Here is an 87,860-nt window from a genome sequence, read left to right as displayed (position 1 = left end):
AAGCGCCTCCTGCAGCAAGCCCACGACAACCTCCCGTCCACTGCGGAAACGTCGTCAGGACGTTCCCGCGGAAACGGGGTCAACGGCTATCAGCTGTACGTGCCGCGTACCTCGTCCGCCTCGATCGTGGCCGCGTGACGATCGGCGTCGTCCTTCCTGGCGGACGGCTTGCCGGGCACACCTGGGGCCATGTCCCAGACCCGTCCCCGTCACAGGGGCCGCGGCGCAGCCCTCCAGCGAGGGGTCATTCACAGCGCCCGGTGAACGTGCTGGAGAAGTTGGACAGGGCAGGGTTGGGGTCACTTCCCCGATCGATGTCGAAGTCGACTATCCGCGACGAGGAGTTGTTCGTGATCCGCAGTCCCCAGACGCCGGTCGACGTCGAGTCCTGGCTCGTCGACTGGTATGAGAAGTCCACCTTCTGCCCATTGGGCACATTGGCGTGACTGGAGAGCCCGGTCTCGCTGGCCGCGACCGTTCCATCAGGGCGTAGTAGTGCGACGGTGAGCGGTCGGAATGCCCCAAAATTGAGGATGTCGGCCGGATCGGTATGCCACTTCGCCTTGATCCGGAACGATCCGGTGCCGATGAATCCCGTTGCGTTCCCAGCCGCGTCCCTGCCCCTGAGTGTGCGGGCTGCAGTGACGTTCGTATCGAGGTTCTGAGTGTCGGAACCGGTCATCTCGAGTCTCACCGAGTCGGGCGGGTCGGCATCGAAGATGATGGTGCCGGAGACTCTGGCGGGCACGGCCTGTTGGGTGGAACGGACACGGACGCGCCAGCTGCTGGGGCATCCGAAGTCACTGGTGAAGCTCTGGTTCGCGAACGCGATGACCCCCGAGTTGTTGGCGTTCGCAAACCGCGTGGCGAGAAGTGGCCCGTCGGGCCCGCTCGAGCCGATGCTCGTGGCGGTTGCGGACCGCACCTCGATCACCACCGGTATCCCGCCCGGCGTCGGCGCGGAGATGGACATGTCGTCGACCGCGACGCTGACCCTGGACCTGGCCGGCACGCTGAACGTCCTGAAATGGCTACGCGCCTGCGGTGTTCCCGGTCCGAATTCGAAGGACTTCTTGATGAGCATTTCTGCCCCCTCGGGCTCGGTCTCAGCGCAGCAGCCCTGGGCGCCCGGATGGCGCGGCGCACCGCCAAGACCGTGTCAGTAGACACCTCCGACGGTCTCGGACGGGTGTCCGTCGCGATGGGGCCTCATCAGAGGCCGATATCGTGTTCACGAGCGCTCCACGGGCCGACAGCATGACCGCGATGGGCATCGAGCAGCACGCTGGGGCAACGCCGCCCGGACCGGCGATCGATGGTCGTCGGCCTGCACGAGTCCAGCCCGGGAGTGCGCTGCGCCACCTCCTGAGCGAGGTCCGAGCGCCTGGCGAGCAGGGCCATGGAGTTCTCGGAGGTAGCGGCGGTCGCAGACCCGCCATTCGTCGTGCAGTTCGACCCGGACCGCCCCGGCGAGGCGGAGCAGGGCTTCGGAGCGGCGGACGACGCCGACGACGCCGGTGCGGCGCTTGATCTCCTTTCCCAGCCGCTCCAGTGGGTTGGTCCGCCACGAGCCTGCGAGCGGTGGGGGCAGGGGGTCCTTAGGCTGGGTCCCCGTGCTCGTGCTGCTGCCGCCGTCGGAGACCAAGGCCCCCGGCGGGGACGGCGCCCCGCTGGACCTCGAGGCGCTCTCCTCCCCCGAGCTGACGCCGGTCCGCACCGAACTGACGAAGACGCTGGCCGACCTGGCCGCCGACGTTCCCGCCTCCCGCGCCGCGCTCGGCCTGTCCCGCAAGCAGGACGACGAGATCGGGCGCAACGCCGCGCTGTTCACCAGCCCGACGATGCCGGCGCTGGAGCGCTACACCGGTGTCCTCTACGACGCCCTCGACGTGCGCTCCCTGACCCGCGGACAGCGGGCCCGCGCCGACCGGCGGCTGGCGGTGGGCTCGGCGCTGTTCGGGCTGGTCCGCGGCACCGACGCGATCCCGGCCTACCGGCTCTCGGCCGGTTCGGCGCTGCCGGGACAGCCCACCCTGCGGGCGCTGTGGAAGCCGGTGCTGGGACCGGTGCTGGCCGCCGTCGACGAGCTCGTCGTCGACCTGCGCAGCGGCTCCTACGCCGCGCTGGCCCCGGTGCCGGGCGCGGTCACGGTCGACGTGCTCAGCGAGCGTCCCGACGGGAGCCGCTCTGTGGTCAGCCACTTCAACAAGGCGCACAAGGGCCGGATCGCCCGGTTGCTGGCCACCACCACGGCCGAGCCGGGGGACGTCGTCCGGCTCCGGGCACTGCTGCGGCGGGCGGGGTTGCACGTGGAACACGACGGCGGGACGGCGCTGACGCTGGTCGTCCCGGCCGAGCACGCCACGCGCTGAGCCGTCCCGAGGGCCGCGGGCGGTGATCTGGGTCCGGTTTCCTTGCCCGGAGCCGTTCCGGGTGGCATAACTGCGGAGACGCGTGGTGCTCCAACAGCCGGGCCAGCGTGCTGCACTGCCGGCTCGTGTGCCGGATGAGAAGGGTTGCGGTGGAGCAGATCCGGCGGCGCGACGGCGTCGTGCGCGCGTTCGACGCCACCCGGGCCGCGGGCGAGCTGCGCAGCGACCCCGCGCGCGTCCGCGCGGCGCGGCGGCTGCGCATCGCGGACGGCGGCACCGCTGCCCTCGACCGGATCGTCGAGCTGGCCACGCGGCTGCTCGGCGTCCGGTCCGCGCAGATCTCCATCCTCGACGACGCCCACACCATCGCCGGCATCGCCGGGGTCCCGCCGGGCGGTCGCGGACAGGTGTCACCGCTGGACCAGTCACCGTGCGCCCTCGCCGCGGCACTGGGCGCCCCCTTGGCCATCCCCGACGCGCACGCCGACTCCCGGGTCCGGGACCTGGACCCGGTCACCTCGCGGGTGGTGGGCTCCTACCTCGGCGTGCCGCTGACCGACGAGGCCGGCCTGGTGGTCGGCGTGCTGTGCGTCTTCGACGCGGAGCCGCACGCGTGGTCGGACGCCGACGTGGCCACCCTGTACCACCTCGCCGACCTCACGATGACCGAGCTGCAGTACGCGGCCCTGGTGGGCGAGCAGGAGCGCCAGCGGGCGCGCTGGTCCCTGGCCCTGGACGCCGGTCGGGTCGCCACCTTCGACTGGGACCTGCGCACCGGCGAGCTCCTCTGGGACGAGCCGCTGCTGGCCACCTTCGGCTACACCGCCGAGGAGTTCGACGGCACGATCCAGGCGTTCAACCGCCGCCTGCACCCCGACGACCTGCCGCGGGTCACCGAGGCGCTGCGCACGTCCATCGCGACCCTCGGGGAGTACGAGGCCGAGTACCGGGTGGTCCGCCCGGACGGCGAGACCCGCTGGGTCCAGGCACGCGGGCGGACGCTGGCGGGCCCGGACGGGCGCGCCGCCCGCTTGCTGGGGGCCGCCTACGACACGACCGGGGACCGCGGCGCCCAGGCCCGGCTGACCCGGCTGCTCGAGGCGATGCCGGCCGGCTTCTACTCCCTCGACCGCGAGTGGCGCTTCACGCACGTGAACGCCGAGGCCGAGCGGCTGCTGGGGCGCGGCCGCGAGGAGTTGCTCGGCGAGGTGCTGTGGGAGGCCTTCCCCGCGGCCCTGGGCAGCGTCTTCGAGGAGAGCTACCGCACCGCTGTCGACTCCGGGCAGCCGGTCACCTTCGACGCCCACTACCCCGCCCCGTTGGACGGCTGGTACGAGCTGCGCGTGTGGCCGAGCCCCGAGGGGCTGTCGGTGTACTTCACGGAGGTCACCGAGCGGCGGCAGGTGCGCGAGCGCGCCGAGCGGTCGGCCGAGCGGCTGGCCCTGCTCGCGCAGGTCAGCGCCGAGCTCGCCGGCACCCTGGACGTGACGGCGGCGACCACCCGCCTGCCCCGGCTCGTGGTCCCGGCGCTGAGCGACTTCTGCGTCCTCACCGTCATCGACGCCACCGGCCGGCCCCGGGACGTCGGGCACTGGCACGTCGACCCGGCCAGCCGGCCGGTCCTGGAGCGGTACGCGGCGGTCCGGCTCGACGTCATGCCGGTCACCGCGCCGGTCGCGCGGGCTCTGCACACCGGGGAGGCGGTCACCTTCGCCGGGGAGGACGTCCTCGACGTCCTGCCCCCCGGCGAGGCCAAGGACCTGCTGACCGTCCTCGCGCCGGCCACCGAGGTCGCGCTGCCGCTGCGCGCCCGCGGCCGGACCGTCGGGCTGCTCACCCTCTTCTACGCCGACGGGCACGCGCCGAGCCCGGACGACGTCGCCGTCGCCCAGGACGTCGCCGCCCGCGCCGGACTGGCCCTGGACAACGCCCGGCTCTACGCCCAGCAGGAACAGCTGGCGGAGGGGTTGCAGCGCAGCCTGCTCACCGATCCGCCGGCGTCCGACCACGCGGAGATCGCCGTCCGCTACCAGCCGGCCGTCCAGGCGGCACGGGTCGGCGGGGACTGGTACGACGCGTTCCTGCAGCCGGGCGGCGCGACGATGCTGGTCATCGGCGACGTCGTCGGCCACGACACCGAGGCCGCCGCGGCCATGGGACAGCTGCGCGGCCTCCTGCGGGGTATCGCCACCTACAGCGACGCCCCGCCGGCGGAGGTGCTGCGCGGCCTCGACGCCTCGATGGCGCTGCTGCAGACGCGGGTGCTGGCGACCGCCGCGGTGGCCCGGTTCGAGCAGACCCTGGACGAGACGGAGCGCGGCGTCACCCGGATGCGCTGGGCCAACGCCGGACACCTGCCGCCGCTGGTGATCAACCCCGACGGCAGCGTCGCGGAGCTGGCGTCCTGGCGCGGCGACCTGCTGCTCGGTGTCGACCCCGAGGCCCGGCGCCAGGAGTCCGTGGTCACCCTCGACCGCGGCGCGACCGTGCTCCTCTACACCGACGGCCTGGTCGAGCGCCGCGACGCCGACCTCGACGCCGGGATGGTCCGGCTGCGGGAGGCGCTCATCGAGCTGGCCGACCTGCCGTTGGAGCAACTGCTCGACCAGGTGGTCCAACGGCTGGTGGGCGGCCGCCCAGAGGACGACGTCGCGCTGGTCGCCGTCCGGCTGCAGCCGCAGGACCGACCGCGTCCGCCGGAGCCGGGCAGCGCCGTCGTGCCTGGCGTCGTGCCCGGCGTCGTCCCCGGCGACCCGGCGAGCTGACCGGGTCGGCACCTGGCCGCGGTGTCGGTCCCTGGGAGCGGGGGCCGGAGGCTCCCCGAGCAGGGACGGGTGTCCGGTGCTCCACGCCGGCCGGGACGGCACCTGGCCGCGGTGTCGGTCCCTGGGAGCGGGGGCCGGAGGCTCCCCGAGCAGGGACCGGTGTCCGGTGCTCCACGCCGGCCGGGACGGCACCGGGCCGCGGTGTCGGCCGGTAGGCCGACGATGGTCGTTGTGGCAACCTCGTCCGGTGACCGCCACCACTGACGAGCTGTGCCTGCGCCCCGCGACGGAACTGGCCGCACTGATCCGCTCCCGGCAGCTGTCGTCCCGGGAACTGACCGACGCCTGCCTGGACCGCATCGAGCGGCTCGACCCGCGGGTCAACGCGATCGTCACCCTCGACACCGAGGGTGCCCGCACCGCGGCCGACGCCGCCGACGCCGCCCTGGCCGCCGGGGCGGAGGTCGGTCCGCTGCACGGGCTGCCGGTCGCGCACAAGGACACCCACGCCACGGGCGGCATGCGCACCACGTGGGGGTCGCCGCTGCACGCCGACACCGTCCCGGCCGACGACGAGCTGGTTGTCGCCCGGCTGCGGGCGGCGGGCGCGATCCGCGTGGGCAAGACCAACACCCCGGAGTTCGCTGCCGGCTCGCACACGTTCAACACGCTCTTCGGCGTGACCCACAACCCGTACCGGCACGGCCTGTCGGCCGGGGGGTCCAGCGGCGGCGCGGCGGCAGCCCTGGCGGCGGGGTTCGTACCGCTGGCCGAGGGCAGCGACATGGGTGGCTCGCTGCGCAACCCGGCGGCGTTCTGCAACGTCGTGGGGCTGCGGCCCACGCCGGGCCGGGTGCCGACGTGGCCGGCGCCGATCGGCTGGTCGCAGATGTCGGTCCAGGGTCCGATGGGGCGCACGGTGGCCGACGTCGCGCTGGCGCTGTCCGCGGTGGCCGGGCCGGACCCGCGGGTGCCGATCGCGCTCGGCGACCCCGGTGCTCCCTTCGCCGCGCCGCTGCCCGAGCGGCTGGACGGCCTGCGGGTGGCCTGGGCGCCCGACCTCGGTGGCCGGATCACCGTCGACCCGGCGGTCACCGCGGTGCTGGCCGACTCCGTCCGGGTCTTCGAGGAGCTCGGCGCCACGGTGGAGGCGGACTGCCCCGACCTCTCCGGCGCCGACGACGTCTTCGGCACGCTGCGCGCCTGGCTGTTCGACGCCTCCTTCTCCGACCTGGCCCGGCAGCACCCGGACCAGGTGAAGGAGTCGATCCGCTGGAACGCGGAGAGGGGCGCGAAGCTGTCGGGCTCCGACGTCGCGCGGGCGGAGATGGTGCACACCGCCCTCTACGAGCGGGTGGTCGCCTTCTTCGACCGCTACGACGTCCTGCTCGCGCCGACGACGCAGGTGCTGCCCTTCCCGGTCGAGCAGGAGTACCCCACGGAGATAAACGGTGTGAAGCTGGACGACTACCTGGAGTGGATGCGCGCCTGCACGCTCATCACGCCCACCGGCTGCCCGGCGCTGTCGGTGCCGGGCGGTTTCACCCCGGACGGGCTGCCGATCGGTTTGCAGGTCATCGCCTCACCGCGGGCCGACCGCCGGGTGCTCGAAGTGGGTCACGCCTTCGAGCAGGCGACCCTCTTCGGCCGGCGGCACCCCGCCCTCTGACGTCGTCTACCGCTCTCTCGCGCACACGCTAGACGCGGGCAGACGCTCCTCGAGGCCGTCCTCACCGCGAGGCGGGACACGCGGGCACGGCGCGGCGGTCAACCGGGGACGGCCCCTCCGATCCGGCCGGGTACTCCAGCAACGGCACCTCGCCCGCGTCCCAGGCGGCGAGGATGGGCTCGACGATGCGCCACGACTGCTCGGCCTCCACGTCGCTGATGGACAACGCCGCGCTGCCGGAGAGCAGCTCCTCGAGCAGCAGCCCGTACGCCGACAGCCTCGGCGGGGGCAGCTCGATGTCCAGGGACCGGCGCTCCAGGTCGAAGGGGTCGCCGGCGCCGTTGAGGTTGAGCTCCAGGGAGATGCGGTCGGGGTCCAGGAGCAGCCGCAGCAGGTCCGGCTCCGGATCGGGCGACGCAGCGTCCGGACCACCGAAGGCGAGGTGCGGCACGGGCCGGAACCGCAGCACGATCTCGTGCCGGTCGTGCCCCAGCGCCTTGCCCGAGCGCAGCCGGAACGGCACGCCGGCCCACCGCCAGTTGTGCACGGTGACCGTGTACTCCGCGTAGGTCTCGGTGCCGCGGTCGGGCTCGACCCCCTCCTCGGCGACGTAGTCGGGCAGCTCCCGGCCCTCGACCGTCCCGGCGGTGTACCGGGCCCGCACCGTGTCGCGGGCCATGTCGGCCGGAGGCCGGACGGCGCGCAGGACGTCGGCCTTGCGGGCGGACAGGCCGGCCGCGTCGATCGCGGTCGGCGGCTCCATGGCCACGACGGCCAGCATCTGCAGCAGGTGGTTCTGCAGCATGTCGCGCAGCGCGCCCGCGGTGTCGTAGTAACCGGCCCGGCCCTCCAGCGCGAGGGTCTCGTCGAAGACGATGTCGACCCGCTCGACGTGCTGGCCGTTCCACACCGGCTCGAACACCCGGTTGGCGAAGCGCAGGCCGAGGATGTTGAGCACCGTCTGCATCGCCAGGAAGTGGTCCGTGCGGAACACCCGCTCCTCCGGCACCAGCCGGTGCAGGACGGCGTTGAGCTGCTCGGCGTCGGCGCGGTTGCGGCCGAACGGCTTCTCGACGGCGACCACCGCGCCGTCGGGCAGCCCCGCCTGCTCCATCGCCTCGAGCGTCGGCAGGAACACCGTGTTGGGCAACGCGAGGTAGACCACCGGCGCCTCCCCGGCCCGGTCGAGCGCGCGGCGCAGGTCGGCGGCGAGGGTCACGTCCCCACGCTCGTAGCCGAGCCGGGCGACCAGCCGGTCCCGCGCCGGTGCGGGCACGTGCGCGGCGTGCTCGGCCAGCCGGTCGCGGGCCCAGTCGCGGTACTCCTCGTCGGACCAGTCCAGCCGGCTGACGGCGACGACCATCTCGTCGCCGAGCACGCCGGTGTCCTCCAGCTCGGCGAGCCCGGGCAGCAGCAGCCGGCCGGTGAGGTCCCCCGACCCGCCGAGCACGACGAGGGTCCTGCTCATCCGTGGTCCTCGACGGGCCGGTGGCCGTCGGTGCCGATCGGCGGTCGTCGGGGCACGGTCGGGTCCTCCCGCTCGGGGCCGGGTCCTCGCCCCCTGCCCATGCGCCGTGCCCCCGAACCCTCTGCCGTCGTCTCTACCTCTCTAGCGCTGACCCTAGACGACCACAGACGGTGCCATGATCAGCCTGGCTCACCGTCGAGCGTCCTGGCTCGTCGTCGGCGGTGAGCCAGGACGCGGCACGATCAGCCAAGCTGATCGTGCCGCCACCACCGAGCGGGGGTCAGGTGCGGCGGCGGAGGCCGCGCAGGGTCCGGACGGCGACGAGCAGCTCGGCCAGCTCCTGCCGGTCCCCCGAGGCGATGTCGACCAGCTGGGCCGCGGCGCGCTGCTGGCTGCCGTCCCAGCCGCCCACCCAGCGGGACACCAGCTCGTCGGCGGACTCGGTGTCGCTGCGCCGCCCGGCCAGCACCTCGGCGGTGAGTGCGGCCTGCTCGCCGGTCAGGTCGTCCCGCAGCGAGGCGCGGGCCATCGAGGGCCAGCGCCGGTCGCGGGGCAGCGCGATGACCAGCTCGCGCAGGGGCACCAGGGCCAGCCGCTCGGCGAGGCACTGCTGCACCCGCCCGGCCAGGGCGATCGGCGCGCCGGTGCGCTCGGCCACGACGGCGAGGTCCAGCGCGGCCGGCAGCAGTGGCGCCGCCGCCACCTCGGCGGCCAGCCGCCCGGGCACCCCCGCCTCCTGCAGCCGCGCGGCGCGCTCGGCGTAGGCGGCGGCCTCGGCGCCCAGCAGCCAGGACGGGAGGCCGGCGCGCACGGCGGCCACGGGCGCGGCGAACCGCTCGGTGACCTCGCCGATCGGCGCGCCGTCCTCCGCGGCGAGCTCGCCGAGTCCGAGCAGCCAGCGGGTGGCCCGCTCGGCCAGCCGGGTCGCCTCGGTGCGCAGCTCGACCTGGGTGGTCGCCGACACCTGGTTGTCCAGCGGCCGGACGGCGTCCCACAGCCGGTCGACCTCGAAGACCGCGCGGGCCACGGCGTGCGCCCGCACGACGCCGGCCAGCGGCACCCCCGTCTCCTCGACCAGGCGGAACAGCCCGGTGACCCCGGCGACGTTGACCGCCCGGTTGGTGAGCGCGGTCGCCACGATCTCCCGGCGCAGCGGGTGCCGGGTGACCGCCTCGGGGAAGCGGCGGCGCAGCTCGGCCGGGAAGTACTCGACCAGCAGGTGCTCGAGCGCCGCGTCGTCGGGCAGGCCGGAGGCGAGGACGACGTCCCCGGCCTCGAGCTTGGCGTAGGCCAGCAGCACGGAGAGCTCGGGACCGGTCAGCGCGTGCCCGTCGCGGCGCCGCTCGGTGATGGCGCGGTCGTCGGGCAGCGCCTCCACGGTGCGCACCAGCCGACCGGACCGCTCCAGCGCCCGCAGGTAGCGCTGGTGGGCGTCGAGCAGACTGCGGGCGTTGGTGGTCTCGGTCGCCAGCGTCGCGTTCTGGGCGTGGTTGTCGGTGAGGACGTCGACGGCCACCTCGTCGGTCATCTCGCCGAGGAGCGCGGCCCGGCCGGGGGCGTCCAGCTCACCGGACTCCACCACCCGGTCCAGAGCGATCTTGATGTTGACCTCGTGGTCGGAGGTGTCCACGCCGGCGGAGTTGTCGATCGCGTCGGTGTTGATCCGGCCGCCGGTCAGGGCGTACTCGACCCGGCCACGCTGGGTGAGGCCGAGGTTGCCGCCCTCCCCCACCACCCGCACCCGCAGGTCCCGGCCGTCGACGCGGACGGCGTCGTTGGCCTTGTCGCCGGCGTCCAGGGCGCTCTCGGTGGAGGCCTTGACGTAGGTGCCGATGCCGCCGTTGAACAGCAGGTCCGCCGGCGCGAGCAGGACCGCGCGGATCAGCTCGACCGGCGACAACGACGTCACGTCCCCGGGCAGCCCGAGCGCGGTCCGCACCGGGTCGCTGACCGGGATCGACTTCGCCGTCCGCGGCCAGACCCCGCCCCCGGGGCTGATCAGCGACGGGTCGTAGTCGGCCCACGAGGAGCGCGGGAGCTCGAACAACCGGCGCCGCTCGGCGAACGACGTCGCGGCGTCGGGGGTGGGGTCGACGAAGACGTGCCGGTGGTCGAACGCGGCCACCAGGCGGATGTGCTCCGACAGCAGCATCCCGTTGCCGAACACGTCGCCGGACATGTCGCCGATGCCCACGACGGTGAAGTCCTGGCTCTGCACGTCCAGGTCGAGCTCGCGGAAGTGGCGGGTCACCGACTCCCAGGCGCCGCGGGCGGTGATGCCCATGGCCTTGTGGTCGTAGCCGACGGACCCGCCGGAGGCGAAGGCGTCACCCAGCCAGAAGCCGCGCTCGACCGCGACGGCGTTGGCCAGGTCGGAGAAGGTGGCGGTGCCCTTGTCGGCGGCGACCACCAGGTAGGTGTCGTCGCCGTCGTGGCGCACCACCCGCTCGGGCGGGACGACCCGGCCCTCCACCAGGTTGTCGGTCAGCGCCAGCAGCGCGCCGATGAACAGCCGGTAGCAGGCCTGCCCCTCGGCGAGCCAGGCGTCGCGGCCGGCACTGTCCGGCGGCGGCCGCCGGACGACGAACCCGCCCTTGGCGCCGGTGGGCACGATGACGGTGTTCTTCACCATCTGCGCCTTCACCAGGCCCAGCACCTCGGTGCGGAGGTCCTCGTGCCGGTCGGACCAGCGCAACCCGCCCCGCGCGACCGCGCCGAAGCGCAGGTGCACGCCCATCACCCGCGGCGAGCTCACCCACACCTCGCGGGCCGGCCGCGGCTCGGGCAGGTCCGGCACCGAGCCCGGGTGCAGCTTCAGCGCCAGGGGACCGAGGGCCGCTCCCCGGGAGACGTAGTAGGTGGTCCGCTGGGTGGCCGTGACGGCGGCCAGCAGCGAGCTGAGCACCCGGTCGGCGTCGAGGGACTCGACCTCGCCGATCGCCTCCCGCAGCGACCGGACCAGCTCGTCGGTCCGGTCGGCGCGACCGGCGTCGCGGCCGGGTGAGAAGCGGGTCTCGAACAGCGCGACCAGCCGGGCGACGACGTCGGGGTGGGCGGCCAGCGTCGTCTCCACGTACCGCTGGCCGAAGGGCAGGCCCGCCTGGCGCAGCCACTGCACGTAGGCACGGACGACGGACACCTGCCGCCAGTTCAGGCCGGCCAGCAGCACCAGCGCGCCCAGGCCGTCGTCCTCGGCGTCCCCCCGCCAGACGGCCGACAGCGCGTCGGTGAAGCGCTCCGGCAGCGAGCCGGGGAAGGGCAGCTCCGCGGCCGGGGCGGTGAGGCCGAACTCGTAGATCCAGGCCAGGGGTGCGCCGATGCGGTCGATCTCGTACGGCCGCTCGTCGACGACGTCCACGCCCATGTGCTGCAGCATCGGCAGCACGTCGGAGAGCAGCAGGCGCTCCCCCACCCGGTACACGGCCAGCCGCGGCTCGCCGGTCGTCCCCGCGGCGGGGCGGCGCAGCACCAGGCCGATCTCGCCCGCGGCCAGGGCGTCGAGCCGCTCGACGTCCTCGACCGCGACCGAGGCGGGGAAGTCCTCCTGGTAGGCGGCGGGGAAGGCGTCGGCGATCCGGGCCAGCCGCCGCTCCGCGTCCGCGCCGTAGCGGGCGGTGAGGGCGTCGGAGAGGTCGTCGGTCCAGCTGCGGGCCACCGCGGCGAGCGCGGACTGCAGCGACGCGACGTCGACGTCGGGCAGCGCCGTGCGGCCGTTGCGGGCGACCGGCGGGCGGACGACGAAGTGCAACCGCGCCAGGACCGACTCGGTGACCCACGCCGTGTACTCGATGCTGGTGCCGCCGAGCCGCTCGAGCAGCAGCTGCTGGACGGCCAGCCGCACCTCGGTCGTGTACCGGTCGCGCGGCAGGTAGACGATCGCCGACCAGAACCGGCCGGCCGGGTCGCGGCGCAGGAACAGCCGGGTCTGGCGGCGCTCCTGCAGCTGCAGCACGGCCAGCGCGGCGGGCAGCAGCTGGTCGGTGCCGACCTGGAACAGCTCGTCGCGGGGGTAGGTCTCGAGGACGTCGAGCAGCTGCTTGCCGGTGTGGCTGTCCGCCGGCACGCCGGAGCCCTCGATCACCCCGGCCACCCGGCGGCGGACCAGCGGCACGTCCCGGACGTCGTGGGCGGCCGCCGTGGTGGGGAACAGCCCCACGAGCCGGTGCTGGCGGGCGGGGCTGCCGTCCCCCGCGGGGAAGGTGACCGTGACGACGTCCAGCCACGCCCGGCGGTGCACCGTGGAGCGGGCGTCGGCCTTGGTGACCGCGAGCAGGGCGTCGCCGGGTGCGGTCTCGGGCGTCGCGGCCATGTCGGTGTCGCTGCGGAGCACGCCGAGCCCGCTGCCCGGGACCGCGCGCACCGACGTCCGCCCCTGGGTTCGGGTCAGCTCGACGTCCCGCGCCCCGAGGAGGACGAAGTTGTCGTCGGTCAGCCAGCGCAGCAGGGCCGCGGCCTCGGCGGGGTCGTCGGCCGGGTCGCCGTCGGGCGCCGGGGGCAGCTCGGCCAGCCGCCCGGCCAGCTCCAGCGCGCGGGCCCGCATGCGGCCGTCGTCCTCGTCGACGGCCCGGACGTCGGCGAGGACCGTGCGCAGCCCGGCGACGAGGTCACCGGCCGCCTCGTCGTCCAGGGGGCCGTCGAGCACCACGGCCATCCAGGACTCGGCGAGCGCGTCGGGGCCGCACTGCTCGGGGTCGGCGCTGTCGCAGAAGGCGAGAACCCGCCCGGTCACGTCCCGGCGGAGCACCAGCACCGGGTGGACGACGTGCTCGAGCCGGAACCCCTGCCGGACCACCTCGGCGGTGACCGAGTCGACGAGGAACGGCATGTCGTCGGTGACGACGAGGACGACGGAGCGCGCCGCCGGCCCCTCCCGGCCGGGCAGCCGCTGGACGGAGACGGTGGCCGAGCCCTGCGGCCGCACCTCGGCCAGCCCCAGGTGGCCCAGCGCCAGCGCGGCGAGGTCGGCCGGGTCCTGGTCGAGCACCTCGGCGGCGGGCTCGCTCCAGTAGTAGCGCTGCAGCAGCGCCGGGACGTCGGCGGCGGCACAGCCGGCCGGCAGCGCCGTCCCGGAGTCGACGGCGGCGCGCGCGGCCCGTTCCAGCAGCCGGCGCTTCTCGTCGCGCGCCGCCTCGAGGGCGGCCAGGTCTGTGGCGGCGGCCAGGGCTGGGGCGCCGTCGAGGGGGCCGGTTCCCGGGATCGCCGGGATGGTGCCGGTGGAGCTGGCCATGCCGACTGACGCTAGCCCCGGAAGTGCCCGCCGTCACAACGGGCGTGGACCAGTCGTCAGCGCTTCTCGGTCAGCTGGTCGACGATCCAGGCGCCGACCGCCAGCAGCAGCCCGCCGAGGATGGCCGTGCCGATGCCGTCGACCTGCAGCCGGTCGGTGAGCGCCGCGGTGATGCCCAGGAGCGCGGCGTTCACGACGAGCAGGAACAACCCCAGGGTGAGCAGCACGAACGGCAGCGAGAGCAGCCGCAGGACCGGCCCCACGACGGCGTTGACCAGCGCGAAGATCAGCGCGATCCAGAGCCACGTGCCGGGTTCGCCCAGCGGCCCGTCGGGGTTCGGCACCACCTGGACGCCGTCCAGGAGGTAGGCGACGCCGTAGAAGACGCCGGCCATCAGAACGACCTTGACCAGGAACCTCAGCACGCGGCCCACGCTAGCGGCCGGTGATCACGGACCGGACCGTGTCGGGGGTTCTACGCTCGTCTAGTCGTGGGGCTAGAGGGCGACAGAGGGCGGTCGACGCCCGCGCTCACGACGGCAGCGCACCCGCCTGCGCGCGCCCGGCAGGTGCTCGCCGCGCTGTGCGACACGCTCCACGTGCTTCTACCGATCTCTAGGTACGGGACTAGACGGCCCCATACGGTGGTCGACATGGACCCCGTGCGGAACCCGTACGCCCCCGGCGCCGGTCAGCGCCCGCCCGAGCTGGCCGGACGGGACGCCGAGCTGTCGGCCTTCGACGTCGTCCTCGAGCGGATCGCGCACGGCCGTCCCGAACGCTCGCTGGTCCTCACCGGGCTGCGCGGCGTCGGCAAGACGGTGCTGCTCAACCAGCTGCGCTCGGCGGCGATCAGCCGCGGGTGGGGCACCGGCAAGATCGAGGCCCGGCCGGACCAGTCGCTGCGCCGCCCCGTCTCCTCCGCGCTGCACATGGCGCTGCGGGAGCTGCGGCACCCTGACCAGGACTCGATGGACGCCGTCCTGGGCGTGCTCAAGGCGTTCGCGCTGCGACAGGTGCCGGACGCGAAGGTGCGCGACCGCTGGCAGCCGGGCATCGACGTGGTGGCCACCAGCGGGCGCGCCGACTCCGGCGACATGGAGATCGACCTCGTCGAGCTGCTCAGCGACGCCGCCGGGCTGGCCGCCGACGTCGGCCGGGGCATCGCGCTGTTCATCGACGAGATGCAGGACGTCCAGGCCGACGACGTCTCGGCGATCTGCGCCGCCTGTCACGAGCTGTCCCAGCAGGGCGCCCCGCTGATCGTCCTCGGCGCCGGGCTGCCGCACCTGCCGGCGGTGCTGTCGGCGTCCAAGAGCTACTCGGAGCGGCTGTTCCGCTACCTGCGCATCGACCGGCTGGACCGGCCCGCCGCCGACCGCGCGCTGCTCGCCCCGGCCGAGCGCGAGGACGTCACCTTCGAGTCCGGGGCCCTCGACGCCCTCTACGCCGCCGCCGACGGCTACCCGTACTTCGTGCAGGCCTACGGCAAGGTCACCTGGGACGTCGCCGCGGCCTCCCCCGTCACGGCCGCGGACGTCGCGATGGCCGCACCGGTCGCCGAGGCCGAGCTGGCGGTCGGGTTCTTCGGCTCCCGCTACGACCGGGCCACCCCGGCCGAGCGGGAGTACATGCACGCGATGGCCGAGCTCGGCGGGCCGGCCGGCACCGCCGTCGCGACGTCGGAGGTGGCGATGTCGCTGGGCCGCAAGCCGGCGTCCCTCTCCCCCGCTCGTGACTCGTTGATCAAGAAGGGCCTCGTCTACTCCGCCGAGCGCGGCCAGATCGCCTTCACCGTCCCGCACTTCGGCCGCTACCTGCTCAGCCACCCGGACTGAGTCGGGCCCCGGCCTGCCCTCACGCCACTCTCGCGACCGGTCCGGGCTGCGGCGCGCGGGCCGTCCCGGCAGGGTGGGAGCGTGACCCGAGCCACCCGCACGCCTCAGGAGATCAGCGTCCCGGTCGACGGCGGGGAGCTCGCCGCCCTGCGCTGGCCGGCCGACGCCCCCGGCGCGCCGATCGCCGTCCTCCTGCACGGAATCACCGCCAACGCGATGGCGTGGGCCGCCGTGGCACCCGCGCTGGCCGGGGAGTTCGAGGTGGTCGCCCCGGACCTGCGCGGCCGGGCGGGCTCCGCGGGCCTGCCCGGCCCGTACGGCATCGAGGCGCACGCCGCCGACGTCGCCACGCTGCTGGACCGCCTCGGGGGCGACGGCCGGGCCGGCGCGGACGCCGCCGTCCTGGTGGGCCACTCGATGGGGGCGTTCGTCGCCGTGATGGCCGCGGCGGGGACCGCTCGAGACCGGGTGCACGGGCTCGTCCTGGTCGACGGCGGCCTCGCCCTCCCGCAGCCGCCCGGGGCCGACGTGGACGCGATGCTGGCCGCCGTCCTCGGCCCGTCACTGGAGCGACTGTCGATGACGTTCCCCGACCAGGCCGCCGTGCGCGCCTTCTGGGCGCGGCACCCGGCGGTCGGCCCGTGGGTCGACGACCCGGCGGTGGCCGCCTACCTCGCGAGGGACATGGCGCACGGGCGCATGGCGCAGGACCCGGCGCACGGGCGCATGGCGCAGGACCCGGCGCACGGAGGCATGGCGCAGGACGGCACAGCCGGGCAGCCGCCGGCGCTGCGGAGCACCTGCGTGCCCGAGGCCGTGCGGGTGGACGGCGGCGACCTGCTGCTCAACGAGCGGGTGCTGGAGGCCACCACCGACCTGCCGGTGCCGGCCACCCTGCTGTGGGCGCCCCGCGGGCTGTTCGACCAGACCCCCGGCCTCTACGACGAGGTCCGGCTGGCCGGGCTGGGGCTGGAGCCGAGCGGGATCACCGCCCGCGAGGTGCCCGACACCAACCACTACTCGGTCCTGTGGGCGCCGCAGGGCGTGGCCGCCATCGCCGACGCCACCCGGGCGGCCGCCGCCCGGGGCTGAGTCAGGGCCGGCGGGCCACCGGCTGCACCAGGACCGGCCCGGACGGCGACGGCCGCTCGCCGTCCACCGGGTGGAGGCGGACGGCCAGGAGCGCGACGTCGTCCTCGGCGCCCTCCCCGACCATCTCGGCGAGCAGCCGGTCGCAGAGCTGGTCGAGGGTCGCCTCCTCCCGGGCGGCGACCCGCAGGCAGCCGCGCAGCTGGTCGCGGCCCTCGTCGAGGGGGACGCTGCGCCGCTCGAAGAGCCCGTCGGTGAACAGCAGCAGGGTCGCGCCCTCGGGGAGGACGACCTCGCCGTCGGCGCGGGGCCCGCGCCAGCCGATGCCGAGGGGCGGGCCGACCGGCGCGGACAGGTCCGTCACCGTGCCGTCCGGTCCGAGCAGCATCGGCTCGGGGTGACCGGCCGTGGACCAGCGCAGCCGGCGCAGTCCCGCCGTCCGCTCCGTGGGCGTCTGCTCGAGCCGGCACACCAGGGCGGTGGCCATCGCCGGCACGGCCAGGCCGACCAGCGCGTGGTCCACCCGGCGCAGGAGGCCGGCCGGCTCCTCCAGCCGGTCGAAGGCAATCGCCCGGACCAGGGTCTTGACCTGGCCCATGGCCGCGGCCGCCTCGATGTCGTGACCCATGACGTCGCCGATGACGACCACCGTGTCGCCGTCCGGCTGCAGAAACGAGTCGTACCAGTCCCCGCCGATGGAGACCCCCCGGGTGGCGGCCCGGTAGCGGACGGCCAGCTCCAGGTCGTCCGGCTGCACCGGCGGGGAGAGCAGGCTGACCTGCAGCCGCTCGGCGACCTGCTGGTTGGCCCTGGCCAGCCGGGCGTTGTCCAGGGCCAGCGCGGCCCGGCGGGAGGCGATCTCGGCCGTCCGGAGCTCGGCCGGCGTGTGCGCGCCGCGCTCGGGGCCGTTGACCAGGGTGAAGGCGCCGATGACCTCGCCGCGGGCCACCAGGGGGAAGGCGGCGACCGCCGCGGGCCGCAGCACCCCCAGCACCTGGCGGGCGGCCGGGTCGCTGACCATCGCGCCGACGTCGGCGGCGGTGAGCGCCTCGATGACCACGGACCGCCCGCTGCGCAGCGACTGCGGCACCGGGGCGCTGGGGGCGTTGGTGCGTACCCGCGAGTCGGCGTAGCGGTGCATGGCCTCGACCATCGCGGGGTCGCTGTGCGCGCGACCGACGTCGCGGCGGGTGCCGTCGGGGTCGATGACGCTGACCAGGCACCAGTCGGCCAGCACGGGCACCACCAGGTGGGCGAACCGGTCGACGGCCTCGTCCGCGTCGACGGTGGAGGTCATGGCCAGGTTGATGTCCCCGAGCAGCATCAGGTGCCGGCCGGCCCGCTCGGCCTCCGCGGCGGCCCGGGCGCGCTCCTCCTCGGTGCGCCGTCGCTCGGTGACGTCGTCGTAGGTGACCACCAGGCCGGCGTCGGTGCGGAACGCGTCCGCGCGGAACCACCGGCCCAGCGGCTCGAACCACGCCTCGACGCTGCCCGACACCCCGGTGGCCCGGACCCGCCGGTAGAGCTCCTCGAACGGCCCTCCCACGGCCTCGGGGAACGCGGCCCAGACGTCCTGGCCGACCAGCTCGTCCACCGTGCGGGCGAGCACCCGCGCGCCCGCGGGGTTGATGTAGCGGAACCGCCAGTCCTCGTCCAGCACGAACAGCGGACGCTCCATCCCCTCGACGGCCTGCACGAGCAGGCCGGGGTCGTGCGCCGCCGGGTCCATGGTGATCACTCTGCCGCATCGCCCGGTCCGTTCCGCACGGCGTCGCCCGGATGGGGGGCGCCGCGCCGCGCCCAGGACGCTTGGCAGCCGGTCCGCGCGCTGCCACGATCCGGGAGCCCGCCACGGCGGGCCGGTGCGGGGGGAACGCGCCGGGCAGCGGGGCCCGGAGCGCGCAGCGGAGGAGGGGTGAGCGGCGTGGACGACCGGTGCCCGCCCGCTGTGGCGCCGACCGTCGTCCCGTTGGCCGCCGTCCTGACACCGCCGGAACCGGCGCTGTCCACCGCCCTGCTCGCCACGGCCCCCGTCGCCCTGTGCTGCCTGGACGCCACCCAACGGATCCGCTACGCCAACCGGGCCGCCGAGCGGCTCCTGGGTCGCCCCGCGACCGGGCTCCTCGGCCGGCCGGTGGACGCCGTCCTGCCGTCGGACGTCGCCGCCGCCGTCCTGACCGCCTGCGCCGAGGCGATGAGCTCCGCCGGGCCGGTCGCCGTCGAGCTGCCGACCCCGGGTGCCGGGGCGCGCTGGGTGGAGCTGCACGCCTGGCCCACGCCGGTCGGGCCGGCCTTCGCCTTCATCGACATCACCATCCGGCGGCGCGCCCAGGAGGCCGGCGAACGGGCCCGGCAGGCGGCGGAGCGGGCCGGCGCCCGCCTGGCGCTGCTCGCCGCGGTCAGCGCCGAGCTGGCCGGGGCCCGGGACGTCGAGTCGGCGCTGGGCAGCCTGGCGCGGCTGGTGGTGCCCGATCTGGCCGACGGCTGCATCGTGACGGTCATCGACCGCGACGGCCGGGCCCGCGACGTGGGCTCCTGGCACGCCGACCCGGACCGCCGCGAGGTGGTGGCGCGCTACGCCGCGGTGCGCATGGACACCCTCCCGGAGACCTCGCCGGTCGCCCGGGCGCTGCGGGCGGGCACGGAGGCCCGGGAGTCGGTGGACAGCGTCCTCGGCCTGATGCCCCCGGGACCGGCGCGGGACCTGCTGCTGGCCCTCCGGCCGGAGTCGGCCGTCGTCCTCCCGCTCCCCGCCGGGGACCGCCCCGTCGGCGTGTTGACCCTGTACCTCGACCCGGGCCGCACCCCGGACGCCGACGACCTCGCCGCCGCCCGCGAGGTGGCCGACCGGGCCGGCCGCGCCGTGGACCGGGTGCACCGGGCGAGCCGCCAGGCCCAGCTGGCCGAGGCGCTGCAGCGCAGCCTGCTCACCGAACCCCTCAGCGTGGACGGCGCCCAGCTGGAGGTGCGGTACGTGCCGGCCGCCGAGGCGGCCCAGGTCGGCGGCGACTGGTACGACGCGTTCCTGCACCCCGCCGGCGACCCGGTGCTGGTGATCGGTGACGTCGCGGGGCACGACACCGCCGCCGCGGCGGAGATGGGCCAGCTGCGGGGCCTGCTCCGCGGCATCGCGCACTACAGCGGGGCCGGGCCGGCCGAGGTGCTGCGCGGGCTGGACGCCGCGATGGGCCACATGTACCCGGGCACCCTGGCCACCGCGGCCATCGCGCGGGTGGAGCGGGACGGCACGGAGCTGCGGTGGGCCAGCGCCGGGCACCCGCCGCCCCTGGTCGCCGATCCGGACGGCACGGTGAGCGTGCTGTCCCGGGGCTTCGGCGACCTGCTGCTCGGCGTCGACCCCACCACCGCCCGGCGTGAGTTCACGGCCCCGCTGCCGCTCGGGGCCACCGTGCTGCTCTACACCGACGGGCTGGTCGAGCGGCGCGACCGCAGCGTCGACGCGGGGGTCGCCCATCTGCAGCGGCAGCTCGCCGAGCTGGTGGGGCTGCCGCTGGACCGGCTGTGCGACGAGCTGCTGGCCCGCATGCTGGCCGGCGTCCCCCAGGACGACGTCGCCCTCGTCGCGCTCCGCCTGCAGCCGGCCGGCCGGTTCGCGGGCGCCGCGGGGTGAGACGCCTCACCCCGGAGGGTCGGAAACGCCCCGGCAACGGTTGAGCCCCGGAGCGGGTGGGCACCCCTGTGCCGTCGGAGCCGACGACGGTGGGAGAGGGCAGTGGGTCGACTCGCGTGGCCGGTGCGCCCGCTCCCGGACGGTCGGGGCGAGGTGTGGCGGTGGGACCTGCAGACGGTGGCCGAGCTCCCGGCGGCCCGCGCCGGTCTGCGGGGCCGGCTCGAGGACGTCGGCTTCCCGCGGGCGGAGGAGGACCTCGCCGCCGAGCAGCTGGTGCTGGCCTTCGACGAGCTGGCCTCCAACGCCCTGCGGCACGGGCTCTCCCCGGTGGTGGCGACCGTCGTCGCCGGCAGCGGGGGCTGGCTGCTCGACGTGAGCGACCACGACCCGGAGACGATGCCGACGCCCGCCGTCGACCGTGACCCCGCGCAGGGCGGGCTGGGCCTGCACCTGGTCGCGCGGCTCGCGGTCGCGCACGGCTGGTACGTCGACGACGGGCGCAAGCACGTGTGGGCGTGCATGCCCGCCACGCACCAGGACCGCCACCCCGTCTACAGCTGACGTGGCACGTGCGACGGCCCCGGGGCGAGCGCCCCGGGGCCGTCGTCACGAGATGCGCCCGGGACGGCGGGAACCTGCGTTCCGGCGCCGTCCCGGGGCAGTCGGATCCGCGGCCGGCCGCGGGGTGGGCCGGCCGCGGGGCCCGGAGGGTCCCCGACCGGGACACGGGCAGCGGCTCAGCGCCGGTCGGGGACGGCTCCTGGCGGCGGGTGGGCCGGTCGCGGGGCCCGGAGGGTCCCCGACCGGGACATGGGCAGCGGCTCAGCGCCGGTCGGGGACGGCTCCTGGCGGCGGTGTCGTCCGGTAGGACGACGGTGTCACGGGATGACCAGCGACAGCGCGCCCTTGCCGTAGCCGGGCACGTCGACGGCGAGGTCGATCCGGTTGAACGCGGCGGCCATCTCCGCGAGGTCGGCCGGCAGGTCGTCCCCGGGGGCGTACAGCTTGTACAGCTTGGAGTGCGGCGCGCCCGGCACGTTGAACAGCGCCGACAGCACGTTGACGACCTCGTGCAGCGCCTCGGTGAGCATCGTGGTGAGCTCGCCGTCCTCCTCGACGGCGTCCTGGACGCCGCCGGGCGGCAGCATGGCCAGCGCGCCGCCGGTGTAGGCCGACAGCGGCAGGTCCATGAGGCACAGCGCGTTGACCGCCAGCTGCGGGTCGACGTAGACGGCGAGGGACACCGGGCGCTTCTCCCCCGGGGTCACCGGCGCGCCCGGTGCCACCGCGACCGGCTTGCCGAGCAGGCCCACGAGCATGTCGCGGACGTCCTTGGCGGCCGGCAGGACGAGCGTCGTCACACGATCACCCCGTCCAGGGCGTCCTTGAAGGTGTCCTCGTTGAACGGCTTGGCGATGAGGAACAGCGCCCCGGCATCGGCCGCCTTCTCGCGCATCTCCACCGAGCCCTCGGAGGTCACGAAGCCGAACGGCACGCCGGAGCCGGAGGAGCGCAGGGCCTGCAGGCACTCCAGCCCCGTCATGTTCGGCATGTTCCAGTCAGACAGGACCAGGTCCGGGTCCTCGGCCTTGACCTTGTCGAAGGCGTCACGGCCGTCCTCGGCCTCGACGATGTCGTGGTCGTCGTAGCCGGCCTGCCGCAGGGTCCGGATGACGATCTGCCGCATGACGCGGCTGTCGTCGGCGATCAGGATCTTCACAGGGGCACTCCGTTCTCGTACGAGGGGGCTGGGTCGGCGTCCGGGGCGGGGGTGCCCTGGACGGAGATGGTCAGGGGACGGCCGCGCCACAGGGCGTCGACGCGGCAGGTGTCGGCCGGCGAGGTCACCCGCGGGGCGGGGCCGACCTCGGGCAGGCCGAGGAACGAGGGGCCGGGGAGGACGGCCTTGACGTTGCCGCCGACCACGTTGGCCAGCTCGCCCAAGGCGTCGTCGACGTCCTCGGGCTCCAGCTCCGCCGGGGCGTGCTCGCGCAGCAGCGCGCGGGTCAGCTCCTCGGCGGTGTCCCGGTCGCAGGTGAGGACGACGGTGCCGGACCACGGGCCGACGATCTCGACCCAGGAGCTCCGGGTGTCGGGACCGAGCTCCCCCGGCACGGGCACCAGGACCTCGTCCTCGCCCACGAGGGCGCTCCACGCCTGGTCGGCGATCTCCTGGACCGTCGCCTCGTCGAGCAGCTGGGTGATGACCGGCGCCGTCACAGGGCCACCTCCTGCGGGAGCAGGCCGAGCAGCGCGAGCTTGTCGCGGATCGCGTCGGCGGTGAACGGCTTGAGGACGTACTCGTGGGCGCCGGCGGCCAGGGCGCGGACGATCTGGGACTGCTCGCCCTCGGAGGTGACCATCATCAGCGTCACCGCCCGCCAGCCCGGGTTGGCCCGGACGGCGGAGACGAACTGCAGCCCGTCCATCACCGGCATGTTCCAGTCGATGGTGCACAGCTCGGGCAGCCAGCCCTCGTGCAGGACGTCTAGCGCCTCCTGCCCGTGGCCGGCCTGGCGGGTCTCGTAGCCGAAGCCCTCGAGGGTCCCGCTCACGATCCGCCGCATCGCGCGGGAGTCGTCGATCACCAGAGCACGCACGTCAGGCCCCCTTCAACGGGCGGTAGGCGGAGCTGCGGCCGATGACGACCCGCTCCCAGCAGTCGTCGACGCCGAGGGTGGTCTCCGCGGCACCGAGGAAGAGCCAGCCGTCGGGACGCATCAGGGCACGCACCCGCCGGAGGATCGCCTGCTTGGTGGGCAGGTCGAAGTAGATGAGCACGTTGCGCAGGTAGACCACGTCGAACGGGCCCATCCGCGGCAGCGGCGCCGCCAGGTTGCACTCGCTGGCGGTGACCATGCGGCGCAGGGTGGGGGTCACCTCCCACTCCGTGCCGACCCGGGAGAAGTGCCGGACCAGCATCGGCGCGGGCAGGCCGCGGTTCACCTCGAGCTGGCTGAACCGGCCGGCGCGGGTGCGCTCGACCATCTCGCGGGAGATGTCGGTCGCGGTGATGGAGACGCGGGAGCCCGCGTCGGGCATGGCGTCCTGGAGCAGCATCGCGATCGTGTAGGCCTCCTGCCCGCTGGAGCAGGCCGCGGACCAGATCTGCAGCCGCTCGCCCGGGTTGCGGGCGGCCAGCAGCGCCGGCAGCACCGTCGAGGTGAGCGCGGTGAACGGGTCGCCGTCCCGGAACCACGACGTCTCGTTCGTGGTGAGCGCCTCGACGATCCTCCGGGTGGACTCGGGGCTCGGCCGGGTGCGGACGGAGTCGACGAACCGGCCCACGTCGGGCAGGCCCAGCTGGCGGGCGATCGGCAGCAGCCGGGCCTCCACCAGGTACTCCTTGCCGGGGGCGAGCACGATCGCGCTCTCCCGGTGCACCAGTTGACGGACCCAGTCGAAACCGGTGGCAGTGAGGGTCATCGCCGTCCTCCGGCGGTCGCGGGGACGGGGGCGGGAACGCGCGGCGGGGCCAGCCGCCGGTGGATCGACTCGGCGATCCGGTCGAGCGGGAGCACCTCGTCGGCGAAGCCGGCCGCCGCCACCGCACCCGGCATCCCCCACACCACCGAGGTGGCCTGGTCCTGGACGACGACGGCGCCGCCCGCCTCGCGGATGCGGCCGGCGCCGATCCGGCCGTCGGAGCCCATGCCGGTGAGCACCACGCCGAGGACCGCGCCGTCGTAGGTGTCGACGGCCGAGCGGAACAGCGGGTCGACGGCCGGGCGGCAGAAGTTCTCCGGCGGCCCCTGGCTGAGCACGGTGTGCTGCCCGCGGCCGGTGCTGCGGATGGTCAGGTGGTGGTCGCCGGGGGCGAGGTGGACCGTGCCGGGCAGCAGCGGGCTGCCGTCGACGGCCTCGACGACGCGGAGGGCGCAGAGCCGGTCCAGCCGCTGGGCGAACTGCCGGGTGAACACCGGTGGCATGTGCTGCACCAGCAGCACGGGCACGGGCAGGTTCGCGGGCAGGACGGGCAGCAGCTTGGCCAGCGCCTCGGGACCACCGGTGGAGGAGCCGATCACCAGGACGGCGGGCTGCTTGACCGCGCCCTGCCGCGGTGCCGGCGGGCGGACCCGGGCCGGGACGGGCGCGGCGGCGGGGGCCGGGCCCGGCGTGACGGGGCGGCCGGTGAGGGCCTTGATCTTGGGGATGAGCTGCTCGCGCACGCTCTCCATCGACTGCGCGACGCTGCCGACGTTGGCCGGCTTGGTGACGTACTCGTTGGCGCCCGCCGACAGCGCGTCCAGGGTGGCCGCAGCGCCGCGCTCGGTCAGCGTGCTGAACATGATGATCGGCACCCGGCTGTGCCCTCGGCCCGCCCCACCACCCCCGGCACCGGCGCGGATGGCGCGGACCGCCTCGATGCCGTTCATCTCCGGCATCTCGATGTCCATGGTGACCAGATCCGGCTTCAGCTGCTCGAGCTTGCCCACCGCGATCCGGCCGTTGACCGCGGTGCCGACCACCTCGATGGCCGGGTCCTCGGACAGGACGTCGGTCACGATCTTGCGGACGACCACCGAGTCGTCGACGACCATCACCCGGATCGGGTCCATGCGTCCTCCGTCTCCCCTGGGCGGGCCAGCGGGGCTGAGCAGTGCTGTTCTGGTTCGGCAGTCGCCCGGAGGCCGCGCGGCGCGCGGGGGCGCACCGCTCCGGTGCGGTGCGGTGCGTCCGAAGACGGTGCCTGTCCCCGGAGTTGTCGGCCCGGTCGCGCTCGTCCTTGAGCCGATCTGGCGAATTCTCGGCGCATTTTTCCTGACCTGCGAAAATGCGGTCACCGACCATTTCGCGTCATGTGTCGACTCGTCTCCGACGCAACCCGGGGTGACCTCTCCCCGCACGATCAGCCCGGCTGGTCGTAGGGCGTCCTGGCTCGTCCCCGGCGCCGAGCCAGGACGCTCCGCGGTGAGCCAGGACGCTCCGCGCCGAGCCAGGACGCTCCGCGGTGAGCCAGGACGCTCCGCGGTGGGCCAGGCCGCCGGCGCGCCGTGCGCCGTCCTGCGCTCGCGGCGTCAGAGCCGAGCAGCCGGGGTAGGCGGGATGTCATGGCGCTCCCCCGTGTCCTCGTCCTCGTCCTCGCCGGTGGCGCGGGCGGCCGCCTGGAGCTGCTGACCGATCAGCGCGCCAAGCCCGCCGTCCCGTTCGCCGGCGTCTACCGGCTCATCGACTTCCCGCTGAGCAACTGCCAGCACTCGCACGTCTCCGACGTCTGGGTGTCGGTGCAGTTCCACCCGACCTCGCTGGCCCAGCACCTGGCCAACGGCCGGCCGTGGGACCTCGACCGGACCGCCGGCGGCCTGCTCACCCTGCCGCCGTACCGGGGCACCGAGCGGGGCGGCTGGGTGTCGGGCACGGCGGACTCGCTGTGGCGCTACGCGCCCCTGATCCGGGACTTCGCCGCCGACGCGCTGGTCGTGGTCAGCGCCGACGCCGTCTACAAGCTGGACTACCGGGAGGTCGTCGACGGGCACCTGGAGTCCGGCGCCGAGGTGACGATGGTGACCACCGAGGTGGCCGCGGACGACGCCGCCCGCTACGGCATCGTCGAGGTGGGCGACGGCGACCGGGTCCGGGACTACGCCTACAAGCCCGACCAGCCGCGCACGACCACCGCGACCAACGAGGTGTTCGTCTTCTCCCCCGGCCCGACGCTGGACCGGCTGGAGACGCTGAGCACGGAGGTCGGCGAGGAGGGTCTGGAGGACCTCGGCAGCCACCTGCTGCCCGCGCAGACCCGCGACGGGCGGGCCCGCGCGCACGCTCTGGACTCCTACTGGCGGGACGTCGGGACCATCCCGGCGTACTGGGCGGCGCACCAGGACTTCCTCTCCCCCGAACCGCCGCTGGACCTCGACGACCCGGCCTGGGCGGTGCACACCCGCGGGGGACGGCACAGCGCCGCCCGGGTGCTGCGTGGCGCGGAGATCGAGGGCAGCCTGGTGTCCGGCGGCACGCGGGTCGCCGGGCGGGTGATCGGCTCGGTGCTCTCCCCCGGCGTCGTCGTGGAAGCCGGCGCCACCGTCGTGGACTCGGTGCTGCTGCCGGGCGCCCGGGTGCGCACCGGCGCCACGGTCACCCGCGCGGTCCTCGACGACCGGGTCGAGATCGGCGAGGGCGCCTCGGTCGGCGGGGACGGCGAGATCACGCTGGTCGGCCGCGAGGCCACCGTCGGGGCCGGTACCGAGCTCACCGCCGGCGCACGCCACCCCGACCCCGACGAGGACGAGGCATAGGAAGCGATTCCACGTCCACCCGCTCAGGACGTGGGAACCGCCTCCTATGCCTGGTGGGGGGCGAGCAGCACCGCGAGGGCGTCGGCGCCGAGCAGGTCGCCCATGACGATCCCCTGCACGCAGCCGGCCACGGCGTTCCAGGTGCCGGCGGCGGCGGTCGCGGCGTCGAATCCGCCGTCGAGGAACGCCTGGACGGCGAGCAGCTGGGCGGTGGCGAGGGTGCGCGTGCGGCCGGAAACGTGCGCGGCCCACGACGCCTCGTGCATGGCCGTCGCCCACGGCCGGCGCTCGGCGCGGGCGGCGTCGACCGCGGCCTGCCAGCGCGCCCGGCCGGCGGCGTCCAGTGTGCGCAGCCCGGCCAGCAGGTCGGTGAGCTCGGCGGTGGCGGGGCCGAGGCCGAGCTCCGGCGTCCCGACCATGCCGGCCGCGGTCGCGACGGCGAACGGCCCGGTCAGCTGGCGGTGCACCAGCGGCGGCAGCACGGCGGCGGCCCAGGCGCCGACGGCGGCGTCGGCGAGGACGTCGGCGGCCGCGGCGAGGACGTCGGCGTCGACCAGCGCCACGGCCGGGTGCTCGGGTCCGAGGACGTCCTCGCGGAGCACCCGCTCCAGGGCGACGACGTCCCCGATGGTGCTGCGCTCCAGCTGGGCCACGAGGGCGGCGGTGCGGTCGGTGCCGGGCAGGTCGGCCGCGGCGGTGCGCACGTGCGGCACGGAGACGGCGAGCTCGCGGGCCTTGCGCGACCGGACGGCGAGCACCGTGCGGAACTCGCGGTCGCGGCCCGTGGCCGGGTGGACCGAACCGAGCTGCTCCAGCGTCGCGGCGTCGGCCGCGAGCCCGGCCAGCAGGGCGTCGGCGACGGCCCGTCCGGCGGGCAACCGGACCAGGTCGAAGCCGAGAGTGGCGGCACTGACCAGCGAGTAGGGCACGACAGCGCCTCCCGATCCACGTCCCCCGAGGTGAGGTCAGCCCATGCTGACCGTGATCACCGGGAAGCGCCACGTCACCGTCACCCGATCGCCGGACCCCCGCAGGCCGCTCCCTGCGCGTCCCCTGCGTTCCCGTCAGCGATCGATCACCGAACGTGCTCACCTCGGGTGGTCGGCGTCCTCGTCGGCGGCGTCCTCCACCTCGCTCGCGAGGACGCTCGCGTCGCCGGCGCCGAGCGACTCGACCGCGGCCGCGTTCGCGGCCGCCTCGTCACCCGGGAACGCCGCGACCCCGGCCGGGCGGCCCTCCGGAGCGAGGGACCGCCCGACCGGGGTCGGGGAGGCGGGGCGTCGGCCGTCGGGGAAGTCCGGCCGCGCCCGGGTCCGATAGCGGTTCCCGTGAAACCGGCGACGGCTAGGCGCTGACGGCCTTCTGGACGTCGAGGGCCAGCAGCAGCTGCCCGTCGAGCTTGAACGCCCCACGGATCAGCTCGCGGGCCGAGCCGTCCAGGGTGTCCGGCGGCGCCTCGAAGTCGGCCGGGTCGACGTCGACGACGTCGGCGATCGCGTCGACGAGCAGGCTGACCGCCTCCCCGTGCAGCCGGACGACGATCACCACCGCGTCGATGCCCTCGGGGCGCGGCGGGCGGCCCAGCCGCTCCCGCAGCTCGATCGCGGTCACCACCTGCCCGCGCAGGTTGATCAGGCCGGCCACGGCGGCGGGCGCGAGCGGCACCCGGGTCAGCCCCTGGCTGCGCAGCACCTCCTGCACGTGCGCCACCTCGACGCCGTAGAGGTCGCCGTCCAGCCAGAAGGTGGCCAGCTGGCCGCCGACGGCCGGCGCCTGCGGTTCGGTCACGGCAGTCATCTCAGGCCTCCAGGAGGGACGCCGGGACGCCGGCCGGCGTCACGGGAGCGGAGTAGAAGGCGGGGTCGGCGGCCAGGATCGCCGCGCGGACGTCGAGCAGCTCGGTCACCTTGTCGCCGAGCACCGCCGACCCGAGCAGGCCCATGTCGTCGATGTCGCTGCGGACGGCCGCCTCGCCGTCGACGATGTCGAGGATCTCCTCGACCACGATGGCGACGCTGCGCCCGTGGTCGCTGTAGACGATGACCTCGAGCACCTCGTGGTCGCTCTCGCCGTAGGCGCCCAGGTGCCGGTCCAGCCGGACGATCGGCAGGATCGCGCCGCGGTACTGCACGACCTCGCGGTTGCCGACCCGCTCCACCGACTCGGTGCGCACCTGCTCCAGGCGGGTCACCGTGTCGAGCGGGATGGCGACCCGGCGGCCGCCGCCGATGGCGGCCAGCAGCATCCGCTGCCGCTCGGTGTCGGTGGCCGCGGCGCTCAGGGCCGCCAGGCGGGACTCCTGGCGCTCGTTGGTCTCGGCGCGCAGCGCCCGGCGGGCGAGGGCCTGGACATCGAGGATCAGCGCCACGGTGCCGTCGCCGAGGACGGTGGCCCCGGAGTACAGACCGATCGCCTTGAGCTGGCCGCCGACGGCCTTGACGACGATCTCCTCGGTGTTGATCACCCGGTCGACGACGAGGCCGAAGCGGCGTCCCTCGGAGCGGAGGACGGCGATGACGACGTGGCCGTCGTGCCGGTCGGAGGTCAGCCCGAGGACGTCGGTGAGCCGGACCAGGGGCAGCAGCTCGCCGCGCAGGCGGTAGACCGGCGCGCCACCGACCTCCTCGACCGCGGTGGCCGCCTTCTCCGCGTCCAGCGACACGAGCTCCTGGAGGCTGATCTGCGGGATCGCGTAGCGGTCGCCGGCGCACTCGACGGTCAGCGCGGGGACGATCGCCAGCGTCAGCGGGATCCGCAGCCGGCAGACGGTGCCCTCACCGGGCACCGACTCGACCTCGATGGTGCCGCCGATGGACTCGATGTTGGTCTTGACGACGTCCATGCCGACACCGCGGCCGGAGACGTTGGTGACGGCGGCGGCGGTGGAGAAGCCCGGCAGGAAGATCATCTGCAGGACGTCGGCCGGGCTGGTCCGCGCGAGGGCGTCGGCGGTGATGAGGCCGCGCTCGACGGCCTTGGCGCCCACCTTGGCCGGGTCGATGCCGGCACCGTCGTCGGCGACCTCGACCACGACCTGGCCGCTCTCGTGCTTGGCGCGCAGGGTCAGCACGCCCTCGGTGGGCTTGCCGGCCGCGCGGCGGTCCTCGGGGGCCTCGATGCCGTGGTCGACGGAGTTGCGGACCAGGTGGGTCAGCGGGTCCTTGACCGCCTCGAGCAGCGTCTTGTCCAGCTCGGTGTCGCGGCCCTCCATCTCCAGGCGGACGCTCTTGCCGCACTGCAGGCCCAGGTCGCGGACGACGCGCGGCAGCTTGGACCAGATGTGGTCGATCGGCTGCATGCGCGTCTTCATGACGCCCTCCTGCAGCTCGCTGGCGATCAGGTTCAGCCGCTGCGAGGCGCGCACCAGGTCGGTGTCGTTGGAGCGGCCGACGTACTGGACGATCTGGTTGCGGGTCAGCACCAGCTCGCCGACCAGCAGCATCAGCTCGTCGAGCAGGTCGACGTCCACCCGGATCGTGCTGTCGGCGACGGCCCGGCGGGCCTGGCCGCCGGCGGCGTCGGCGGCCGGGGTGTCGGCCTCGGCGTGCTCGGGCGCCTCGAGCACCGGCTCACGCCGGGACGCGGGGACGCGGGTCTCGGACACGGGCGAGGGCACCTCCACGGCGGGGGCCGGAGCGGGGACGAGGGACTGGGCGGCCTCGGGAGCGGCGGCGACCGGCGCCTCCTCGAGCGCGGGCTCCTCCGCAGCCGGCTGCTCGGCGGGAACCGGGGCCGCGGGGACCGGAGCGTCCTCCATCGCCGCGCTGATCGCCGCCACGACGGCGGAGACGTCGACCGAGCCCTCGCCGCCGGTGGCCTCGATGGAGGCCAGCAGCGAGCGCACCGTGTCGACCATCTGGAGCAGCACGCTGGTCCGGGTGGGGGTCAGCGCGAGGGCGCCGTCCCGCAGCCGGGAGAGCATGTTCTCCCCGACGTGGGTGACCTCCTCCAGGCGGTGGAAGGCCAGGAAGCCGCTGGTGCCCTTGATCGTGTGGATCGTGCGGAAGATGCTCGACAGCCGCTCCCGCGAGTCGGGCTCCTGCTCCAGGGCGACCAGGTCGGTGTCCAGCTGGTCGAGGTTCTCGTGGCTCTCGACCAGGAACTCCTCGACGATGTCGTCCAGACCGTCCACGTTGCTCTTCTCTCTCGACCCCGGCGCTGCACACGCTTCGGGGAGGTCATCGGCGGGGGGTGCCCGCGGGTCAAGCCCAACAGCTGGGCCTGACCCGCGGGACGGGACGGGCACGTGGGGCCGGTGCCCCCACCCCCGTCAGTAGGTGAAGCGCGAGACCCCGTTCCGCAGTTCGGCGGCCATGCGGGACAGCTCGTCGACGGCGCTGCGGGTCTGGGACAACGCCTGGGTGGTCGCATCGGCGGCGCCGGAGACGCCGGTGATGTTCTCGGCGATCTGGCCGGTGCCCTGTGCGGCCTCCTGCACCGAGCGGGACATCTCGCCGGTGGTGGCGGTCTGCTCCTCCACCGCGCTGGCGATGGTGGTCTGCCGGTCGGAGATCTGCGCCACGATCTGCGAGATCTCGTCGATCGCGGTCACCGCCGCGGTCGTGTCGTGCTGGATGGCCTCGACCCGGCGGGCGATGTCCTCGGTGGCCTTGGCCGTCTCCTGGGCGAGCTCCTTGACCTCGTTGGCCACGACCGCGAAGCCCTTGCCGGCCTCACCGGCGCGCGCGGCCTCGATGGTGGCGTTCAGCGCCAGCAGGTTGGTCTGCTCGGCGATGCTGGTGATGACCTTGACGACGTTGCCGATCTCGGCCGAGGAGTCACCCAGCTTGGCGACGGTGGCGGTCGTGGTCGCGGCGGCGGTGACGGCGCGGGTGGCGACGTCGGAGGCCTCGGCGGCGTTGGTCGCGATCTCCCGGATCGACGCCCCCATCTGCTCGGCTCCCGCGGCGACGGTCTGCACGTTGCGGGAGACCTCCTCGGCGGCGCCGGCGACCACGCCGGACTGGGCCGAGGTCTCCTCCGCCGACGCCGAGATCTGCGCCGACGACGCCGACAGCTCCTCCGACGAGGCTGCCACCGCGTCCGCCGAGGCCGCCACCGACGACAGCACGTCCCGCAGGTTCTCCTGCGCGGTGCCCAGCGCGTCGGCCATGCGGCCCAGCTCGTCGCGGCCGGTCACCTCGGGGGCCACCGTCAGGTCCCCGCGGGCCAGCGCCTCCACCGAGGCCTGCACCGACCGCACCGTACCGACGATCCGGCGGATGACGTAGACGGTGAGTCCACCGGAGACGGCGATGCCCGCCGCGAGCGCCAGCCACAGGGTGAGGACGGCGGACGACGCGATCGCCCCGGCGTCGTCGGTGTCGGCCTGCCCGGCCGCGACGCGGCGGTCCTGCATGGCCTGGTACTCGTCCATGATCAGGTCCGAGGAGGCCTGCAGCGGGCCGGTGATGAGCTGGCCGGCGGTGGCCAGGTCGCCCCGGTCGGCCGCGGGGAGCAGCTGCCCGTCGGCGACCCCGTAGTAGTCGTCCACGTGCCCGCGGAAGACCTCGAAGGCCTCGCGGTTGACCGTCACCTCCGCGTACTCGTCCAGCTGCTCCTCGATGGTCTCCCGGCGCTCGGCGAGGTCGGCCCGCATGGCCACCCGGCCCTGCGCGTCCGTCAGGGCGTAGGCGTTGTAGCGGGAGCGGTCGCCCTGCCAGGAGCGCTGGATGTTGGACAGGTCGGCGAGGGTGACCACGTTCTCGTTGATGCGCCCGGAGGCGTCGTCCAGCGCGGTGATCCGGGACACCGCGAGGACGGTCATGGTCAGCGCCACGATCGCGAGCACCGCGACGGCCGCACCGATCTTCATCCCGACCGGGCGGTCGGCGAACCACCCGCCCGAACGTCCGCGACGTGCAGGGACGGCAGCAGTGGTCATGGTGGTGCTCCTCGCATAAGGCAGTTCAGGAATGGTGGTGGGGCGCACCGGACCGTCTGACGTCGCTGTCGTCGGTGCGTGGAGGAATGGTGAACGCCGCCGGACGCGGCCGTCGCACATTCGCGGACGTGTCGCGGAGCGCGTTCCAGAAATGTCGGTGACCGCATCGCCGCGGTCACCATGTCGACAGCGCCACCATTCCTGGAATGGCGAGAGGGGCGCCCGGCCGCATCGGCCGGGCGCCCCTCTCGCGGTGTTGTCAGTAGGTGAACCGGGCGACCCCGGCGCGCAGGTCGACCGCCATGCGGGACAGCTCGTCGACGGCGGTGCGGGTCTGGGTCAGCGCCTGGGTGGTCGCGTCGGCCGCGCCGGAGACACCCGTGATGTTGGCGGCGATCTCCCCCGAACCGCTCGCGGCCTCGGCCACCGACCGGGACATCTCACTGGTCGTGGCGGTCTGCTCCTCCACCGCGCTGGCGATGGTGAGCTGGAAGTCGTTGATCCGGCCGATGACCTCGCTGATGCGGCCGATCGCGGTCACCGCGCCGGTCGTGTCGCCCTGGATGGCCTCGACCCGGCGGGCGATGTCCTCGGTGGCCTTGGCCGTCTCCTGGGCGAGCTCCTTGACCTCGTTGGCCACGACCGCGAAGCCCTTGCCGGCCTCACCGGCCCGCGCCGCCTCGATGGTGGCGTTCAACGCCAGCAGGTTGGTCTGCTCGGCGATCGAGGTGATCACCTTCACCACGTCACCGATCTCCCTCGAGGAGTCCCCGAGCCTGGTGATGGTCGCCGTCGTCGACTCCGCCTCGGCCACCGCCGCGGCCGCCACGCGCGCCGCCTCGTTCGCGTTCTGGGCGATCTCCCGGATCGACGCCCCCATCTGCTCCGCACCCGCGGCCACCGTCTCCACGCCCCGGGTGACCTCCTCGGCGGCCGAGGCCACGACGCCGGACTGCGCGCTGGTCTCCTCCGCCGACGCCGCGATCTGCGCCGAGGACGCCGACAGCTCCTCCGAGGCCGCGGCCACCGCGCCGGCGGACGCGACGATCTCGCCGACCGTCGTGGCCATCGCCTCCGCGGCCGTGTTGAGGGCGGCGGCCATCTGCCCCAGCTCGTCGTTCCCGCGCACCGGCAGGGAGACGGTGAGGTCCCGGGCGGCCAGCCGCTCCAGGCCGGCCTTGACGTCCCGGACGCCGCGGACGACACCCCGCGAGACGACGAGGGCGAGCCCGCCGCCGAGCAGGAAGGCCAGCACGGCCACCAGGACGGAGACGACGACGGTCTCGGTCTCGGCCGCGGCGGCGTCCTCGGCCGTCCGGGCGACGCGGGCGTCCACGGAGTCGACCAGCTCGGTCATCGCCTGGTCGAGCACGTAGAAGACGTCCCACTTGTCGCCGGTGGACAGGGCGTCGCCCTCGTCGAGCCGGCCCTGCGCCCACAGCGCGAAGATCTGGTCGTTGTAGTCGCTCATCGCCGACCAGTTCTGCTCGATCGCGTCGAGGCTGTCCCGGCCCTGCTGGTCGAGCAGCGACCGGTCGAGGGCGAACAGCTCCTCGAAGCCGCTCGCGCCGTCCCGGTAGGCGGCGATGTTGTCGCCGTTCGGGTCGGCGGCCACGGGGCCACCGTCGACCCGGGCCTTCCAGGCGGTGATGTTCTGCCAGTTGGCGGCCCAGAGCAGGTCGTAGCGGGCGGCCTCGACCGTGCGCTGGACCCCCACGGCCGCCGTCGCCTCGGCGTTGAGGTCGCTGATCCGGCTCGTGCCCACGACGCCGGAGACCGTCGCCGCCGCCATCCCCAGGACGAGGGCGGAACAGAGGGCGAAGATCCGCGTGGCGATGCCACGGTCGCGATACCAGTGCCGAGCCGGGGCTCCGGCAGACGAGACAGCCATTTTCTCGATGTCCTCGATCCGGGTGATGGGGTGTTCTCACCGGCATCGTCGGCATCCCGGCCAGGTCTCTCAACGCTAAGACACCAGCGTGTCCTGGATCGGCGGACAAAGATCGGTCAGCGCATTCCATGCAGCGTCTTGTCGACTTCTCCCAGAATGGCGCGCGAACGCGTCGGAGCGCCCGACCGGTTCCCCGGTCGGGCGCTCCGTCGTGGGTGGGTCAGTAGGTGAAGCGGGCGACCCCGGCGCGCAGGTCGGCGGCCATCCGGGACAGCTCGCCCACCGCGGTGCGGGTCTGGGTCAGCGCCTGGGTGGTGGAGTCCGCGGCGGTGGAGACGCTCACGATGTTCTCCGCGATCTGCCCGGAGCCGCCGGCGGCCTCGGCCACCGACCGCGACATCTCGCTGGTGGTCGCCGTCTGCTCCTCCACCGCGGAGGCGATGGTGGTCTGCCGGTCGGAGATCTGCGCCACGATCGTGCTGATCTCGTCGATCGCGGTCACCGCGGCGGTCGTGTCGCCCTGGATGGCCTGCACCCGCCGCGCGATGTCCTCCGTCGCCTTCGCCGTCTCCTGGGCCAGCTCCTTGACCTCGTTGGCGACCACCGCGAAGCCCTTGCCCGCCTCGCCGGCGCGCGCGGCCTCGATGGTGGCGTTCAGCGCCAGCAGGTTGGTCTGCTCGGCGATGCTGGTGATGACCTTGACGACGTTGCCGATCTCGGCCGAGGAGTCCCCGAGCCGGGCCACCGTCGCCGTCGTCGCGGCCGCCGCGCTCACCGCCCGCGAGGCGACCTCGCTGGCCTCGGCGGCATTGGAAGCGATCTCCCGGATGGACGCCCCCATCTGCTCCGCCCCCGCCGCCACCGTCTCCACGCTCCGGGAGACCTCCTCCGCCGCGCCGGCTACCACGCCGGACTGCGCGGAGGTCTCCTCCGCCGACGCGGCGATCTGCGCCGAGGACGCCGACAGCTCCTCCGACGACGCCGCCACCGCGTCCGCCGAGGCCACCACCGCCGCCATCACCGCCCGCAGGTTCTCCTGCGCCGCGTCCAGGGCCGCGGCCATCCGGCCCAGCTCGTCAGCGGAGTGGACGCCGGTGCTGCGCCGCAGGTCGCCGGCGGCCATCGCCTCGGCCACCCCCTGCACCGCCCGCACGGTGCGGGTGATCCGGCGGACGACGACCACGGTGAGCCCGGTGGCGAGCGCGGTGGCGACCAGGGCGCTGGCCAGCAGGGTCGTGATCGCGGAGTCGGCCCGCTCGGCGGCGGCCGCGTTCCGGGCCGCGGCCTGCGCGGACTGGGCCACGCCCTCCTCCTCGAGCCCGTCGGCGATCCGGGTGAGCAGCGGGCTGGAGACGTCGCGGTAGACCTGCGCGTACGTCGCGAGGTCGCCGCGGTCGGCGGCGGGGAACAGCTGGGTCTCGTTCGTGCCGAGGAACTGCCGGCGGGCGTCGAGGTAGGCGTCCATCGCCGCCCCGTCGATGACGAACGGCTCGTACTCGGCGAGGGCCGCGTCGACGTCGGCCTGCTTCTCGTCCATCTCCCCGCGCAGCTCCTGTCGGCGGGCCGGGTCGGAGACGGCGTACTCCAGCACGCGGGCCCGGTGCGCAGCGGTCGCGCGCTGCACGGCCGACAGGGCGTTCAGCGGCGCCAGGTTCTCGGCGTAGATCGTCTCCTGGTGCGTGCGCATCTCCGAGATCCGGACGACGGCGAGGACGTTGGTCGCGAGCACCACGACGGCCAGCAGCGCGACGACTGCGCCGATCCGCATGCCGAGGGGCCGGTCGGCGAACCAACCGGAGGAACGGCCAGGGGGAGTGGGGGAGTACACGGGAGAGCCTCTCCAGGAACGGCGGTGACCGGCGGCGCGGGATGTGCGCCCCACCACAGTGTGGAACCGTTCCAGACGATTTCGGTGCACATTCCCGGGCGGATGCGGAATCGTTCTCGGGAGCTGCGGCGACCGTCCACCGGTGCGCGCTTTGTCGACACCACCGGAACGGTCGAACACCATTTCGACCGTTGCCGTACGACCGTTTCGTGGGCCGATGCCGGCGGAGTCGACACCGGTCGTCGGGACGGCTCCGCGACCGGTGCCGGTGACCGCTCGCCCGCCCGGGGCACGCCGGGCGTCAGGCGAGCAGCGCGGCGAGCTCCTCGAGCAGCGGGACGACGGCGGGGTCGGCGACCCGGAACCGGGCCGCGGTCTCTCCCTCGCCGACCTTGACGGTCACGTCGTCCGGAGGGAGCGCACGGAAGGCGTCCTCGTCGGTGCGGTCGTCCCCGAGGTACACCGCCGCCGCGGCGCCCAGCTCGTCGCGCAGCCGGAGCATCGCCCGGCCCTTGTCGGCGTCGGTGACGGCGAGCTCCAGCACCTCCTTGCCGGGCTTCTTCGTCAGTGACGGATCGGCCACGCGGTCGGCAGTGGCGAGGAGCTCGTCAGCCGCGGCCCGGTCGGTCACCTGCCGCACGTGCACCGCCACACTGGCCGGCTTGACCTCCAGCAGCGCACCGGGCACCGCGGCCACGAGCGGGGCCAGCTGCTCCGAGAGGGCGTCCCGGCGGGCGGCGAGCTCCCCGGTGAGCGGCCCGTCGAACTCCGCCCCGTGGCTGCCCACCCACCGGTAGGGGCCCGACAGCCCGCTGACCGTCCGGAGGTCGGCCACCCCGCGACCGCTCACCAGGGCGACGACGACGCCGGGGCGAGCGGCCAGCCGGGCCAGGGCCTCGGCGACACCGGGGGAAGGGACCGCCGCCGACGGGTCTCCCACGAGGGGTGCCAGGACGCCGTCGTAGTCGCTGGCCACCAGCACCGGCCGTCGTCCGGCGAGCTCCCGGAGCGCGGCGACCAGCTCGGCGGGGAGCTCGGCCGCGCTGCTCATCGGGGACCTCCCCGGACCGGTCACTGCTGGGCGCGCAGGGCGTCGAAGAAGGACGTCGCCCAGTGCTCGAGGTCGTTTCTCGCCAGGTGCCGGCGCATCCCGCGCATCCGCTTGGCCAGCTCGGCCGGCTCGGCCCGCAGCGCCCGCACCAGCTGGTTCTTGACGCCGGCGATGTCGTGCGGGTTCACCAGGAAGGCCTGCTTCAGCTCGGCCGCGGCGCCGGCGAACTCCGACAGCACCAGCGCGCCGCCGAGGTCGCTGCGCGCCGCGACGTACTCCTTGGCGACCAGGTTCATCCCGTCGCGGTACGGCGTCACGAGCATGACGTCGGCGGCTCGGTAGAGGGCGGCCAGCTCCTCGCGGGGCACCGACTGGTTGATGTAGTGCACGGCCGGGCCGCCGAGCGTGCCGAAGATGCCGTTGATGTGCCCGACCTGCTGCTCGATGGTCTCGCGCATGTGCACGTAGTGCTCGACCCGCTCGCGGCTGGGGGTGGCCACCTGGACCAGCACCGTCCCCGGGGCCTCCAGGACGCCGTCCTCGAGCAGTTCCTGGAAGGCGTTGAGCCGGACGGCGATGCCCTTGGTGTAGTCCAGCCGGTCGACGCCGAGGATGATCCGCTCGGGGTTGCCCAGCTCGGCGCGGATCTCCGCCGCCCGCTTGACCACGTCCGGGGAGCTCGCCAGCTCGTCGAACGCAGCGACGTCGATGGAGATGGGGAAGGCGCGGGCGGTGACCGTCCGGCCGTCGTACTCGATGGTCGTGCCACGGGCCGGCAGCTCGTGCAGCCGCCGGGCGAGCTGGACGAAGTTCGCCGCCGCGCTGGGCCGCTGGAAGCCCACCAGGTCCGCGCCGAGCAGGCCCTCCACGACCGCCGAGCGCCAGGGCAGCTGGGTGAACAGCTCGTAGGGCGGGAACGGGATGTGCAGGAAGAACCCGATGGTCAGATCGGGACGGCGCTGGCGCAGCATCGCCGGCACCAGCTGCAGCTGGTAGTCGTGCACCCACACGATCGCGCCCTCGGCGGCGACCTCGGCCGCACGGTCGGCGAAGCGCTTGTTGACCTGGACGTAGGCGTCCCACCAGGTCCGGTGGTACTCGGGCTTCTCGACGACGTCGTGGTACAGCGGCCACAACGAGGCGTTGGACATGCCCTCGTAGTAGCGGTCGACCTCCTCCTCCGACAGCGACACCGGGATCAGCTGCATCCCGCCGGACTCGAAGGGCTCCGGCGCCTCCCCGGCCGAGCCGGACCAGCCGACCCACGCCCCTCCGCGGCCGGCCACGAACGGCTCCAGGGCCGTCACCAGCCCCCCGGGGCTGCGCTGCCAGCGTGTCGTGCCGTCCGGGTCGGTCACCTGGTCGACGGGCAGCCGGTTGGCCACCACGACGACGGGGCTGTCCGCCCGCTCGTCTCCTCCGGATGCTCCACCCATGCCGTCCTCGACCCTACTGATGCCGCGCCCCCGGGGCACCGCGAGCCCTCACCACGCGGCCAGGACGTAGCCCAGCGCGGCCGCACCGATGCCCAGCACCACGGTCGCGGCCGCGTGCGCCAGAGCCCGGCGCAGCGCCCGCGCCTCGACCAGGCGCAGCACGTCGGCACCGAACGTCGAGAAGGTGGTCAGCGCCCCGCAGAACCCCGTGCCCACCAGGGCGAGCACCGCGGCCGGGACCGCGGTCAGGCCGAGCAGGACCCCGAGGACGGCGCTGCCGGCGACGTTGACCGCCAGGGTCCCGACGGCGGGATCCCACCCGGCGCGGACCGCCAGGCGGATCGTGAGCAGCCGCAGCGGCGCCCCCACCAGCGCACCGGCGGCCACCAGCAGCGGCGTCACGAGCCCGGGCGGTCCCGGGCCGCCCGCACCAGCCGGGCGCCGGCGGCCACCGCCAGGACGCTGCCGACGACGGAGGCGGCGACGTAGCCGGCGGCCGCGCCCAGCCGCCCGGCGTCCCCGAGCCCGACGGCCTCGACGGCGAACGCCGAGTAGGTGGTGTAGCCGCCGAGCACACCGACGGCGAGGAACGGGCGGACCCACGCGGGCTCGGGGGAGTGGGCGGCGAGGAGGGCCAGCAGGACCCCCATCGCCAGGCAGCCACTGAGGTTCACCAGCAGCGTGGCCCAGGGCCACTCGGCGGGGGAGTGCGGCAGCGCCGTCCCCACGCCCCAGCGGGCGAGCGCGCCCAGCACGCCGCCGACCGCCGCGAGCAGGTAGGCCACGCGCACATCCTCACCCACGAACTGCCTCTCACCAGGCCCCGTCCCGGTCCCGCCCCGAGCGCGCGAAGGGTGGGCAGGACCGGGTCCTTCCTCAGCGGCGGCGGGTCTCGGGGAACAGCAGGTCGACGAAGCGCTCCGCCGTGGGCTGCGGCTCGTGGTTGGCCAGCCCGGGCCGCTCGTTGGCCTCGATGAACACGTGCTCCTCGCCCACCACGTCGGGCACCAGGAAGTCCAGCCCGGTCACCGGGATGCCGATGGCCCGGCTGGCCCGGACGGCGGCCTGCGCGATCGCCGGGTGCAGCCGGTCGGTGACGTCCTCGATGGTCCCGCCGGTGTGCAGGTTCGCCGTCCGCCGGACCCGGATGCGCTCACCCGCCGGCGGGACGTCGTCCATCCCGTACCCGGCCTCGGCGACCACCTCCGTGGTGGTGTCGTCCACCGGGATCGTCGACTCCCCGCCGGTGGCCCGCTCCCGGCGCCGGCTGGTGGCGCGCACCAGCTCGGTGACCGGGTTGCGGCCGTCGCCGACCACCTCGGCCGGACGGCGCACCGCGGCGGCCACCACCTCGTGGTCGATGACCACCACCCGCAGGTCGTCACCGGCGACCAGCTCCTCGACGAGCACCTCGGGGCAGAAGTGCAGCGCCAGGTCGACCGCCCGCTCCAGCGCCTCCGGGGACCTCACGCCCACGGTGATACCCCGCCCCTGCTCGCCGCGGGCCGGCTTCACCACCACCTCGCCGCGCTCCCGGAGCAGAGCCAGCCCGTCGTCGAGCCGGCCCTCGGTGACCAGCGCACCCGCGGGCACGCGGACCCCGGCGCGCTCCATGATCCGGCGGGTGACCCGCTTGTCGTCACACCGGCTCATCGCGACCGCGCTGGTGAACTCCGACAGCGACTCACGGGTGAGCACCGTGCGGCCGGCGAGGGACAGCCGGATCTCCCCCCACTCGGCGTCGGTGACCTCCACGCGGATGCCGCGCCTGAGGGCCTCCTCGGCGATGATCCGGGCGTAGGGGTTGAGGTCCTCCAGGCCCGGGGGGCGGGAGGCGAACAGCGGGGAGTTGATCGGGTTCTTGCGCTTGACGCACACCGCGGGGGTGCGCTGGAACCCGAGCTTGCGGTACAGCGCGATGGCTCCGCTGTTGTCGTGCAAGACCGACAGGTCCAGGTAGGCGCGGCCGCGGCCGACGTAGCGCTCGGCGAGCACCCGCGCCAGCGCCTCCCCGGTGCCGGGCGGGGCGTCCTGGGCGTGCACCGCGAGGCACCACAGGCTGGTGCCGTTCTCGGGGTCCCCGAAGGCCAGCACGTGGTCGACGCCGGTGACGGTGCCGACGATGCGCCCGGTGCGGCGGTCCTCGGCCACCAGGTAGGTGAACGTGCGGGTGCGGTGGTTGGCCCACATGGTCGCGGCGTCCCCGGTCACCATCCCGTTGCGGGCGTAGATGCCGTTGATCTCCTCCATGTCGGCCAGCGAGGTGACCGTGCGCACGAAGACCCCCCGGATCAGCTCGTGCCGGGGCCGGTAGCGGTACAGGTCCAGCCGGTAGGTGTAGCTGGGGTCGATGAACAGCTCGTCGGGTGCCAGGCCGACGAGCACGTGCGCGTCCCGCGGGTAGATGCAGATGTCGCGGCGGTCGCTCTCCTCGGCGCGCAGCGCGTCGACGATCCCGCGCAGGTCGTCGAAGGTCTGGCCGAACACCAGCCGGCCCCAGCCCAGGTCGAGGACGACGTCGGACTCCATGCCCTGGCGCTGGTGCTCCGAGGGCTGCTGCCACGAGCGGTTCGTGAAGGACGGGGTCTCGGGCACCGCCGTACGGCGACGGTGCCCGGCGAGCCGGGGCACCGTCAGACCCCGTGCGTCTGCAGCCACAGCTCCAGCAGGCCGAGTTGCCACAGCTTGTTGCCGCGCAGCGGGGTCAGTTCACCGTTGGGGTCGGCGAGGAGCTCGCGGACGTACTCGGGGCGGAACAGCCCGCGCTCGCGGGCGGCCTCGCTGGACAGCGCGTCGCGCACCAGGCCGAGCACCTTGCCCTCGAGGTGGGTGATCGCCGGCACCGGGAAGTAGCCCTTGGGCCGGTCGATGACCTCCGGCGGGATGATCCGCCGGCCGATCGCCTTGAGCACCCCCTTGCCGCCGTCGGCGAGCTTGAGCTCCGGCGGGCACATCGCGGCCAGCTCGACGAGGTCGTGGTCGAGGAAGGGCACGCGGGCCTCCAGGCCCCACGCCATGGACATGTTGTCCACCCGCTTGACCGGGTCGTCGACGAGCATGACCTGGCTGTCCAGCCGCAGGGCGGCGTCCACCGCCGTCTCGGCCCCCGGCATGGACATGTGCTCCCGGACGAAGGCCAGGCTCGGGTCGTCGGTCAGGGCGTAGCGGTTGGAGACGACCGACCGCATCTGGGCGTGGTCGCGGTCGAAGAAGGCCGCGGCGTAGCGCTCGACGGCCTCCTCCCGGCCGACGTCGGCCAGCGGCGGGTACCAGTGGTAGCCGGCGAAGACCTCGTCGGCGCCCTGGCCGGACTGCACCACCCGGATGGACTGGCTGACCCGCTCCGACAGCAGGTCGAAGGCGACGACGTCGTGGCTGACCATCGGCTCGGCCATCGCCCCGATCGCGTGCCCCAGCGCCGCGGCGAGTTCGTCGGAGGCCACCCGGATCCGGTGGTGGTCCGTCGCGAACCGCTCGGCGATCACGTCGGAGTACTGGAACTCGTCGCCCTCGCGCCCGCCCACGGCCTCGAAACCGATCGAGTAGGTGGCCAGGCCGGTCTGCCCCTCCTGGGCCAGCAGGCCGACGATGAGGCTGGAGTCCAGCCCGCCCGACAGCAGCACGCCCACCGGGATGTCGGCGACCAGCCGGCGGCGGACGGCGACCCGCAACGCCTCCTCGATCGCGTCCTCCCAGTCCCGGGCGGACCAGGACGCGTGCTCGGGGCGCCGCTCGTAGGTCGCGTTCCAGTACCGCTCCTCGCGCGAGGTGCCGTCGGCCTCGATCACCCGCAGGGTGGCCGGCGGCAGCTTGCGGACGCCGGTGAGGATCGTCCGCGGCGCCGGGACGACGGCGTGCCAGGTGAGGTAGTGGTGCAGCGCGACCGGGTCGATCGAGGTGTCGATGTCTCCCGCGTGGCCCCTCGCCCGGAGCAGCGCCGGCAGGGTGGAGGCGAACCGCAGCCGGCCGGGGGTCTCGGAGAGGTACAGCGGCTTGATGCCCAGCCGGTCGCGGGCCAGGACGACCCGGCCACTGTCCCGCTCGTGGATGACGAAGGCGAACATCCCGTGCAGGTGCGAGACGACGTCGGTGCCCCAGTGGTGGTAGCCCTTGAGGATCACCTCGGTGTCGCTGTGCGAGAAGAAGCGGTAGCCGTGGCCCTCGAGCTCGGCGCGGAGTTCCTGGTAGTCGTAGATGCAGCCGTTGAAGACCGCGGTCAGCCCGAGGTCGTTGTCGATCATCGGCTGGGAGCCGCAGGTGGACAGGTCGATGACCGACAGCCGACGGTGCCCGAACGCCACCCGCCCGTTGCTCCAGGACCCCTGACCGTCCGGGCCGCGGGGGACGAGCGCGTCCACCATCCGCGCGACGGCGGTGGTGTCGGCCATGGAGCCGTCGAACCTGATCTCGCCGGAGAGGCCGCACATGCCCTTGATCCAACTCGCCATGGTTCCGAGGCGCGACTCGGTCGCGGGAACGTCACACCGCCGCAACGCGGCCCTCGTTCCACGTGGAACCGCCCGGAGACGAGCGGCACCTAGCCGTAGTACAGGGCGACGGGCCGGCCGTCGATCTCCCGGACGTCGACGGTCGTGTCGTAGACGGCGGCCAGCACCTCGGGGCGCATGATCTCGCGCGCGGACGCGTCCGCCACGACGCGACCGTCGCGCATCGCGACGATGCGGTCGGACCAGGTCGCCGCGAAGTTGATGTCGTGCAGCACGGTGACCACCCGCTTGCCGAGCTCGTCGGCCATCGTCCGGACCAGCCGCATGATCTCCGTCATGTGCCGCAGGTCCAGGTTGTTGAGCGGCTCGTCGAGCAGGACGTACTCCGTGTCCTGCGCGAGCACCATCGCGATGAAGGCCCGCTGGCGCTGCCCGCCCGAGAGCTCGTCGAGGAACCGGTTCCGGTACGCCTCGAGGTCGAGGTAGGTGATCGCGCGCTCGATGTGCTCCCGGTCGTGCACCGTCAGCCGCCCCCGGGAGTGCGGGAAGCGACCGAACTCCACGAGGTCGTGCACGGTCAGGCGCGCCGCGACGTGGTTGTCCTGGCGCAGCACCGCGAGGACCTTGGCCAGCTCGTTCGACGGCGTCCGCTCGACGTCCGTCCCGTCCACCGTGACCCGGCCGGCGTCGGGCCGGACGAGGCGGCCCACGAGGCCGAACAGCGTCGACTTGCCGGCGCCGTTCGGGCCGATGAGCGCCGTCACGCCCTCCTCGCCGAACCGGACCGAGACGTCGTCGACGACCGTCTGGGCGCCGTAGCGCTTGGTGACGTTCTCGAGCGCGATCACCGCGCCCCCTTCCGCAGCACGAGGTACAGGAAGAACAGGCCGCCGGCGAAGTCGATGACCGTGGACAGGGTGCCGCCGAAGCCGAGCACCCGTTCGAGGACCAGCTGGCCGCCCAGCAGGCAGATCACGCCGATGAGGACGGCGGTGGGCAGCGTCCACACGTGGCGGAAGGACCCCGCGTACGAGTAGGCGAGGTTGGCGACGACGAGGCCGAGGAACAGGATGGGCCCCACCAGCGCCGTCGACGCGGCCACCATCACCGAGACGCTCGCGAACAGGACCATCACGACCCGCCGGTGGTCGACCCCCAGGCCCACGGCCGCCGGCTCACCCAGCGTCAGCACGTCGAGGGTGCGCAGCAGCGGCACGACCGCGGCGCACCCCAGGACGACGAGGACGGCGGTGAGCAGCAGCAGCGTCTCGTCGGGCCGGGTGAGGGACGCGAACATCGCGTCGGAGAGCACCTGGAAGTCCAGCGGGTCGAGCATCCGCTGCATCCACTCGGTGGAGCTGCGGAAGAACGTGCCCAGCACGATGCCCACCAACAGCATCAGGTGGATCGACCGTCGCCTGCCGCCGAAGAGCCAGGTGAACAGCAGCACGCTGAAGGCGACCATCACCACGACCTGGACCAGCCAGAGGGTGAGCTGGTCGAAGCCCAGGAACGACGCGGACCCGGAGGAGAACACGATCACGGTCGAGACGAGCACGTAGAAGGCGTCGAACCCCATGATCGAGGGGGTCAGGATGCGGTTCTGCGTGATGGTGTGGAACACCACCGTCGACACCCCGACCGCCGCCGCGACGACGAGCATCGCGAGCACGCTGAGGCTGCGGATCTCCAGCGCGAAGGCGAGCGAGCCGGGGACGTCGGTGCAGCAGTAGACGGCGGCCAGGACCAGGACGGCGGCGCCGAGCGCGGCCAGTCGGACCCCGGGCTGCGCCCAGCGCGTGGCGATCCGGGTGCGGCGGGTGGCCGGGGGAGCTGACGTCGTGGTGGCGGGGTCAGTGAGCACGGCCCCGCCTCCGCAGGAGCAGCCAGAGGAACACCGCCGCACCGAGGACGCCGACGATGACCGACAGCGGGATCTCGTAGGGGAAGCGGACGACGCGCGCGAGCACGTCGCAGCCGAGCACGAACACCGCCCCGAGGCCCGCGACCCAGGGGATCGCGCGGCGCACGTTGTCGCCGATGACCAGGCTGACGATGTTCGGCACGACCAGCCCCAGGAAGGGGATCAGCCCCGCCGTGACGAGGACCGCCGCCGTGATCACCGCGATGACCACCATGCCGACGGCGACCACGCGCCGGTAGTCCAGCCCCAGGTTGGTGGCGAACTCCTCGCCGAGGCCGATCACGCTGAAGCGGTCGGCGGCCAGCCAGGCGACCCCGACCATGAGGCCGGCGATCCAGACGAACTCGTAGCGGCCCTGCATGACCGTGGCGAAGCTGCCCTGCGACCACTGCCCGAGGGACTGCAGGAGGTCCAGGCGGTAGGCGACGAAGGTCGTCACGGCGCCCACGACGCCGCCGAGCATGATGCCGACCAGCGGGACCAGCACGAGCTGGCGGACGGGCACGACCCGCACCACCCGCAGGAAGACCCAGGTGCCGGCGAGGCCGAAGACGGCGGCGACGGCCATCTTCCCGACGACGGCCATGCCCGGGGCGAACACGATCGCGACCAGCATGCCGAGCGTCGCGAACTCGCTGACGCCCGTGGTGCTCGGTTCGACGAACTTGTTGCGCACGAGCATCTGCATGATGAGACCGGCGATGCCCAGGGAGGCGCCGACGAGGACGACCGCGACCGTGCGCGGGATCCGGCTCACCACGAGCAGGGAGGCCGCGGAGCTGTCGGGGCCCCCCGCGAGGACCGAGGCCGGGGACACGTCGGACACGCCGACGAACAGGCTCAGCCCCGCGAGGACGACGAGGAGGATGCCGACGAGCACCCCCACCCAGGCGCGGCGGGGCCGCACGCGGGCAGGGGCGCTCGTCGAGGTGGAGTCGAGCGCCGTCACGGAGAGGAGGGGAGGCGCTCCGCCGGTGCCATCGCGGTCACCCGGCGATCTGCATGACGTCGTCGATCATGATCTTGGTGGTGTCGATGCCCCCGAACACGACGTACCAGGCGGTGGGGTCGAGGTAGACGACGTGGTCGTCCTGGTGGGCCTTGGTCTGCTCGACGATGTCGTTGTCGAGCACCGCCGCGGCGGCCTGCGCACCCTCGGCACCGGTGGCGGCGTCCCGGTCGACGACCCACAGGTAGTCGGGGTTCGTCTCGAGCAGGTACTCGAAGGAGACCGGCTCGCCGTGCGTGGCGGCGGCGATGTCCTCCACCACGGGCTGGACGCCGAAGGCGTCGTAGATGAGGCCGCCCCGCGCGCCACGGCCGGTGTCACCCTCGGCGGCCGGGGCCATCGCGCTGAGCTCGCCACCGGAGACCATGAGGCCCAGGCCCGTGCCCGCGTCGGCGGTGACGGCCCGCGCCTCCTCGATGCCCGCCTCGATCGCGGCGATCGCCGCGGCCGCCTCGTCCTCGGCACCGAGCACCTCGCCGAGGAAGGTGGCGTTGCGCTCGAGGGTCTCGGTGTACGAGCCCCGCAGGCTGAGGTCGACGGTCGGTGCGATCTCGCTGAGGTCCTCGTACAGCGCCGACGAGCGGCCGCCGATGATGATGAGGTCGGGCTGCTGCGACTCGATCTCGATGATGTCCGCCTCGAACAGCGTGCCCGCGTTGAAGGCGTCGTCGGCGAGGTACTGCTGCAGGTAGTCCGGCACCGAGTCGAGCGGGGCCCCCGCGACCTCGCCGCCCAGCGCGCCGATGGTGTCGAGGCTGGCCATGTCGAGGACGACGATGTCCTCGGGGTTCTTCGGGACCTCGACCGAGGTCTCCTCGAACCGGGGGTCCTGGTCCTCCGCGGCGACGTTCCGGTCCCAGGTGAAGGAGACGGTCTCGGCCCCGGCAGTGCCGGCCGCGGCTTCGGTGGCGTCCTCGCCCTCGCCGCAGGCCGACAGGGCCAGGGTGGTGGCCACGGTGAGGGAGAGGGCGGCCAGCGGCCGGGCGGCGGTACGCATCGTGCTCCTGGAAGAAGGGAAGGCTTGGCTTACTGAGGCTGGCCTAACCTGTCACACCGCCCGTCGCTGCTGTCAACCGGGTCCCCCGGGTTGAGACGTGGGTCACGAGGGCAGGGGAGGGGCATGGAGAAGCGCACCCTCGGAGACCTCGTGGTGTCCGCCCAGGGGCTCGGCTGCATGGGGATGAGCGAGTTCTACGGCACCGGTGACCAGGCCGAGGCCGAGGCCACCATCCGCCGCGCGCTCGACCTCGGCGTCACGTTCCTCGACACCGCGGACATGTACGGGCCGTTCACCAACGAGCGACTGGTCGGCCGCGCGATCGCCGGCCGCCGCGGCGAGGTGGTGCTGGCCACCAAGTTCGGCAACGAGCGCGGCGAGGACGGCTCCTTCCGCGGCATCAACGGCCGGCCCGACTACGTGCGCCGGGCCTGCGACGCCTCGCTGCAGCGGCTCGGCGTCGACGTCATCGACCTCTACTACCAGCACCGGGTGGACACCGCGGTGCCGGTCGAGGACACCTGGGGCGCGCTGCGCGAACTGGTCGAGGCCGGCAAGGTCCGGCACGTCGGCATCTCCGAGGCCGCGCCGGAGACCATCCGCCGCGCGCACGCCGTCACCCCGGTGACGGCCGTGCAGACCGAGTACTCGCTGTGGACCCGCGACCCCGAGGACGACGGCGTGCTGGCCACCTGCGCCGAGCTCGGCATCGGGTTCGTCGCCTACTCCCCGCTCGGCCGCGGCTTCCTCTCCGGGCAGATCCGCAGCCTCGACGACCTCGCGCCCGACGACTTCCGCCGGCGCAACCCGCGGTTCCAGGGCGAGGCCTTCGCCCGGAACCTCGAGCTGGTCGACCGGGTCCGCGAGATCGCCGACGAGAAGGGCGTGACCGGCGGCCAGCTGGCGCTGGCGTGGGTCATGGCGCAGAGCGGCCGCGATCGGGGCGACGGCGCGAACCCCACGATCGTGCCCATCCCCGGTACCAAGCGGGTGGGCTACCTGGAGGAGAACGCCGCAGCCGCCGACGTCCGGCTGTCCGACGACGACCTGCGCCGCATCGACGAGGCCGCACCTGCCGGCGCCACCGCCGGGGACCGCTACCCGGACATGTCCTCCGTGCACCGCTGAGCCGGCTCCGGCCGTGCGAGGACCGCGGCGACGTGCTCGCGGGCCGGGCCGAGCAGCCGCTCGCACACCTCCGACCAGGCCTCCCGCATCTCCGCACCGGGCCACCCCGCCGGCCGCAGCGCGTCGGGCAGCACCGGGTCGGCGGTGCTGGTGCGGCGCACCGAGGCGAGCGCGCGCAGGTGGGTGACCAGTGCCTGCGGGCCGTCGGGGGTCGGCCCGGCCAGCACGGCGCGCAGCCGGGCGATCTCCTGGCGGTAGGCCGCAGCGACGCCCTGCAGGTCCCAGCAGCGGGCGGCGAGATCGGTGTCGGAACAACCGGTCTCCTCGGTGACCTGGGCGGTGAGGAGGTCCAGCCGGCTGATCGGCTCCCCGGCCAGCTCGATGCGGACGTCGTCGAGGGCCACCCGGTGCGGCGAGAGCCAGGTGGCCGGGGCCAGGGGCCCGAACCCGTGCCGGGCGAGCGTGCGCCGCACCCGCTCCCGCGCCGACCGGTCGGTCTCGGGCACGGTGTAGATGACCATGCGCCAGCGGCCGTCCCACGGGCCGAGCCGCTCGTCCAGGCGGGTCCAGCGCGTCCTGACCGAGCTCCGCAGCACCTCCGTGGGGGTGTAGAGGGTCTCCCGGCCGCGGCGTGAGGCGGCCAGCCACCCGTACCGGCGGAGGGTGGCCATGGTCATGCGCGACGTCGGTTCGGCGACGTGGAAGTGCTCCAGCAGCGCCACCAGGGCCTGCAGCCGTACCGGCTCGTCGGTGACGGCGTCGATGTGGTGGGAGAAGAGGTCGACCACGAGGTCGCGGACGGTCATGACGATCCTTTCGGCGCAGCCCCTGCTGAGCGCGCCCGCGTGGTGTTCGGTCCGGGGCAGGGCGGCGCCCGGGTCGTCTCCCCCACGCGGGAGGATGACATCCGTGTCCACCGCCGTTCCCGCGAGGTCCCCCCGGTGAACCCGGTGCTCGTGGGAGCGGTGACCGTCGTCGCCGCCGCGGTGGCCCTGGCCGGCCTGGCCTCGACCGCGGCGCGGCGCCGGATCGGCCTGCTGCACCTGTGGGGGACGGCGGTGCTGGAGCTGTTGCTGCTGGTCCAGGCGGTGCTCGCCATCGCCCTGCTGGTGGGCGGGGAGCGCCTGGCGGACACCCCGACGTTCCTCGGCTACCTGGGTGGCATCGTGCTGCTGCCGGTCGCCGGCGGGCTGTGGGCGCGGTCGGAGCCGACCCGCTGGGCGGGCACCGTGCTGGCCGTCGCGGCCGGGGCGGTGGGGGTCATGATCTGGCGGCTGGTGCAGCTGTGGGAGGCGACGGGTGGCTGAGGTGGAACGGGCGGACGGCGCGACCGCGGGCGGGCCGGGGCGGGTGCTGGTCGCCGTCTACGGCGTCTTCGCCCTGGCCGCGGGCGCGCGGGCGGCCGTCCAGCTGGCCACCCGGTTCGACGAGGCGCCGGTGGCCTATCTGCTGTCGGCGCTGGCCGCCGTCGTCTACGTGGTGGCCACGGTCGCCCTCGCCCGCGGCGGGCGGCGCACCGCCCTGGTCGCGTGCTCGGTGGAGCTGGCGGGGGTGCTGGTCGTGGGCACCCTGTCGCTGCTGGACCCGGCCGCCTTCCCCGACGAGACGGTGTGGTCGGCCTACGGTCGCGGCTACCTGTTCATCCCGCTGGTGCTGCCGGTGCTCGGCCTGCTGTGGCTGCGCCGGCAGGCCCCCGCCCGCGCCGTCCCGCGCTGAGGGCCGGGGCTCCACCGCCGTGGGACCCCGGCCGGGTCAGAAGTCGCCGCCGCCGAAGTCCCCGAAGTCGCCGCCGAAGTCCCCACCGCCGCCGTCCCAGCCGCCGGCCTCGGCACCGCCGGCGAAGTCGCCGCCCGGATCGCCCTCGCCGCCGCCGCCGTCGGCGAGACCCGCGGCGTAGGCCTCCTCGTCGCCGCCGCCGAACAGGCCACCGTCCCCGAGGCCGGTGTCGAACAGCGCGTCGGCGACCGCCGTCCCGACCACCAGGCCGCCGACGGTCCCGAGCAGGCTGGCGCCCATCATGCTGCCGAAGCCGGGGCCGTACCCACCGCCGTAGCCGCGCCCGTACCCGCCCGGGCCGCCGCCCGGCCCGTAGCCGCCGAAGGCCCGCTCCAGCGTGCCCGGGTGGCGCACCTCGGCCCGCGTCGCGGCGCGGGCCAGGCTGCGGGGGTCGTCGCCCGGAGCGCGCTCACCCGCGGCGCTGAGCTGGTCGAGGACCTGCCGCCGCTGCTCGGGGGTGAGCTTCGCGAACGCCTCCGCGTGGGCCTCCTCGATCTGGTCCGGTGGTGCGGTGCGCAGCAGGTACCGGTAGCGCTCGATGGCCCGCTCGTCCTCCGAGCGGGCGGGCGGTGCCGGCGTCGCCCGGTACCCGTCGTAGCCGCCGGTGCTGTCGTAGCCGCCGGAGCTGTCGTAGCCGCCGGAGCGGTCATAGCCGGCGTAGCCGGGCGCGTAGCCCTCGTCGTCCCGCCGGTGGCGGCGGCCGAAGAGCCGGTCGAGCAGTCCCATGGCGATCGTCTCCCTCCAGGCGCTGCACGACGTGGGTTCCCGCCCGCGCCGTCCCCACACCTGCCGAGGGCCCCGGGTCAGCCGCGCGGGCCCTCCAGCAGGCTGTAGGAACCGCGGTGGAACAGCAGCGGACGGCGGTGGCCGTCGGCGCCGAGGTCCAGCACCCGGGCGGCGACGAGCGTGTGGTCACCGCCGTCGTACTCCGCCCACAGCTCGCAGTCGATCCAGGCGACGACGTCGTCGAGGACCGGCCGGCCGAGCCGGCTGGGCCGCCAGTGGACGCCGGCGAACTTGTCGCCGCCGGAGCGGGCGAACGCGGCGGACAGGCCGTCCTGGTCCTCGGCGAGCACGTTCACGCAGAACCGGCCGAGCTCACGCAGCCGGGGCCAGGTGCGCGAGGTCCGCGCGGGGGCGAAGACGACCAGCGGCGGGTCCAGCGACAAGGAGCTGAACGACTGGCAGGTGAAGCCGATGGGCTCGTCGTCGTCCAGTGCGGTGACCACGGTGACCCCGGAGGCGAAGTGCCCGAGCACCTCGCGCATGAGGGCCGGGTCGACGACCTCGACGACGCCGTCGGGCGGGGAACCCGGCTCGTTCATGGCCTCCAGCCAACCACGGGCCGCGATCAGCCGACGGCCGCGGTGCGGGGCACCGACCGGCCACCGGCCCGGTACAGGGAGCTCGGCAGGTCGTGCCCGACCGCCTGCTCGGTGACGCGGGCCGCAGCGAGGACGGCGTCGAGGTCCAGGCCGGTCCGCACGCCGGACTCCTCCAGCATGTAGACCAGCTCCTCGGTGGCGATGTTGCCGCTCGCGCCGGGGGCGAAGGGGCAGCCGCCGAGGCCGCCGACCGAGGAGTCGAGCTGGGTGACGCCGGCCTGGACGGCGGCCAGCGCGTTGGCCTGCCCGGTACCGCGGGTGTCGTGGAAGTGCACACCGACCGGCACACCCGGGCAGGCGCGGCGGACCGCGTCGAGCAGCTGGACCACCCGCAGCGGTGTCGTCGTCCCGATCGTGTCGCCGAGGCAGAGCGCGTCGGCGCCGGCAGTGACCGCGGCCCGGGCGACGTCGACGGTGCGGGGGATCGGGGTGCGGCCGTCGAACGGGCAGTCCCAGGCGGTGGCGATGACGACCTCGAGCGAGCCCCCGGCGCCGTGGGCCAGGCCGGCGACCTCGCCGACCGCGCCGAGCGCCTCCGCGGTGGAGCGCCCGGCGTTGGCCCGGCTGTGGCCGTCGGAGGCGGAGACGACGTACTCCAGGTCCGCCACGCCGGCGTCCACGGCGCGGGTCGCGCCGCGCGGGTTCGCCACGAGGGCCGACCAGTGCACGTCGCCCCACCGGGACAGCTCGGCGGCCACCTCGTCGGCGTCGGCCAGCGCGGGCACAGCCTTGGGGGAGACGAAGGACGTCGCCTCGATCCGCCGGACTCCGGTGGCCACGAGCGCCTCCAGCATCTCCAGCTTGGCCTCGAGGGGCACCGGCGCCTCAAGTTGGAGGCCGTCGCGCATGCCCACCTCGCGGATGTCCACAGCGGCCGGCAGGACCAGATCGAACTCGTTCACGGCACACCTCTCACACGCCCGGGACTCCATCCTGCCCCGTCTGGAGGTTCCACGTGGAACGGTGCGGGGAACAGCAGCACGTCGAGGACCTGCAGCAACGGGCGGGTGCACCCGCAGGATGTCCGGTACGGAGGTGGGATGTGACGAACATGGTGGGCACGCTGCCCCCGGCGGACCGCGGCAGCGCGTTCGCCAACGCCCCCATGGGCATCGTGCTCGCCACCCCGTCCGGTCTCCTCGTCGACGCCAACCCGGCCTTCACGACGATGCTCGACCGGAGCGCGGAGGACCTCTACGGCGGCTCGGTGCTCGACCTCGTCCACCCCGATGACCGGACGGCGGCCCAGGAGGCCTACGGCGAGCTGATCTCCAAGCACCGGACGATGCGGCACGAGACCCGGCTGCTCCGGGCCGACGGCCGGGTGGTGCCCGTACAGCTCACGTCCTCGTGGGTCGAGGGGACCCCCGACGGGGACCCGCCGCACCTGGTGGCCGTCGTCGAGGACATCACCGAGCGCAAGGCCCTGGAGGCGGCGCTGGTGCACCGGTCGCTGCACGACCCGCTCACCGGGCTGCCCAACCGCATCCTGTTCGGCGACCGCCTCCGGCACGCCCTGGAGCGCGGCCACCGCGAGCGCACCCCCACCTGCCTGCTGGGCATCGACCTCGACGGCTTCAAGGAGATCAACGACCGGTACGGCCACCCGGTCGGCGACGCGGTGCTGGTCGGCTTCGCCGAGCGGCTGACCTCGGTGCTGCGCGCCAGCGACACCGCCGCGCGCGTCGGCGGCGACGAGTTCAGCATCGTGTGCGAGAACAGCGAGCGGGCCGACGCCGAGGCGCTGGTCGACCGGCTGCGACACACCCTCACCGAGCCGTTGACCGTCGACACCGTCACCATCCCGCTGGGCATGAGCATCGGCATCGGCACGGTCGCGGGGGGCACCGACCCGGAGCTGGGCTACGAGCTGCTGATCCGGGCGGCCGACGACGCCATGTACGCCGACAAGGGCGCCCGACGGCACTGAACGGTCACGGTCCCCCTGCCGCTCAGTGTGCCGCCGGCTGCGGCTCCCGCGGCGCAGGCGCGGTCGACACGGGGCTCAGCTGGGCTCCCTCGACGTCGAGGTCGGGGAGGACGCGGTCCAGCCACCGCGGCAGCCACCAGGCCGACCGCCCGAGCAGGGCCAGGACGGCGGGGACGAGCGTCATCCGCACCACGAAGGCGTCCAGCAGGATGCCCACGGCCAGGCCGAAGGCGATGGCCTTGACGATGACGTCGTCGATGGTGACGAAGCTGGCGAACACCGAGAACATGATCAGCGCGGCAGCGACCACCACTCGCGAGGCGTGGCGTGCGCCGGCGAGGACGGCCGCCCGTGGAGCGGCGCCGTGCACGTACTCCTCGCGCATCCGGGAGACGAGGAAGACCTCGTAGTCCATGGCCAGACCGAACAGCACCGCCATGAGGATGACGGGCATGAAGCTGATGATCGGCCCCGTCGTCGGGACGCCGAAGACGTCGGCCAGCCAGCCCCACTGGAAGACCGCCACGACCGCGCCGAACGAGGCGCCCACCGACAGCAGGAACCCGACGGCGGCCTTGATCGGCACGAGCACCGAGCGGAAGACCAGCAGCAGGAGCACGACCGCCAGGCCGACGACGACCAGCGCGAAGGGCAGCAGCGCGTCGTCCAGCCTGTCGGAGACGTCGATGGCGATGGCGGTCTGGCCGGTGACGGCGACGTCGGCACCCGTCTGCTGCTCCAGCTGCGGCGCGAGGTCGCGCAGTGCGGTGACGAGGTCACTGGTCGCCTCGTCCTGCGGCCCGCTCTCCGGGATGACGGTGACCAGGGCCGCCGTGCCGTCGGGCAGGACGTTCGGGACGGCGTAGGCGACGTCGTCCAGGCCGCCCTCGAACTGCCCGGGCGTCTGCGTGGGGGTGCCGCCGACGGCGAGGGCGACCTGCCCGGCGGCCTGCTGGGCGGTGGCCGGGTCGAGGCCGTCGACGAGGACGACCAGCGGGCCGTTGAGGCCGGGGCCGAAGGTCTCGCTGATCAGGTCGTAGGCCTGCCGCTGGGTGGTGTCCTCGGCGGCGGCGCCGTTGTCGGGGAGGGCGAGCTGCAGCTGCGCGGCGGGGAGCGCCAGCACGCCGAGGCCGATGACGCTCAGCAGCACGGTGACCAGCGGGCGGCGGGTGACCAGGGCGGCCCAGCGCTCGCCCATCGACCGGCGGCCGCCGTCACCGGCCGCGAGGGCGGCCTCGCGCAGCGCGGCCCGCGAGCCCGGCTTCGGCGCCAGCCGGCGTCCGGCGAAGCCCATGAGGGCCGGCAGCAGGGTCAGCGCGACGGCGACGGCGACCAGCACGGTCGCGGCCGCGGCCAGGCCCATGACGCTGAGGAAGGGGATGCCCACGACCGAGAGCCCGGCGAGGGCGATGACCACGGTGAGGCCGGCGAAGACGACCGCCGTCCCGGCCGTGCCGGTGGCCCGCGCGGCGGACTCCTCCGGGTGCATGCCCGCCGCCAGCTGGCCGCGGTGCCGGGAGAGGATGAACAGCGCGTAGTCGATGCCGACGGCCAGTCCGATCATCAGCGCCAGCGTCGGGGCGGTGGACGACAGCGAGATCAGGCTGGAGACGCCGAGCAGCCCGCCGAGGCCGACGCCGATGCCGACGATCGCCGTCAGCAGGTTCATGCCGGCGGCCAGCAGCGATCCGAAGGTGAGCACGAGCACCAGCACGGCGACGGCGACACCGACGAACTCCGTCGGGCCGATCTGGACGCCGGTGGTGCCGAAGGCGTTGCCGCCGACGGCGACCTCCAGGCCCGCGTCCTCGGCCGCGCCGGTGGTCTGCTCGAGCGCGTCGAGGCTGCCGGCGTCCAGGTTCTCGCGCGGGACCTCGTACTCGACGGTGGCCAGCGCGGCCCGGCCGTCGGGGGTGATCGCCTGGCTGGTGAACGGGTCGGCGACCGCGGCGACCTGCGGCGCCTGCGCGGCCTCGGCCACGACCTCGGCGATCGCCGACTGGTAGCGCGGGTCGGCGAGGGTGGCCCCCTCGGGCACGGCGAAGACGATCTGCGCGCTCGCCCCGGCTGCCTCCGGCTGCAGCTCGGCCAGCCGGTCCAGTGCGGCCTGGGACTCCGACCCGGGGATGGTGAAGGTGTCGTCGAACTCGCCGCCGGCGGTGACCAGGACGGCGACGACGCCCGCGAGCACCGCGACCCAGATGGCGGCGACGAGCCGGCGGGAGCGGTAGGCGGCCCGGCCGAGCCGGGCGAGGAGTGTTGCCATGGGTGTCGGGTCTCTCCGGATCAGTCGGATACGGCCGCGCGCAGCAGGAGCAGCAGCGCGGTGTGCTCGAGGTCGGGGGCGCCGTCGAGGTCACCGTCGGTGATCGACCGGAGGACGGTGCCCTCGTGCAGGGCGAGCAGGATGCGGGCGAGCTGGTCCGCGGGCACCGCGAGGCGCAGCCCGGTGCGGGCGGCTGCCCCCTCCACCAGCGCGGTGACCTGCGCGTGCATGGCGGCGGCGTGCTCGCGGAGAGCGGCAGCGGCCTCAGGGTGCCGGGCGGCGTGCAGGGCGTACTCGGTGTGCACGAGCACCCAGGTGCGGTCGGCGCGGAAGGTGTTCAGGCAGCGCTCGACGGCCGCCGCGACCGGGTCGTCCTCGGACTCGATGCCGGCGAGCTGCTCCTCGACCCGGGCCAGCTCCCGGCTGGTCTCCCGCGTGTAGAGGGCGGCGAACAGCTCGTCCTTGGTGCGGAAGCTGGAGTAGAACGCGCCCCGCGTGAAGCCGCCGCGGCGGCAGATGTCCTCGACGCTGGCGGCGGCGAAACCCACCTCGGCGAAGGTCTCCAGCGCCGCGTCGAGCAGCCGCTCCACGGTGACCGCCCGCCGGCGCTTGGGCCGGTCGAGGTCGGGTCCGCGCACGATGCACGACTGTATCGGATACGTCCGTGTATCGAACTGTGGCGTCGGTCGCCCCGCGTGTCAGGGGCCGGTCGGCCGCCCTCCACCGTGCGGAGTGCGGCGGGGGCTCAGCCGCGCCAGGCGGTGACGACGTCGGTGAAGGCGGCCGCGGCCTGCTCGAGCTCGGCGAGCTCCACGTACTCGTCGACGGCGTGCATGACCGCCGGCGTGCCCGGCCCCCAGACCACGATCGGGGCGCCGCCGACGACCTGCCCGAGCACCGAGGCGTCGGTGAAGTACGTGGCGGGGGTCGGCAGCACGGGCGCCGCCAGCGAGGTGACCCACGGGTCGTCGGCGGGCGTGCCGACCGGCGGGAGGTCGACCCGCACGTCGACGTCCGCCACCTCCGGCTGGCTGCGCCACCAGGTCAGCAGCTCGTCGCCGTCGGCGACGGTGCGCATGTCGACGACCACCTCGGCTCGGTCGGGGACGACGTTGGGCACCGTTCCGCCGGCGACGACGCCCGGGTTCCACGTCTCGGTGCCCAGGAACGGGTCGGTGCGGAACGGCAGCGCGCCCCCGGCCCGGCCCAGCAGCGTCGCGAGGTCGAGGACGGCGTTGTGCCCGCGCTCGGGGGTGCTGCCGTGCGCGGCCCGGCCCGCGGTGCGGACGGCGAGCCACAGCGCGCCCTTGTGCCCGAGGACCACCTGGTTGCCGGTCGCCTCGGGCACGATCACCGCCCCCACCGACTGCTCGGCGACCGCGGCGGCCGCGGCCTCGGCTCCCTTGGAGCCGATCTCCTCGTCGCTGGTGAGCAGCAGCGCGACCGGGGTCCGGGGGTCGGCGGTGGCGAGCGCGGCGGCCGACGCGACCACCCCGGCCTTCATGTCGCTGCCGCCGCGGCCCCACACCCGGCCGCCGTCGAGCTCCGCGCCGAACGGGTCGCGGGACCAGGCACCCGGGTCCGGCACGGGGACGGTGTCGACGTGGCAGGCCAGCAGCAGCTGCCGGCGGCCGGGGTCGGTGGGGGTGCGCAGCAGGGTCCACGGGTGGTCGGGGTCGCGGCCCTCGGTCACGTCCAGGTGCGGCGCCCGCTCCCGCAGCACCTCGGTCAGCGCGCCGAGGGTGTCGCGCTGGGCGGCAGCGTCCCCGGAGACCGTCGTCCGGCCGACCAGCTCCCGTACCAGCGCCGTCAGGTCCAGCCCACCGCCCGTCGCCGTCGTCATGGCCCGATCGTCGCCGGATCTCCGGGGAACCGCTGGGTCAGCCGCCGTGTCACCTCCCGCCCAGCGCCGCGGTGACGACGGTGCGGGCCTCCTCCTGCACGCGGGCGAGGTGGTCGGGGCCCCGGAAGGACTCCGCGTAGACCTTGTAGACGTCCTCGGTGCCCGAGGGTCGGGCGGCGAACCAGGCGTTCTCCGTGGTGACCTTGAGGCCGCCGATCGGGGCGTCGTTGCCGGGCGCGCGGGTGAGCTTGGCGGTGATCGGCTCCCCGGCCAGCTCGGTCGCCGTCACGTCCTCGGGGGAGAGCTTCCCCAGCGCGGCCTTCTGCTCCCGGGTGGCCGGCGCGTCGACCCGGGCGTACGCGGACTCCCCGTACCGGGCGGTCAGCTCCGCGTGCAGCTGGGACGGCGAGCTGCCGGTCACCGCCTGGATCTCGCTGGCCAGCAGGGCGAGCAGGATGCCGTCCTTGTCGGTCGTCCAGACGCTGCCGTCCCGCCGGAGGAACGACGCCCCCGCGGACTCCTCGCCGCCGAAGCCGACCGACCCGTCGAGCAGCCCGGGCACGAACCACTTGAAGCCGACCGGCACCTCCACCAGACGCCGGCCGAGGCCGGCGACCACCCGGTCGATGAGGGACGACGACACGAGCGTCTTGCCGACGGCGGTGTCGGGCGACCACCCGTCGCGGTGGGCGAACAGGTACGAGATGGCGACGGCGAGGAAGTGGTTGGGGTTCATCAGCCCGCCGTCGGGGGTGACGATGCCGTGCCGGTCGGCGTCGGCGTCGTTGCCCGTGGCGATGGCGTAGTCGGCACGCTTGCCGATGAGCGAGGCCATGGCGCTGGGGGAGGAGCAGTCCATGCGGATCTTGCCGTCCCAGTCCAGCGTCATGAACCGCCAGGTGGGGTCGACGAGCGGGTTGACCACGGTGAGGTCGAGGCGGTGCCGCTCGGCTATCGCGCCCCAATAGTCGACGCTGGCGCCGCCGAGGGGGTCCGCGCCGATCCGGACCCCGGCCTCCCGGACGGCGTCGAGGTCCAGCACGCCCGGCAGGTCGCCGACGTAGTCGCCGAGGAAGTCGTGGGCCTGCGCCGCGGCCCGCGCGCGGGAGAACGGGATCCGCTCGACGCCGTCCAGTCCGGCGCGCAGCAGTTCGTTGGCGCGGTCGGCGATGGTCTTCGTCGCGTCGGTGTCGGCCGGGCCGCCGGACGGCGGGTTGTACTTGAAGCCGCCGTCGCGGGGCGGGTTGTGCGACGGGGTGACGACGATGCCGTCGGCCAGGCCGGTGGTCTTCCCCCGATTGGCCCGCAGGATGGCGTGGCTGACCGCCGGTGTCGGGGTGTAACGGTCGGCGGCGTCGACCAGCACGGTGACGTCGTTGGCGGCGAGCACCTCCAGCGCGCTGGCCCACGCCGGCTCGGACAGCGCGTGGGTGTCGCGGCCGACGAACAGCGGCCCGTCGTACCCCTGAGTCGCCCGGTACTCGCAGATCGCCTGGGTGGTGGCGAGGATGTGCGCCTCGTTGAAGGCCGCGTCGAACGCCGACCCACGGTGCCCGCTGGTGCCGAACGCCACCTGCTGCGCCGGGTCCGTCGGGTCGGGCTCCAGCGTGTAGTACGCGGTCACCAGCGAGGCGACGTCGATCAGGTCGCTGGAGGCGGCGGTCTGTCCGGCACGGGGGTCGGTCATGGCGCTGATCGTGACGTGTCCCGGCCCCGGTGGCGAGCCCGGCGCCCACCCTCGGCGGTGAGGAGTGCTCAGAACCGGCCCGGGCGGCGGCCCGGGAGGCTCAGCCGGTCCGCGGGGCGTACATGATCACCGCGACGCCCAGCAGGCATATCAGGGCGCCGACGACGTCGTACCGGTCGGGACGGAAGCCGTCGGCGACCATGCCCCAGGCCAGCGAACCGGCGATGAAGACGCCGCCGTAGGCGGCCAGGATGCGACCGAACTGCGCGTCCGGCTGCAGCGTGGCCACGAACCCGTACAGACCGAGCGCGATCACGCCTGCGCCGATCCACAGCCATCCGCGGGACTCCCGCACGCCCTGCCACACCAGCCAGGCGCCGCCGATCTCGGCGACCGCGGCCAGCACGAACAGGAGCACCGACCGCGTGACCGTCACGACCCCACCGACTCCCGGTCGTCCCGCTGCTCCACCGTGGCCAGGAACCGCTTCACCGTCTCCAGGAAGACCGCCGGCTGCTCGGAGTGCACCCAGTGACCGGCGTTCTTGACCCGCACCAGCCGGGTGTTCGGGCACAACTCGTCCATGCGCTCACGGTCCTCGGGCAGCACGTAGTGCGAGTTGGCGCCGGCGATCCACAGCACCGGCCCGTCGTACTGCGCGCCGGGCGGCGGCTCGGGGAACCCCCGCAGCTCACCCAGGTCGCGCTCCAGCAGCTCCAGGTTCAGCCGCCACCGCCAGCCGCCCCCCTCGCCCAGCCCCTCCCGGACCAGGCTCTGCAGCAGGAACGAGCGGACCATCCGGCTCGGGACGGCGGACCGCAGCGCGGCGTCGGCGTCCTCGCGGCTGGTCAGGGAGTCGAGGTCCAGGGCGCGCATCGCGGCGATGTAGGCCCCGAACGGGGAGGCCTCCTCGTCCTCGTCGTCGGTGCGGCCGCCGGACACGGGGTACTCGGTGGGCGCGATGTCGACCACGACCAGCGCGCGCAGCAGCTCCGGGTGGCGCAGTGCGAGCTGCAGCGCGACCTTGCCGCCCATCGAGTGCCCCACGAGGGTCACCGGCTCGCCAAACGACTCCAGCTCGGCGGCGACCATCTCGGTCATGTCCACGTAGTCGACCCGGTCGGTCCACGGCGAGTGCCCGTGGTTGGGCAGGTCGAGCAGGGTGACCCGGTGGTCGGCCGACAGGCCCCTGGCGATCGTCGTCCAGTTCTTGCCCTGGCCGAACAGCCCGTGCACGAACACGACGCGCGGGCCGGCGTCCCCCAGCGTCCGGGCGTGCAACCGCTCGTCGGAGTTCGTCGTCACCCGGCGATTCCACCACCTCCGCACGCCGTCCCGACCTACCGTCACGCCTGACCAAGCCACTGGTCGGCTTCCGCGCCCCGGTCCGCTCCTCGCTCGTGCCTCGCTGCGATGCTCCCGGGGCCGTCAGCCGACGAAGCCACTGGTCGGCTTCCGCGCCCCGGTCCGCTCCTCGCTCGTGCCTCGCTGCGATGCTCCCGGGGCCGTCAGCCGACGAAGGGGGAGCACACCCATGCCCGGACGGCGCCGCCGGACGACCACCCGGTCCACCAGCACCACTCGCAGCAGCACCACCCGCACGAGCACTCCCGCGCGGCGCAAGCCGGCGACCCGCCGCGCCGCGAAGCCGGCTCCGGAGCGGCCGGTCGCCGGGCCGGGGGAGCGGGTGTGGGTGCTCGCCGTCCCGTTCCGGGCCCCGGCACCGGGCGCGCAGTGGCGCGCGGACCTGCAGGCACACGTGTGGGTCGGCCGCGAGCTGCCGCCGGAGCTGGCGCCCTACGACCCGGCCCCGTACACCTTCGAGCGGTTCCTCGAGGACGAGCTCAACCCGACGCCGCGCCCGGTCCCCGCCGGCCGGCCGATGACCCCGCGGGACGAGCAGCTGACCGGCGCCGCGGCGGTCACCGCCTCCGCGAAGGCCGGGCACCGGGTCTTCCTGCTCGGCGACGACCCCGGCGTCGGCAAGACCGGCACGGCGGTCCTGGCCGCCCGGGAGGTCGCCGCCCAGCGCGGCGGGCGCACCGTCCTGGTCGTGGCCGACCGTCCGGCCGCGATCACCATCCCGCACTGGACCCGCTCGATCGCCGGCTTCGGGGACGGCGGGCTGCGCTGGTGCGTCACCACGTGGGACCGCCTCGCCAAGGTGGGCAAGCTGCGGTTCGACGTCGTCATCGCCGACGAGGCGCACATGGTCCGGCACACCACCACGCAACGGTGGCGGGACTGGAAGGCGGTCTCCGGCGCCGGCCGGGTCAAGGACGCGCCGTTCGTCATCGCGGCCACTGCCACCCCGGCGCACACGCCCCTCGAGCTGCCCTACCTCGCGCCGCAGTTCGCCCAGCGGCACGGCGAGCCACTGCGCGCCTGGTCCGACCTGCCCGGCCGGCTCGCCGAGCACGGGTTCCACGTGGAACGCGGACGCTACGGCTGGGCCTGGACCGAGGACGCCGACGAGCGCCGCGCCGACCTCACCCGGCTGCAGAGCTGGCTGGCCGACGGCACGCCGCCGGCGACCCTGCACCGTCCGGCGCCGTGGGGGCCGGTCTCGGTGACCGGGACGCCGGTCGCCCTGACCCCGGCCGAGCGGGCCGCCTACGACTCCGAGTGGCAGGAGTTCCGGGCCGAGATGCAGCTGGCCCGGCGTGCCCGGCAGAGCGCCCGGGGCCGGGCCGCGCTGCTGCGCTTCCGGCAGAAGGCCGGCCTGATCCGGGCGCAGGCGACCGTCGACTGGGTGAAGGCCCAGGTGGAGGCCGAGCGACAGGTGGCGGTGTCGGTGGAGTTCGTCGAGACGGCGGCCGACCCGATCCGCGAGGCCCTGCTCGACTCCGGCATCGCGGTGGCCGGCATCTACGGCCGCGACCGGTTCGACGTCGAGGCCGAGCGACTGCGCTTCCAGACCGGCGCCGCGCCGGTGTGCGTGTTCACCGTGACCGCGTCGATCAGCCTGCACGCCGGGGAGCTGCTGCCCTCGGGCGCCGCGGCGTCGCCCACCCCGCGGGTCGGCCTGTTCCACCAGCCCCGGTTCTCCGGCATCCAGGCCCGGCAGGTCACCGGCCGCACCCACCGCGACGGGCAGGTCTCCCCGTGGCGGGTGGCCTTCGCCGAGGACACCGTGGAGGAGCAGGTGGCGCGGGTGATGGTGGAGCGGCTGGCGGTCAGCGGCTCCACCGCCGGCGCGGACACGTCGTCCCTACGGGAGATCGCCGAGCTGCTGGACGCCGACTGGCTGCCGGCCACGGCCCTGACCGACGCCTGAGGTGACCGGGCCGCGTCAGCCCGGCGCGACGGCGGACCGCGCCGCGCGCGAGGTCCAGCCCTGCTCCCGGAGCCGGTCGACCCCGTCGAGGAGCAGGTCGAGCGCGAACTCGAACTCGAACTGCTCGTCGCAGCCGCCACCGACGCCGGAGAGGTCCCCCTGGGTCGCGGCGACGGCGATCTCCAGGACGTGCGGGTACCGCTGCGCGAACTCCGCCTCCCTGGCCTGCTGCTCCTCCGGGCTCGGCGCCGGCGACTCCGCGCCGCGCGGCTCGTCGAACAGCTCCGGGCTGAAGCCCCAGATGCGGTTGCCCAGCGCGTGCATCACGTGGTGGGTCAGGTCGGCGGAGAAGCCACCGGCGCGGAACGTGCCGGCCACGGCGTCCATGTAGCCCAGCACCGCAGGGGTACGGCGGGTGCGCGACTCGATCGCCTGCCGCGCCCAGGGGTGCCGGAGCACCGCGCGGCGCGCCGAGAGCACCCGCCGGCGGACGGCGGCCTTCCAGTCGAGATCCGGGTCCGGGGGCTCGAACTCGCCGATGACGACGTCGACCATGCCGTCGAGCAGCTCGTCCTTATTCGCCACGTGCTTGTAGAGGGCCATCGGGACCACCCCGAGTTCCTGGGCGAGCCGCCGCATGCTCACCGCGGCGATGCCCACCTCGTCGGCGAGCGCCACCCCGGCGCGCAGCACCCGCTCCCGGCTGAGCGGAGCGCGCCGCACGCCATCTCCCTGCTGAGCCATCCGCCACCTCCGTCCTCCCCGAGGGTAGGCCTTGACGGGTGTACGCCGTACACCTAGCGTCTCCGCAGGGGGTGTACGCCGTACACCCCGCCGAGAGGAGCCCGTCATGAGCCCACAGAGGAGGTCCGCGGTCGTCGCGGGGACGTTCTTCGTCGTCGCGGCGGTGACCGCGGTGGTCGCGCTGGCGCTCTACCAACCACTGCTGGGCGATCCGGCCTACGTCCTCGGCGCCGGGGCCGACACCCGCGTGCTCTGGGGCGCCCTGCTCGAGGTCGTCCTCGCCGCCTGCTGCATCGGCACCGCGGTCACGCTGTACCCGGTGGTGAAGCGGCAGGACGAGGGTGTCGCGCTGGGCTACGTCTGCGGTCGCCTGCTCGAGGCGGCCGTCATCGTCGTCGGGGTCGTCAGCGTCCTGGCGGTGGTGTCCCTGCGCCGGGGGACGACAGCCGGGGGAGTGCCCGGAGGGGCGGACGACGGGGCGCGGGTCGCCGTCGCCGAGGCGCTCGTCGCCCTGCACGACTGGACGTTCCTGATCGGTCCCGGCCTGGTGATCGGCGTCAACAGCCTGCTGCTGGCCCACCTGGTGTACCGGTCGCGGCTGGTGCCGCGGTGGATCGCCGTCCTCGGTCTCGTCGGCGGCCCGGTCGTCCTCGCGTCCTCGACCGCCGTGCTGTTCGGCCTCTACGAGCAGGTCTCCACGGTCGCCGGGCTCGCCGCGCTGCCCGTCACCGCCTGGGAGATGAGCCTGGCCGTGTACCTCGTCGCGAAGGGCTTCCGGCCGTCCCCCGTCCTCGTGCCCGGCCCGGTCCCGCCGGTCGCGCGGTCCGCGGTGACCGCCGCCGCCTGAGCGTCCAGCTGTTAGGTTCGACGGCGGAAGTGACACGGGGTGTCCCCCGCGGGGGGCTGAGAGCACACCCGTCGAACCTGCTCCAGTTCGTACTGGCGAAGGGATGTCACGGCGTGGATGCCGACGACCTGCGCGCGGCCCGGGCGGCCCTGCGCGCCACCACCCCCCTGGTGCACTGCCTGACCAACACCGTCGTGCAGACGATCACCGCGAACGCGCTGCTGGCCGCCGGCGCGGCACCGGCCATGGTCGACGCCCCGGAGGAGGCCGCCGACTTCGCGGCCGTCGCGTCCGCGGTGCTGGTCAACGTGGGCACCGTGCACGCCCGCACCGCCGAGGCCATGCGCCGGGCGGCGCGGTCGGCGGTCGCGGCCGGCACCCCGTGGGTGCTGGACCCGGTCGCCGTCGGCGGCCTCGTCTACCGCACCGAGCTGGCCACCGAGCTGCTCGAGCACCGGCCCGCGGTGGTGCGCGGCAACGCCTCGGAGGTCATGGCGCTGGCCGGTGCGGGCGGCGGTGGCCGCGGGGTGGACAGCACCGCCGGCGCCGACGCCGCCGCGCCGGCCGCCGCCGAGCTGGCCCGCCGGACCGGCGGTGTGGTGGCCGTCAGCGGCGAGGTGGACCTGGTCACCGACGGACGGCGGACGGTGCGCGTGGGCGGCGGCTCGGCGCTGCTGACCCGCACCACCGGCGCCGGCTGCGCCCTCGGCGCGTTGGTGGCGGCCTACGTCGCGGCCACCGGGAACGCCTTCACCGGCGCCGTCGCCGCGCACGCCCACGTCGCGCTGGCCGCCGAGGTCGCCGCCGACCTCGCCGACGGCCCGGGCACCTTCGCCCCGGCCTGGCTGGACGCGCTCGACGCCCTCGACGGCGACTCGCTGGCCCGCGCCGACCTCCGGGAACACCGGTGAGCCGGTTCGACCCCACCCTCTACCTGGTCACCGACACCGCGCTGTGCTCCCCGCGACCGGTCGCCGACGTCGTCCGCGCCGCGGTGGCCGGCGGCGTCACCGCCGTCCAGGTACGCGACAAGACGGCATCCCGCCGGGACCTGCTGGCGCTCACCCGGGCGGTGCAGGCGGCACTCTCCGACCGGCCGGACGTGCCGGTCGTGGTCAACGACGCCGTGGACGTCGCCCTGGTCGCCGGCGCCGACGGCGTGCACGTGGGCCAGGACGACCTGCCGCCGGGGGAGACCCGCGCACTGCTGGGTCCGGGTCCACTGCTGGGGGTGAGCGTCTCGTCGGCGGCGGAGCTGGACGCGGCGCTGGCCCTGCCCACCGGCACCGTCGACGTCGTCGGCCTCAGCCCGGTGTGGGCCACGCCGACGAAGCCGGACGCCGCACCGGGGCTCGGCCTCGAGGGTGCCTCCGCGCTGGCGGCCGCGGCCCACGCCGGGGGCCTGGTCGCGGTGGCGATCGGTGGGATCGACGCCGCGCGCGCGGCCGACGTGGCACGCACCGGGGTCGACGGGATCTGCGTGGTCTCGGCGGTCTGCGCCGCGGCCGACCCCGAGGCGGCTGCCCGCGCCCTGCGTGCCGGGATCGCGGCCGGCCGGCTCGCGGAGGCGCACCGGTGAACCGGCCGGGCGTGCCGGTCGCGCTCACGGTGGCGGGCAGCGACCCCAGCGGCGGCGCCGGCATCCAGGCCGATCTCAAGACGTTCAGCGCCCTCGGCGCCTACGGGACGGCGGTGCTGACCGCCCTCACCGCGCAGAACACCCGCGGGGTGACCGGCGTCCACCCCGTCCCGGCGGAGTTCGTCGCCCAGCAGCTGCACACGCTGCTCGACGACGTCCCGGTGGACGCCACGAAGCTCGGCATGCTGGGGACGGCGGAGGTGGTGGCCGCGGTCGCCGAGGTCCTCGCCGCCCGCCCGGTCGGCCCGGTGGTCTGCGACCCGGTCATGGTCTCGACCAGCGGTCACCGGCTGATCGACGAGGCCGCGGTGGACGCCGTCCGCAGCACGCTGCTGCCGCTGGCCGACCTCGTCACCCCCAACGTGCCCGAGGCCGCGGCCCTGCTCGACACCGCGCCCGCCACCGACGTCGACGGGCTGGTCGCCCAGGGCGAGGCACTGCTGGCGCTCGGGCCGCGGGCGGTGCTGCTCAAGGGCGGTCACCTGGGCGGGCAGGAGAGCGTCGACGTCCTGGTCACCGCGCGCGGCGCCACGCCCACGCGGCGGCCCCGGGTGGCGACGACGGCCACCCACGGCACCGGCTGCACGCTGTCCTCGGCGCTAACCGCCCTCGCCGCGGCGCGCGGCGCCGACGACTGGCTGCCCCTGGTGGAGCGGGCGCGGGACTACCTGCAGGCGGCGCTGGGCGGCGGGGCCGAGCTGGAGATCGGCTCCGGCGCGGGGCCGGTCCACCACTTCGCCGGCATCTGGCCGCCGTGAGCTCGTTCGGCGAGCGGGCCTGGGCGGCGACCGCCGGGCTGCGGGCGGCGATCGACGACCTGCCGTTCCTGGCGGAGCTGGGATCGGGCACCCTCGCCCCGGCCGCCTTCCGGTACTACCTGGAGCAGGACAGCCTCTACCTGGCCGACTACGCGCGGGCGCTGGCGCTGCTCGGTGCGCGCGCCCCGGACTCCGCCGCCGCGTCCTTCTGGGCGACGTCCGCGGCCACGACCGCGACGGTGGAGCGCCAGCTGCACGCCGACCTCCTCGGGGCCGAGCTGCCGCCCGCCGACCGCCCGGCCGGCGAGCCGGTGCACTCGCCGACCTGCCTGGCCTACGTCTCCTACCTGGTGGCGACGGCGGCGACGGCTCCGTACGCGGTGGGCGCCGCCGCCGTGCTGCCCTGCTACTGGGTGTACGCCGAGGTCGGCGCGCGGCTCGCGCGGACCGCCGCGCTCGTGCCCGGGCACCCGTACCGCCGCTGGGTGGCCGCCTACGACACCCCGGAGTTCCAGGCGGCCGCCCGGGGGGCCCGGGCGCTCGTCGACGCGGCCGCGCGCGCCACACCCGGTACCGAGGCGGCGATGCAGCGCGCGTTCGTCGTCGCCACCCGGTACGAGCTGGAGTTCTGGCGCTCGGCGCACGAGCGGGAGACCTGGCCGGATCCGCTCCTCTGACCGCCGCTCAGCGCTCGGCGGGGTCGCCGTCCGCCGGGACGATCGGCACGCGGGTGACGCCGTCGGCCGAGCCCGTGCCCGCCCCGCCCAGCCGGCGAAGCAGCGCCGCCACGTCGACGCCGGCGAGGTCGCCGATCTCGCCGATGACCAGGGACAGCAGGAGGACGCCGAGAGCGACCGCGCCCACGACGAGGAGAGCGACCTCCACGCTGCCCTCTCCGTCGGTGTGGGGATCGACACTCCCAGGCCGGGACGTCGGTGATCACGCCGATCCGGCGCCGGGGCGTCCGCGTCGCCCGGACGGTCGACGGGCGACGATGGAGGCCGGCCGGCGACAGCGAGGAGGTGGGGCGTGCGGCGGGAGGCGAGCATCCTCCACCTGGACCTGGACGCGTTCTTCGCCGCCGTCGAGCAGCGCGACAAGCCGTCCCTGCGCGGGCGGCCGGTGGTCGTCGGCGGGGTGGGCGGCCGCGGGGTGGTGGCGACGGCGTCCTACGAGGCGCGGGCGTACGGGGCCCGCTCGGCGATGTCGACCGCGGAGGCGCGGCGGCGCTGCCCGGCAGGGACGGCGTTCCTGGGCGGCCGGTTCGCCGCCTACCGCCGCACCTCCGACGTCGTCATGGAGCTGCTGCGCGAGCTCTCCCCGCTGATGGAGCCGGCCTCCCTGGACGAGGCGTACGTGGACCTGGCTGCCGGCTCGCCCGGCCGCGACCTGTCGGTGGACGGCGTGACCGCGCTCGGGCGCCGGTTGAAGGAGCGGATCGCGGCGGCGACCGGCGGGGTGACCGGCTCGGTGGGGATCGGCTCGTCGAAGCTCATGGCGAAGATCGCCTCCGACCTCGACAAGCCCGACGGGCTGGTCGTCGTCCCCCCGGGCAGCGAGCTGGACGTGCTCCACCCGCTGCCGGTGACCCGCCTGGGCGGCGTCGGTCCGGCCACCGCCGAGCGGCTGCACCAGATCGGGGTGAAGACGGTCGCCGACCTCGCGGCCCGGTCGCTGCCCGACCTGGTCGCCCTGGCCGGCCGGGCGCACGGGGGCGGGCTGTACGCGCTGGCCCGCGCCGAGGACGACCGGCCGGTGGTGGCCGAGCGCGGCGCCAAGTCGGTGTCGCAGGAGTCGACGTTCGAGCGCGACCTGACCGACCTCGCCGTCCTCACCCGGGAGATCGACACGATGGCCGCGCGGGTCGCGAGCCGGCTGCGTGACGCCGCGCTGTCCGGGCGGACGGTGACGCTCAAGCTGCGCCGCTACGACTTCACCACGCTCACCCGGTCGCAGACGCTGCCGCAACCCACGGACGACCCGCGGACGATCGCCTCGATCGCCCGGCGGCTGCTCACCGAGGCGGGCACGGCCGGTGGGCTGCGGCTGCTCGGGGTCGGCGTCTCCGGGTTGTCCCCCTACGCGCAGGGGGACCTGTTCGCGGCCGACGACGACCTGCCGGCCGAGGAGGACCCGCTGCCCGCCGACGACGTCCCCGAGGCGCCGGAGGGCCCGCTGCCCGCGGAGCACCGGTGGTGGCCCGGCCAGGACGTCCGGCACGACGAGCTCGGCGCCGGCTGGGTGTGGGGCCGCGGCCTGGGGCGGGTCACGGTGCGCTTCGAGGGGCCGGGGACGCCGCCCGGGCCGGTGCGAACGCTGCCCGCCGACGACCCGGCGCTGCACGCCGCCGAGCCGCCGGACTGGCGGGTCGGCGCGGGAACACCAGCCGGCCCAGAACCGTGAGGCCGGCGCCGGCCTGGACGACGCCTCGGCCGGCCGGCTGGGCGTGGGCGGGGAGTCGGATGGCGGTTGCGTCGGCGCCGGGGGCGATCATGGGGCGCATGGTCGACCAGAGCGCGTGGGTGCAGATGACGCAGGACAACCCCGGGCACTCGGCGGCCTACGTGCAGCGGTTCCGCACGATGGCCAGGCAGGGCGCCGACCTCGGCGGGGAGGCGCGGTTGGTCGACGCGCTGCTGCCGCGCCGCGCACGGGTGCTCGACGCCGGCTGCGGTCCGGGCCGGGTGGGCGGCCGGCTGGCCGCGGCGGGGCACGACGTCGTCGGGGTGGACGTCGACCCGGTGCTGATCGCCGCCGCCGAGGAGGACCACCCCGGCCCGCGCTGGCTGGTCGGCGACCTCGCCGAGCTCGACCTGCCGGCGGGGGGCGTGGCGGCGGGCTTCGACGCGATCGTCTGCGCGGGCAACGTGATGACGTTCCTGGCGCCGTCCACCCGCGTCCCGGTGCTCGAGCGGCTGCGGGCACACGTCGCCCCGGACGGCCGCGCGGCCATCGGGTTCGGCGCCGGGCGGGGGTACGTCTTCGACGACTTCCTGGCCGACGCCCGCACCGGCGGGTGGACGCCGGACCTGCTGCTGGCCACCTGGGACCTGCGGCCGTTCACCCCGTCGTCGGACTTCCTGGTCGCCGTGCTCCGCCCCGCGTGAGCGGGTCGGCTCCACGTGGAACACGCGCCCCGCTACGGCCGGGGCAGCCAGGTGGGTCGCTGACCCGCCGGACCCGCCGCCGCGGTGCGCCAGGGCGGTGACCCCGGCGGCGCGACGACCGTGACCGGGCCGCCGGGCGCCGGCAGCGAGAGCAGGTACGGCGCGGGGTCCACCGGCTCCTCCGTGGCTCCGGCCGGCCGCCGCGGGGCGCCCAGCAGCCAGTGCGCCGTCCGGGCCAGGGACAGTGCGCCGTGCCAGCCGCCGCCCTCCTCGCGGCGGCGGGCCAGCGCGGCGAGCACCGTCGCGGCGGCCAGGTGACCGGTGGCGTGGTCCAGCGCCTGCACCGGCAGCGCGCCCGGAGCGTCGTCCGACCCGCACACCACCGCGATCCCGGTCGCCGCCTGCACCAACGAGTCGAAGCCGCGCCGCCGGCCCCACGGCCCCGCCGTCCCCCAGGCCGACAGGCTCACCAGGACCAGGTGCGGCCACCGGGCCGCCAGCGACGCCGGGTCCAGGCCGAACCCGGTCAGCGCGCCGGGCCGGTACCCCTGGACGACGACGTCCGCGGCGGCCAGCAGGTCCTCGACCGTCCGGCAGTCCGCGGCGGAGGCGAGGTCCAGCAGCACGTGCCGCTTGCCGGGCCCCGTGTCGACGAGCTGACCCGGGTCCTCGGGCAGGCGGGGGCTGTCGACCCGCAGGACGTCGGCGCCGTGCGAGGCCAGCGTGCGGGTCGCGACCGGACCGGCGATGACCCGCGTCAGGTCCAGCACCCGCACCCCGTCGGGGGACGCCGTCCGCGCCGGCCCGTCCACGACCCGGCGCAGCCCCACCAGCGGGGTCCCCGCCACGGCGCGCCCCTGCGGTGTGCCCGCCCAGGCGGCCGGCCGGCGCACCGCGGCGGCCGCACCCCCGGCGGCGACGACGGCGGCCTCCAGCTCCTCGGCCCGCCACCGCTGCGCCGCCGGGCCCCCCTCGGCGCCGAGCACCCGCAGCGCGGCGTCCCGGTGGTGCGGGTAGTTGCCGTGCAACCGCAGCCACCCGTCGGCGGTCGGCCAGAACCGCGACAGCGGCGCGAAGCCGGGTGCGACCGGCCGCCCGGCCACGGCCGCGTACCGCTCGCTGCGGAACGCCAGCCCGACGTGCGCGGCGTCCACGGCGACCTCGGCCGCTCCCCCGCCCAGCAGCCGGGCCGCGAGCAGCTGCGCGGCGACGGCGCCCACCGCGAGGTCGGGGACGGGCAGCGGCCCGTCGAGCCCGGTGCCGCCGGAGACCCGCACCGCCGGTGCCGGCAGCCCGGTCAGCAGCGGCCACACCTCGTCCAGCAGACCGGTCCCGAGCGCGGTCATCGGGCTCACGGGGGCGATCGTAGGAGTGCCGCCGTCCGCTCAGGGCTCGGCGGTGCCCAGCGCGATGGTGAGCTCGAGCATGGTGCGCGGGTCGTCGAGGCGCTGCCCGAACAGCTCGCGGAGCTGCCCCATCCGGTAGCGCACCGTCTGCGGGTGGACGAACAGGTCCGCGGCGATCTTCTCGCGCCGTCCGTGGTGCAGCAGCCACGACCGCAGCGTCTCGACCAGCTTCTCCCGCGGCCCGGGGCCCAGCCCGTCCAGCGGCGCGAGGACCTGGGCGCGCAGGTCGGCCAGGGCCTCGCCGTCGGCCCGGAGGACCAGCTCGGCCAGCCGCTGCTCGGTGTCCACCGGCGCGTCGTCCTCCGGCCGCAGGCCCAGCTGCAGCGCCCGCAGGGCCCGGGAGTAGGACGAGCGGGCGTCCTGCCAGGGCCGGGGGGGCCCGACGACGGCCTCGCGCCCGGTCAGCGCCTTCAGCAACCCGGCCCGGGCGAACCCCTCCGCGTCGGGCACGAGCAGCACGGCCCGCTCGGTGGACGGCTCCGCCCCGGGCAGGTCGGCGCCGGCCTGCAGCGTGCGCGCGTCGAGCTGGGCGAGCGCCCCCAGGGCCCGCGCCTCTGGCAGGAGCACCGCGGTGAGGGTCCGCGGCGGCGTCCAGTCGGCCCGCTCGGCGGCGGCCGCCAGGTCGAAGGCGGGGCTCCCGGTGAGGAGCAGCTCGGCCAGCCGCTCCAGGTGGCGACGGCGCTCCCGGCCGCTGGTGGCGAGGTGGTCGGCGTGCCCGGCGACGCTGGAGGCCGACAGGGCGTCGATGTAGGCGAACACCAGCTCGGCGAAGCGGGCCAGGGACGCCGCCGGCATCCCGGCGGCCACCGCCGTCTCGCTCATGTGCCGCCAGGCCACGCGGGCGCCGACCCGGTAGGCGGCCAGCAGCGCGTCCATCGACCGCCCGTTCTTCGCCTCGCCGCGGCCCAGGGCGTAGGCCCCCTCGAGCGCGGGCCCGATCGGCCGGCTGGCGTCGCCGCCGCCCGTCGTCGTCGCCAGCTGGAGGAAGCCGCCGAGCGCGAGCTGGACGGCGTTCTCGATCGCCCGGCCCATGTCGCCCCGGAAAGCCTCGGCGTAGCTGGGCACGGTCACGACGATCGCGGCCACGGTGCGCTCGGCGACGGCGGGCAGCTCGGCCCGCATCGCCGCCGCCACCGCAGGGGTGAAGGGGTTCTGCTCCGGCGTCACGCCCACCTCCCCGGCACCCGTGTCTTGTTCGCTGGGAACAGTATCCGGCCCGACGTTCACGTCGAGGGCACAGGTGTCTGCGCGCCAGGCTGGGAAGTATCAATGGCATGACCTCGACCGTCCCGCGCCCTTCCCCGGCCCGGCCGGCCCTCACCGCCCTCCGCAACCGGGCGCTGCGCCTCGCCGAGCTGGTGACGACGCCACTGCTGCCCGACGACTACCTCGACCTGGTCAACCCGCTGCGCTCCGGCGCCGCCCTCCGCGGGCGCGTCGAGGCGGTGCACCGGGAGACCCGCGACGCCGCCACCCTGGTGATCCGCCCCGGGGCCGACTGGCGGCCGCACGTGCCCGGGCAGTGGATCCGCATCGGCGTCGACGTCGACGGCGTCCGCCAGTGGCGCGCCTACTCGCTGACCTCCTATCTGACCCGCGCCGACGGCTGCATCAGCATCACGGTCAAGGCGATCCCCGGCGGGAAGGTCAGCAACCACCTGGTGCACCGCACCGAGCCGGGCACGATCGTGCAGCTCGACCAGGCCGCGGGGGAGTTCGTCCTGCCCACGCCCGCCCCGGCCAAGGCGCTGTTCGTCACCGCCGGCTCCGGGATCACCCCGGTGATGGGGATCCTGCGCAACCACCCCGAGCTCACCGACGTCGTCCTGGTGCACTCCGCACCCACCGCCGAGGACGTCGTCTTCGGCGCCGAGCTGCGGGCGATGGCCGCCACCGGCCGGATCCGGCTCGTCGAGCAGCACACCGAGACCGCCGGCCTGCTGGACCCCGCCGCCATCTGTGCGCTGGTCCCCGACCACGCCGAGCGCGCCACCTGGGCCTGCGGCCCCGTCGGGCTGCTCGAGGCGCTGGAGGAGCACTGGGCGGCGGCCGGCCTGACCGACCGGCTGTTCACCGAGCGCTTCCGCCCGGCGATCGTCGTCGCCGGCGAGGGGGGCACCGTCTCCTTCGCCCGGTCCGGGACCACGCTGGAGGCCGACGGCGCGACGCCGATCCTGGACGCCGCCGAGGAGGCCGGCGTCCTCATGCCCAGCGGCTGCCGGATGGGCATCTGCTTCGGCTGCGTGCTCCCGCTGCGCGAGGGCGCGGTCCGCGACCTGCGCAACGGCGAGGTCACCACCGCCGCCCCCGGGGACGGCGTCCTCATCCAGACCTGCGTGAGCGCCGCCGCCGGCGCCTGCGACATCGACCACTGATCCCCGCCCCCGAGACCACGGAGGACCCCTCATGACCGTCCTGCAGAAGAAGCCCGACAACCCGATCGCCCACCTCACCGCCGAGGACATCGAGCTCATCGGCAAGGAGCTCGACGAGATCCGCCAGGAGGTCATCGACACCCGGGGTGAGGCCGACGCGGCCTACATCCGGAAGGTCATCGACGTCCACCGCAAGGTCGAGCTGGGCAGCCGCGCGGTGCTGCTGGCCTCCGGGTTCCCGCCCGCCTGGATCCTGGGGACGGTCGGCCTCTCGGTCGCCAAGATCCTCGAGAACATGGAGATCGGGCACAACATCCTGCACGGGCAGTGGGACTGGATGCGCGACCCGAAGATCCACTCCACGACGTGGGAGTGGGACATGGCCAGCCCGGCCGACCAGTGGAAGCACTCGCACAACGAGCTGCACCACACGTACACGAACGTGATCGGCAAGGACAACGACCTCGGCTACGGCATCATGCGCGTCGACGAGGACCAGAAGTGGCAGCCGTTCCACCTCGGTCAGCCGCTGTGGAGCTTCATCAACGCCTGCTTCTTCGAGTACGGGATCGCCGCCTACGACCTGGAACTGGGCGCGGTGATCGCCAAGAAGCAGACCGGGGACCCGGAGTTCCGGGCGCGCGCGAAGGCGGTGCTGCGCAAGATCGGCCGCCAGGTGCGCAAGGACTACGTCATCCACCCGCTGCTGTCGGGGCCCAACTTCGTCTCCACGCTCACCGCAAACGTCGTCGCCAACATCGTGCGCAACCTGTGGTCGAACTCGGTGATCCTCTGTGGGCACTTCCCCGAGGGCGTGGAGACCTTCGAGAAGAAGTCGATCGACGGCGAGACCCGCGGCGAGTGGTACCTGCGCCAGATGCTGGGCTCGGCGAACATCTCCGGGTCCAAGGCCATGCACGTCATGACCGGGAACCTCTCGCACCAGATCGAGCACCACCTGTTCCCGGACCTGCCGAGCAACCGGTACGCCGAGATCGCGCCGAAGGTCCGTGACCTGTTCGACCGCTACGGGCTCAACTACCACTCGGCGCCGCTGCCGAAGCAGGTCGCGTCGGCCTGGCACAAGATCTTCCGGCTCTCGCTGCCGAACGGCTGGCTGGAGCAGACGACGGTGCGCAACCTGCCGTCGCAGCTGGGCAAGCTCTACACGATGGCCACCGGGTCGCCGAAGGTGCGTCGCCGCCTGCAGGCCGAGATGGCCGCCGCCTGACCCCGTACCACCGCACCGCCGCACCACCGCACCACCGCACCACCGCACCACCGCCGCGTCCCCGGTGCCCGACCTAGGGCCCGGGGACCGCGCCGTCGGGCCCGGGGACCGCGCCGTCGGGCCGGAGGACGCCGTCCTCGTCAGAGGACGCCGTTGGCGCGCAGGATGCCCAGCGCCTCGACGGTGCGGTGCCCGCGCCACTCGAGACCCGCCGCGGGTGAGTAGCTGTCGAAGTCGACCCGCCAGCCGCCGTCGTCCTGCTGCTGGGCGGCCAGCCGCTCGAGCTCCCGCTCGACCGCCTCCGCGGTCACCAGGGCACGCGCGGGGCTCCCCGGGTGGGGGGCGAAATCCAGCGCGCGCATGAACTCCTCCTCGGCGCCGCCGGCCACGTGCACGAGCCCGTCGGCCGGGACGTGCTGCCCGAGGCGGTCGAGCAGCTCGGCGGCCTCGGGGTGGGTGGCGTGTGCCGCGTCGAGGAGCCGCACGGCGAAGGCGAGTTCCAGCGCGTGCGGTTCGGGACCCAGTTGCCGGACGGCGTCCAGGCAGTACCCCGTCGCCCGCGCCAGCCAGGGGTGCCCGGCGACGGCGGGGTCGTGCTCGGCGACCTGGTGGGCCGCGGCGGCGACGATCGCGGTGATCTGCAGGGAGGACGACGTGGCGTCGGCGGACGCCCAGAACGGCGCGCACCCGGCGGGGTCGGGCACCGCGAGGGCGAACGGCAACCCACCGTCGGGCAGCGCGACCGTGGCACACCAGTCGCACAGCGCCCGCGCCCGCTCGGTCGTCGCGGGAGCGGCGTCGGCGAAGGCCTCGAAGGCGTGCAGTGCGCCGCCGGGCTGGCTGGTGCGCGAGCGCAGGTCGGGCTCCAGGCCCCAGCCGTAGCCGCCGTCGGGGTTGCGGTACGCCTCGACGGCGACGAGGACGGCGTCACCGTCCCCGTCCGTGAAGAGCCGTTCGAACCGCCGGCGGTCGAGCAGCCGGGCATGGCCCGCCATGAAGTCGGCGGCGGCGGAGAGGTCGACGCTCATGTGCCCAGCCTGGCGCAGACCACCGACAGCGGGCCCTACCGCGCTGCGGTGTCGGCCGGGGCACTGGCACACCGACCGCCCCTGACCGAGACCGACGAGGACTCTTTCGAGTAACCGCTGGTCAGAGGCGCGGAACTGTCAGACCCTCGCCGTAGCGTCGTCCATGTGTTCGACGGCGGCGCGTTCGGGGTGGGGGTGACCGCCACCGACCTGTGCCCGTGGCCGGGCGATCCGTCCCCGCCGGCGATCGACCCCACCGGGCTCGTGCCGCCGGGGGCGACCGCCCGCCCGGCCCGGCTGGGCGAGATGCTGCCGGTGGGCTCGCGCTGCGACGCCGACCTCGCGGCGGAGCTGCAGCGGGTGGTGCAGGTCGAGGGTCAGCTGGCCGCATACAAGGCCGAGCTCGTGGCCGAGTTCGCGTCCCGCCGGCCCGACCGCCTCGACGTGCCGCGCGGCCACCCCGGTGCCGCTGCGCCGCAGGAGACGGATGGGCACGGCCGGCCCGAGTTCGTCGGGACGTCGGAGTTCTTCGCCGACGAGCTGGCCTTGGTGCTCAACTGCTCCCGCTCGGCGGCGACCACGCTCATCGGTCAGGCGTTCGCCCTGCTCCACCAGCTCCCGGCCACCTGGGCGGCACTGGCCGACGGGGAGCTGGACTGGCCGCGCGCCCGTGGCCTGGCCGCCGAGCTCGGGGAGCCGGCGCAGGACAGCGACCCGGCGGTCCTCGCACAGGTGGAGGCGGCGCTGCTGCCGACCGCCGGCGACCTGTCGGTGCGTGCCCTGCGGGCGGCGGCGCGGCGGGCGCTGTTCGGCCTGCACCCTGACGCGGCAGAACGGCGGCGGGCCCGGGCGGAGCGCGCCGCGGACGTCAGGTCACGCCCTCTGGGTGACGGGATGGGCGAGCTCACGGCCTTCATGCCGCATCCGCTGGTCACCGCGCTGCAGGAGACGATCGACGGCTACGCGCGGATGGCGAGGGCCGACGGTGACCCGCGCCCCCTCGGCCAGTTGCGCGTCGCCGTGCTGTCCGACCTGGTGCTGCGGCCATGGGACACCAGCCGCGAGCCGTTCACCGCACACCTCACCGTCGTCGTCCCGGTTGGCGGCTCGAGCTCTGCGCCGTCCCCCGACCCGGCGGCCCAGCACGGCCGACTCGGTGGGTCGGCTCCGGCGGAGGTGAACGGTCAGCCGATCACTGCCGCCCAGTTGCGCGCCCTGCTCGAGCAGCTCGATGCGCTCTGCCCCGGCGGGCTCCAGGCCCCGGCTGCGGGCAGCATGGACATCGCACTCGTCGACCCGGACACCGGCGCCCTCCGCGCCACCGTCAGCCGGCGCGAGCTCGAGCGGACCGCCCGCCGCGGGTGTCCGGTGCACCCGCCCTCGGATCCCGCACGCTCGACGGCCATGCGTGGCCCGGCTCCCCACGACGTTTCACGTGAGACATGTCAGTGCCCCGTGGTGGATCGCCCGCCGCCGATCGATCGCTACCAACCCACCCCGGCCCAGCACCGCTTCGTGAGAACCCGCGACCGCACGTGCCGACATCCGGGGTGCCACAACAGAGCAGGCTGGGCCGATCTCGACCACGTCACCGCGCATGCCGACGGGGGCGAGACCGCGTGCGAGAACCTCTGCTGCCTGTGCCGTCGGCATCACCGGCTCAAGACGCACGCCCGCGGCTGGCGCTTCGTGATGACCGACGACGGCGTCCTGTCGGTGACCACACCCAGCGGCATCACGCGGATCACGCGACCACCGGGGCTCCGTCGGAGTCCCGACCACGGGCAGCCCGACGTCATCGAGCTCGACGACGATCCGCCGCCCTTCTGACCCAGGGCCGGGCTCCACTGGCTCGACTGGGGCGACCCTGACCACCAACCAGCACGACCTGGGGCAGCTGCTCGTGGCCGGACGGGCGCGCACGGCGCCACGTCCTCGATCACCCCCGGCGGAGGCCCCGATCGACCGACCACCACTCCGGCGGCGCGCCCTGGGGCCAGGTCCGACCCTTCCGTGACACCTCCCGAGAACGCCGGGAGGCCCGGAGAGCAGGTCGCTCCGGGCCTCCCGTGGTCCCTGGGGGGGTTTCGTCAGTTCGCCATGTCCACGAAGCGGCTGTAGTGGCCCTGGAAGGCGACGGTGACGTTCGCGGTCGGGCCGTTGCGGTGCTTGACCAGCATGATGTCGGCCTCCCCGGCCCGCGGGCTCTCCTTCTCGTACATGTCCTCGCGGTGGATCATCATCACCATGTCGGCGTCCTGCTCGATCGAGCCGGACTCGCGGAGGTCCGACAGCATCGGCTTCTTGTCCTGACGCTGCTCCGACCCACGGTTCAGCTGGCTCATCGCGATGACCGGGACCTCGAGCTCCTTGGCCAGCAGCTTCAGCGCACGGGAGAACTCCGAGACCTCCTGCTGGCGGCTCTCCACCCGCTTGCCCGACGTCATCAGCTGGAGGTAGTCGATGACGACGAGCTTGAGGTCATTGCGCTGCTTGAGCCGCCGTGCCTTGGCCCGGATCTCCATCATCGTCATGTTCGGTGAGTCGTCGATGTAGAGCGGGGCGTCGGCGATCTCGCCCATGCGGCGGGCGAGCTTGGACCAGTCCTCGTCCGAGAGCGTGCCGGCACGCATGTGGTGCAGCGGCACCTTCGCCTCGGCCGAGAGCAGACGCATGGTGATCTCGTGCTTGCTCATCTCCAGCGAGAAGATGACCGCCGGCAGGTGGTGCTTGACCGTCGCCGAGCGGGCGATGTCCAGACCCAGGGTCGAGTTGTGGGTCGGGATGAAGCTGCGGCCGGCCAGGAAGAGGTGGTCCGCGGCGTCGACCTGGATGCACCGGACGGGCACGCTGGCGATCGGCCGCACGTCAGTGATGAAACGGACCCCCCGAGCCGTGAACGTGCGCGACCCCCGCTCCTTGTGGAGCAGCTTCTTCCGCTCCAACCGGAAGACCTCGTCGTCCGTGCTGAAGGTGAGCGTGTAGCACGTCGACGACTCCTCGGTGCGCCCCTTCACCCGCTTGCGGGTCAGGCGCACGCGGTGGCCGAGGCCGGCGATCAGCTCCCGCGCGTCCTCGGCCAGGCGGCGGCTGGTGACCCCGAACTGCACGGCGCCGCTCGGGGTCACCGTGCCGTCGGTGTCCAGGAGCCCCGCCAGCAACGCCCGCCGCTGGGCCACGGAGCCGCGCAGGTAGGACAGGGGGATGTGCTTGTCGCCGAAGACCCCGAGTGAGCGCAGGAGGCCCTGCACGGTGCCGTGGTCGTCGCGGCACGCCTGGCACTGGGTCGGACCGGAGGACGGGCCAGCACAGTCGGGGCACGTCGCCTTCCGGCCGACGCTCCCGCTGGCCCGCAGCCGCCCGCCGCAGGTCTTGCCGCACGTCTGCACCTGGGACGTCTGGGGCACGAACCCCTCGCCGCACATCGGGCACGGCCGGGCAGCCACCCCGGGACGCGCGGGGAGCTTGAGCGCGTAGCGACGGTCGGCACCGGTGGGCTCGACGACCAGGCCCTCCGACTCGATGTAGACGGCGATCTCCGGGTCGTTGCTCGTGAAGTGCGCCGCGCGGGAGGTGCCGTCGCCCAGCCACACGCCGAGCGCGTACGGCGGCAGGGGCAGGTCCGCGTCGGGCAGCTCCAGGGGAGCAGCGTTCGTGACGGAGTGGTTGAGCCGGGCGTCCTTGGTGGCACAGCGGAGGCTACGGGCCAGCTCTTCCGTCGTCCGGACAGCAGCGAACGTCCGCTGGTTGCGGTAGCGGTTGTCGCCGGTGCGGGCCGCCTGAGCGGACCTGCGACTCGCCCGGTCGTCGGTGAGCCACTGGTGCTGCGCATCCGCGACGATCACCGAGCCGTCGGAGAAGTGCACCTCGTAGCAGGGACGCCCGGTCATCACATCGGTCGCCGCCACCACCGTGGTGGGCTGGCCGTCGGAGCCGATGACCTGCTCGCCGACGCGGATCTCGCCCATCGTCGTCCAGCCCGTGGGCGTGGCGACCGGGGTGTCGAGGGCCAGGGCCTTGCCCACACCGGGACGCGCCGCGATGACGACCATCTGGCCGGCCTGCAGGCCGTTGGTGAGCTCGTCGAGGTCGCGGATGCCGGTGGGGACGCCGCGCGCGGTACCGCCGCGGGAGGCGATGGCGTCCAGCTCGTCCATGGTCGGCTGCAGGACGTCCTCGAGTCGCGAGTAGTCCTCGCTCATGCGCTTCTCGGTGACGTCGTAGATCTCCTGCTGGGCGCGGTCGACGATGTCGTCGACGTCGCCCTTGCCGCCCGCGGCGCCGTAGCCCAGCTGGACGACGCGGGTGCCGGCCTCCACCAGCCGGCGCAGCACGGCCTGCTCGGCGACGATCGCCGCGTAGTAGCCGGCGTTGGCGGCCGTCGGCGTGGCCTGGATGAGCGTGTGCAGGTAGACCGCGCCGCCCATCTTCGACAGCTGGTCGGTGCGGTTGAGTTCGGCGGCGACGGTGATGGCGTCGGCCGGCTCGCCGCGGCCGTACAGGTCGAGGATGCAGTCGAAGATCACCTGGTGCGCGGGGCGGTAGAAGTCCGGACCGGCCAGCACCTCGACGACGTCGGCGATCGCGTCCTTGCTCAGCAGCATCCCGCCGAGCACCGACTGCTCGGCGGCGACGTCCTGCGGCGGCTGCCGGTCGTACTCCGGCGCCGTCGGCGTCGGTCGGCTGAACTCGTCGGCCACCGCCACGGAGGGTCCTCCATCCACTCACCGGCGCACCCGCGAACAGACCCCGGCCGCCGGCCGGGGCCTGGTGGGGGAAGCACCAGAAACGTCGTACACCTGACTCGAACAAGCGTTCGGGTCATTGCTACCGCAGGGCGCCGACAGTTCACGCCGGCCGCGGTTCGGAGAGGACGTTAGGAAGCGCGGACCGGGCAGTCCAACACCGCTGTGCACCCCGTTCTGCACAACTTGTGGACAAGTCGGTGGACACAGACGTGTCGACATGTGGAGACAGCGGGGGACTGGTGTGCGGGCGTCTCCGTATCCCGGCACTGACCTGCGCGAAGACCACACACCGGGTGTGGACGGGAGAAATCACGGAGAAATCCGGGTGTCGTCCCCCGGCGTGTCGCGGGCACCCGCCCACCAGCCCCACCGGTCACAGGTCCACAGGCGCCCCGCAGTCGTCGGGGCGGCGCCGACGACCGCGGGGACACGGCGCTGCCCTGCCGGGTCACGGCGCTGCCCTGCCGGGCCCACGGCGGGCCCGGCAGGGCAGCGCGGAGCGGTCAGCGGCTCCGGTCAGGCCGCGTCGGCGACGCCCGCCGCCGTGAGCGTGGTGCGCAGCCGGGTCAGGAGGCGGGCCCGGGTCGGGCCGATGCTGCCCACCGGCATCCCCAGGCGCGTCCCGATCTCCTCGTAGCTCATCGGCGGGGAGGCCACGAGCAGTTCGAGCAGCTGCTGGGAGCGCTCGGGCAGCTGCTGGAGGGCCGAGCGGACCTGGGTCACCCGCTCCTGTCGCAGGAGCTGCTCCTCCGGGTCGCCGTCCGGCCGGTCCGCGGCCGGCTCGGGAGCGGCGCCGGACTCGTGGGCGTGCGGGTCGGAGGGCAGCTCGCGCCCGGTCCGGCGGATCGTCTCCAGGCACGTCCGCCGGGCGGTGGTCCGCAGCCACCCGGCCAGCCGCTCCGGCTCCCGGATCGCGTCGATCTCCTCCAGCAACCGCAACCAGGTCGTCTGGACGGCGTCCGCGGCCTGGGCGTCGGACAGCCGGAAGCTGCGGGTGACCGACCACACCAGCGAGCCGTACTCCTCGACGACGGCGGTCCAGGCGGCCTCGTCGCCGTCGGCGGCCCGTCGGACCAGCTGCGCGGTGATCTCGTGCGCCCACCGGCGGGGGTGGAAGACGGTGACCGTCGCCTCGCCGCCGTGCACGGGTACCGGGCGGGTGGGCTGTCGCAGGCTGGCGGCCATGTCGGGCCTCTCCTCGGCGCCGGTGCGGCGCGCTGTGCGATGGGACGTCGACGAGCCTGCTGGCCACGCCGACGGGGGACGATCGAGCTGACCCCACTCCGGGGGCGGAACGCCCTAGTTCCTGAGGTGGGGTGGTCCCCACCCCGGAAGCGGGGCCAGCACCCTCGCGGCGCAGGGGACCGGGGTGGGCGCCGCGTCTGCGGCCGGCCCGTCCGGGCGGGGTGGGCTCAGGCGGCGATCGGGACGACGACGGGGCGTCGGCTGCCCGTGGGCACGAGGGTCAGGACCGACGCGGTGGCGGTGGACGAGGCGGCGTCCCGGGCGGCGACCGCGCGAGCGAGGTGCCAGGTGGTGCAGTCCTCGCAGTGGACCAGCCACGTGCGGTGGCGGTAGCACGGGGTCGGAGCGGACATCGTGGTCTCCTCTCGGTGACCCGGGAACTGGCTCTCGCCGGAACTGGTCGGTGAGGAGAGCCTGGCGCCGGGGGCAGCGCCGGACCATCGAGCGCACCCCCGTGTCCCGCGGGCCGTTCCCCCGTTCTCCGCGTGGGGTCCACCCCCCTCCCCCCGCCCGGGACACGGCCGCCGGGGGCAGGTCACCCGGCTCGGGTGACCGAGGACAGCAGCCGCTCGCAGGTGCGGACCAGGCAGCCGGCCACGTGCCGGGTCGTCGCGGAGGACGCGGGGTGGGCGGCGGTCCGCTGCCACTCGGCCATCTGCTCCTGCGCGGCCCGGACCAGCTCGGCCGGACCGGCACCGGGCGCACACCCCAGCCGGGCCCAGTCGTGCACGCCGTCGGCTCCGAGCAACCGCTGGGCCGACCGCCGCTGGGCGTCCGTGACCGCGAGGTCCCCGGCGCACATCGCGTCGAGCAGGTCGAGCTCGGCCAGCTCGTGGGCGCCGGACCGGATCTCCTCGAGCCGGTAGAGCAACGGCCGGACGTCCACCCCGGAGGACGCCCCGCCCACGAGGGTCTCCAGCGCCGACAGGACCGTCCGCGCCTTCAGCGCACCGGCGCGTGCCACCAGCCGGCTGCCGACCAGGTGCCGCACCGCTGCCAGGTCGACGCCCTCACCCGGACGGTGGCCCGTGGCGACGCCGGGGCGGACGCCCGCGACCGCCTGGCAGAGTCGGTGCAGCTCCGGGGCGGGCCCGTCGCCGACGAGCACGCCGACGGCGTGGGTGGGGCGCACCCGCCCCCGGAGGCCCGAGAAGCAGTCGCCGTCCCGAGGCCGGGCGCCGTCGGCCACCACCACGTAGGCGTCGGCCGCGGCCTCGGGCGTGCGCCCCGGCGCCTCCGGCCCCTCCACGGCCAGGAAGCGGACGCCGGGCCACGGCACGGCGGCCAGCGCCGCGGCCAGCTCCGCGGCCGGGGCGCCAACCGAGCCGATCACCGCGATCCGCAGCGGTTCCTCGAGGAAGCGGGCGAACGCGTGCAGCCGGTCGGCGTACGGAGTGCCGTGGTAGGTCTCCCGGGCGGACCGCAGGACGGCGCGCACCTGGTCGAGCAGCTCGGGCCTCGCCGGCACCCCCACCGCCGCGGGAGCGGGTGCCGGCTCGGGGAGCGGGACGACGCCCTCCATGGTGGTGCCGTGCCCTGGTGCGGATCGGACGGTCACCTCCCCGCCGACGGCGGCCATCCGGGAGCTCACGTTGCGCAGGCCGCGACCGGGTGAGGTGGCGGCCGCCTCGGGGTACCAGCCCGGGCCGTCGTCCTGCACGGCGAACGACAGCCGGTCCCGCTCGACGGCCAGCCGCACCCGCACCGCCGCGCCGGGCGCGTGCTTGCGGGCGTTGTTGACCGCCTCCAGCACGCAGAAGTAGACGGCTGCCGCGACCTCGGGGGGCAGCTCCCCGACCGCGCAGGCCTGCAGGTCGACCGGTGGGTCGTCCTGGGCGAACTCGGCCCGCAGGGCGGCGACGAGACCGTCGTCGGTCAGCGCCTGCGACGTCATGCCCCTCGTGGTGCGGCTCAGGAGCTCCTCGACCGCGTCGGTCTGCGCGGCGAGCCGGGCCAGCCCCACGCGGGCCTCGTCCAGCCGGCCGGTGCCCACCTCGTGCTCGACCAGGCCGAGGGAGAGGCTGAGGGTGACGAGGTGGTGCTGCGCGCCGTCGTGCAGGTCCCGCTCGATCCGGCGACGCTCGCTGTCGGCCTCTGCGACGCCTCGGCGGCGCGCCGTGGCGATCTCGGCGGCGTGCGCCAGCGCCGCCCGCAGCTGCCGCTCGAGCTCGGTCCTCGAGCGGGTCGCCTGCAGCACGACGCCGAGGCTGTCCGCGACGACGTCGAGCAGCTTCCGGCGTTCCGCCTGCGTGCCGGCCACGGTGACCCGGTCGACGGCGAGCGTGCCGACGACCTCCCCGCCGTACCGGAGCGGGACCTCCAGGCGGGTCTCCGTCACGTCCGCACCCGGCCGGGTCCAGGTCTGGACCCGGTCGCGCAGGCCCGGCCGCCGGAGGGTGAGGGTGCACACGCCGGCGCCCAGGCCCCGGCCGACGGCGGTCACGATCGTCTCGAGGTCGGTGACACCGCGGGTCGGTGGGGGCGGCAGTGCGGCGAGCTGGGCGAGCAGCCGGTAGTCGGCGCCCCGGCCGCCGTCCAGCCGCTCGGCGATCCGCCGTCCCCACCCGTAGGTGGGCAGTGCGAGCGCCGAGGCCACGACCGTGGCCACCGCCGCCGCCCCGCCGGCACCGCCGACACGGCCGGGGCCGGCGTCCACGACCAGGTAGGTGGCGCCCACGACGAGGGTGACCAGGCCCGGGGGGAGCAGGCGTATCGCCACCCCGGCCCACCTCGGTCGGCCCGTGGTCACCGGACCGCGGCCTCGGTCCGGTCGGCGTCGATGACGACCGGCTCCACCCGGTCCGGCAGCCACGCCATGAGGTGGAGTCCGGTCGGGGCGGCGACCAGGTCCATCCCCCCGCCGAGCGCGGCCAGCCGGTCGACGTCGGCGGTGAGCAGGGCCGCCAGGCGATCGGGCGGGACCGGGGGGGCCGCGTCCTCGACGTGCACGGTGATCCGGTCCGCACAGTGCTCCAGCCGCACCACCAGCGGGCTCTCGGCGGGCTGGCCCCCGAGCGCCCTGGCCGCGGCGGCGGCCGCGTAGTAGATGCCGGACTCCAGCTCCCACGGCAGGCGCTCCTCCAGGCCGCCGGTGAGCCGGACGGCGCGCGGCAGGTCGGCGACCACCTCGTCCAGCGCCGCCGCCGGGCCTCGATCGCGCAGCACCGCCGGGTACACCCCCCGGGCGACGGCACGGAACCGCTCGAGCAGGTCGTCGAGCTGGTCACGGGCGCGGGCCAGCGCGGCCTGGGCCCGTGCCGGGTCGGGCCCGCCGGACGACGCACCGCCGGGGGACAGGGCGGCGGAGGCGGCGGCGATCTCGGCGCGCAGGACGTCCAGCCGGTCGCTGGTGGCGTGGGCCAGCTCGGCGACCAGCCGCCGCCGCTCGGAGTCGCGGACGGTGGCCAGCCGTTGCCGCGACGCCTGCAGCTCCTCGGCGAGGTCGGCGGCCCGCCGCATCCGCTCGGCGAGCTCGGCGTTGAGCGCGACGACCCGCAGCAGCAGTCCCGCGGCGTTGGCGGCGTCGTGCATGAGCCGCCGATCGGCGGCGGTGACCGCGACGTCCTTGCGGATCGTGAGCGCCGCGCGCAGGACGGGCCCGTCCAGCACCGGGACGACGTGGGCGGTGTCCGGGCGGGCGAGCAGGGCGGTGAGGTCGGCCACGGAGTCCTCACCGGCACCGGGCGCCGACGGGTGCCACGCGGCGGCCACCAGGCGGCCGCCGACCGCCAGCCACACCACGGCACGCGCGGCCCGCGTGCCGTCGGCCACCACCTGCGCCAGGGCCGGCAACGCCTGCTCCAGGGAGCCGGACTGCATCCGCCGAACGGCCTCGGCCAGCGTGGCGTAGGGGATCGCCGCGCCGTACCGGGTCGGCGTGCGCGGCACCAGCAGGTGCAGGGCGGCAGCTGCGATCGCAGCCGCCGCGAACGGCAGGAGGACCCGGGCCACCACCGACCCCGTGGCCCCGGCGCCCCCGCGCACGACGACGACCAGGACGACGGCCACGACGACGGTCACGAGCAGACCGCGGACGAGACCGATCGTGGTCGCCTGTGGCATGCCCACCACCGACCCCTCGGCCTGCGAAACGGACGGTCGCGTGCGGCAACGCTAGGCCGACCACCAGCCCCGGCCAACCCCCGGAGGCGCGCCTCGGTTAGGACTCGGCCCGCTGCGAGCGCAGGTAGGTCAGGACGGCGAGGACCCGTCGGTGGTGCTCGCTGCCCTCCTCCTGGAGGCCGAGCTTGCTGAAGATGTTGGCGATGTGCTTCTCGACCGCCTTCGGCGTGACGAACAGCTGCCCGGCGATGCCGTTGTTGGACCGGCCCTCGGCCATCAACTTCAGCACGTCGAGCTCCCGGGGCGTGAGGGAGTCCACGATCTCCTTGCGGTCCCCACGCGGGCGCTCGACCAGCCGCTTGGCCAGCACCGGCTCGATGACGATCTCCCCGTCGGCGATCCGGTCGAGGGTGTCGGTGAGGACGTCGACGCTGCCGACCTTCTCCTTGAGCCGGTAGCCGATCGCCTCGGTGCCGATCTCGAGGATCCGCATCAGGTAGTGGGACTCGGCGTAGTGGGACAGGAACAGCAGCCCCATGCCGGGGTGCGCGGCCCGCAGTCGCTCGGCCGTCACCAGCCCGCCGTCCGGTTCCGGGGGCATCCGGATGTCCAGGATCGCCACGTCCGCCGGCTGCCGGGTGAGCAGCTCGACGAGCGCGTCGCCGTCCGCGGTACAGCCCACCACCTCGTGGCCGGCTGCGCGCAGGAGCATGAGCAGCCCCTCGCGGAACAGGGCGCCGTCCTCGGCCAGGGCTACGCGCACGGGATCCGCGCCTCGATCGTCCCGTCCTCGGGGTCACCGCTGGTGCGGACCTGCCCTCCGAGGCCGTGCACCTGGTCGAGCACCCCGACGGCGAGCCGCGGGGGGACGCCGGTCAGGGTCACCACGAGCTCCGCACCCGCCCGCCGGGCCACCACGTCGACCGGCGGGCCGCCCGGGCGGAGGTCACCGAGGCAGCCGGTCACCGCGAAGTAGGCCGCTCCCTCGACGGCGGCACCGAGACGCTCCTCGGCAACCTCCACGCGGACCGGCACCGGGACGCGGTCGGCGAACTCCTTGAGCGCCGGCGCCAGCCCGGCCAGGTCCAGCAGCGGCGGGTAGATCACCCGTGCGATCTCGCGGAGCTCCTGGAGGACCGTGTGCAACTGGTCCTGCAACTCCTCGATGGACGCATCCAGGTCGGGGCGCGCCTCCGGCACACGGTTGCGCACCACGCCCAGCTGGGGCACGAGCGCGGAGATGCGCAGCGATGCGCCGTCGTGCAGCCGCCGCTGCAGCCGTAGGCGGCGCTGCCACTGCTCGTGCTCGGCCCGGCAGTCGCCTGCTCCGGCGGTGCCCGGCGTCCGGAGGCAGGGGGTCGTGTCCGCCGGGACGTCGGCCGCGGGCGGATCGCCCTCGGTGGAGGCAGGCATCGACGTCACCTCTGGATCGTGGCGGTCGCCGGGGAACTCCTGAAGGGTGCCGCCCCTACCGGCAGGGGGGGTTGTCCCCCCTGCCGCGCCCGCCGCACCGGACCGGGTGCTCCTGCGGGCCCGTGCCACCGGCGGCCGCGCCGACGTGGGCACCCCCGGCTCCGGCGCCCGGGCGCTCCTGGACCTCACGGGGTGACGCGGGCGGCCCGCGCGGCGAGGTACATGTCCAGGACGGCGTCGACCCGGGCGGTGCACTCGGCGACGGTGGCGCGGTGGCGCGGGGTGTCCTTGCCGGCCTGCTCCCGGCGGGCCTCGGCGAGGGCGGCGCGGGCCCGGGCGAAGTCGGCCTCCAGCACGTCCTGGATGCCGGCGGTGGTCGCGGGGCCGGTCGCCGTCAGTATCAGGCTCATGGTGCGCTCCTCAGCTGGGTGCGGCCCGGGAGTGGGTCCCCCCTTCGCCTGCGTCGAGGGTGACCGCCGGCTCCCACGCCGGACCAGCGCGCTGACCCCCGGACACGCCGGCCGACTCCCCCACCCCTGACCGGGGGCCCACCCCACCGTCCCGGGGCCGGCCCACCTGGTCGAGGACCCAGCGCCCACAGACGCCGCGAGGGGCGCCGGACCGGAGTCCGACGCCCCTCACGGGCTGGTGCTGCGGCCCCGTCCTCAGGACGGGCCCTGCGTCAGCTGGGGACGACCTCGATCGTCAGCTGGGTGCTCACCTCGGGGTGCACCCGCACGGTGACGGTGTGCTGACCCGTGGTCTTGATGCTGCTCGGCAGCTCCACGCGCCGACGGTCCAGCGCGGGGCCACCGGCGGCGGTGACGGCGTTGACGACGTCGGCGGTGGTGACGCGACCGAACAGGCGGCCACCGTCACCGGCGCGGGCCGGCACGCGGACGGTCAGGCCGGACAGGCCGCCCGCCACGGTCTGCGCCTCCTCGAGCGACCGCACCTCGCGGGCGGCCCGCGCCCGGCGCAGCGACTCGACCTGCTTCTCGGCACCGCGGGTGGCGACGATCGCCAGGCCGCGGGGCAGGAGGTAGTTGCGGGCGTACCCGCCCTTGACCTCCACGGTGTCACCGGAGGACCCGAGACCGGTGACCTCCTGCGTCAGGATCAGCTTCTGGGTGCTCATGGTCAGCGCGCCGTCGAGGTGTAGGGCAGCAGGGCCATCTCACGGCTGTTCTTCACGGCCA

General features: G+C 74.7%; 75 protein-coding genes, 1 pseudogene and 1 riboswitch (1 of these 77 cut by a window edge). Of the genes and pseudogenes, 23 read left to right on the top strand and 53 right to left on the bottom strand.

The window, feature by feature from the left end:
• Positions 1-244: 244 nt before the first annotated feature.
• Positions 245-1,084: a hypothetical protein gene (locus CRP39_RS17165; RefSeq protein ID WP_143426681.1), complete on the bottom strand. Its 840-nt coding sequence runs from the start codon at positions 1,082-1,084 to the stop codon at positions 245-247.
• Positions 1,085-1,353: 269 nt separating this feature from the next.
• A pseudogene (locus CRP39_RS17160) lies at positions 1,354-1,567 on the bottom strand (transposase); the annotation flags it as partial.
• Between the two features lie 46 nt (positions 1,568-1,613).
• Here CRP39_RS17160 and yaaA point away from each other — a divergent pair.
• The 3 genes from yaaA (at position 1,614) to CRP39_RS17145 (ending at position 6,806) form a co-directional block, all read left to right on the top strand.
• Entirely contained in the window at positions 1,614-2,372 is a 759-nt protein-coding gene (gene yaaA / locus CRP39_RS17155; protein ID WP_097207571.1) for a peroxide stress protein YaaA, read from the top strand.
• A gap of 149 nt (positions 2,373-2,521) precedes the next feature.
• Complete coding sequence (locus tag CRP39_RS17150; protein WP_245853932.1) at positions 2,522-5,137, top strand: SpoIIE family protein phosphatase; 2,616 nt, start codon at positions 2,522-2,524, stop codon at positions 5,135-5,137.
• Positions 5,138-5,384: 247 nt separating this feature from the next.
• Complete coding sequence (locus CRP39_RS17145; protein ID WP_097207570.1) at positions 5,385-6,806, top strand: amidase; 1,422 nt, start codon at positions 5,385-5,387, stop codon at positions 6,804-6,806.
• A gap of 61 nt (positions 6,807-6,867) precedes the next feature.
• On the opposite strand, the gene CRP39_RS17140 is transcribed toward CRP39_RS17145, so the two are convergent.
• The 3 genes from CRP39_RS17140 to CRP39_RS17130 form a co-directional block, all read right to left on the bottom strand.
• Entirely contained in the window at positions 6,868-8,274 is a 1,407-nt protein-coding gene (locus CRP39_RS17140) for a glucose-6-phosphate dehydrogenase (protein ID WP_097207569.1), read from the bottom strand.
• Between the two features lie 280 nt (positions 8,275-8,554).
• A complete protein-coding gene (locus CRP39_RS17135; RefSeq protein WP_097207568.1) occupies positions 8,555-13,501 on the bottom strand; it encodes an NAD-glutamate dehydrogenase in 4,947 nt (1,648 codons plus the stop codon).
• A gap of 56 nt (positions 13,502-13,557) precedes the next feature.
• Entirely contained in the window at positions 13,558-13,926 is a 369-nt protein-coding gene (locus CRP39_RS17130; RefSeq protein WP_245853931.1) for a phage holin family protein, read from the bottom strand.
• Positions 13,927-14,154: 228 nt separating this feature from the next.
• Here CRP39_RS17130 and CRP39_RS17125 point away from each other — a divergent pair, with 228 nt between their 5' ends.
• Entirely contained in the window at positions 14,155-15,339 is a 1,185-nt protein-coding gene (locus tag CRP39_RS17125) for an ATP-binding protein (protein WP_097207609.1), read from the top strand.
• A gap of 81 nt (positions 15,340-15,420) precedes the next feature.
• Complete coding sequence (locus tag CRP39_RS17120; RefSeq protein WP_097207567.1) at positions 15,421-16,431, top strand: alpha/beta fold hydrolase; 1,011 nt, start codon at positions 15,421-15,423, stop codon at positions 16,429-16,431.
• Position 16,432: 1 nt separating this feature from the next.
• On the opposite strand, the gene CRP39_RS17115 is transcribed toward CRP39_RS17120, so the two are convergent.
• Positions 16,433-18,157: a PP2C family protein-serine/threonine phosphatase gene (locus CRP39_RS17115; RefSeq protein ID WP_143426680.1), complete on the bottom strand. Its 1,725-nt coding sequence runs from the start codon at positions 18,155-18,157 to the stop codon at positions 16,433-16,435.
• Positions 18,158-18,352: 195 nt separating this feature from the next.
• On the opposite strand from CRP39_RS17115, the gene CRP39_RS17110 reads away from it, so the two are divergent.
• A complete protein-coding gene (locus CRP39_RS17110) occupies positions 18,353-20,059 on the top strand; it encodes a SpoIIE family protein phosphatase (RefSeq protein ID WP_245853930.1) in 1,707 nt (568 codons plus the stop codon).
• A gap of 102 nt (positions 20,060-20,161) precedes the next feature.
• Positions 20,162-20,620 carry an ATP-binding protein gene (locus tag CRP39_RS17105; RefSeq protein ID WP_097207565.1) on the top strand — a complete coding sequence of 153 codons (459 nt, stop codon included), beginning with the start codon at positions 20,162-20,164 and terminating at the stop codon, positions 20,618-20,620.
• A 317-nt stretch (positions 20,621-20,937) separates the two neighbouring features.
• Here the strand turns inward: CRP39_RS17105 and CRP39_RS17100 are convergent, their stop codons facing one another.
• The 6 genes from CRP39_RS17100 to CRP39_RS17075 are packed head-to-tail and all read right to left on the bottom strand — an operon-like array spanning position 20,938 to position 24,618.
• Positions 20,938-21,420, bottom strand: coding sequence for a hypothetical protein (locus CRP39_RS17100; RefSeq protein ID WP_245853929.1), 483 nt, complete (start codon positions 21,418-21,420; stop codon positions 20,938-20,940).
• Positions 21,417-21,779 (bottom strand): response regulator, encoded by a 363-nt coding sequence (locus tag CRP39_RS17095; protein ID WP_097207564.1) that lies wholly within the window; start codon positions 21,777-21,779, stop codon positions 21,417-21,419. Before CRP39_RS17095 ends, CRP39_RS17100 begins: the two co-directional genes overlap by 4 nt.
• Positions 21,776-22,279 (bottom strand): chemotaxis protein CheX, encoded by a 504-nt coding sequence (locus CRP39_RS17090; RefSeq protein ID WP_097207563.1) that lies wholly within the window; start codon positions 22,277-22,279, stop codon positions 21,776-21,778. Before CRP39_RS17090 ends, CRP39_RS17095 begins: the two co-directional genes overlap by 4 nt.
• Positions 22,276-22,659: a response regulator gene (locus CRP39_RS17085; RefSeq protein WP_097207562.1), complete on the bottom strand. Its 384-nt coding sequence runs from the start codon at positions 22,657-22,659 to the stop codon at positions 22,276-22,278. Before CRP39_RS17085 ends, CRP39_RS17090 begins: the two co-directional genes overlap by 4 nt.
• 1 nt (position 22,660) lies before the next feature.
• The gene (locus CRP39_RS17080; protein WP_097207561.1) at positions 22,661-23,485 is read right to left on the bottom strand and encodes a CheR family methyltransferase; all 825 of its coding nucleotides are present in this window, start codon (positions 23,483-23,485) and stop codon (positions 22,661-22,663) included.
• A complete protein-coding gene (locus CRP39_RS17075; protein WP_097207560.1) occupies positions 23,482-24,618 on the bottom strand; it encodes a protein-glutamate methylesterase/protein-glutamine glutaminase in 1,137 nt (378 codons plus the stop codon). The genes CRP39_RS17080 and CRP39_RS17075 overlap by 4 nt, the downstream gene beginning before the upstream one ends.
• Positions 24,619-25,110: 492 nt before the next feature.
• Between CRP39_RS17075 and CRP39_RS17070 the strand changes: the two genes are divergently transcribed.
• A complete protein-coding gene (locus CRP39_RS17070) occupies positions 25,111-26,298 on the top strand; it encodes a glucose-1-phosphate adenylyltransferase family protein (RefSeq protein WP_097207559.1) in 1,188 nt (395 codons plus the stop codon).
• A gap of 44 nt (positions 26,299-26,342) precedes the next feature.
• Here CRP39_RS17070 and CRP39_RS17065 read toward each other — a convergent pair whose 3' ends face one another.
• The 16 genes from CRP39_RS17065 to CRP39_RS16990 form a co-directional block, all read right to left on the bottom strand.
• The gene (locus CRP39_RS17065) at positions 26,343-27,227 is read right to left on the bottom strand and encodes a hypothetical protein (protein WP_097207558.1); all 885 of its coding nucleotides are present in this window, start codon (positions 27,225-27,227) and stop codon (positions 26,343-26,345) included.
• Between the two features lie 415 nt (positions 27,228-27,642).
• Complete coding sequence (locus CRP39_RS17060) at positions 27,643-28,095, bottom strand: chemotaxis protein CheW (RefSeq protein WP_097207557.1); 453 nt, start codon at positions 28,093-28,095, stop codon at positions 27,643-27,645.
• A 1-nt stretch (position 28,096) separates the two neighbouring features.
• Complete coding sequence (locus CRP39_RS17055; protein WP_097207556.1) at positions 28,097-30,430, bottom strand: chemotaxis protein CheA; 2,334 nt, start codon at positions 30,428-30,430, stop codon at positions 28,097-28,099.
• A gap of 138 nt (positions 30,431-30,568) precedes the next feature.
• Positions 30,569-32,182 (bottom strand): methyl-accepting chemotaxis protein, encoded by a 1,614-nt coding sequence (locus tag CRP39_RS17050; protein ID WP_097207555.1) that lies wholly within the window; start codon positions 32,180-32,182, stop codon positions 30,569-30,571.
• 259 nt (positions 32,183-32,441) lie between these two features.
• Positions 32,442-34,073, bottom strand: coding sequence for a methyl-accepting chemotaxis protein (locus tag CRP39_RS17045; RefSeq protein WP_097207554.1), 1,632 nt, complete (start codon positions 34,071-34,073; stop codon positions 32,442-32,444).
• Between the two features lie 220 nt (positions 34,074-34,293).
• Positions 34,294-35,841, bottom strand: a complete 1,548-nt coding sequence (locus tag CRP39_RS17040; protein WP_097207553.1) for a methyl-accepting chemotaxis protein — start codon at positions 35,839-35,841, stop codon at positions 34,294-34,296.
• A gap of 361 nt (positions 35,842-36,202) precedes the next feature.
• Positions 36,203-36,952 (bottom strand): trehalose-phosphatase, encoded by a 750-nt coding sequence (otsB, locus tag CRP39_RS17035; protein ID WP_097207552.1) that lies wholly within the window; start codon positions 36,950-36,952, stop codon positions 36,203-36,205.
• Positions 36,953-36,972: 20 nt separating this feature from the next.
• Positions 36,973-38,388 carry an alpha,alpha-trehalose-phosphate synthase (UDP-forming) gene (locus tag CRP39_RS17030; protein WP_097207551.1) on the bottom strand — a complete coding sequence of 472 codons (1,416 nt, stop codon included), beginning with the start codon at positions 38,386-38,388 and terminating at the stop codon, positions 36,973-36,975.
• 48 nt (positions 38,389-38,436) lie between these two features.
• On the bottom strand, positions 38,437-38,790 hold the full coding sequence (locus CRP39_RS17025) for a fluoride efflux transporter FluC (protein WP_097207550.1): 354 nt from the start codon (positions 38,788-38,790) through the stop codon (positions 38,437-38,439).
• Positions 38,787-39,173, bottom strand: a complete 387-nt coding sequence (gene crcB, locus CRP39_RS17020; RefSeq protein ID WP_097207549.1) for a fluoride efflux transporter CrcB — start codon at positions 39,171-39,173, stop codon at positions 38,787-38,789. The genes CRP39_RS17025 and crcB overlap by 4 nt, the downstream gene beginning before the upstream one ends.
• A 91-nt stretch (positions 39,174-39,264) precedes the next feature.
• On the bottom strand, positions 39,265-40,983 hold the full coding sequence (gene ngg / locus CRP39_RS17015) for an N-acetylglutaminylglutamine synthetase (RefSeq protein ID WP_245853928.1): 1,719 nt from the start codon (positions 40,981-40,983) through the stop codon (positions 39,265-39,267).
• A 38-nt stretch (positions 40,984-41,021) separates the two neighbouring features.
• On the bottom strand, positions 41,022-42,836 hold the full coding sequence (locus CRP39_RS17010; protein WP_245853927.1) for an N-acetylglutaminylglutamine amidotransferase: 1,815 nt from the start codon (positions 42,834-42,836) through the stop codon (positions 41,022-41,024).
• An 89-nt stretch (positions 42,837-42,925) separates the two neighbouring features.
• Positions 42,926-43,684: an iron ABC transporter ATP-binding protein gene (locus CRP39_RS17005; protein WP_097207547.1), complete on the bottom strand. Its 759-nt coding sequence runs from the start codon at positions 43,682-43,684 to the stop codon at positions 42,926-42,928.
• On the bottom strand, positions 43,681-44,700 hold the full coding sequence (locus tag CRP39_RS17000; protein WP_097207546.1) for an iron chelate uptake ABC transporter family permease subunit: 1,020 nt from the start codon (positions 44,698-44,700) through the stop codon (positions 43,681-43,683). Before CRP39_RS17000 ends, CRP39_RS17005 begins: the two co-directional genes overlap by 4 nt.
• The gene (locus CRP39_RS16995) at positions 44,690-45,709 is read right to left on the bottom strand and encodes an ABC transporter permease (protein WP_216359778.1); all 1,020 of its coding nucleotides are present in this window, start codon (positions 45,707-45,709) and stop codon (positions 44,690-44,692) included. Before CRP39_RS16995 ends, CRP39_RS17000 begins: the two co-directional genes overlap by 11 nt.
• Before the next feature lie 37 nt (positions 45,710-45,746).
• On the bottom strand, positions 45,747-46,766 hold the full coding sequence (locus CRP39_RS16990; protein ID WP_097207545.1) for a siderophore ABC transporter substrate-binding protein: 1,020 nt from the start codon (positions 46,764-46,766) through the stop codon (positions 45,747-45,749).
• Between the two features lie 123 nt (positions 46,767-46,889).
• On the opposite strand from CRP39_RS16990, the gene CRP39_RS16985 reads away from it, so the two are divergent.
• Entirely contained in the window at positions 46,890-47,894 is a 1,005-nt protein-coding gene (locus CRP39_RS16985; RefSeq protein WP_097207544.1) for an aldo/keto reductase, read from the top strand.
• Here CRP39_RS16985 and CRP39_RS16980 read toward each other — a convergent pair.
• Entirely contained in the window at positions 47,864-48,700 is an 837-nt protein-coding gene (locus CRP39_RS16980; RefSeq protein WP_097207543.1) for a PaaX family transcriptional regulator, read from the bottom strand. The two genes, CRP39_RS16985 and CRP39_RS16980, sit on opposite strands and share 31 nt — an antisense overlap.
• A gap of 135 nt (positions 48,701-48,835) precedes the next feature.
• On the opposite strand from CRP39_RS16980, the gene CRP39_RS16975 reads away from it, so the two are divergent.
• Together CRP39_RS16975 and CRP39_RS16970 are read left to right on the top strand one after the other, a co-directional pair.
• Positions 48,836-49,201, top strand: a complete 366-nt coding sequence (locus tag CRP39_RS16975) for a hypothetical protein (RefSeq protein ID WP_097207604.1) — start codon at positions 48,836-48,838, stop codon at positions 49,199-49,201.
• The gene (locus CRP39_RS16970) at positions 49,194-49,610 is read left to right on the top strand and encodes a hypothetical protein (RefSeq protein WP_097207542.1); all 417 of its coding nucleotides are present in this window, start codon (positions 49,194-49,196) and stop codon (positions 49,608-49,610) included. The genes CRP39_RS16975 and CRP39_RS16970 overlap by 8 nt, the downstream gene beginning before the upstream one ends.
• A 36-nt stretch (positions 49,611-49,646) precedes the next feature.
• Here CRP39_RS16970 and CRP39_RS16965 read toward each other — a convergent pair whose 3' ends face one another.
• The 3 genes from CRP39_RS16965 to CRP39_RS16955 form a co-directional block, all read right to left on the bottom strand.
• Positions 49,647-50,396, bottom strand: coding sequence for a hypothetical protein (locus CRP39_RS16965; protein ID WP_097207541.1), 750 nt, complete (start codon positions 50,394-50,396; stop codon positions 49,647-49,649).
• 77 nt (positions 50,397-50,473) lie between these two features.
• Positions 50,474-50,995: a flavin reductase family protein gene (locus tag CRP39_RS16960; protein WP_097207540.1), complete on the bottom strand. Its 522-nt coding sequence runs from the start codon at positions 50,993-50,995 to the stop codon at positions 50,474-50,476.
• A gap of 26 nt (positions 50,996-51,021) precedes the next feature.
• Entirely contained in the window at positions 51,022-51,957 is a 936-nt protein-coding gene (locus CRP39_RS16955; protein WP_097207539.1) for a hydroxymethylglutaryl-CoA lyase, read from the bottom strand.
• A 149-nt stretch (positions 51,958-52,106) separates the two neighbouring features.
• On the opposite strand from CRP39_RS16955, the gene CRP39_RS16950 reads away from it, so the two are divergent.
• Positions 52,107-52,985 carry a sensor domain-containing diguanylate cyclase gene (locus CRP39_RS16950; protein ID WP_172442490.1) on the top strand — a complete coding sequence of 293 codons (879 nt, stop codon included), beginning with the start codon at positions 52,107-52,109 and terminating at the stop codon, positions 52,983-52,985.
• Between the two features lie 22 nt (positions 52,986-53,007).
• Here CRP39_RS16950 and CRP39_RS16945 read toward each other — a convergent pair whose 3' ends face one another.
• From CRP39_RS16945 to CRP39_RS16920, 6 genes are all read right to left on the bottom strand, one after another.
• On the bottom strand, positions 53,008-55,251 hold the full coding sequence (locus CRP39_RS16945; RefSeq protein ID WP_097207537.1) for an MMPL family transporter: 2,244 nt from the start codon (positions 55,249-55,251) through the stop codon (positions 53,008-53,010).
• A 20-nt stretch (positions 55,252-55,271) separates the two neighbouring features.
• On the bottom strand, positions 55,272-55,889 hold the full coding sequence (locus CRP39_RS16940; RefSeq protein ID WP_097207536.1) for a TetR/AcrR family transcriptional regulator: 618 nt from the start codon (positions 55,887-55,889) through the stop codon (positions 55,272-55,274).
• Positions 55,890-55,996: 107 nt separating this feature from the next.
• Positions 55,997-57,094 carry a M20 family metallopeptidase gene (locus CRP39_RS16935; protein ID WP_216359777.1) on the bottom strand — a complete coding sequence of 366 codons (1,098 nt, stop codon included), beginning with the start codon at positions 57,092-57,094 and terminating at the stop codon, positions 55,997-55,999.
• Positions 57,095-57,143: 49 nt separating this feature from the next.
• A complete protein-coding gene (gene pgm / locus CRP39_RS16930; protein ID WP_097207535.1) occupies positions 57,144-58,781 on the bottom strand; it encodes a phosphoglucomutase (alpha-D-glucose-1,6-bisphosphate-dependent) in 1,638 nt (545 codons plus the stop codon).
• A gap of 100 nt (positions 58,782-58,881) precedes the next feature.
• Positions 58,882-59,217, bottom strand: coding sequence for a YnfA family protein (locus tag CRP39_RS16925; RefSeq protein ID WP_097207534.1), 336 nt, complete (start codon positions 59,215-59,217; stop codon positions 58,882-58,884).
• Positions 59,214-60,086 (bottom strand): alpha/beta fold hydrolase, encoded by an 873-nt coding sequence (locus CRP39_RS16920; RefSeq protein ID WP_097207533.1) that lies wholly within the window; start codon positions 60,084-60,086, stop codon positions 59,214-59,216. The genes CRP39_RS16925 and CRP39_RS16920 overlap by 4 nt, the downstream gene beginning before the upstream one ends.
• Before the next feature lie 229 nt (positions 60,087-60,315).
• Here CRP39_RS16920 and CRP39_RS16915 point away from each other — a divergent pair, with 229 nt between their 5' ends.
• Positions 60,316-62,058, top strand: coding sequence for a DEAD/DEAH box helicase (locus CRP39_RS16915; protein WP_097207532.1), 1,743 nt, complete (start codon positions 60,316-60,318; stop codon positions 62,056-62,058).
• A 15-nt stretch (positions 62,059-62,073) separates the two neighbouring features.
• Here CRP39_RS16915 and CRP39_RS16910 read toward each other — a convergent pair whose 3' ends face one another.
• On the bottom strand, positions 62,074-62,781 hold the full coding sequence (locus CRP39_RS16910; protein WP_245853926.1) for a TetR/AcrR family transcriptional regulator: 708 nt from the start codon (positions 62,779-62,781) through the stop codon (positions 62,074-62,076).
• A gap of 127 nt (positions 62,782-62,908) precedes the next feature.
• Here CRP39_RS16910 and CRP39_RS16905 point away from each other — a divergent pair, with 127 nt between their 5' ends.
• From CRP39_RS16905 to CRP39_RS16885, 5 genes are all read left to right on the top strand, one after another.
• The gene (locus CRP39_RS16905) at positions 62,909-63,649 is read left to right on the top strand and encodes a DUF4386 domain-containing protein (protein ID WP_097207530.1); all 741 of its coding nucleotides are present in this window, start codon (positions 62,909-62,911) and stop codon (positions 63,647-63,649) included.
• A 25-nt stretch (positions 63,650-63,674) separates the two neighbouring features.
• Positions 63,675-63,770: riboswitch (TPP riboswitch) on the top strand.
• On the top strand, positions 63,763-64,560 hold the full coding sequence (gene thiM, locus CRP39_RS16900) for a hydroxyethylthiazole kinase (RefSeq protein ID WP_097207529.1): 798 nt from the start codon (positions 63,763-63,765) through the stop codon (positions 64,558-64,560). (Overlaps the previous riboswitch by 8 nt.)
• Complete coding sequence (gene thiE, locus CRP39_RS16895) at positions 64,557-65,228, top strand: thiamine phosphate synthase (RefSeq protein WP_097207528.1); 672 nt, start codon at positions 64,557-64,559, stop codon at positions 65,226-65,228. Before thiM ends, thiE begins: the two co-directional genes overlap by 4 nt.
• Complete coding sequence (gene thiD / locus CRP39_RS16890; RefSeq protein ID WP_245853925.1) at positions 65,225-66,046, top strand: bifunctional hydroxymethylpyrimidine kinase/phosphomethylpyrimidine kinase; 822 nt, start codon at positions 65,225-65,227, stop codon at positions 66,044-66,046. Before thiE ends, thiD begins: the two co-directional genes overlap by 4 nt.
• Entirely contained in the window at positions 66,043-66,723 is a 681-nt protein-coding gene (locus tag CRP39_RS16885; RefSeq protein ID WP_216359776.1) for a TenA family protein, read from the top strand. The genes thiD and CRP39_RS16885 overlap by 4 nt, the downstream gene beginning before the upstream one ends.
• 7 nt (positions 66,724-66,730) lie before the next feature.
• Here CRP39_RS16885 and CRP39_RS16880 read toward each other — a convergent pair whose 3' ends face one another.
• Positions 66,731-66,931 (bottom strand): hypothetical protein, encoded by a 201-nt coding sequence (locus CRP39_RS16880; protein ID WP_097207527.1) that lies wholly within the window; start codon positions 66,929-66,931, stop codon positions 66,731-66,733.
• A gap of 144 nt (positions 66,932-67,075) precedes the next feature.
• Here CRP39_RS16880 and CRP39_RS16875 point away from each other — a divergent pair, with 144 nt between their 5' ends.
• Both CRP39_RS16875 and CRP39_RS16870 read left to right on the top strand, forming a co-directional pair.
• Positions 67,076-68,449: a DNA polymerase IV gene (locus CRP39_RS16875; protein WP_097207526.1), complete on the top strand. Its 1,374-nt coding sequence runs from the start codon at positions 67,076-67,078 to the stop codon at positions 68,447-68,449.
• Between the two features lie 59 nt (positions 68,450-68,508).
• Entirely contained in the window at positions 68,509-69,153 is a 645-nt protein-coding gene (locus CRP39_RS16870) for a class I SAM-dependent methyltransferase (RefSeq protein WP_245853924.1), read from the top strand.
• 32 nt (positions 69,154-69,185) lie between these two features.
• Here the strand turns inward: CRP39_RS16870 and CRP39_RS16865 are convergent, their stop codons facing one another.
• Both CRP39_RS16865 and CRP39_RS16860 read right to left on the bottom strand, forming a co-directional pair.
• Positions 69,186-70,499, bottom strand: coding sequence for a CoA transferase (locus CRP39_RS16865; protein WP_097207525.1), 1,314 nt, complete (start codon positions 70,497-70,499; stop codon positions 69,186-69,188).
• A 39-nt stretch (positions 70,500-70,538) separates the two neighbouring features.
• Positions 70,539-71,726, bottom strand: a complete 1,188-nt coding sequence (locus tag CRP39_RS16860) for a PucR family transcriptional regulator (protein ID WP_216359774.1) — start codon at positions 71,724-71,726, stop codon at positions 70,539-70,541.
• Between the two features lie 107 nt (positions 71,727-71,833).
• On the opposite strand from CRP39_RS16860, the gene CRP39_RS16855 reads away from it, so the two are divergent.
• Together CRP39_RS16855 and CRP39_RS16850 are read left to right on the top strand one after the other, a co-directional pair.
• Positions 71,834-72,934 (top strand): ferredoxin reductase, encoded by a 1,101-nt coding sequence (locus tag CRP39_RS16855; RefSeq protein WP_097207524.1) that lies wholly within the window; start codon positions 71,834-71,836, stop codon positions 72,932-72,934.
• A 31-nt stretch (positions 72,935-72,965) separates the two neighbouring features.
• On the top strand, positions 72,966-74,165 hold the full coding sequence (locus CRP39_RS16850; RefSeq protein WP_097207523.1) for a fatty acid desaturase family protein: 1,200 nt from the start codon (positions 72,966-72,968) through the stop codon (positions 74,163-74,165).
• Positions 74,166-74,305: 140 nt separating this feature from the next.
• Here CRP39_RS16850 and CRP39_RS16845 read toward each other — a convergent pair whose 3' ends face one another.
• On the bottom strand, positions 74,306-75,193 hold the full coding sequence (locus tag CRP39_RS16845; RefSeq protein ID WP_097207522.1) for a prenyltransferase/squalene oxidase repeat-containing protein: 888 nt from the start codon (positions 75,191-75,193) through the stop codon (positions 74,306-74,308).
• Between the two features lie 165 nt (positions 75,194-75,358).
• Here CRP39_RS16845 and CRP39_RS16840 point away from each other — a divergent pair, with 165 nt between their 5' ends.
• A complete protein-coding gene (locus CRP39_RS16840; protein WP_097207521.1) occupies positions 75,359-77,023 on the top strand; it encodes an HNH endonuclease signature motif containing protein in 1,665 nt (554 codons plus the stop codon).
• Positions 77,024-77,283: 260 nt separating this feature from the next.
• Here CRP39_RS16840 and dnaB read toward each other — a convergent pair whose 3' ends face one another.
• The 10 genes from dnaB to rpsR all read right to left on the bottom strand — a co-directional run.
• Positions 77,284-79,899, bottom strand: coding sequence for a replicative DNA helicase (gene dnaB / locus CRP39_RS16835; protein ID WP_097207520.1), 2,616 nt, complete (start codon positions 79,897-79,899; stop codon positions 77,284-77,286).
• A gap of 558 nt (positions 79,900-80,457) precedes the next feature.
• Positions 80,458-81,126 (bottom strand): RNA polymerase sigma factor, encoded by a 669-nt coding sequence (locus CRP39_RS16830; RefSeq protein WP_097207519.1) that lies wholly within the window; start codon positions 81,124-81,126, stop codon positions 80,458-80,460.
• 227 nt (positions 81,127-81,353) lie between these two features.
• The gene (locus tag CRP39_RS16825) at positions 81,354-81,539 is read right to left on the bottom strand and encodes a hypothetical protein (protein WP_097207518.1); all 186 of its coding nucleotides are present in this window, start codon (positions 81,537-81,539) and stop codon (positions 81,354-81,356) included.
• Positions 81,540-81,721: 182 nt separating this feature from the next.
• A complete protein-coding gene (locus CRP39_RS16820; protein WP_101811070.1) occupies positions 81,722-83,905 on the bottom strand; it encodes a sensor histidine kinase in 2,184 nt (727 codons plus the stop codon).
• Between the two features lie 26 nt (positions 83,906-83,931).
• Entirely contained in the window at positions 83,932-85,248 is a 1,317-nt protein-coding gene (locus CRP39_RS26935) for a sensor histidine kinase (protein ID WP_172442483.1), read from the bottom strand.
• Positions 85,249-85,345: 97 nt separating this feature from the next.
• The gene (locus CRP39_RS16815; protein WP_097207516.1) at positions 85,346-86,011 is read right to left on the bottom strand and encodes a response regulator transcription factor; all 666 of its coding nucleotides are present in this window, start codon (positions 86,009-86,011) and stop codon (positions 85,346-85,348) included.
• Complete coding sequence (locus CRP39_RS16810) at positions 86,002-86,661, bottom strand: histidine kinase (protein WP_143426679.1); 660 nt, start codon at positions 86,659-86,661, stop codon at positions 86,002-86,004. Before CRP39_RS16810 ends, CRP39_RS16815 begins: the two co-directional genes overlap by 10 nt.
• Before the next feature lie 185 nt (positions 86,662-86,846).
• Positions 86,847-87,071, bottom strand: a complete 225-nt coding sequence (locus CRP39_RS16805; protein WP_097207514.1) for a hypothetical protein — start codon at positions 87,069-87,071, stop codon at positions 86,847-86,849.
• Positions 87,072-87,343: 272 nt separating this feature from the next.
• Positions 87,344-87,799, bottom strand: coding sequence for a 50S ribosomal protein L9 (rplI, locus tag CRP39_RS16800; RefSeq protein ID WP_097207513.1), 456 nt, complete (start codon positions 87,797-87,799; stop codon positions 87,344-87,346).
• Between the two features lie 2 nt (positions 87,800-87,801).
• On the bottom strand, positions 87,802-87,860 hold the 3' end of the coding sequence (rpsR, locus tag CRP39_RS16795; RefSeq protein ID WP_097207512.1) for a 30S ribosomal protein S18. Its footprint extends 178 nt past the window's final position; only the last 59 of its 237 coding nucleotides appear in the window; its start codon lies off the right edge, out of view; the stop codon is at positions 87,802-87,804.

Origin of the sequence: Geodermatophilus sabuli (assembly GCF_900215145.1) — a bacterium.
Classification (GTDB): domain Bacteria; phylum Actinomycetota; class Actinomycetes; order Mycobacteriales; family Geodermatophilaceae; genus Geodermatophilus; species Geodermatophilus sabuli.
This window is presented reverse-complemented; position numbering and strand designations above follow the sequence as displayed.

Excerpts from the sequence above, each read along its gene's own strand:
- CRP39_RS17165 (WP_143426681.1), bottom strand. The coding sequence starts at position 1,084 with ATGCTCATCAAGAAGTCCTTCGAATTCGGACCGGGAACACCGCAGGCG.
- CRP39_RS17140 (WP_097207569.1), bottom strand. The coding sequence starts at position 8,274 with ATGAGCAGGACCCTCGTCGTGCTCGGCGGGTCGGGGGACCTCACCGGC.
- CRP39_RS17135 (WP_097207568.1), bottom strand. The coding sequence starts at position 13,501 with ATGGCCAGCTCCACCGGCACCATCCCGGCGATCCCGGGAACCGGCCCC.
- CRP39_RS17125 (WP_097207609.1), top strand. The coding sequence starts at position 14,155 with ATGGACCCCGTGCGGAACCCGTACGCCCCCGGCGCCGGTCAGCGCCCG.
- CRP39_RS17115 (WP_143426680.1), bottom strand. The coding sequence starts at position 18,157 with ATGGACCCGGCGGCGCACGACCCCGGCCTGCTCGTGCAGGCCGTCGAG.
- CRP39_RS17080 (WP_097207561.1), bottom strand. The coding sequence starts at position 23,485 with ATGACCCTCACTGCCACCGGTTTCGACTGGGTCCGTCAACTGGTGCAC.
- CRP39_RS17075 (WP_097207560.1), bottom strand. The coding sequence starts at position 24,618 with ATGGACCCGATCCGGGTGATGGTCGTCGACGACTCGGTGGTCGTCCGC.
- CRP39_RS17070 (WP_097207559.1), top strand. The coding sequence starts at position 25,111 with ATGGCGCTCCCCCGTGTCCTCGTCCTCGTCCTCGCCGGTGGCGCGGGC.
- CRP39_RS17060 (WP_097207557.1), bottom strand. The coding sequence starts at position 28,095 with ATGACTGCCGTGACCGAACCGCAGGCGCCGGCCGTCGGCGGCCAGCTG.
- CRP39_RS17050 (WP_097207555.1), bottom strand. The coding sequence starts at position 32,182 with ATGACCACTGCTGCCGTCCCTGCACGTCGCGGACGTTCGGGCGGGTGG.
- CRP39_RS17045 (WP_097207554.1), bottom strand. The coding sequence starts at position 34,073 with ATGGCTGTCTCGTCTGCCGGAGCCCCGGCTCGGCACTGGTATCGCGAC.
- CRP39_RS17040 (WP_097207553.1), bottom strand. The coding sequence starts at position 35,841 with ATGCGGATCGGCGCAGTCGTCGCGCTGCTGGCCGTCGTGGTGCTCGCG.
- otsB (WP_097207552.1), bottom strand. The coding sequence starts at position 36,952 with ATGAGCAGCGCGGCCGAGCTCCCCGCCGAGCTGGTCGCCGCGCTCCGG.
- CRP39_RS17030 (WP_097207551.1), bottom strand. The coding sequence starts at position 38,388 with ATGGGTGGAGCATCCGGAGGAGACGAGCGGGCGGACAGCCCCGTCGTC.
- CRP39_RS17010 (WP_245853927.1), bottom strand. The coding sequence starts at position 42,836 with ATGGCGAGTTGGATCAAGGGCATGTGCGGCCTCTCCGGCGAGATCAGG.
- CRP39_RS16990 (WP_097207545.1), bottom strand. The coding sequence starts at position 46,766 with ATGCGTACCGCCGCCCGGCCGCTGGCCGCCCTCTCCCTCACCGTGGCC.
- CRP39_RS16985 (WP_097207544.1), top strand. The coding sequence starts at position 46,890 with ATGGAGAAGCGCACCCTCGGAGACCTCGTGGTGTCCGCCCAGGGGCTC.
- CRP39_RS16980 (WP_097207543.1), bottom strand. The coding sequence starts at position 48,700 with ATGACCGTCCGCGACCTCGTGGTCGACCTCTTCTCCCACCACATCGAC.
- CRP39_RS16965 (WP_097207541.1), bottom strand. The coding sequence starts at position 50,396 with ATGGGACTGCTCGACCGGCTCTTCGGCCGCCGCCACCGGCGGGACGAC.
- CRP39_RS16960 (WP_097207540.1), bottom strand. The coding sequence starts at position 50,995 with ATGAACGAGCCGGGTTCCCCGCCCGACGGCGTCGTCGAGGTCGTCGAC.
- CRP39_RS16950 (WP_172442490.1), top strand. The coding sequence starts at position 52,107 with ATGGTGGGCACGCTGCCCCCGGCGGACCGCGGCAGCGCGTTCGCCAAC.
- CRP39_RS16945 (WP_097207537.1), bottom strand. The coding sequence starts at position 55,251 with ATGGCAACACTCCTCGCCCGGCTCGGCCGGGCCGCCTACCGCTCCCGC.
- CRP39_RS16935 (WP_216359777.1), bottom strand. The coding sequence starts at position 57,094 with ATGACGACGGCGACGGGCGGTGGGCTGGACCTGACGGCGCTGGTACGG.
- pgm (WP_097207535.1), bottom strand. The coding sequence starts at position 58,781 with ATGACCGACCCCCGTGCCGGACAGACCGCCGCCTCCAGCGACCTGATC.
- CRP39_RS16915 (WP_097207532.1), top strand. The coding sequence starts at position 60,316 with ATGCCCGGACGGCGCCGCCGGACGACCACCCGGTCCACCAGCACCACT.
- CRP39_RS16905 (WP_097207530.1), top strand. The coding sequence starts at position 62,909 with ATGAGCCCACAGAGGAGGTCCGCGGTCGTCGCGGGGACGTTCTTCGTC.
- CRP39_RS16870 (WP_245853924.1), top strand. The coding sequence starts at position 68,509 with ATGGCGGTTGCGTCGGCGCCGGGGGCGATCATGGGGCGCATGGTCGAC.
- CRP39_RS16865 (WP_097207525.1), bottom strand. The coding sequence starts at position 70,499 with ATGACCGCGCTCGGGACCGGTCTGCTGGACGAGGTGTGGCCGCTGCTG.
- CRP39_RS16855 (WP_097207524.1), top strand. The coding sequence starts at position 71,834 with ATGACCTCGACCGTCCCGCGCCCTTCCCCGGCCCGGCCGGCCCTCACC.
- CRP39_RS16850 (WP_097207523.1), top strand. The coding sequence starts at position 72,966 with ATGACCGTCCTGCAGAAGAAGCCCGACAACCCGATCGCCCACCTCACC.
- CRP39_RS16845 (WP_097207522.1), bottom strand. The coding sequence starts at position 75,193 with ATGAGCGTCGACCTCTCCGCCGCCGCCGACTTCATGGCGGGCCATGCC.
- CRP39_RS16830 (WP_097207519.1), bottom strand. The coding sequence starts at position 81,126 with ATGGCCGCCAGCCTGCGACAGCCCACCCGCCCGGTACCCGTGCACGGC.
- CRP39_RS16825 (WP_097207518.1), bottom strand. The coding sequence starts at position 81,539 with ATGTCCGCTCCGACCCCGTGCTACCGCCACCGCACGTGGCTGGTCCAC.
- CRP39_RS26935 (WP_172442483.1), bottom strand. The coding sequence starts at position 85,248 with ATGCCACAGGCGACCACGATCGGTCTCGTCCGCGGTCTGCTCGTGACC.
- CRP39_RS16810 (WP_143426679.1), bottom strand. The coding sequence starts at position 86,661 with ATGCCTGCCTCCACCGAGGGCGATCCGCCCGCGGCCGACGTCCCGGCG.
- CRP39_RS16805 (WP_097207514.1), bottom strand. The coding sequence starts at position 87,071 with ATGAGCCTGATACTGACGGCGACCGGCCCCGCGACCACCGCCGGCATC.
- rplI (WP_097207513.1), bottom strand. The coding sequence starts at position 87,799 with ATGAGCACCCAGAAGCTGATCCTGACGCAGGAGGTCACCGGTCTCGGG.